General features: G+C 73.5%; 69 protein-coding genes, 1 other RNA gene and 2 pseudogenes. 19 read left to right on the top strand and 53 right to left on the bottom strand.

Features of this window, described 5'->3' with window-relative positions:
• From ABZY33_RS16575 to ABZY33_RS16510, 14 genes and pseudogenes are all read right to left on the bottom strand, one after another.
• Positions 1 to 55, bottom strand: a 55-nt coding sequence (locus ABZY33_RS16575) for a hypothetical protein (RefSeq protein ID WP_356492282.1), incomplete at its 3' end; no start/stop codon positions are given.
• 7 nt (positions 56 to 62) lie between these two features.
• Positions 63 to 326: pseudogene (locus ABZY33_RS16570) on the bottom strand (HU family DNA-binding protein); the annotation flags it as partial.
• Positions 327 to 655: 329 nt separating this feature from the next.
• Positions 656 to 2,089, bottom strand: a complete 1,434-nt coding sequence (locus ABZY33_RS16565) for an NAD-dependent malic enzyme (protein WP_356492275.1) — start codon at positions 2,087 to 2,089, stop codon at positions 656 to 658.
• A 369-nt stretch (positions 2,090 to 2,458) separates the two neighbouring features.
• Entirely contained in the window at positions 2,459 to 4,828 is a 2,370-nt protein-coding gene (locus tag ABZY33_RS16560; RefSeq protein WP_356492274.1) for a UvrD-helicase domain-containing protein, read from the bottom strand.
• A 92-nt stretch (positions 4,829 to 4,920) separates the two neighbouring features.
• Positions 4,921 to 5,730, bottom strand: coding sequence for a zf-HC2 domain-containing protein (locus ABZY33_RS16555; RefSeq protein ID WP_356492273.1), 810 nt, complete (start codon positions 5,728 to 5,730; stop codon positions 4,921 to 4,923).
• On the bottom strand, positions 5,727 to 6,302 hold the full coding sequence (locus ABZY33_RS16550; protein ID WP_356492272.1) for a sigma-70 family RNA polymerase sigma factor: 576 nt from the start codon (positions 6,300 to 6,302) through the stop codon (positions 5,727 to 5,729). The genes ABZY33_RS16555 and ABZY33_RS16550 overlap by 4 nt, the downstream gene beginning before the upstream one ends.
• Positions 6,303 to 6,417: 115 nt before the next feature.
• Positions 6,418 to 7,029: an ABATE domain-containing protein gene (locus ABZY33_RS16545; protein WP_356492271.1), complete on the bottom strand. Its 612-nt coding sequence runs from the start codon at positions 7,027 to 7,029 to the stop codon at positions 6,418 to 6,420.
• A gap of 53 nt (positions 7,030 to 7,082) precedes the next feature.
• A pseudogene (locus ABZY33_RS16540) lies at positions 7,083 to 7,285 on the bottom strand (GNAT family protein); the annotation flags it as partial.
• A 134-nt stretch (positions 7,286 to 7,419) separates the two neighbouring features.
• Positions 7,420 to 8,586: a uroporphyrinogen-III synthase gene (locus tag ABZY33_RS16535; protein ID WP_356492270.1), complete on the bottom strand. Its 1,167-nt coding sequence runs from the start codon at positions 8,584 to 8,586 to the stop codon at positions 7,420 to 7,422.
• A 121-nt stretch (positions 8,587 to 8,707) separates the two neighbouring features.
• A complete protein-coding gene (locus ABZY33_RS16530) occupies positions 8,708 to 10,069 on the bottom strand; it encodes a nitrate/nitrite transporter (protein WP_356492269.1) in 1,362 nt (453 codons plus the stop codon).
• Between the two features lie 158 nt (positions 10,070 to 10,227).
• Complete coding sequence (locus ABZY33_RS16525) at positions 10,228 to 11,490, bottom strand: acyltransferase (protein ID WP_356492268.1); 1,263 nt, start codon at positions 11,488 to 11,490, stop codon at positions 10,228 to 10,230.
• Complete coding sequence (locus tag ABZY33_RS16520; protein WP_356492267.1) at positions 11,487 to 13,682, bottom strand: glycosyltransferase; 2,196 nt, start codon at positions 13,680 to 13,682, stop codon at positions 11,487 to 11,489. The genes ABZY33_RS16525 and ABZY33_RS16520 overlap by 4 nt, the downstream gene beginning before the upstream one ends.
• Entirely contained in the window at positions 13,683 to 14,414 is a 732-nt protein-coding gene (locus ABZY33_RS16515; RefSeq protein WP_356492266.1) for a hypothetical protein, read from the bottom strand. It abuts the gene before it with no gap.
• 207 nt (positions 14,415 to 14,621) lie between these two features.
• Entirely contained in the window at positions 14,622 to 15,614 is a 993-nt protein-coding gene (locus ABZY33_RS16510) for a LysR family transcriptional regulator (protein WP_356492265.1), read from the bottom strand.
• A gap of 83 nt (positions 15,615 to 15,697) precedes the next feature.
• Here ABZY33_RS16510 and ABZY33_RS16505 point away from each other — a divergent pair, with 83 nt between their 5' ends.
• Complete coding sequence (locus ABZY33_RS16505; RefSeq protein ID WP_356492264.1) at positions 15,698 to 17,026, top strand: MFS transporter; 1,329 nt, start codon at positions 15,698 to 15,700, stop codon at positions 17,024 to 17,026.
• A 4-nt stretch (positions 17,027 to 17,030) separates the two neighbouring features.
• Here ABZY33_RS16505 and dacB read toward each other — a convergent pair whose 3' ends face one another.
• From dacB to ftsE, 10 genes are all read right to left on the bottom strand, one after another.
• Positions 17,031 to 18,656: a D-alanyl-D-alanine carboxypeptidase/D-alanyl-D-alanine-endopeptidase gene (dacB, locus tag ABZY33_RS16500; RefSeq protein ID WP_356492263.1), complete on the bottom strand. Its 1,626-nt coding sequence runs from the start codon at positions 18,654 to 18,656 to the stop codon at positions 17,031 to 17,033.
• Positions 18,657 to 18,685: 29 nt separating this feature from the next.
• Positions 18,686 to 19,672 carry a PHB depolymerase family esterase gene (locus ABZY33_RS16495; RefSeq protein WP_356492262.1) on the bottom strand — a complete coding sequence of 329 codons (987 nt, stop codon included), beginning with the start codon at positions 19,670 to 19,672 and terminating at the stop codon, positions 18,686 to 18,688.
• A 114-nt stretch (positions 19,673 to 19,786) separates the two neighbouring features.
• Complete coding sequence (locus ABZY33_RS16490) at positions 19,787 to 20,263, bottom strand: hypothetical protein (protein WP_356492261.1); 477 nt, start codon at positions 20,261 to 20,263, stop codon at positions 19,787 to 19,789.
• A gap of 99 nt (positions 20,264 to 20,362) precedes the next feature.
• Positions 20,363 to 22,147: an alpha/beta hydrolase gene (locus tag ABZY33_RS16485; protein ID WP_356492260.1), complete on the bottom strand. Its 1,785-nt coding sequence runs from the start codon at positions 22,145 to 22,147 to the stop codon at positions 20,363 to 20,365.
• A gap of 5 nt (positions 22,148 to 22,152) precedes the next feature.
• The gene (locus ABZY33_RS16480) at positions 22,153 to 22,524 is read right to left on the bottom strand and encodes a hypothetical protein (protein WP_356492259.1); all 372 of its coding nucleotides are present in this window, start codon (positions 22,522 to 22,524) and stop codon (positions 22,153 to 22,155) included.
• A gap of 521 nt (positions 22,525 to 23,045) precedes the next feature.
• Positions 23,046 to 23,433, bottom strand: a transfer-messenger RNA (tmRNA) gene (ssrA, locus tag ABZY33_RS16475).
• A 129-nt stretch (positions 23,434 to 23,562) separates the two neighbouring features.
• Complete coding sequence (smpB, locus tag ABZY33_RS16470) at positions 23,563 to 24,099, bottom strand: SsrA-binding protein SmpB (protein WP_356492281.1); 537 nt, start codon at positions 24,097 to 24,099, stop codon at positions 23,563 to 23,565.
• Positions 24,100 to 24,130: 31 nt separating this feature from the next.
• A complete protein-coding gene (locus ABZY33_RS16465) occupies positions 24,131 to 25,300 on the bottom strand; it encodes a S41 family peptidase (RefSeq protein ID WP_356492258.1) in 1,170 nt (389 codons plus the stop codon).
• 78 nt (positions 25,301 to 25,378) lie between these two features.
• Positions 25,379 to 26,296 carry a permease-like cell division protein FtsX gene (gene ftsX / locus ABZY33_RS16460; RefSeq protein WP_356492257.1) on the bottom strand — a complete coding sequence of 306 codons (918 nt, stop codon included), beginning with the start codon at positions 26,294 to 26,296 and terminating at the stop codon, positions 25,379 to 25,381.
• Between the two features lie 70 nt (positions 26,297 to 26,366).
• Positions 26,367 to 27,056: a cell division ATP-binding protein FtsE gene (gene ftsE / locus ABZY33_RS16455; protein WP_356492256.1), complete on the bottom strand. Its 690-nt coding sequence runs from the start codon at positions 27,054 to 27,056 to the stop codon at positions 26,367 to 26,369.
• Positions 27,057 to 27,388: 332 nt separating this feature from the next.
• Between ftsE and ABZY33_RS16450 the strand changes: the two genes are divergently transcribed.
• Positions 27,389 to 27,580: a hypothetical protein gene (locus ABZY33_RS16450; RefSeq protein WP_356492255.1), complete on the top strand. Its 192-nt coding sequence runs from the start codon at positions 27,389 to 27,391 to the stop codon at positions 27,578 to 27,580.
• Between the two features lie 110 nt (positions 27,581 to 27,690).
• Here the strand turns inward: ABZY33_RS16450 and ABZY33_RS16445 are convergent, their stop codons facing one another.
• The 4 genes from ABZY33_RS16445 to ABZY33_RS16430 all read right to left on the bottom strand — a co-directional run bounded on the left by ABZY33_RS16445 (position 27,691) and on the right by ABZY33_RS16430 (position 33,519).
• Positions 27,691 to 28,605 carry a hypothetical protein gene (locus tag ABZY33_RS16445; RefSeq protein ID WP_356492254.1) on the bottom strand — a complete coding sequence of 305 codons (915 nt, stop codon included), beginning with the start codon at positions 28,603 to 28,605 and terminating at the stop codon, positions 27,691 to 27,693.
• A 335-nt stretch (positions 28,606 to 28,940) separates the two neighbouring features.
• Entirely contained in the window at positions 28,941 to 30,047 is a 1,107-nt protein-coding gene (gene prfB / locus ABZY33_RS16440; protein WP_356492253.1) for a peptide chain release factor 2, read from the bottom strand.
• A 435-nt stretch (positions 30,048 to 30,482) separates the two neighbouring features.
• On the bottom strand, positions 30,483 to 31,739 hold the full coding sequence (locus ABZY33_RS16435) for a serine/threonine-protein kinase (protein WP_356492252.1): 1,257 nt from the start codon (positions 31,737 to 31,739) through the stop codon (positions 30,483 to 30,485).
• A gap of 112 nt (positions 31,740 to 31,851) precedes the next feature.
• Complete coding sequence (locus ABZY33_RS16430; RefSeq protein ID WP_356492251.1) at positions 31,852 to 33,519, bottom strand: protein kinase; 1,668 nt, start codon at positions 33,517 to 33,519, stop codon at positions 31,852 to 31,854.
• Positions 33,520 to 33,940: 421 nt separating this feature from the next.
• Here ABZY33_RS16430 and ABZY33_RS16425 point away from each other — a divergent pair, with 421 nt between their 5' ends.
• The 4 genes from ABZY33_RS16425 (at position 33,941) to ABZY33_RS16410 (ending at position 41,807) form a co-directional block, all read left to right on the top strand.
• A complete protein-coding gene (locus ABZY33_RS16425) occupies positions 33,941 to 37,753 on the top strand; it encodes an FHA domain-containing protein (RefSeq protein ID WP_356492250.1) in 3,813 nt (1,270 codons plus the stop codon).
• 352 nt (positions 37,754 to 38,105) lie between these two features.
• Entirely contained in the window at positions 38,106 to 39,473 is a 1,368-nt protein-coding gene (locus ABZY33_RS16420; RefSeq protein ID WP_356492249.1) for an extracellular solute-binding protein, read from the top strand.
• Between the two features lie 127 nt (positions 39,474 to 39,600).
• Positions 39,601 to 40,929, top strand: a complete 1,329-nt coding sequence (locus ABZY33_RS16415; protein ID WP_356492280.1) for a sugar ABC transporter permease — start codon at positions 39,601 to 39,603, stop codon at positions 40,927 to 40,929.
• Positions 40,926 to 41,807 carry a carbohydrate ABC transporter permease gene (locus ABZY33_RS16410; protein WP_356492248.1) on the top strand — a complete coding sequence of 294 codons (882 nt, stop codon included), beginning with the start codon at positions 40,926 to 40,928 and terminating at the stop codon, positions 41,805 to 41,807. Before ABZY33_RS16415 ends, ABZY33_RS16410 begins: the two co-directional genes overlap by 4 nt.
• Before the next feature lie 25 nt (positions 41,808 to 41,832).
• Here the strand turns inward: ABZY33_RS16410 and ABZY33_RS16405 are convergent, their stop codons facing one another.
• The 7 genes from ABZY33_RS16405 to ABZY33_RS16375 form a co-directional block, all read right to left on the bottom strand.
• Positions 41,833 to 42,978, bottom strand: a complete 1,146-nt coding sequence (locus tag ABZY33_RS16405) for a glycosyltransferase (RefSeq protein ID WP_356492247.1) — start codon at positions 42,976 to 42,978, stop codon at positions 41,833 to 41,835.
• Positions 42,975 to 45,710 (bottom strand): CDP-glycerol glycerophosphotransferase family protein, encoded by a 2,736-nt coding sequence (locus tag ABZY33_RS16400; RefSeq protein WP_356492246.1) that lies wholly within the window; start codon positions 45,708 to 45,710, stop codon positions 42,975 to 42,977. Before ABZY33_RS16400 ends, ABZY33_RS16405 begins: the two co-directional genes overlap by 4 nt.
• Positions 45,707 to 49,171 carry a CDP-glycerol glycerophosphotransferase family protein gene (locus ABZY33_RS16395; protein WP_356492245.1) on the bottom strand — a complete coding sequence of 1,155 codons (3,465 nt, stop codon included), beginning with the start codon at positions 49,169 to 49,171 and terminating at the stop codon, positions 45,707 to 45,709. The genes ABZY33_RS16400 and ABZY33_RS16395 overlap by 4 nt, the downstream gene beginning before the upstream one ends.
• Before the next feature lie 166 nt (positions 49,172 to 49,337).
• Positions 49,338 to 50,177, bottom strand: a complete 840-nt coding sequence (locus ABZY33_RS16390) for a TylF/MycF/NovP-related O-methyltransferase (RefSeq protein ID WP_356492244.1) — start codon at positions 50,175 to 50,177, stop codon at positions 49,338 to 49,340.
• Between the two features lie 60 nt (positions 50,178 to 50,237).
• Complete coding sequence (locus ABZY33_RS16385) at positions 50,238 to 51,371, bottom strand: acyltransferase (protein WP_356492243.1); 1,134 nt, start codon at positions 51,369 to 51,371, stop codon at positions 50,238 to 50,240.
• The gene (locus ABZY33_RS16380; RefSeq protein ID WP_356492242.1) at positions 51,368 to 53,341 is read right to left on the bottom strand and encodes a hypothetical protein; all 1,974 of its coding nucleotides are present in this window, start codon (positions 53,339 to 53,341) and stop codon (positions 51,368 to 51,370) included. The genes ABZY33_RS16385 and ABZY33_RS16380 overlap by 4 nt, the downstream gene beginning before the upstream one ends.
• An 80-nt stretch (positions 53,342 to 53,421) precedes the next feature.
• A complete protein-coding gene (locus ABZY33_RS16375; RefSeq protein WP_356492241.1) occupies positions 53,422 to 53,835 on the bottom strand; it encodes an organic hydroperoxide resistance protein in 414 nt (137 codons plus the stop codon).
• Positions 53,836 to 53,931: 96 nt separating this feature from the next.
• On the opposite strand from ABZY33_RS16375, the gene ABZY33_RS16370 reads away from it, so the two are divergent.
• The 4 genes from ABZY33_RS16370 (at position 53,932) to galE (ending at position 58,426) form a co-directional block, all read left to right on the top strand.
• Positions 53,932 to 54,399, top strand: a complete 468-nt coding sequence (locus ABZY33_RS16370; RefSeq protein WP_356492240.1) for a MarR family transcriptional regulator — start codon at positions 53,932 to 53,934, stop codon at positions 54,397 to 54,399.
• Between the two features lie 130 nt (positions 54,400 to 54,529).
• The gene (locus ABZY33_RS16365; RefSeq protein ID WP_356492279.1) at positions 54,530 to 55,681 is read left to right on the top strand and encodes a glycosyltransferase 87 family protein; all 1,152 of its coding nucleotides are present in this window, start codon (positions 54,530 to 54,532) and stop codon (positions 55,679 to 55,681) included.
• A gap of 66 nt (positions 55,682 to 55,747) precedes the next feature.
• Positions 55,748 to 57,382 (top strand): glycosyltransferase family 2 protein, encoded by a 1,635-nt coding sequence (locus tag ABZY33_RS16360; RefSeq protein ID WP_356492278.1) that lies wholly within the window; start codon positions 55,748 to 55,750, stop codon positions 57,380 to 57,382.
• Positions 57,383 to 57,418: 36 nt separating this feature from the next.
• Positions 57,419 to 58,426: a UDP-glucose 4-epimerase GalE gene (galE, locus tag ABZY33_RS16355; RefSeq protein WP_356492239.1), complete on the top strand. Its 1,008-nt coding sequence runs from the start codon at positions 57,419 to 57,421 to the stop codon at positions 58,424 to 58,426.
• A 79-nt stretch (positions 58,427 to 58,505) separates the two neighbouring features.
• Here the strand turns inward: galE and ABZY33_RS16350 are convergent, their stop codons facing one another.
• The 3 genes from ABZY33_RS16350 to ABZY33_RS16340 all read right to left on the bottom strand — a co-directional run bounded on the left by ABZY33_RS16350 (position 58,506) and on the right by ABZY33_RS16340 (position 60,963).
• Positions 58,506 to 59,900, bottom strand: coding sequence for a threonine/serine exporter family protein (locus tag ABZY33_RS16350; RefSeq protein ID WP_356492238.1), 1,395 nt, complete (start codon positions 59,898 to 59,900; stop codon positions 58,506 to 58,508).
• A 62-nt stretch (positions 59,901 to 59,962) separates the two neighbouring features.
• Entirely contained in the window at positions 59,963 to 60,148 is a 186-nt protein-coding gene (locus ABZY33_RS16345; protein ID WP_356492237.1) for a DUF397 domain-containing protein, read from the bottom strand.
• Positions 60,145 to 60,963 (bottom strand): helix-turn-helix transcriptional regulator, encoded by an 819-nt coding sequence (locus ABZY33_RS16340; protein ID WP_356492277.1) that lies wholly within the window; start codon positions 60,961 to 60,963, stop codon positions 60,145 to 60,147. Before ABZY33_RS16340 ends, ABZY33_RS16345 begins: the two co-directional genes overlap by 4 nt.
• Positions 60,964 to 61,046: 83 nt before the next feature.
• On the opposite strand from ABZY33_RS16340, the gene ABZY33_RS16335 reads away from it, so the two are divergent.
• The gene (locus ABZY33_RS16335) at positions 61,047 to 61,493 is read left to right on the top strand and encodes an ATP-binding protein (RefSeq protein WP_356492236.1); all 447 of its coding nucleotides are present in this window, start codon (positions 61,047 to 61,049) and stop codon (positions 61,491 to 61,493) included.
• 3 nt (positions 61,494 to 61,496) lie between these two features.
• On the opposite strand, the gene ABZY33_RS16330 is transcribed toward ABZY33_RS16335, so the two are convergent.
• On the bottom strand, positions 61,497 to 62,189 hold the full coding sequence (locus ABZY33_RS16330) for a response regulator transcription factor (protein ID WP_356492235.1): 693 nt from the start codon (positions 62,187 to 62,189) through the stop codon (positions 61,497 to 61,499).
• Positions 62,186 to 63,505 (bottom strand): PspC domain-containing protein, encoded by a 1,320-nt coding sequence (locus ABZY33_RS16325; RefSeq protein ID WP_356492234.1) that lies wholly within the window; start codon positions 63,503 to 63,505, stop codon positions 62,186 to 62,188. Before ABZY33_RS16325 ends, ABZY33_RS16330 begins: the two co-directional genes overlap by 4 nt.
• A 158-nt stretch (positions 63,506 to 63,663) precedes the next feature.
• Here ABZY33_RS16325 and ABZY33_RS16320 point away from each other — a divergent pair, with 158 nt between their 5' ends.
• Positions 63,664 to 64,986 carry a PspC domain-containing protein gene (locus ABZY33_RS16320; protein ID WP_356492233.1) on the top strand — a complete coding sequence of 441 codons (1,323 nt, stop codon included), beginning with the start codon at positions 63,664 to 63,666 and terminating at the stop codon, positions 64,984 to 64,986.
• Between the two features lie 1,040 nt (positions 64,987 to 66,026).
• On the top strand, positions 66,027 to 67,997 hold the full coding sequence (locus ABZY33_RS16315) for a glycosyltransferase family 2 protein (protein WP_356492232.1): 1,971 nt from the start codon (positions 66,027 to 66,029) through the stop codon (positions 67,995 to 67,997).
• A gap of 27 nt (positions 67,998 to 68,024) precedes the next feature.
• Here the strand turns inward: ABZY33_RS16315 and ABZY33_RS16310 are convergent, their stop codons facing one another.
• The 3 genes from ABZY33_RS16310 to ABZY33_RS16300 form a co-directional block, all read right to left on the bottom strand.
• Positions 68,025 to 68,537 (bottom strand): DoxX family protein, encoded by a 513-nt coding sequence (locus ABZY33_RS16310; RefSeq protein WP_356492231.1) that lies wholly within the window; start codon positions 68,535 to 68,537, stop codon positions 68,025 to 68,027.
• A 99-nt stretch (positions 68,538 to 68,636) separates the two neighbouring features.
• The gene (locus tag ABZY33_RS16305) at positions 68,637 to 69,902 is read right to left on the bottom strand and encodes a hypothetical protein (RefSeq protein ID WP_356492230.1); all 1,266 of its coding nucleotides are present in this window, start codon (positions 69,900 to 69,902) and stop codon (positions 68,637 to 68,639) included.
• A 168-nt stretch (positions 69,903 to 70,070) separates the two neighbouring features.
• The gene (locus tag ABZY33_RS16300; RefSeq protein ID WP_356492229.1) at positions 70,071 to 70,901 is read right to left on the bottom strand and encodes a class II aldolase/adducin family protein; all 831 of its coding nucleotides are present in this window, start codon (positions 70,899 to 70,901) and stop codon (positions 70,071 to 70,073) included.
• A 117-nt stretch (positions 70,902 to 71,018) separates the two neighbouring features.
• Between ABZY33_RS16300 and ABZY33_RS16295 the strand changes: the two genes are divergently transcribed.
• Positions 71,019 to 71,498: a pyridoxamine 5'-phosphate oxidase family protein gene (locus tag ABZY33_RS16295; RefSeq protein WP_356492228.1), complete on the top strand. Its 480-nt coding sequence runs from the start codon at positions 71,019 to 71,021 to the stop codon at positions 71,496 to 71,498.
• Positions 71,499 to 71,575: 77 nt separating this feature from the next.
• Here ABZY33_RS16295 and guaA read toward each other — a convergent pair whose 3' ends face one another.
• Positions 71,576 to 73,156, bottom strand: a complete 1,581-nt coding sequence (gene guaA, locus ABZY33_RS16290; protein ID WP_356492227.1) for a glutamine-hydrolyzing GMP synthase — start codon at positions 73,154 to 73,156, stop codon at positions 71,576 to 71,578.
• A gap of 301 nt (positions 73,157 to 73,457) precedes the next feature.
• Here guaA and ABZY33_RS16285 point away from each other — a divergent pair, with 301 nt between their 5' ends.
• Positions 73,458 to 73,739, top strand: coding sequence for a chorismate mutase (locus ABZY33_RS16285; RefSeq protein WP_356492226.1), 282 nt, complete (start codon positions 73,458 to 73,460; stop codon positions 73,737 to 73,739).
• A 516-nt stretch (positions 73,740 to 74,255) separates the two neighbouring features.
• Here the strand turns inward: ABZY33_RS16285 and ABZY33_RS16280 are convergent.
• On the bottom strand, positions 74,256 to 75,002 hold the full coding sequence (locus ABZY33_RS16280; RefSeq protein ID WP_356492225.1) for a hypothetical protein: 747 nt from the start codon (positions 75,000 to 75,002) through the stop codon (positions 74,256 to 74,258).
• A 332-nt stretch (positions 75,003 to 75,334) separates the two neighbouring features.
• Here ABZY33_RS16280 and ABZY33_RS16275 point away from each other — a divergent pair, with 332 nt between their 5' ends.
• Positions 75,335 to 77,419, top strand: a complete 2,085-nt coding sequence (locus ABZY33_RS16275; RefSeq protein ID WP_356492224.1) for a glycosyltransferase family 4 protein — start codon at positions 75,335 to 75,337, stop codon at positions 77,417 to 77,419.
• Positions 77,420 to 77,551: 132 nt separating this feature from the next.
• Positions 77,552 to 78,610, top strand: coding sequence for an LPXTG cell wall anchor domain-containing protein (locus ABZY33_RS16270; RefSeq protein ID WP_356492223.1), 1,059 nt, complete (start codon positions 77,552 to 77,554; stop codon positions 78,608 to 78,610).
• A 64-nt stretch (positions 78,611 to 78,674) separates the two neighbouring features.
• Here the strand turns inward: ABZY33_RS16270 and ABZY33_RS16265 are convergent, their stop codons facing one another.
• The 8 genes from ABZY33_RS16265 to ABZY33_RS16230 all read right to left on the bottom strand — a co-directional run bounded on the left by ABZY33_RS16265 (position 78,675) and on the right by ABZY33_RS16230 (position 94,142).
• Positions 78,675 to 80,477, bottom strand: a complete 1,803-nt coding sequence (locus ABZY33_RS16265) for a GMC family oxidoreductase (RefSeq protein ID WP_356492222.1) — start codon at positions 80,475 to 80,477, stop codon at positions 78,675 to 78,677.
• 75 nt (positions 80,478 to 80,552) lie between these two features.
• Positions 80,553 to 82,214 (bottom strand): succinic semialdehyde dehydrogenase, encoded by a 1,662-nt coding sequence (locus ABZY33_RS16260; RefSeq protein WP_356492221.1) that lies wholly within the window; start codon positions 82,212 to 82,214, stop codon positions 80,553 to 80,555.
• Positions 82,215 to 82,352: 138 nt separating this feature from the next.
• Positions 82,353 to 84,008 carry a serine/threonine-protein kinase gene (locus ABZY33_RS16255; RefSeq protein WP_356492220.1) on the bottom strand — a complete coding sequence of 552 codons (1,656 nt, stop codon included), beginning with the start codon at positions 84,006 to 84,008 and terminating at the stop codon, positions 82,353 to 82,355.
• 92 nt (positions 84,009 to 84,100) lie between these two features.
• On the bottom strand, positions 84,101 to 85,666 hold the full coding sequence (locus tag ABZY33_RS16250) for a serine/threonine-protein kinase (RefSeq protein ID WP_356492219.1): 1,566 nt from the start codon (positions 85,664 to 85,666) through the stop codon (positions 84,101 to 84,103).
• Positions 85,667 to 85,728: 62 nt separating this feature from the next.
• Positions 85,729 to 87,363, bottom strand: a complete 1,635-nt coding sequence (locus tag ABZY33_RS16245) for a serine/threonine-protein kinase (protein ID WP_356492276.1) — start codon at positions 87,361 to 87,363, stop codon at positions 85,729 to 85,731.
• Positions 87,364 to 87,486: 123 nt separating this feature from the next.
• Positions 87,487 to 89,877, bottom strand: coding sequence for a protein kinase (locus ABZY33_RS16240; RefSeq protein WP_356492218.1), 2,391 nt, complete (start codon positions 89,875 to 89,877; stop codon positions 87,487 to 87,489).
• Between the two features lie 184 nt (positions 89,878 to 90,061).
• Positions 90,062 to 92,083, bottom strand: coding sequence for a serine/threonine-protein kinase (locus ABZY33_RS16235; RefSeq protein WP_356492217.1), 2,022 nt, complete (start codon positions 92,081 to 92,083; stop codon positions 90,062 to 90,064).
• A 352-nt stretch (positions 92,084 to 92,435) separates the two neighbouring features.
• Complete coding sequence (locus ABZY33_RS16230; protein WP_356492216.1) at positions 92,436 to 94,142, bottom strand: glycerol-3-phosphate dehydrogenase/oxidase; 1,707 nt, start codon at positions 94,140 to 94,142, stop codon at positions 92,436 to 92,438.
• 289 nt (positions 94,143 to 94,431) lie between these two features.
• Between ABZY33_RS16230 and ABZY33_RS16225 the strand changes: the two genes are divergently transcribed.
• Both ABZY33_RS16225 and ABZY33_RS16220 read left to right on the top strand, forming a co-directional pair.
• Positions 94,432 to 95,685 (top strand): nucleotide sugar dehydrogenase, encoded by a 1,254-nt coding sequence (locus ABZY33_RS16225; protein ID WP_356492215.1) that lies wholly within the window; start codon positions 94,432 to 94,434, stop codon positions 95,683 to 95,685.
• 61 nt (positions 95,686 to 95,746) lie between these two features.
• The gene (locus ABZY33_RS16220) at positions 95,747 to 96,310 is read left to right on the top strand and encodes a hypothetical protein (RefSeq protein ID WP_356492214.1); all 564 of its coding nucleotides are present in this window, start codon (positions 95,747 to 95,749) and stop codon (positions 96,308 to 96,310) included.
• Positions 96,311 to 96,400 lie beyond the last annotated feature (90 nt).

Genomic DNA, 96,400 nt, shown 5'->3' with positions numbered 1-96,400 from the left:
GCTTGAGCCCGGCCACCCGGACCATGAAGAACTCGTCGAGGTTCGAGGCGAAGATCGCCAGGATCCTTGAGCTTCGAGCCCGCGGAGACCTTGACGCTGTAACCGGCCGGGATGTTGATCGGCTCGCCGGTCTGGGGGTTACGAGCGGTGCGAGCGGCACGGTGGGTGCGCTCGAAGGTCAGGAAGCCGGGGATCGTGACCTTCTCGTCGCCCTTGGCAACGATCTCGCCGACCGTCTCGGCGAACGCGGCCAGCACGGCGTCGGCGTCCTTGCGGGTCACCTCGGCGCGGTCGGCCAGCGCGGCCACCAGCTCACTGCGGTTCATGTTTGTACTCCCGTGTTCTTCTTGCCGTTGAGGCGTGCCATGCGGCTGGGCCGCATGTTGGGCAACAGCGAAGCCGATGCTGCCAGGGTCTCGGTCAGGCCCAGGACCCGGGTCCGGCTTCCGGACCCCGGCGCCCTGTGGGGGGCGCCCCCTGGACGCAGTCCTTGGGGAAGCATCCTGCCCCCACCAGCGGCGGTAAAGCCAATCCGGTGCCCCTGGGGGTCACACGGAAAGCCTTACCGCCCAGGGCCCGGGGCGGGTCGGGGGGCCTGCTTCCCGGCCACCCTAGAGGGCCCGGCGGGGCCCCGTGTTCCGCGACGCGCCGGTCCTCAGGCGCCCGTGACGCCTGTCACCACCACGCCGGCGGCCTTCGCCGCGTCGCGCACGGCACCGGCGACGGCACCCGCGACCTTGTCGTTGAAGACGCTGGGGATGATGTAGTTCGGGTTGAGCTCGTCCTCGCTCACCACGTCGGCCAGGGCCGTGGCGGCGGCCAGCATCATCTCCGTGTTGACCGTGCGCGACTGGGCGTCGAGCAGGCCGCGGAAGACGCCGGGGAAGACCAGGACGTTGTTGATCTGGTTCGGGAAGTCGGAGCGGCCGGTGGCCACGACGGCCGCCGTCTGCCGGGCGATCGCGGGGTCGACCTCGGGGTCGGGGTTCGCGAGCGCGAACACGATGGCGCCCTCGGCCATGGCCGCCACGTCGTCGCCGTTCAGCACGTTCGGCGCGGAGACGCCGATGAACACGTCGGCGCCCGCCACGGCCTCCTTGAGCGTGCCGGTCAGCCCTTCGGGGTTGGTGTTGTCCGCGATCCAGCGCAGCGGCGAGTCCTTGTCCGCGTCCTTGAGGTCCTCGCGGCCGGCGTGCACGACGCCGTGGATGTCGGCCACCACCGCGTTCTTCACGCCCGCGGCGAGCAGCAGCTTGAGGATGGCGGTGCCGGCCGCGCCCGCGCCGGACATGACGACGCGGATGTCGCCCATGCCCTTGTTCGCCACGCGCAGCGCGTTGGTGAGGGCGGCCAGGACGACGATCGCGGTGCCGTGCTGGTCGTCGTGGAAGACGGGGATGTCGAGGGCCTCGCGCAGCCGGGCCTCGATCTCGAAGCAGCGCGGCGCGGAGATGTCCTCCAGGTTGATGCCGGCGAAGCCGGGCGCGATCGCCTTGACGATCTCGACGATCGCGTCGGTGTCCTGGGTGTCCAGGCAGATCGGCCAGGCGTCGATGTCGGCGAACCGCTTGAAGAGGGCGGCCTTGCCCTCCATGACCGGCATGGCGGCCATCGGGCCGATGTTGCCGAGGCCGAGCACCGCGGAGCCGTCCGTCACGACCGCAACGGTGTTGCGCTTGATGGTCAGCCGGCGGGCGTCCTCGGGGTTCTCCGCGATCGCCATGCAGACGCGGGCCACACCCGGCGTGTAGACCATGGAGAGGTCGTCACGGTTACGGATGGGGTGCTTGGACTGCATCTCGATCTTGCCGCCGAGGTGCATCAGGAACGTACGGTCGGAGACCTTCCCGAGCGTCACGCCCTCGATCTTGCGCAGCTCCTCGACGATCTCGTCCGCGTGGGACGTGGAGCTGGCCGCGATCGTGACGTCGATCCGGAGCTTCTCGTGGCCGGAGGCGGTGACGTCGAGGCCGGTCACCGAGCCGCCGGAGGACTCCACGGCGGTGGTGAGCTGCGAGACAGCCGTACCGCTCGCGGGCACCTCCAACCGGACCGTCATCGAGTAGGAGACGCTGGGCGCCGTTGCCATGGCCGACTTCCTCTGCTTTCACCGTGTAGCTGTTGCCGTCCGATGGTCGCACCTACCGCCGAGTACGTGGTAGCCGCATCGGATTGTGAACGTTACGTTCACCGCACTTTCGGAAACTAGTTTCCACCATACGAGAAGTCGTGGCGAACAGGAAGAGGGGTCCGGAAACGAGAAGAGGCCCACGTCACAGGGTGACGTGGGCCTCTCTCTCCGTTCATGACACCGGCCCGCCATGCTCGCCTCGCGGCAAGTGGTCCCTCTAGGGGACGAAGGTTGGGCCCGGGGGCTTGGATCGAGCCGGTGCCTCCTCCACGGTACTGCATTCTCCCGCTCCACCCCAGACCCCGGAGCCGACCGGCGGCCCACGGGTCAGTCGCGCAGCAGGTCCGGCACCCCGTCCGCGTCCGGTTCGTCGCGGTCGGCGGAGACCACCGTGAGCTGCTGGGTGGCCCGGGTCAGCGCCACGTAGAGCACCCGCAGGCCCGCCGGGGACTCGTCGGCGATCTCGGCCGGGGAGACGACCACCGTGGCGTCGTACTCCAGGCCCTTGGCCTCCAGCGAGCCGAGCGCGACGACGCGCTCGCCGAGCCCGTCGAGCCAGCGGGCCGCCTCCGCGCGGCGGTTCATCGCCACGACGACGCCGACCGTGCCGTCGACCCGGTCGAGCAGCCGGGCGGCCTCCTGCCGCACGGTGCTGCCGAGCCGGTCGCGGACCACGCTGAAGCGCGGCTCGACGCCGGTGGAGCGGACCGCCGACGGGGAGTCGGAGCCCGGCATCGCCAGCGCGAGCACCTTCGCGGCCAGCTCCGCGATCTCGGAGGGGTTGCGGTAGTTGACGGTGAGGGTGAAGCGGCGGCGGGGGCGGCTGCCGAGCGCCTCGTCGCGGGCCTCGGCCGCCTCGTCCGGCGTCGACCAGGACGACTGGGCCGGGTCGCCGACCACCGTCCACGTGGCGTGCCGGCCGCGGCGGCCGACCATGCGCCACTGCATCGGCGTGAGGTCCTGCGCCTCGTCCACGATGACGTGCGCGTACTCGGTCCGCTCCTGGGCCAGGCGCTCGGCGCGCTCGCGCTGGGTCTCCTCGCGCCCCGGCATCAGCTCCTCCAGGCCGGTGAGCTGGTCCAGCGGGTCGTACTCGCGCTTCTTCCGCGGGCGCGCCGGGGCGCCCAGGACGGCGGTCAGCTCGTCGAGCAGGGCCACGTCGTGCACCGACAGCGCCTCGCGCCGCAGGGACCGGGCGACCTTGCGGACCTCTCCGGGGTTGAGGACGCGCCGGGCCCAGCGGCCCAGGCGCCGCTCGTCGGCCATCGCGGCGAGGACGGCGCGGGGCGTCAGCTCCGGCCACCAGGCGTCCAGGAAGTGCTGGAAGTCGTCTTCGCCCGTGATGTCCTCGTCGAAGGAGGAGCGCAGCTCGGCGGCGAGCTCGGGGTCCGTGTGCCGGCCGCCCGCGCCCGACCGCTCCCACAGGGCGTCCAGGAGCAGCCGGCGGGCGCGCGGGCGCAGGTGGTTGACGGGTGCCGTGCCGCTCAGGGCCGCCTGGCGGATGCGGTTCAGCTGGTCGGCCTCCAGTTCCAGGCGGCGGCCGAAGGCGACGACCCGCAGCCGGGTGGGCGTACCGGCGGGGGCCGGGGTCTCCTCGTCGGGCTCCTCGCCGAACGCGAGCTGTTCGGCCGGGGCCGGGGCCGGGCGGCCCGACTCCAGGGCCCCGCGGGCCGCCTTGCGCAGCACCTTCAGCATCCGTGACGAGCCCTTGACGCGGGCCACGGCCGGGCTGTCGTACTCGGTGGCCTCGGCGCCGTCGACCAGGGAGCCGACCGCACGGATCGCGACCTGGCCCTCCTCGCCGAGCGAGGGCAGCACGCCCTCGGTGTAGGCGACCAGGAGCGGGGTGGGCGAGACGATGAGGATGCCGCCCGCGTACCGGCGCCGGTCCTGGTAGAGCAGGTAGGCGGCGCGGTGCAGGGCGACCGCCGTCTTGCCGGTGCCGGGACCGCCCTCGACGTACGTCACGGAGGCGGCGGGCGCCCGGATCACCTGGTCCTGCTCGGCCTGGATGGAGGCCACGATGTCGCGCATGGAGTGGCTGCGGGCCTGGCCGAGGGCGGCCATCAGCGCGCCGTCGCCGACGGCGGGGAGCCGCTCGCCGTCCAGGTAGGCGGTCAGCTCGGGGCGCATCAGGTCGTCCTCGACGCCGAGCACCCTGCGGCCCTTGGAGCGGATGACGCGGCGGCGCACCACGCGGCCGGGGTCGACCGGCGTGGAGCGGTAGAACGGCGCGGCGGCCGGGGCACGCCAGTCGATGACCAGCGGCGAGTAGTCGGCGTCCAGGACGCCGATGCGGCCGATGTGCAGCGTCTCGGCGATGTCGGCGCTGTTGTCCGGGCGGACCGCGCCGTCGGCCGGTTCGACGGCCGTGTACGCGCCGTCCGGGCCCTTCTTGCCGTCCTTGCCCGGGAGCAGGTCGATACGGCCGAAGAGGAAGTCCTCGAACTCGTTGTTGAGCCGGCTGAGGTGGACCCCCGCCCGGAAGACCTGGGCGTCCCGCTCGGCGAGCGCGCCGGGCGTGCCGACCTGCCCGCGCTTCGCGGCGTCGTCCATCAGGAACTCCGCCTCGTGGATCTTCTCTTCCAGGCGGTGGTAGACGGCGTCGAGATGTTCCTGTTCGACACCGATCTCACGGTCACGAACGGAGTCCGTATCCGAGTCCACCGCTGGATCCTGCTGAGCCTGAGCGGCCACCGGGCCCCCTTCTGACGTGCTGGGCAGCCGTCAAAAATACGCGACAGGGGGCCCCGGCGGCTACGTCCGCGACGGCGGGGCCCACCGGGGACTCACGCGTTCACCTCCACGAGCCGCTTTCCGTCGAGGGTCTCCACCTCGAAACGGTCGATCTGGTCGCGGGAGAACGCCGCCCCTCCGTGCACGTACAGCGGGTACGTGGCGCTCTCGTGCGGGCTGGACGCGATGCCGTAGCCCCACTTCGGGACGGACCAGGTGGTGACCGTCTCGCGCGCGCCGTTCTTGCCGACGGCGACCAGGGAGCACTTCAGCGGCCCCTTGACGTTCTTCAGTTGCAGGACGGTGTGGGTGCCCCAGGCCTTCTTCTCCAGGCCGATCGTCGCGCTGACCTTCGTCGTCGCGTCGGTGGCGTGCACCTTCTCGTCCATGTGGTGGAAGAAGGCGTCCTCGGCGGGGCTGGTGGGGTGCGGCTCCGCGACGGCCCCGGTGCCGCCGTCGCCGGTCGCCGCCATGACCGCCAGCGGGCCGCCGATGATCAGGGCCGCGGCGGCCGCCGCCAGGGCGAGCCCCCGGCGCCGGCGGCGTCCCCGCCTGCGGGCGACCTCACCGGCCAGGGACCGGGCGAGGCGGGGGCCGGGCGTGGCCGCGAGGGACTCCCCCACGCGGCGCACCGCGGGCACGTCGCGCGCGTCCGGCAGATCCGCGAGCGCGGCGAGCACCGGCTCCATCCCGGCGAACTCCTCCAGCTGCGCCGCGCAGTACGCGCACGCCGCCAGATGGACCTCGAAGGCGCTCGCCTCCGCGTCGTCGAGGATGCCCAGCGCGTAGGCGCCGACGGTCTCGTGCACGTCTCCCGCCGGCCCGTCGCCGGACGGTCCCAGCCCCCCGTACGCCGCTGTCATGCCGTCACCCCCCGCTCCTCCAGCGCCAGCTTCATGGAACGCAGTGCGTAGAACACGCGGGAGCGCACCGTGCCGCTGGGGATGCCGAGCGTCGCGGCAGCCTCATTGACCGTACGCCCTTTGAAGTAGGTCTCCACGAGCACTTCGCGGTGTGCGGGCGTCAGGTCCTCCAGGGCGTCGGAGAGTGTCATCAGCCACAGCGCCTTGTCGATCTCGTCCTCCGCGGGGATGACCTCCAGCGGTGACGCGTCGACCTCCTGTGGCCGGGCCTGCCGGCTGCGGTGGCCGTCGATGACGATCCGTCGGGCGACCGTCACCAGCCAGGGGCGTACCGAGCCGGTCGCCCGGTTGAGCTGACCGGCGTTCTTCCAGGCACGGATGAGCGTCTCCTGCACGACATCCTCCGCGCGCTGCCGGTCCCCCGCCACCAGGCGGAGCACATAGGCGAGGAGCGGGCGCGCGTGCTCGGCGTAGAGCGCACGCATCAGCTCCTCGTCCGGCTCCGGGGGCCGGGGCGCGCGATGTCGGGCCCGGGAAGGGCGTTCATCGGCCACGGCGGAATCCTTGCGCACGCCTACCTCCGGTGTCCCCGCTTCGGCGATCCGGCCGTCTCTTCCCGGCTGGGCTCACGGGTGGGATACGTACGCGAACAGGCTTGTGTTCAAGGGGAGTTCGCGGCGCGGCGGGTCAGGCTCTGGCCAGGGCGGCCCGGCGACGGTGCCGGGCGACCCGCTCCCGGTTGCCGCAGACCTCGCTGGAGCACCAGCGGCGCCGGCGCCCGCGGGAGGTGTCGAGGTAGATGATCGGGCAGTTGTCGCCCGCGCACTGGCGCAGGCCGCCGCGGACGGCGGGGTCGGTGAGCAGCTCGACGGTGTCCCGGGCGACGGCGGCGAGCAGCGCCGGGCAGCCCGGTTCCTCGTGCAGGGCGCGGACCAGGGCGCCGTCGGTGGCGCGGACGGCGCGGGGGGCCGGCGGGGCGGCGCGGGCGAGCAGGTTGACGCGGTCGAGGGCGGCCGGTGCGGGGCGGCCGGCCAGTTCGCCGCGGACCGACTGCCCGACGAGGCCGCGCAGTTCGCGGAAGGCGGCGAGCCAGGCTCCGGTACAGGCGGGCAGCGCCGCGGGGTCGGGGACGAGGCCCGCGCCGACGAGCCAGGCGCAGAGCCGGTCGGTGGAGGTGAGGCGTTCGCCGGGGTGTGCGGTGGCGACCAGGTCCAGGCAGAGACGTCCGGAGTCGAACCGCAGCTCATGGAGGAGCGGAAGAGGGGGGAGGGAGGGGGGCTCTGTGGGTACTGCTGCCATGTCCTCTACAGTGCCCGTCCCGGCCCGCCGCCGTAACCCCCGGTGAGGCGGGGTTACTTGGGGAGGTGCGCGGGCGGCCCGTCGTGCACAGCCGCTGGAAGAGGACGTGGTCGCGCCATGCGCCGTCGATGTGCAGAAAGCCGGGGGCGAGGCCGATCTCGGCGAAGCCGCATTTGGTGAGCACCCGCTGGGACGCCTTGTTGTCCACGAGGGTGCCCGCCTCCAGGCGGTGCAGGCCGAACTCCTCGCGGGCGGCGCGGCCGACGACACGGCCACCGGCCGCCGTGTCGAACAGCAGCCACATCGCGCCGCCCGGCTCGGCTATCCGCTCGGCCTGCGTACGCGGGCCGCGCCCGCCGGTGAACGGGGTCCGGCCGGCCCCGGCACGCCCTACTCGGGTGCGTACTTCGCGTCGGAGGAGGCCGGGTCCAGGGAGAGGCGGTAGCCCCGTTTCACCACCGTCTGGATCAGTTTCGGGGTGCCGAGTGACACTCTGAGGCGGGCCATCGCCGTCTCCACCGCGTGTTCGTCGCTGCCCGCGCCGGGCAGCGCGCGCAGCAGGTCCGCGCGGGAGACCACCCAGCCGGGGCGGCGGGCGAGGGAGCGCAGCAGGGCCATGCCGGCGGGCGGCACCGGGCGCAGTTCCCCGTCGACGACGACCGCGTGCCCGCGCAGTTCGACGCGGTGGCCCGCCACCGGCAACGTCCGGGCGCGGGCGGGCAGTTCACGGCAGAGCAGCTGCACCAGCGGGCCGAGCCGGAACCGCTCCGGCTGCACCGTCGGGACGCCGTGCGCCTGGAGCGGCAGCGCCGTCACCGGGCCCACGCACGCCGGGACCGCGTCGTGCTCCATCGCGGCCAGCAGCCCGGGCAGCAGGCCGCGCTCCCGCGCCCGGTCCAGCAGGGACGCGGCCGCCGGCGCCGAGGTGAACGTCAGCGCGTCCACCCCCCGCGCCACCGTCGCGTCCAGCAGGCGGTCGACCGGCCCGATGTCCTCCGGCGGCATCCACCGGTACACCGGCACGCCCACCACCTCGGCCCCGGCCTCGCGCAGCGCCTCCACGAACCCGGGCAGCGGCTCCCCGTGCAGCTGGACCGCGACCCGCCGGTCCTGGACCCCCTCGGCGAGCAGCCGCTCCAGCACCTCGGCCATCGACTCCGACGAGGGCGACCACTCCTCGGTCAACCCCGCCGCGCGCACCGCCCCCTTCACCTTCGGGCCGCGGGCCAGCAGCTCCACCCCGCGCAGCCGGGCGAGCAGCGCCTCCCCCAGGCCCCAGCCGTCGGCCGCCTCGATCCAGCCGCGGAAGCCGATCGCGGTCGTCGCCACCACGACGTCGGGGGCGTGGTCGAGCAGTTCCTTGGTCGCGGCGAGGAGTTCGCTGTCGTCGGCGAGCGGCACGATCCGCAGCGCGGGCGCGTGCAGCACCGTGGCGCCGCGCCGCCGGAGCAGCGCGATCAGTTCGTCGGCGCGGCGCGCGGCGGTCACGCCCACGGTGAAACCGGCGAGCGGCCCGTGCGGCGGCCCGGCCCCGGGGTCCTGCTGTGCCTCGTCCATGCTGTTCTCGTCCCGCTCGACGGTCGTCCGTGCGCTGCTGTCCTGCCGTGGTTCCGAGCCTGTCAACACAGCGTGACAGACCCGGATCCGGGCGATTGCGGGCATGTTACGTGCGCGGTGCTCACACCTCGGCGTAGCTGAGCTGCGGCTCCGCCCCGGCGCCCGGCGCGGCCACGGAGCGCGCGGCCGCCCGGCGAAGGTATACGGCCCAGGTCACCGCGGAGCACACCGCGTAGAAGACGAGGAAGGAGACGAACGCCCCGGTCCCGGTGCCGGCCGTCTGGAAGGACTGGCGGAACGCGAGGTTGATGCCGAGTCCGCCGAGCGCCCCGACCGCGCCGATCAGCCCCATGGAGGCGCCCGAGAGGCGGCGCCCGTACGCGGTCGCCGCCTCGCCGGTGAGGCCGAGCCCGCGCGCCTTGGCCTGGAAGATGCCCGGGACCATCTTGTACGTGGACCCGTTGCCGAGGCCGCTGAGCACGAACACGACGATGAACGCGACAGTGAACAGGGCCAGGGACTTCTGGACCGAGGCGAGGATCACCACGGCCGTCGCCGCGGCCATCGCCACGAAGTTCCCCAGCGTGATGCGGGCCCCGCCGAACCGGTCCGCGAGCCGGCCGCCGACCGGCCGGATCAGCGAGCCGAGCAGCGGCCCGATGAAGGTGACCCCGGCCGCCTGGAGCGGCGTGCGGCCGAACTGGGTCTGCAGGACGAGCCCGAAGGCGAACGAGTAGCCGATGAACGAGCCGAACGAGCCGACGTACAGGAACGCCATGATCCAGGTGTGGCGGTCCTTGACGGCGTCCCACGCGGCGCCGGTGTCGTTCTTCACCGTCGCCAGGTTGTCCATGAACAGGGCCGCGCAGAGCGCCGAGAGCAGGATCAGCGGGATGTAGAGGCCCAGCAGGACGCGCGGGCCGCCGCCGGCGCCGATGACGGTGAGCGCGACGAGCTGGATGACGGGGACGCCGATGTTGCCGCCGCCCGCGTTCAGGCCGAGCGCCCAGCCCTTCTCGCGCATCGGGAAGAAGGAGTTGATGTTCGTCATGGAGGAGGCGAAGTTGCCGCCGCCGACCCCGGTGAGCGCGGCGCAGAGCAGGAACGTGCCGTACGAGGTCCCGGGCTCCATCACCACGAACGCGGCGATGGTCGGTGCCAGCAGCAGGCTCGCCGCGACGACCGTCCAGGTCCGGCCGCCGAACACCGCGACCGCGAAGGTGTAGGGCACGCGGGCGAAGGCGCCGACGAGCGTGGCCATCGAGACGAGGAAGAACTTGCCCGCCGGGTCGATGCCGTACTCGGGCCCCATGAACAGGACCATGACCGACCACAGCGTCCAGACGGAGAAGCCGATGTGCTCGGAGAGGATGGAGAAGACGAGGTTGCGCCGGGCGACGCGGGCGCCGGTCTCCTCCCAGAACGCGGTGTCCTCGGGGTCCCACCGTTCGACCCACTCGCGGGTCCGGTTCCGGACTGCCATGCACGCCTCCAGGGTCGCGGTTCCTGCTCGACGCGACCGACGGTAGGCAGGCCGGATTTCCGGACTGTGGCGGGCGGTGACCCCTGGGGAACGTTGCTCTCACCCGGCCCCGCGGCGCGCCGTGAGGCGCCGGCCCGGGGCGCGGAACCCGGAGGGCCTCAGTGCCGCCTCGGCGTGCCCTGTTTCTTGCGCGCGCCGTCCGGCCACAGGCGGGGCGGGCGCTTGGCGGCCAGGTCCTCGATCCACCCCACGCCGACGAGCGCGGCCGCGATCAGCGGAAACACGAGGACGAACGTCCAGAACTCGTAGGTCGTATCGAGGGCGGAGCTGAGCCCCTCGCCCATGAACGGGAGCGCGTAGACCGCGTCGACCAGCGGGAAGGTCGCCATGATGAGCAGGTTGTGCCAGAGGTAGATCGTCACGGCCCGGTTGTTGGCCAGCGTGACCAGGGGGTCCCAGCGGGCCAGGCGCCCCGGCAGCCGCTGCCAGGACGGCGCGTACTGGAGCAGGACGACGACGAAGCCGAGGGACCAGGCGGCCTGGGCGAGCGGGATCTCGTTCAGGTCCCAGCCCTCGTCGGTCAGGTGCCCCGAGGCCCACCACAGGCCGAAGGCCATGACGAGCGCGGCGAGCGAGACCGCCAGGTAGCGCGGCACCTTGGCGAGCACCCCGTCGTGGTGGGCGAAGCCCAGCACCCAGCAGCTGCCGAAGACGGCGAAGTCGACGACCGTGTCACCGGCCCGGCCCGGGATCTCCACCAGGCCCGTGCCGACGACGGCGGTGAGCGCGAGCGGCGCCAGGAGCGTCGCCCACGGCGCCTTGCGGAACGCCCGCAGGAGCAGCGGCGAGGCGAGGACGAACCAGAGGTACGCGCGCAGGTACCAGAGCGGGCCGATGCCCTGCTCGCCCCAGCTGCTCTCCAGGAACCACGGCGGGTGCGCGACCTCCCAGGGGAAGGACGGCGCCCCCACGGGGATCACGTAGTCGACCAGACCGAGCCACCCCCACAGACCGCCGCTGTCGGGATCCTTGTACGGGTTCCAGCCGCCGGCGAGGAGCAACGGGAGGACGAGTGCGCTGAACGCCCACAGCGGTGGCAGCAGCCGGCGCACGCGCGCGCGGATCACGCCGGGCGCGGGGCGGCCCAGGGAGCGGGCCATCAGGGACCCTGCGAGCGCGAACATCACGCCCATCGACGGGAAGAGCACGCTCAGCCACGCCCACCCGAAGAGGTGGTAGAGGACGACGCGGAAGAGGGCGAGGCAGCGCAGCAGGTCGAGGTAGCGGTCCCGGCCGGGTCCGGCGCAGGGGGCCGCGTGCGGCCGGGCGGCCTCGGGCCGGCCCCCTTGCGCGGGCACTCCGTCGAGCCGCGGGGCGTCCCTCATCGTGGCCTTCGCCGCGTCTTCGTAAGGCTGCGTCACGCGACCGGCCTCCTGTCGTCACGGGTGACCGAGGCGGTGCGCTGGCGCGGCAGGCCGGGCGCGCCGCCCGGGGCCGAGCCCAGCGCGCCCGTGCGGCGCAGCTTCTGCCAGCGCAGCCGGCCGCCGGTGAGGGCGGTGATCCAGGACTGGAGCAGGACCACGTACATCAGTTGCCGGTAGAGGATCTGCTGGAGCGGGAGGGAGACGAGGTGCGTCATGCGTTCCTTGTCGAGCCGGAAGGCGTACGCCGCGCAGACCGCCTGGAGGGCGAGCACGCCGAGCCAGGCCGCCACCGTCTTCCGGGTGGGGCCGAACACCACGCCGTAGAGCAGGAAGACGTCGATCAGGGGTGCCAGGAGCGGGGCGAGGACCATGAACAGGCTGACCAGGGGCAGTCCGACGCGGCCGAAGCGGCCGGAGGGGCCGCGCTCGACCACGGCGCGGCGGTGCTTCCAGATGGCCTGCATGGTCCCGTACGACCAGCGGTAGCGCTGCGACCACAGCTGCTGCACGGACTCGGGGGCCTCGGTCCACGCGCGGGCCTTCTCCGCGTAGACCACGCGCCAGCCGTCGCGGTGCAGCGCCATGGTGACGTCGGTGTCCTCGGCGAGGGTGTCGTCGCTCATCCCGCCGATCCGCTCCAGGGCCGGGCGGCGGAAGGCGCCGACGGCCCCCGGGATCGTCGGCATGCAGCGCAGGATGTCGTACATGCGCCGGTCGAGGTTGAAGCCCATCACGTACTCGATGTGCTGCCAGGCACCGATCAGCGAGTCGCGGTTGCCCACCTTCGCGTTGCCCGCGACGGCGCCCACGCGCGGGTCGCCGAACGGCTGGACCAGCTCGCGCACGGTGGCGGGCTCGAAGACGGTGTCACCGTCCATCATCACGACCAGGTCGTAACGGGCGTTGGCCAGGCCCCGGTTGAGGGCGGCGGGTTTGCCCGCGTTGTGCTGGCGCACCACCCGCACGTCCGGCAGCCGCAGGTTCTCCACAAGGCGGGCGGTGCCGTCGGTGGAGCCGTCGTCGACGACGATCACCTCGACCGGGTGCTCGCTCGCCATCAGGGAACGGACGGTGTTCTCGATGCACTTCGCCTCGTTGTACGCCGGTACGAGCACCGAGACCGGCTCGGTGACGGGCGGGCCCCAGGAGAAGCCGCGGCGCCGCACCCGGCGGGCGTGGAGCGCGGAGAGCAGCAGCATGAGGCCGAAGCGGGCCATGACGAGGACGCCGATGACGGCGAGCCCGGCGACCATGACGCCCGTGATGTGCTCCGAGGCCTGCACGGCGTAGACCCACGCCCGGCCCTTCCACAGCTCCCGTCCGGAGACCGGCGTGTGCGCGCCGGGCATGCCGAGGGCCTCGGTGAGGTTCTCGAACCGGTAGCCGTCCCTCTGGAGTGCGGGCAGGAACCGGTCGAGCGCGGCGACGGTCTGGGCGCGGTTCCCGCCGGAGTCGTGCATCAGGACGATGGCGCCCTTGCCGCCGTGCGGAGTGGCGCGGCGGACGATCTCGTCGACGCCGGGGCGCTTCCAGTCCTCGCTGTCGGTGTCGTTGACGACCGTGATGTAGCCGCGCGAGCCGATGTACTCGGTGACCGGCCAGGACCGGTCGTCCATGGCGTCGGCGAACGAGGAGTACGGCGGCCGGAACAGAGAGGTGCGCACGCCCGCCGCCCCTTCGAGCGCCAGCTGGCTCTGTGACAGCTCCCGGTCGATGCGCCCCGTCGACTGGTAGGAGAGGTCGGGGTGGTTGAAGGTGTGCAGACCGACCTCGTGGCCCTCGGCGACCATGCGCCGCACCAGGTCCGGGTGGCGCGAGGTCATGGTGCCGGTGACGAAGAAGACGGCGTGCGCGTGGTGTTTCTTCAGGACGTCGAGGACCTGGGGGGTCCACTCGGGGTCGGGTCCGTCGTCGAAGGTCAGGACGAGGTGGTGCCGGCCGAGGGAGCGGCTGCTTGGCCGGCCGCCGCGGGTGTCGATGACGGGGCCGCCGTCGAGGATCTTCTCGGGCACGTGGCCGGTGGCCGCCTCGGGCCGGATCCGGTGGTCGGCGAGGATCTCGCTGTGCACGTAGCCGCGCAGCATGAGCATCACCATCACCACCACGAGCAGCAGGGACGGCAGCAGGTAGCGCAGGGGCAGGCGCCGCCGTCGGGTACGCGCCTTGCGGGGCCGGGAGCGGTGGGACATCTACAGGACGCTGCTTTCCAAGGACGCGGCGGTCAGCCTCGGCCGGACGGCGCCGAGGAGGCGCCCGACGACCTGGGCCACCGGCGCGCCCACGGTGGTGCCGGTGGTGCCGGCCACCGGGTCGGCGGACGGGCCCGAGGGCGCGGCCGGCGGCGGGCTGGAGGCGGGGGACGGATCGGCGGGCGGCCCGGCGGGCGGCGTGGTGCCCGCCGCCGGGGTCGTCGGCGCGGCCGGCGGCGTCGGCCCGCCCGCGCCGGACGTGCGGGGCGCGGCGCTGCCGGTGCCCGGGGCGGTCCGCGCGGCGGCGCCGGGGGCGCTGTCGGTGCGGGCGGCGGGGGCGGGTGTCCCGCCGCGGCCGGGGGTCTCCTCGGTGCCGGACGCGGTGGCGGAGGCGCCCGGGTGTACGGCGCGGCCGGGCCGCGTGGCGGGCGGCGCCGGGTCGGCGGGCGCAAGCGGCCTGGTGTCGACCCGGCCCGCGGAGCCGTCGGGCAGGGGCAGCCAGGGCGCGCTGGAGTTCCCCGAGAGCAGGGTGAGCACGACGACGACCGCGTAGACCGCGCAGGCCGCGCCCATCAGCACGCCGACCCGCCGGAAGGTGCGGCCCCTGCGCCCCGAGTCGTCGACGAAGACGGGGACTTCCTTGCCCCCGCCCGCGCTCGCCGCGGCCGGGGCGCCCGCCGCGGTGAGCAGCCCGCCGAGCCGGCGGCCCGCGCCGTCCAGTTGGACCGTCACTTCGTTCGGATCATGGGTCTGCCCGGGCAGGGCATCTTCTCGCCAGTTCTCCACCGGTACGCACATCCCCCCAAGGACACGGTCAAGGGTGCGCGCGATGGCCCGGGAATCGTCGGTCCGGACCGGGCCCCCACCCGGTCAGGCGCCCGAACACACGGCACCGGGCCACGAAATGCGGCGCACGCGAGTCTCACTCGCGTGCGCCAGTCAATCGCGGCTCATCATGACGAGTGCGTCAGCGGCCGGGATCCACCCGTTCGAGGGACGGTTCAACCACCCGTTCTCTTCCGCGAGCGCGGCGGCGGCCTTCTTCAGCGCCGTGATCCCCGGGTGTGTGCGCCCCTTGCGCCAGACCAGGGAGACGGGCGACAGGGGTACCGGGTCGACGAGCGGCCGCAGCACCGAGCCGGGCATGGCCGGGAAGTCGACACCGGTCAGGACCGGATGGCGGTGCTTCGCCATGATCCGCCGGAACTCCTCCTCACCGACCGCGAGCGGCACCGGCGGGGCGAGTCCGATCCCCCGCCCGGCGAACAGGAGCCGCGCCAGATCGGTCCACTCGGGGGTCCGCGGATTGCCGGCGCCCGCGTAGACGGTCTCCCCCGCGAGCCGCTCCAGCGGCACGGCGTCCAGCCCGGCCAGCGGGTGGTCCGCGGGGAGCACGACCGCCATCGGCTCGTAGCGCACGGGCTGCTGGGCGAGCCGCTCCCGCACGGCCGGGTCGAGCCCGGCGAACCGGCCGAAGGAGACGTCGATCCGCCCGGCGAGGAGTTCGGCGGCGGCGTGGGTCAGGCCGCTCTCGTAGCGGGTCATCAGCTCGCACCCCGGCGCGAGGTCGCGGGCCCGCGCGAGGACGCGCTCGTGCACGAGCCCGGGGCTGTTGACGTCGACGAGCAGCGGCTCGCTCTGCGGCGCGGGCCGGCGGAACGCGGCGAGCAGCTCGTCCTGCGCCTCCGTCGCGCGCCGCGCGTAGGGCAGCAGCCGCGCGCCCTCCGCGGTGAGCGTGACCTGCCGGGTGGTACGTCCGAACAGCTCGGCCCCCAGCTCCCGCTCCAGGCGCCGGATGTCCCGGCTGAGTGCCTGCTGAGCGACGTAGAGCCGGGCGGCGGCCCGCGTGAAGTGCAGCTCGTCGGCGACGGCGAGGAAGGCGCGCAGCAGACGCGGGTCGATGCCGTGCGGGCCGGGCGCGGGGGTCACCATCGGGGGAATTTACAACACCGGTGCGTGAAAGGGGACCGAGCAGGTGTTGGACCGCGCGCCCGTCCGGCGACGACGCTCGTCCCATGCCGGACACGACTACGCCCGCGGGGGCCGCCCGCGCCGGGACGAACACGCCCCGGGGAGCCGCGGGCCCCGCAGCCCCCGCCGAGCCGACCTCACCCCCGCTCCCCGGTAACGCCCGCACCGCGCCCCGCGGGACCTCCTACGCCCGCCTGTTCCGCGTCCCCGGGGCCCGTGCCTTCACGCTGGGCAACCTCATCGCCCGCTTCCCGCAAGGGATGTTCAGCATCAGCGCGGTCATCATGATCTCCGGCAGCCGGGGCTCGTACGCGCTCGCGGGCGCCGTCACCGCCACGGGCCTGGTGGCCAACGCGGTCGTCGGCCCCTGGACGGCCCGGCTCGTCGACCGCCACGGACAGGCCCGGGTCGCCGTCCCGGCCACTCTGGTCTCCGCCTGCGGTTCGCTCGCCCTGCTGCTGTGCGTGCGCTTCGGGACACCGGACTGGACCCTGTTCGCCGCCTACCTGGCCTCGGCGGCCACCCCCAACACGGGCGGCATGTCCCGGGCCCGCTGGGCGTACCTCCTGCAGGGGGACGCGCAGGCGCTGCACACCGCGAACTCTTTCGAGCAGGCGGTGGACGAACTGTGCTACATGCTGGGCCCGGTGGTCGCCGCCTTCCTGTGCGGGTCGCTCTTCCCGGAGGCCGGCACGCTGCTCAGCGTCGTGCTCATGGTGACGGGCGTCCTCGTCTTCACCGCGCAGCGCGCCACGCAGCCGCCGCCCCACGCGCGGACGGCGGCGACGCGAACGCCGCTGCGCGCGCGGGGCATGCCGCCGCTGCTGATCGCGTTCCTCGCCATGGGCGCGGTCTTCGGCGCGCTGGAGGTCGTCACGGTCGCCTTCGCGGACGCGCAGGGCCACAAGGTGTGGGCGGGCGCCGTCCTGGCCCTCCAGGCGGCGGGTTCGTGCGCGGCGGGCCTGGTCTACGGGGCGGCGCGACCGTCCGGCCCGGCCGACCGGCGGCACGTGCGGTGCGTCGCGGCGATGACCGTGCTGATGACGCTGCCGCTGCTCGCCGCCGCCGGCACCGGCTCGCTCTACGTGCTCGGCGGCGCCCTGCTGATCGCCGGGATGGCGACGGCCCCCACCATGGTGACGGGCATGACGCTGGTGCAACACCGCACGCCTGACGGGCAGTTGAACGAGGGAATGACGCTCTCGGTGACCGGTCTGCTCGGCGGGATCGCGCTCGGCTCGGCGACCGGCGGCGCCGTGGTGGAGCACTGGGGCCCCACCACGGCGTACGCGGTGCCGGTCGCGGCGGCGGCGACGGCGCTGCTGCTGTCGCTCTACGAATACGTCCGGCGTCCCGGTGCGCGGCGGCGGTGAGCGCTCAGCAGGGGGCGGGCTTGCGCCACGAGCACTCCAGCTCCCCGTCCCGCTGCGCGGCGGGCAGGGATCGGGTGGCCTTCGGGATGACGGGGGTGGCCGGCGCGCCCTTGGACGTCGACTCCGCGAGGGTCACGACGATGGCGTCCTCCAGCGGTTTCACGGAATCGACCAGGTAGTTGTTCTGCACGATGCTGTAGACCAGCTCGCGCCCGCCGGCGTCCGTCACGTATCCGGACAGCGCGCTGGCGCCCGTCAACGACCCTGTCTTGCCGCGGGCGTTGAGCGCGGCCGGGGTGCCGCACATCCGCGACCGCAGCGTCCCGCCGACGAACCGGTCCGGGTCGCAGGCGAGGGGCAGCGACGCGTACCAGTCGGCGTACCAGGGCTCGTGGCGTACGGCGAGCAGCAGGTCGGCGAGTTGACGGGCGGCGAAGTTGTCCTTGCGCGACAGCCCGGACCCGTCGACCTGCCGCACCTTCCCGGCGTCCACCCCGGCGCCCTTCAGGTAGGAGGCGATGGCGGCGATCCCGTCGCCCCAACTCCCGGGCCTGCCGGTGGCCTTGTACCCCATGGCCTTGGTCAGCGCCTCGGCGTGCATGTTGTTGGAGAGCTTCATGAACGGGACGAGCAGCTCTTTCAGCGGCATGGAGGCGTGCGAGGCGAGCGTCCTGGCTCCGTCCGGCGCGGCCCGGCCCAGGCGGGTGGCGCCGCTCACCCGTACGCCGTGCGCGGTGAGGGCGGCGCGGAAGACGGCGGCCGCGTACCCGGTCGGCTCCCACACGGTGACCCACTCCTTGATGGTCTCCCCGCCGGCCGGCACCGTACCGCTGACGGTGATCGTGTTGGTCCCGTGCCGCCGCTCGACGGCCACGGTGTCCTCCGCCCCGGCGGCCCTGGTCCTCGCCCGCACGTCGATGTGGACGTACTGCGTCGGCGGCGTGACGCGGACGACGGGCCGCTCCCCGGCCGTGCGGCCCGGCGCGACCTCGACGATGACCGTCCCGGTGTCGTAGTCGGTGTCGGGGGCCACGCTGAGCGCGGAGATCTGGGCGGCGTAGTACGAGGACTCGTCGTCGGCGCCCCAGGTGTCCCCCTGCCGGCGGTCGTCGAAGCGGGTGTCGTCGGCGACGAGCCGCCCGTCGACCGTGCGGACCCCGGCGGCGGCGACGCGGGCGGCGAGCCGGTCGTAGTCGGCGGCGAGGGCGGTCGGGTCGCCGGTGCCGCGCAGGTACAGGTCGCCGTGGAGCACCCCGCCGCGCGTGCGGCCGTCGGCCAGCACGTCGGTGGTGAACCGGTAGCCGGGGCCGAGGAGCGCCATCGCCGCGGCCGACGTGGCGAGCTTGGTGTTGGAGGCGGGCATCAGCCGCCCGGTCGGATCGTGCTGGTAGAGGGTCTCGCCGTCGGTGGCGTCGGCGACGACGACGCTCGCGGCGCCGCCTTCCGTCCGGGGGTCGCCGAGGATGGTGTCGATGGCCTCGGCGAGCCCGCCGGGGGCGGTGCCGGCCCCGGCGGGGGCGCTCCACGTGAGGGTGGCGGCGGCCACCCCCACGACGGCGGGCCAGACCCATCTCCGCACGCGTCCACGGGAGTTCGGGCCGCGCCCTGCTGGTCCGTCAGGTCTGCTCATGCCACAGGAGGATCCCGGACCGGCGTCGCTCAGCCAAGACCCCACGAGTGGCCGAGGACGTAGGCGGCGCACAGGTTCACGTCGAGGATGTACGCGCCCGCGGTCCCGCACTGCGTGGCGCCGCTGCCCGGGTCGACGGGCTGCCCGTGTCCCATCCCGGTGATGCTGTACGTCTCCACGGCCGGGTTCCCGGAGGCGTCGCGGAAGACCTGGTGCGGGTAGCCCGCGACGGTGTCGCTGACGTCGGCGCTCTGGTCGGCGCCGCGCACGTCGGTCCACTGCTCGACCAGGTCGGCCATGTTGACGGGCTTGACGGTGTAGTCGGCGCTGCCCTGGAAGACGGTCAGCCGCGGCCAGGGCCCGGCGTACCCGGGCCGCGCGGCGCGCACCCGGTCGCCCCACTGCTTCGGGGTCTGGGTGGCGCCGACGTACATGCAGACGTACGGCGAACCGGCGGCCTGCGCGCACCCGTAGGGCAGCCCGGCGACAATCCCGCCGGCGGCGAACTTCTCCGGGTAGGCGGCCATCAGCACGGCCGTCATGCCGCCGCCGGCGCTGAGTCCGGTCACGTAGACGCGGGAGGCGTCCGCGCCGGCGTCGGCGACCTGCTTGTCGACCATCTGCGCGAGGGAGGCGGCCTCGCCCTGCCCCCGCTCGATGTCACCGGCCTGGAACCAGTTCAGGCAGGAGCTGAGGTTGTTGGCCGAGGTCTGCTGCGGCAGTACGAGCGAGAACCCCCACCGGTCGGCGAGCGCGGTCCAGCCGCTGCCGGTGCCGTACCCGGCGGCGTTCTGCGTACATCCGTGCAGGGCGACGACGACGGGCCGCCCACTGGGCAGCCCGGCGGGCACGTACCGGTACATCTTCAGGGCACCGGGGTTGGACCCGAACCCGGTGACTTCCTGGATGCTCGCGGCGGCGGGGGCCGGGACGGCGGCCCGGGCGACGCCGGGAAGCACCAGGGAGAGGAGGACGGCGAGGACGAGTGCGGCGGCTCTGCTGCGGGTGCGTGTCATGGGCAGCGAAACTAGGACGGCGTCCGAAGCCCCGATATGGGCCCGGCCCACACAACGACAGGGGCCCGGCTGTGTACGCCGTCGGACCCCCAGGCGCACGGGACGAGCCGAACGCTAGAACTCCTGGTCCAGCTTCGTTCCCTCGGGCGCCCGGTAGCATCCGGAGACGACGGTCACGAGGATCAACGGGTGGGATTCTTTTCCTGCGGTCGGACTGGAGACCACCAGTTCCGCGTTGACCGAGAAGCGGTCTTTCGTGGAGTCCGCGGTGAGTTCGAGCGTCTTCGCCTTGCTCTTGTTCGGCCCGTACTCGACGATCTTCCAACCGTGATCGGGGAGCCTTTCGTGCAGGCGCCGAAAGCCGTCCTTCAGCACGTCCTCGGACGAGACGTCGTAGACGGACCAGGGATGACGGGTCTTGTACAGGTGCTGCGGGTCGTCCTTGCACGGCGAAACGCCCGGCCCGGGCTCCGTGACCTTTCCTTCCTTGATTCCGATCAGTTCGAGGATCTGACTGGAAACGCCGCTGGTCTTCTCCCGCGCCTTGCTCACCGCCAGTGTCTGTGGGGTGTAATCGAGCTGGTCGTCCACGTCTCCTCCGCATCCTGTCGTGGCAAGTAGGGCACCTACAGAGAGCGCTGCGAATGCCGTGGCGCGCTTGCGACGGGGTTGTCCGGTGAGACTCGGCATCTAGTCATCCTCCTCTACGCGGTTGTAGTCGCCCGTCACGACCCACGCCTGGTTCTTCACGGACTGCGAGTCCGGGGTCCAGTAGTCGCTGTGTCCGCTCGTGTCCACGTCCATCCGGTGTGCCCCGAACGATTCGTCAGAAGGGATCGACGAGATGTAACCGACGTCGTAAGGGATTCCGTGGTATCGCTGGGCGCCCCAGTGGTGCCCCGCCAGGAAGTCTCTGCCCAGGGCCGGAACCGGATCGGAGCCGGCGGCTTCCGACCACACGTGTTCCTTGCCCACGTCGAGATCGTCGGCCGAGCCGACCAGCACGCCGGGGCTCCCCACTGTCACGATGTCATCTGCGGCCAGCTGGTGGTGCATGGTCGCGGCGCCGACCACCGTCGACCCGTAGCTGTGGCCGATGACCGTGGTGTGGCTGTTGTCCGCCCCTCCTTGTGTGGCTTGGAGCCCGTCGAGGAAGGTGTCGAGTTTCGGCGCACCGTCATAGGCGTAGTGCTTCTGCGTCGCATCCGTGACGAGGCCCTGCGGTGCGTCATAGCCGAGCCAGGTGATGGTGGACGTGGTCTCTCCTGGGGACTGTGCTTGCGCCTGCTGCCACAGGTGCGTCGCCCGGTTGATGTTGCCGCCGATGCCTTCGAGGTTCGACGTGGTCCCAGGCACGTAGACGGCGGTGTTGTCCGCAGTGTCCGGGTTGCCGTTGGCGACGATGGCATGGCCGATGCCGCGGGTGTCGAAACCCAGCAGATATGCCTGCGGCAGACCGGACTTGCCCCCTTCCCCCGGCGCTCCGCCGGCATCCAGGCGAGACTGGATGGCATCCATTCCCTTGATCTGCTTCTTCAGCGGGCCCGCCTTCCCGTCCCACACCTGCCACAAGGGATTGATGGTCATGCCGGCCGCGCTCTGCAGGTATTTCGGGGGCTCCGGTCCGAGCTTGGCCAGATCGACTTGAGCCTGGCCCTGGGACTCGGCCAGCACCATCCGGTTGGACGTGTCCCGGGCAATGCTCGGGATGCCGTCGAGCGCGCCGACGTCGGCCGGGTACAGCGTGAGGTACTCATCACGCTGCTCCTGGCTCAGGTGGTCCCACCAACCCTTGTTCTCCGCCGGGCTCTTGCCGTGCGGGATGTCGGCCTTGTTTACGATACTGCCGGCGGTCCGCTGGACGGCCTTCATGTCCCTGCCGGCGTCGGCGAGCATCTCCTTGGTGACCGCCAGCCCGGCCGGCGCTTTCAGCTTGCGCAGGACACCGGCGTGGCGGGCGTCGATCTCGTTCACGTCGTTGACGGCCGAGGAGATGCGTTCGGCGATGTCCTCGGCCCTGCCCTTGTTCTCGTTGCCCTGTCCTTCACCGGCCCCGGGCAACAGGGGGATCGGCGCGCCGGGGGTGGCCTTGCCGTTGCCGGAGGCGAGGGGCACCGGGTTGGGGTAGGTCACGGAGCCGTCGTCGTTGACGGTGAAGCCGTACGTCGCGGCGTCTTCCAGGGCCTGCCTGAGCTTGCGCTGCGGGGCGGCGAGCTCCGTCGCGAGAGCGTTGAGGGTGGTGCGGATCAAGCCGCACTCGCTGTGCAGGTACTGGTAGTTGTCACTGAGCCGGTTCAGCTGCCCCACCGCCGCGTCAGGGGTCTCCCCCTTTTGCGTGCTGCGTACGGGGATGGACATCTCCTGGTCGACTCTGACCCGGGCGGCGTCAGCACGGTTGCTGACGCGGCCCCAGCCGTCGGCGGCATCCTCGTACTCGCTGATCTTCAGGTCACGCAGTTGCTGCCAGGTGGGCATCTGGGTCACCTGGCCCAGCCGGGCTTGTCGGGGGTGTGGACGCCGCCGAGCTTGTCCTTGACGCCGTGCTCGACCTCGCCGAACTTCTTGCCCGTCCTGCCCAGCGTGCCGTGCAGGCGGTCGCATTCGTCGCGGACCGTCGTCAGGCGGGCTTCCCAGGTGGGCTGGATCTCCTTGAGGGCGGTCGTGCAGTCGAAACCTTCGGTGCCGCCGCCGATCCCGGCGTCCGACTCCCTCAATTCGGTGAGCCCGCTGTGCGTGGAGGTTCGCAGTTCCCTGGCCACCCGGGCGGCTGCGGTCCACGGAGTGTCGGTGATCAATAGGTCGGGGCCGCCGCTGCCCGTGGTCGGAGTGGCATAGCCCCCGTCGGCCGACACGCTGTTGAGCTGCGTGTGAGCGGTGTGCCGGGTGGCGGCGTCATTCTTTGAACGTTCCCACTCATCCCACCCCATGGACTTTCCCTCCCCGTTTCCCGAGTCCGCCCCAGGACCATCGCGTACATACCGTGCGCTGAACCTGATGAGCCGCACCGTCATGACGGTGAGAGAAACGGTAGGAGACCGGTGTGCCGTGTGACGTCCGTGTGGCTACTCAGATCGGCCCTGAGTATCCGTACCCAGCACCGCGGGACGGGCGGAGAACACGCCGACGCGTGCCGACTCTGGCTCAAAGCAGGGCCCTGCCCGTCGCGCGGGCTCCGGTCGTACGGGCTGGTCGATCGGGTCTACGCCGGACACGCATGCGGCCGGCTTGGAGGCGGAAACTGGCCGAATGACTCAGGTCATCGTCGCGCGTGGTCCCGGCCCGCCACCGAACCGCAGCAGGCAGCAAGACAGAAAAGAGAAAACAACAGGCCCCTGACCTGTCGACCGAGTCGAAGATCAGGGGCCACATGGGGTGGTGGAGATGGCGGGAATCGAACCCGCGTCCAACGGTGCAGCAGCAGGGCTTCTCCGTGTGCAGTTCGCTGCGATTTTCTCAGCCCCGGAGATCACGCGAACAAGTCTCCGACGGGCTCAGTCACTGTTTGATTTCCCATCGGACCCCGTGACCGGGCCCGATGGTTTAGTTCCCTAGATTATGCCAGGATCCGGGTCGGGAACACTCCCGGGCTGACACCCTTTTAGGGTCCTTCAGTCGCTGTTATTAGGCAGCGAGGGCGAAGGACTGGGAATCGCTCTTGGAATTGGCGATTATTGGTTGCGACATATGGTTTACGAGATCATTGCCGCTTCCTCGACACGCTTCACCTGCTTCGACATCCGCTGTCGAAACCGATCATCCCCATGTTGTTTTTTCAAGATGGACCTTGCGGCCCGGCGCTCCCGCGTGGGGAGCAGTACCCATCGTACGTGACCAACGTGGGTCGGTGCCAGCGTATTCCCCGGCAGCGGGGCGGCGCCCGTCCCGGCAGGTCAGCGCTCCTGCGCCCGCTGGCGCCGCTTCGCCGCCGCGATGGCGCGGTCCGAGTCCCGCCGGTCCTGCTTCTCGCGCAGCGTCTGGCGCTTGTCGTACTCCTTCTTGCCCTTGGCCAGCGCGATCTCGGCCTTGGCGCGGCCGTCCTTGAAGTAGATCGCGAGGGCCACGATGGTGTGCCCGGACTCCTGCGCCTTCGACTCCAGCTTGTCGATCTCGTCCCGGTGCAGCAGCAGCTTGCGCTTGCGGCGCACGGCGTGGTTGGTCCACGTGCCCTGGCTGTACTCCGGGATGTGGGCGTTGTGCAGCCACGCCTCCGCCCCGTCGATCTGGACGAAGGCGTCGGCCAGGGAGGTTCGTCCCTGGCGCAGCGACTTGACCTCCGTGCCGGTCAGGACGATGCCGGCCTCGTAGATGTCGATGAGCGTGTAGTCGTGCCGCGCCTTCTTGTTCTGCGCGACGATCTTGCGCTTGCCGTCCTTCTTGGACGCGTCCCCCTTGCCCTGCTTGGGCTGGGACTCCTTCGGTACGTACATTCCCTTGGCCATAGTGCTGGCCATTTTCGCACTACGAGGGGGTGCCGAGGCCACTCAATACCGTCGCGGCCCGCTGCCGGGCGTCGTCCTTGGCCTCCAGGTCGGGCGTGATGCCGCGGCCGTCGACGCTCCGCCCCGAGGGGGTGCGGTAGTGCCCGACGGTCAGCTCCGCCACCGAGCCGTCGGGCAGCCGGCTCGGCATCTGGACCGAGCCCTTGCCGAAGGTCCTGGTGCCCACGACGACGGCCCGGCCGCGGTCCTGGAGGGCGCCGGTGAGCAGCTCGGCCGCGCTCATCGTGCCGCCGTCGACGAGCACGACCACCGGCCTGGCGGTCTCGCCGCCGCGCTCGGCGTGCAGGGCGCGCTGCGCACCGCGTACGTCGTACGTGGCCACGAGCCCGCCGTCCAGGAACGCCGAGGCCGCGCCGACCGCCTCGGTGACCAGGCCGCCGGAGTTGGCCCGCAGGTCGAAGACGATGCCCGCGCGCGCGGGCGCCTCGCGCACCGCCCTGCGCACCTGGGCGCCGGAGCCCTTGGTGAAGGCGCTGACCTTGACCAGCAGGGCGCCGGTGGCCAGCCGCGTCGTGGTCACGGAGTCGGTCGGCAGCTCGGCGCGGCGCAGCGTCTCGCTCCACGCGCGCGTGCCGCGTTCAAGACCGACGCGGACGGAGGTGCCCGGGTGCTCGCCGCGCAGCTGGCCGAGGACCTCGGTGACGGGGCGGCCGGTGACCTCACGGCCGTCGACGGCCGCGATGCGGTCGCCCTCGCGGATGCCGGCGAGCTGGGCGGGCGAGTGGGAGCGGACCCGGGTCACCTGGACGTCGCCGTCGGCCGCGCGCCGCGCCCACAGGCCGACGCCGGTGTACTCGCCGTCCAGGGCCTGCTCGAACTCCTCGTACTCGCCGCGCGAGTAGACCGCGCCCCAGCGGTCCCCGCTGCGGCTGACGGCCTCTTCGGCCGCGAGCGTGGGGGACTTGCCGTCCTGCACGGCGCGGGCGGCGGCTTCGGCCGGGTCATCGGCGGAGCGCTGGTGCGCGGCGGCCGAACCGACCGGCCCGGCCGGGGAGTCGGGGCCGGCCTCGGGCCAGGAGCCGGTCGCGGTGCCGGCGGCGAGCACGCTCGCGAAGAGCACGGTCAGACCGGCCCCGCGGCCGAGGCGGCGCAGCGAGACGAGCGCGGAGAGGGGATCCGGGCCTGACATGTCGGTGAGTCTAGGACAACGCGGGGCGCCGTACGGGTGGTTGACCCGCTCGGCGCCCCGCGACACTGGGGACTCTTGTCACACCTTCAGGTACTTGCGCAACGCGACGAAAGCAGCCAGAGCGGGCATCAGGACACTGACCGCGAGGATGAGCGGCAACTTCGTGAGGACCGCGTCCCAGCCGATGAAGTTGATGAGTTGGAGCTTGTCGGAGAGCGCGACTCCGTTGTCGATGACGAAGTACTGGCCCGCGGCGAGGAAGACGCAGGCGATGCCGCCGCCGATCAGCCCGGCGACCGCGGCCTCCATGATGAACGGCGCCTGGATGTAGAACCCGGACGCGCCCACGAGCCGCATGATCCCGGTCTCCCGGCGCCGGCTGAACGCGGAGACGCGCACGGTGTTCACGATCAGCAGCAGCGCGACCACGAGCATCACCAGCATCACGGCCCCGGCCGCGTAGTTGAGGTAGCCGAGCAGCCGGAAGAGGTTGTCGAGCACGCCCCTCTGGTCCTGCACGGACTGCACACCGGACCGCCCGTTGAACGCGGTGGCGATGACCTCGTACTTCTCCGGGTCCTTCAGCTTGATCCGGTACGACTCCTGCAACTGGTCCGGCGTGAGGGAGCTGGCCAGCGGGGAGTCGCCGAACTGCTCCTTGTAGTGCTTGTACGCCTGGTCCTGGGATTCGTACGCCACCTTCTGGACGACGTCCATCTTGGCGAGGTCGTCCTGGATCTGCTTCTTCTGTTCCGCGGTGACCGGGCCCTTGGCGCAGTTCGGGTCGGACTCCGCATCTCCCTTGTTGCACAGGAAGATGGAGACGTTGACCTTGTCGTACCAGAAACCCTTCATCTGGTTGACCTGGTCGCTCATGAGCAGCGAGCCGCCGAACAGGGCGAGCGAGAGGGCCACCGAGATGATGACGGCGAAGGTCATCGTGAGATTGCGGCGGAGACCGACACCGATCTCCGACAGAACGAATTGGGCACGCATGACGCTGACTGAGCCTTTCGCAGCTTCTCTCTCGGTACTTCTCGGTCCGGACTTCTCGGTCCGGGATTTCTCAGTGCTGGTAGCCGTAGACGCCGCGCGCCTGGTCGCGCACGAGACGGCCCTTCTCCAGCTCGATGACGCGCTTGCGCATCTGGTCCACGATGTTCTGGTCGTGGGTCGCCATCACCACGGTGGTGCCCGTGCGGTTGATGCGGTCGAGCAGCTTCATGATGCCGACCGAGGTCTGCGGGTCGAGGTTGCCGGTGGGCTCGTCCGCGATCAGCAGCTTGGGCCGGTTGACGAAGGCGCGGGCGATGGCCACGCGCTGCTGCTCACCGCCGGACAGCTCGCCCGGCATCCGCCCTTCCTTGCCGCCGAGGCCGACGAGGTCGAGGACCTGCGGCACGGCCTTGCGGATCTCGCCGCGGCCCTTGCCGATGACCTCCTGCGCGAACGCGACGTTCTCGCCGACGGTCTTGTTGGGCAGCAGCCGGAAATCCTGGAAGACCGTGCCGAGCTGGCGGCGGATCTGCGGGACCTTCCAGTTGGAGACGCGGGCGAGGTCCTTGCCCAGTACGTGGACCTGGCCGTGGCTGCACCGCTCCTCGCGCAGGATCAGCCGCAGGAACGTCGACTTGCCGGAGCCGGACGAGCCGACGAGGAAGACGAACTCACCGCGCTCGACCTCCAGGGAGACATCCCTGAGGGCGGGCCGGGTCTGCTTGGGATAGACCTTGGAGACGTTGTCGAATCGGATCACGGATGCGCCTCGGGCGTCGGGGGCGTCGGGGTGGGGGGCTCGGGCGAGGCACCCCCTCGGTGAGCGTGACCATACGCGAACCGGCACAGGGAGCGCAGGCGCCGTTCCCGGTTGTACGTTTTGTCCCGGTGCGGGGCCTCAGAGGTGCCGTTTTTGTCCCTCCCGTGGCTGGTCAGCGACGGTCCGGTGGACGGGCCGCGCCGAAAATACGGGAAGCTGGCACAGTGGAGGGGGAACGGTCGCGTTTCCCGGAGCGTTGAGCGGAGTGAACCAGTGGGAATCTGGCAGACGTTTCCGTCGGCTCCGCCGCGGCGCGGGAGGAGGACAAGCGCATGACCTATGACCGGTTGGTGTGCGCGAACTGCGCGGCGCCCGTGAGCGAGGGCCGGTGCCCGGTGTGCCGGGCCAACCGCGAGCGGCTCCAGCAGCAGAGCCCGTTCGCCGGGCTGAACCCGATGGCGCTGATCGCGCTGGTGGCCGTGCTGGTGGCGGCGGTGGCGCTCCTCGCCCACCATCCCGTCTGACCTGCGGCGCGTCGTCGGCAGACGGTAGCGAGAGACAGCCGAGAGGGCCCGGAGCCGAGCGGCTCCGGGCCCTTTCCGTGTGCGCGGTGCGACTGATCCGCGCCGGGGTGTTACGCGGCGGCGCCGCGGTTGGTGGCGAGGCGCGGCAGGAACCGGAAGCCCACGCCGCCCGCGATCATCGTCGCGGCGCCGATCAGCAGGATCGTGGTGCCGTCGGCACCGGTCTCGGCCAGCTCGCCGCCCTGGTTCTGGGCGCCGGCCTGCTCCGCCGGGGTGGAGCCGGTGTCCTGGAGGCTGTCCTTGCCCTGGCCCTGCTCGACGGGGTTGTTGTTGCCGTCGGGGTTGGTGTTGTCGCCACCCGTGGCAGAACCGCCGGTGGACGAGCCGCCACCGTTCTGGCTGCCGCCGTTGCCGGAGCCGCCGTTGCCGTTGCCGCCGTTCTGGGAGCCGCCGTTGCCGGAGCCGCCGTTCTGGTTGCCGCCGTTACCGTTGCCGCCGTTCTCGGAGCCACCGTTCTGGTTGCCGCCGTTCTGGTTGCCACCGTTCTCGGAGCCACCGTCGGTGCCGGCGACCGCACCGCCGTCGCCACCACCATCGCCACCGGCGATCGCACCGCCGTCGCCACCACCGTCACCACCGGCGATCGCACCGCCGTCGCCACCACCGTCACCACCGGCGATCGCACCGCCGTCGCCACCACCATCGCCACCGGCGATCGCACCGCCGTCGCCGCCACCATCAGCACCGGCGATCGCACCGCCGTCGCCACCGGCGATCGCACCGCCGTCGCCACCGCCGTCGACGCCGGCGATCGCACCGCCGTCAGCACCACCGTCAGTACCGCCGTCGTCGCCGCCCCCGAGCAGGCCGACACCGACACCGTTCTCGTTCGCGCTCACGTTCGCCAGGCCCGGAACGTCGATCTCCAGGGCGGAAGCGGCACCCGCGGCGGTCAGCGACGCGCCGGCGGCGATCACCGCACCGGCGGCTATCCGCGCTACGCGGATCCGCGTCTTCTTGGTCATCTGTCTGCTACCCCCAGTAGCCAATCGTGAATGGAGCAGCGCCCGGGACGGCGTTCAAAGAGGGGCAGCAGGCGTCACGTTCGACCCGGCCCCCGTTCACACGCGTCCCACGGATACGCATGCCGCGCGCCAGCCTTCCCAGTTTTCGGAACAACGTCAAGGTCGTTGCGCCTGCGATGCCCCGAAATAAGGTGACTCGACCGTCGTACGGACATGTGACTGTGACGTAAAAGGCCAATAGTCCTTCACACTTGGCCCAGTTGAACCCGGACCCGGACAACGCAAAGGCAACTGCCGCTTGCTGCGCGGCAGTTGCCTTGTCGATAAAGCGCGAGTTACTTCTCCTGCTGCTTGCGCCACCGGATGCCGGCCTCGATGAAGCCGTCGATCTCGCCGTCGAGCACGGCCTGCGGGTTGCCGACCTCGAACTCGGTGCGCAGGTCCTTGACCATCTGGTACGGGTGCAGCACGTACGACCGCATCTGGTTGCCCCAGGAGCTGCCGCCGTCGCCCTTGAGGGCGTCCATCTTGGCCCGCTCCTCCTGGCGCTGGCGTTCGAGGAGCTTGGCCTGGAGGACGTTCATCGCGGTCGCCTTGTTCTGGATCTGCGAGCGCTCGTTCTGGCAGGAGACCACGATGCCGGTGGGCAGGTGGGTGAGGCGGACCGCGGAGTCCGTCGTGTTGACGCCCTGGCCGCCGGGGCCGGAGGAACGGTAGACGTCGACGCGCAGCTCGGACTCGTCGATCTCGACGTGGTCGGTCTGCTCGACGACGGGGAGCACCTCGACACCGGCGAACGAGGTCTGGCGGCGGCCCTGGTTGTCGAAGGGCGAGATGCGCACCAGGCGGTGCGTGCCCTGCTCGACGGAGAGCGTGCCGTACGCGTACGGGACCTGGACGGCGAAGGTGGTCGACTTGATGCCGGCCTCTTCCGCGTACGACGTCTCGTAGACCTCGGTCTTGTAGCCGTGGCGCTCGGCCCAGCGCAGGTACATGCGCTGGAGCTGCTCGGCGAAGTCGGCCGCGTCGACGCCACCGGCCTCCGCGCGGATGTTGACCAGGGCCTCGCGGGAGTCGTACTCACCGCTGAGGAGCGTACGGACCTCCATCTCGTCCAGCGCCTTCTTCACCGAGGTCAGCTCGGTCTCCGCCTCGGCGCGGGTCTCCGGGTCGTCCTCCTCCTCGGCCATCTCGAAGAGGACGGAGAGGTCGTCGATACGACCGCGCAGCGCCTCGGCCTTGCGGACCTCCGCCTGGAGGTGGCTCAGCTTGCTGGTGATCTTCTGCGCCGCCTCCGGGTCGTCCCACAGGGACGGCGCGGCCGCCTGCTCCTCGAGCACGGCGATATCGGCCCTCAGCCTGTCGAGGTCGAGGACGGCCTCGATCGACTCCATGGTCGAGGAGAGGGACTTCAGCTCTTCGGATACATCGACGACTGCCACGAGACCAGCCTAACGGCTCCGCCGGGTGGCGGTGCGAGGCGTACCCCGGGCTCGGTGTACGCGGCTTCGCGCCGCGGGGTGAGCGGTGCGTGGCCGGCCGCCGGCGGGTGGGGCGGGCCGCACCCGCACTACGGCTCCCCCGGTGGCGGTGCGAGGCGTACCCCGGGCTCGGTGTACGCGGCTTCGCGCCGCAGGGCGAGCGGTGCGTGGCCGGCTGCCGGCGGGTGGGGGCTGGTCGCGCCGTTCCCCGCGCCCCTGTGATGCGCACTTCGTGCGACACCACAACGGGGCACCCGCGCTACGGCTCCCCCGGTGGCAGTGCGAGGCGCACTTCGTGCGGCGCCACATCGGGGAAGGCGCGGCACAGCCGCACGCCTTCAGGGGCGCGGGGAACTGCGCGGCCCGCCCCCACCGGACCCGCACCCGCGTACGCGGCTACGGCGCGGCCGGGGCCGAATTGTTCTCGTCCGCCGGGGGGTGCTCCCCGTTCCCGGAGGATGTGGCCGCCCAGATGCCGCCGCCCAGGGCCACCGCGAGGGCCAGGCCGGCCACGCCCAGGGTGATGCGGCGGCGGCGCGCGGGGTGGCGGTTGCGGGCCGAGCCGGGGCGGGGGGCGCCCGCGGCACGGGGGGCGCGGGCGGTGCCGCGGGCGCCGCCGGCCAGCTCGTCCGGGGCCGGGACCCGCATCGAGGTGTGGGTGTCGCGGTTGGAGTCGGCCGGGGCCGCGCCGGGGACCAGGGAGACCGCGCCGCGGCGGGGCGCGGCGGACCCGGCCGGTTCGGGCCCGGCCGGGCGGGACGGTTCGGTGGCCGGGTCGGCGTCGGCGTCCTCGCCCTCGTCGGGGTCGTCGACGTCCAGCGGGGCCATGCCCGCGAGCAGGGGGCCCAGTTCACGCAGGCGCGCGGCCAGCTCGGAGGCGCGCAGCCGGGACGCCGGGGCCTTGGCCAGGCACTGGATCAGCAGCTGCCACAGCTCGTCCGGGATGCCGGGCAGCGGGACGACGGTCTCCGTGACGTGCCGGCGCAGGATGGCGCCCGGGTGGCCGCCGCCGAAGGGGGTGAAGCCCGCGAGCAACTCGTAGAGGACGGTCGCGAGGGCGTAGATGTCGACCGCGGCGCGGGGCGGCAGGCCCTCGATGATCTCGGGGGCCAGATAGTCGGGCGTGCCGATGATCTTCGTCGCGCGGGTGCGGCGCGGGGTGTCGATGAGCTTGGCGATGCCGAAGTCGGTGAGCAGGGCGGGGTGCGCGCCGCCGGGGCCGAGCGGGCCCTCCATGTCGAGCAGCACGTTCTCCGGCTTCACGTCGCGGTGCACGATGCCGGCGGCGTGCGCGGCGGCCAGCGCGTCGGCGACATCCGCGGCGATGGCGACGGCGGCCTCGGGGGCCATGCGCCGCTCGCGGTCGAGGCGGGTGCGCAGATCGGTGCCGCGGACCAGGTCCATGACCAGCGCCAGGTCGTTCCCGTCGACCACCAGGTCGCGGACGCCGACCACGCGCGCGTGGTCGAGACTGAGCAGGGCCGTGCGCTCCTGGACGAAGCGGCCGACCAGTTCCTGGTCGGAGGCGAGGTCCTCGCGCAGGAGTTTGACGGCGACGGGACCGTCGGGTCCCTCGCCCAGCCACACCGTGCCCGCACTGCCGCGGCCCAGGATCTGGTGGGCGGTGTACCGGCTGCCGATCTTCCGTGCCAAGACTGCTCCTACAGACGCGTGTTGGCGCCCAAGCTACGCGGCCCGGACGCCAACCAACGCATCAGCGGGGGAAATCACCCGTCAGATGTCGACAAATCTGCAACGTGACCTGTCAGCCGCTCACGCTGCCGATCCAGTCGGTCACCGTCGTGAACCAGTCGGACAGCTGCGCCCAGTACCCCTTGCCGGTGCCGATCCAGTCCTGGAGCGGGGTGAACTCCCAGACCAGCCAGCTCACCACGAAGAGGATCACGATCATGAACAGGCAGCCCTTGAGGCAGCCGAGACCGGGGATCTTCATCGGGTTGGCGCCGCGGCTGCGGGGCTCGCGCGGCTCCCGGGCGGGCGGCGCCTGGCGGGGCGGCTGCGGTGGCGCGTACTGCTGCGGCTGCGGGGTCTGCCGGCGCGGCTGCTGGGGCTGCTGCGGCTGCGGGGTCTGGCGGCGCGGCTGCTGGGGCGCGTACTGCTGCGGCCTCGGCTGCTGTTCGGGGCGCGCCACCTGGCGCTGCGGGCGGCGGCGCAGGGGGTCCTGGTTCGGGTCGAGGTACTGGACCTGCGTCTGCTCGTTCCGGTCGCGGGCCGCGCGCATCTGGTTCTGCCAGGGGTGCGGGCCGTCCTGGTCGCCGCCGGCCGGGTTCTGGCCCGGCTGGTGCGGCGGGACGGGCGGCATGACGGCGGTCGGGTCGGCGGCGCCGCGGTGCGGCAGCACGGACGTGGGGTCCGCGTCCCCGTACTGGCCCGCGCCGCCCGGCTGGTTCCCCTGCTGCCGCATGACGCTGGTCGCCGCGTTCGGGTCGTACGAGGCCGCGTTGCCCGGCAGTACCTGCGTCGGGTCCGCGGCGCCGGGGACGCCCGGGACCTGCGCCGGGTCGGGGTCGGGCGTCAGCAGGGCGCCCACGCCCTCGGCCGCGGCGATCTGCGCGCTGGTGGCGTGCACGCCGATCCCCTCGGCGACGGTGCGCAGGGCGCGCGCGAGGTTCTCGGCGCTCGGCCGGTCGTCCGGGTTCTTGCGCAGGCAGCGCTCGATGACCGTCCACAGCGGGTCGGGGATCGTGGAGGGGCGGCGCGGTTCGGCGCTGAGGTGCTGGTGCAGGACTTCGAGCGCCGACCCGCCGGAGAAGGGCGGGCGCCCGGTCACCAGCTCGTACAACAGGATGCCCGCGCCGTAGACGTCGACGGCACTGGTCTGCGGGCGGCCCTCGGCGGACTCCGGGGCCACGTACGCGGGCGTGCCGACGAACTCGTGGGTGCGGGTCAGGCCCGGAGAGTCGGCCAGGCGCGCGATGCCGAAGTCGGTGAGCATCGGGTGCATGCCGGCGGCGTCCTGTTTCAGCAGGACGTTCGCGGGCTTCAGGTCGCGGTGCACGACGCCGTCGGCGTGGCTGGCGGCGAGCGCGTCGGCGATCTGCGCGGTCAGGAGCGCGGCGGCGACCGGCGAGAACGGGCCGTTCTCGCGGAGGTAGCGATGCAGGTCGGGGCCGTCGACCAGGTCCATGACCAGGGCGAGCAGCTCGCCCTCGACGACCAGGTCGCGGGTGCGCACGATGTTGGGGTGCGTGAGGCGCAGCAGGACGGAGCGCTCCCGCAGGAAGCGCATCACCACGTCCGCGTCGTTCGCCAGCTCCTCCTTGAGGACCTTGATCGCGACGGTCTCGCCCGGCTGACCGGCGACGGCCGCCTCGGCACCCGCTGTCTCGCGCTGGCGGGCCCGCCAGACGGTGCCCGTGGCGCCGCGTCCGAGCGGCTCCTCGAGCAGGTACTTGCTCCCTACCGGCCGCACGTCATGCGCTCCCTGCATCGGTACTTGCTTGGTCTGCCCGGTCCCGGGTGTCGCGACCCACTCTAGTGGCGGTGTCCGCGCCGACGGCGGTCGATCGGGCGGGCCTCCTGCCCCGTTCCGGTGCCCGTCGCCCCCGGCAAACCCGTGTTCGACGGGAAGACGCAGCCACCGCGTTCTTGGTTGCCGCGTGGCTACGTGACTGATCTCAAGCCGTTGTGAGGCGGCCCGCAGCAGGCATTTTTGCGGGCAGAGCCGACCAATCAAGATCACTTACGGGTGGGGGCCGGGCGTGTTGTCGGTGGCAGGTGCGAGGATGCCTCCAGCACTGGCTGACGTGCCCGTAGCGATGGGGGAATCTGCGGTGGGGGGACCGCGGGCTGTTCCGTCCCGGGCGCCCGCGCAGAAGGGACCGCAGACGGCGATGCAGATCCGCCTTACCGTCGTAGACCCCCTGGGCACGCGCCCCGACGCGTGCGCGCGCGAGGGAGCCGCGGGTGGCGCGGCCGGCGCGGTGGACGTCCTGGTCACCGCGCCGGGCGGCACCGCGCTCGCCGCCGTCGCCTCCGGCCTCGCCGCGGCCGTCGCGGGCGGCGACGCCCCCTCCACCGTCCTGTACGCGGGGGCCGAGCGGCTCGACGCGCAGCGCTGCCTGCTCGGTGAGCCACCGCTCATCGACGGGGCGGTGCTCTCGCTGGGGGCGCCCGCGGATCCCGGGCCCGAGCCGGACGGTGCGGTCACGCAGCTGCATGTGGTGGCCGGGCCGGACGCGGGCGGCGTCCATCTGCTGCACGGCGGTCAGATCCGCGTCGGCCGCTCCGCCGACGCGGACGTGCCGCTCGACGACCCGGACGTGTCCCGGCTGCACTGCGCGGTGACGCTCGCCGCTGACGGGGCGGTCTCGGTGGTGGACCTGGGCTCGACGAACGGGACGACGGTGGACGGTCGTCCCCTCGGCGACCGCCCGGTCCGCCTCTCCCCCGGCGCGCTGCTGCGCCTCGGCGAATCGGCCCTGCGGGTCGCTGCCGCGGGCGGGGCGGGAGGTGCGGTGCCGGTGCGGACGGTGCCCGACGGGGAGGGACATGTACGCGTGACCGTCCCCGGCCTGGTCCCGTCCCAGGGCTCCGCCAGGGGCTCGGCCGAGGGCGGAGGCGGGTCTGTGCGGGGCTCCGCCGAGGGCGGTCCGGGCGGGCCCGGGTGGGCCCAGGGGTATGGCGCCGGGGGCGTGGACGGGGCCGGTTCCGGGCGGGCCCCCGAGTACGGCGAGGGTGAGACCGGGGCGGCCCTGGCGTCCGGGGACGACGGCAGGGGTGGGGCCAGGCGGGCCGCCGGGGACGACGGCAGGGGCGGAACCGGGCGAACCTTCGGAGACAACAGCAGGGCTGGAACCGGACGAACCCCCGAGTACGGGGGCGGGGCCGGGGCGGGTCAGACCTCCGGGGACGACGGCTGGGCCGGAACCGGGCGGATCACCGGGGACGACGGCAGGGGCGAAAACGGGCGGACCCCCGAGTACGACGGCAGGACCCGAACCGGACGAACCCCCGGGGAAGCCGGCGGGGTCGAGAACGGGCGGACCTTCGGGGACGACGGCAGGGCCGGAACCGGGCGCGCCCCCGAGTACGACGGCAGGGGCGGGACCGGGCGAGCCTCCGGGGAAACCGGCAGGGGCGAGAACGGGCGGACCTTCGGGGACGACGGCAGGGGTGGAACCGGGCGGGACCCCGAGTACGACGGCAGGGGCGGGGCCAGGCGGGTCTCCGGGTACGACGGCGAGGGCGGGGCCGGCCGGACCCCCGAGGGTGACGGCAAGGACGTCAGCGGGCAGGGCCCCGGGGGCCGGGGTGGAGTCGGGGCTGCCCAGGGATCTGGGTACGGCGGTGGCGTCGGGGCCGGTGAGACGCGCCATGCGTACGGGGACGCCTCCTGGGGCGCCGCAGGGGAGGGGTACGGGGGCGGGGCCGTGGTGCCGGGGCAGGGCGGGCCGCCGGACGTGGAGCGGACCCGGCTCGGCACCCCGCCCCGCGGCACCCAGCTGCCGCCTCCGCGCCGGCGCGGAGCCCTGGGCCGGCTGCTGCGCCGCGGCCGCGACGAGCAGGACCAGCAGCACGAGATCCACGAACCGTACGCGCTGCGCACCCCGCACACCCCGCAGCCCGCGCCGCCGGGCGGGACCGGTACCACCGAGACCTGGCCCGACGCCGCCACGCTGCTGCTGACCGCGCTCGGCCCGGGCCCCCGGCTGTGGGAGCGCGGGCCCGGGCACCCCGAGGCGCTGGCCGTCCGGCTCGGCACCGTGGACCGGACGGAACCGGGCGGGGCCGGGTTGCTGCCCGCCGTGCCGGTGACCGTGGGGCTCGCCGAGGCCGGGGCCCTGGGCCTGGCCGGGCCGCGGGCGCGGCTCGCGGGGCTGGCCCGCTGCGCGCTCGCCCAGCTCGCCGCGTTGCACGCCCCGGACCGCCTGGAGATCGTGCTGATCGCCACGGACCGGGCCAGGACCGAGGCGCAGCGCGTCGCCGAATGGTCCTGGCTGGGCTGGCTGCCGCACGTCCGCCCGGCGCACGGGCAGGACTGCCGGCTGCTGCTCGCCTACGACCGTGACCAGGCGGCGGCGCGCACGGGCGAGTTGCTGCGCCGGCTCGACGATCACGCGGCGGGGCTGCGGCCCGGCCGCGCCGAGTCGGCGGCCGGGGACGCGGCCGTCGTGCCGACGGTCGTGGTCGTCGACGGCGACCCCGGTTCCGCCACCCTGCGGGAGGCCACCGTGCGGCTCGCCGCCGAGGGGGCCCCCGCCGGGATCCACGTGCTCTGTCTCGCCGAGGCGGCCGCCACCTCGCCGGCGTCGCCGGTCGCGGAGACGTACGAGGAGGCGTGCGCGCAGAGTCCGGCGTTCCGGGCGTGCGGCGCCGTGGCCCTGCTCAGCGGGGACGTGGCGACGGCGCTGCGGCTGCACCGGGCGGCGGGCGGCCGGCCGGCCGGGCTCGGCACGCTCGCCACGGTGGACGCGGTGTCGCTCGCCTGGGCGGAGCGGTTCGCGCGGGCGCTGGCCCCGTTGCGTACGGATGTGGCGGGCGGCTCCGGTGCCCGGCAGGCCCGGGTCTCGGCGCCGTTGCCGCAGTCGGCGCGGCTGCTGGACGAGCTGGGGCTCGCCCGGGCCACCCCGGCCTCGCTGATGGCGCGGTGGGCGGCGGCCGCGGACGATCCCGAATCGCTGGGCGGGCGGGTCTGGGCGGTGCTCGGAGCGGGGCCGCGCGGTCCGGTCGCCGTCGATCTGGCAGCGGAGGGGCCGCATCTGCTGATCGAGGGTCCGGCGGGCAGCGGCCGTACCGAGCTGCTGCGTTCGGTCACCGCGTCCCTGGCCGCCGCCGAGCGGCCCGACCGGCTCGGCGTCGTGCTCGTCGAGGGGCAGGGCGGCGGGACGGGCGGTGAGCGCGGGCAGCGGATGGACGGGCTGCGGGTCTGCACCGATCTGCCGCACGTCACCACGCACCTGGCGGCCAACGACCCGGTGCGCATGCGGGAGTTCGCGCAGTCGCTGACCACGGAGCTGAAGCGGCGGGCCGAGCTGACGGGGCGGACGCACTTCCAGGAGTGGCACACCCAGCGGGCCGTCTCGGGGCGGATGGTCACCCAGCGCACCGCGCCGCCGTCCGGTGGGGCGGCCGATCTGGACGGGCCGCCGAGTGCCACGATCCGGCTGCGGCCGGGCGGGGCGCCGAAGAAGACGGAGGCGGCGCCCGCGTTGCCGCGGCTCGTGGTGGTCGTCGACGATCTGGACGCGCTGCTGGCGCCGCCGCTCGGTTCGCCGGGCCGGCCCGCCGCCGGTTCCGTGGTCCGGGCGCTGGAGGCGGTGGTCCGGGACGGGGAGCGGCTCGGGGTCCATCTCGTGGCGGCGTTCGCCTCCGGCGCGGCGCCGGGCTGGGCGGGGCCGCCGCGGGTGGTGCTCGACCCGGCCGGGCCGGACGCGGACGATCCCGCGCCGGGGCGGGGCCGGCTCTGCGGCGCCGACGGCCGGGAGGTCGGGGTGCAGGCGGGCCGGGTGACCGGCCGGATCCCGCGGACGGCCACGCAGCGGCCGACGGTGGCCGGTCTCGACTGGGCCCGGATGGGCGACCCGCCGGACCGGCGCCCCGTACGGGAGTTGGGGAACGGGCCGACGGATCTGGCCCTGCTGGCCAGCGCGTTGGAGCGGGCCGCGCGCTCGGTCGCCGCGCAGGAGGTCCCCTCACTGCTGTGACCCCCGGGCCGCCCCGGCAACCGGCTGACCGGGGCCCGCCCGCCGACGGCCCCCACCAGGCCCCGAGCCCGGTCGCCAACGGCTCCGGGCTTCACCATGCCCCCGAGCCCGGCCGCCGACGGGCCCGGCCCCCACCCTGGCCCGGGCTCCCGGGCCCAAGGGCACACACCACCCGGGTACCCACCTCAACTCCTGCCCGCCAAAACGGCGTTGCCGCATCACGACCCCGTCACGATCACCGCCGGGACGGCCCTGGCACCCTTGCCGGTTTCCCCTGGTCGGGCGTAGACCAGTGCGCACGGGACAGCGCTCAGTACGTACGTTCAGCGTCCAGGATGAGAACGGGGCAGCGATGCGCAGCACTCTTCGTACACCCATATTCCGCCGAGCCCTGGTGGCCGTGGCCGTGGGGTCACTGGCCCTCGGGCTCACCTCGTGCGGGGATGACGACAAGGACGACACGTCGGGCGGGGGCGACAGCAAGGCTCCCGCTTCGGGGGTCCAACTGCCCAAGCTGGACGGTGCGTCGCTGGAGATCGCCGCGGTGTGGACCGGCGACGAGCAGAAGAACTTCAAGCAGGTCCTCGCCGAGTTCGAGAAGCGGACGGGCGCGAAGGTCACGTTCGTGCCGGCCCAGGACCCGATCATCAACTTCCTGGGGTCGAAGGTGGCCGGTGGTGCCCCGCCGGACGTGGCGATGCTGCCGCAGCCGGGCGCCATCAAGCAGGCCGTGGACAAGAAGTGGGCCAAGCCGCTCGGCAAGGACGCGCAGGCCCAGCTCACCAAGAACTACAGCCAGGGCTGGCAGGACCTGGGCAAGGTCGGCGGGACGCAGTACGCGGCGTACTACAAGGCCGCGAACAAGTCGCTGGTCTGGTACAACACCGCGGTCTTCGAGAACGCGGCGGCCAAGGAGCCCAAGACCTGGAAGGAGTTCCTGGCGACCGCGCAGTCGATCTACGACTCGGGGGTGGCGCCCGTGTCGGTCGGCGGGGCCGACGGCTGGCCGCTGACCGACTGGTTCGAGAACGTCTACCTCTCCCAGGCGGGCCCGGAGAAGTACGACCAGCTGGCCAAGCACGAGATCAAGTGGACGGACCCGTCGGTCAAGCAGGCGCTGACCACGCTCGCGCAGCTGTGGGGCAAGAGCGACTTCCTCGCGGGCGGCAACAAGGCGGCGTTGCAGACCGAGTTCACGAAGTCGGTCGAGCAGACCTTCACCGGCGGCGACCAGCCCAAGGGCGCCATGGTCTACGAGGGTGACTTCGCGCAGGTCAACATCGAGCAGACCAAGGCGAAGATCGGTTCGGACGCGAAGGTCTTCCCGTTCCCGGCGGTCGGCGCCGACGCGCCGGTGGTCAGCGGCGGGGACGCCGCGGTGATCCTCAAGGACTCCAAGGCGGCGCAGGCGCTGGTGACCTGGCTGGCCTCGCCCGACGCGGCGACGATCCAGGCCAAGCTCGGCGGGTACCTCTCCCCGAACAAGAGCGTGGACGTGTCGGCGTACCCGAACGAGGTGCAGCGCACCATCGCCAAGGCGCTCATCGACGCGGGCGACGACTTCCGCTTCGACATGTCGGACCAGACCCCGCAGGCCTTCGGCGGCACCCCCGGCAAGGGCGAGTGGAAGGCGCTCCAGGACTTCCTGGCCGACCCGAAGGACGTCGCGGGCACCCAGGCGGCGCTGGAGGCCGAAGCGGCCAAGGCGTACAAGGACTGACGCGGCGATGACCTCCGCCGCCGCGGGCGACGGCCCGGACCGCGCCGTCAAGTCTCCCGTCACCACGGGCGAGTTGACGGCTCCGGCCGGGCCTCCCGCCGACCAGAGACCCTCCCGGTCCAAGAGCGTGACCGGTACCCGCCGAACGGTCGCTCTGCTGTTCCTGCTGCCCACGCTCGTGCTGCTCGGCGCGCTGGTCGTGTACCCCATCGGGTACTCGCTCGTGCGCAGCTTCTTCGATTCGTCGGGCAGCTCGTTCATCGGGTTCGACAACTACGAGACGCTGTTCACCCGCGCGGACACCAAGGCCGCGATCAACAACAACATCTTCTGGGTGGTGCTCGCCCCGACGGTCGCCACGGCGCTCGGCCTGATCTTCGCCGTGCTGACCGAGCGGATCCGCTGGGGCACCGCGTTCAAGCTGGTCGTCTTCATGCCGATGGCGATCTCGATGCTGGCCGCGGGCATCATCTTCCGGCTCGTCTACGACCAGGACCCGGACAAGGGCGCGGTGAACGCGGTCTGGGTCGGCGTCCACGACACGTTCGCCGAGTCCTCCGCCTTCCCCAAGGCGCATCCGCGGCCGAACGGAACGCTCGCCGGCCGGAGCGGCGGCCCCTACCTCACCAAGGAGCCGGTGCGCGCCGGGCAGCCGGTGAAGCTGGCGCTGGTCGGGGTCGCCGCCGACCAGATGCCGAAGGGCGCCGGTCCGGCGAAGGAGCCGCCCGCCGCGGGCTCGGGGATCACCGGCACCGTCTGGCAGGACTTCACCCTCGGCAAGGGCGCGGGCGGCGTCAACGGCGTCGACGCCACCGAGCTGGGCTATCCGGGCATGCGGATCGAGGCGGTCAAGGGCGGCAAGGTGGTGGCCGCCACGTCTGCCGCGGCCGACGGCACGTTCAGCCTGCCCGCCGAGGCCGACGGCGCGAAGCTGCGGCTGCCGGCGTCGAACTTCAAGGAGGCCTACAACGGCGTCGACTGGCTCGGCGACAAGAAGTTCTTCACGATCCACCTGGGCGGCTTCGACCTCTACCTCAACATCGTGACCACCTCGATCATGGTCTCGTACGTGTGGATGTGGGCGGGCTTCGCGATGGTGCTGATCGGGGCCGGGCTGGCGAGCATCCCCCGGGAGCTGCTCGAGGCGGCCCGGGTCGACGGGGCCACGGAGTGGCAGGTGTTCCGGCGCGTCACGGTGCCGCTGCTCGCGCCGGTGCTCGCCGTCGTCCTGGTCACTCTGATGATCAACGTCCTGAAGATCTTCGACCTGATCTTCATCATCGCGCCGAACTCCTCGCAGGACGACGCCAACGTGCTGGCGCTGCAGCTGTACCGGTCCGCGTTCAGCGAGGGCAACGAGGGACTTGCCAGCGCGATCGCCGTCCTCCTGCTGCTCCTGGTGATCCCGGTGATGTGGTTCAACATGCGGCGTCTGCGGCGGGAGGAGCGACGATGACCACCGTCGACGAGACAGTGAAGAAGCGGCGGTCCCTGGCCGGCCGCGTCACCGACAAGGTCGGCGGCGGCATCCTGCAGTTCGTCCTGATCGTGGTGGGCGCCGTCTGGCTGGTGCCCACGGTGGGGCTGCTGCTGTCCTCGCTGCGCAGCCCCGACGAGATGGCGGGCAGCGGCTGGTGGAAGGTGTTCAGCAAGCCCTCGCAGCTCACCTTCGACAGCTACGCGAGCCTGCTGGAGAACGCCGACGTCACAAGGTCGCTGCTCAACACGGCCCTGATCACGGTCCCCGCGACCCTGCTCGTCATCGTCATCGGTTCGCTGGCCGGGTACGCGTTCGCGTGGATGGAGTTCCCGGGCCGGGACTGGTGGTTCCTCATCGTGGTGGGGCTGCTCGTGGTGCCGGTGCAGCTCGCGCTGGTGCCGATCGCCGAGCTCTTCGGCGACATCGGGATCTTCGGTTCGATCTTCGGGGTGATCCTCTTCCACGTCGGGTTCGGGCTGCCGTTCGCGGTGTTCCTGCTGCGGAACTTCTTCGCGGAGATCCCTCGCGAGCTGCTGGAGGCGGCGCGACTCGACGGCGCGGGCGAGCTGCGCCTGTTCGTCCGCGTCGTCATGCCGCTGGGCGGCCCGGCGATCGCCTCGCTCGGCATCTTCCAGTTCCTGTGGGTGTGGAACGACATGCTGGTCGCGCTGATCTTCACCGACACCGACAGCCAGCCGATCACGGTCGCCCTGCAGACGCAGGTCCGGCAGTTCGGCAACAACGTCGACGTGCTCGGCCCGGGGGCGTTCATCTCCATGGTGGTGCCGCTGGCCGTGTTCTTCGCGTTCCAGCGCCAGTTCGTCTCCGGTGTGATGGCGGGCGCCGTGAAGTAGCCGAGGGGCTGTCCGCGGCCGGGGTTCAGCGCTCCAGGAGCTCGAACAGGTCGTCCCACAGCCTGAGGACGCGCTCCTCGGAGAACCGCTGCACGTTGACGCGGGCTCGCTCCCCCATCGTGTCCCGCAGCCGCGGGTTGCCGGTGAGGCGCAGCAGCCGGTCGGCCAGGGCGTCGAGGTCGCCGACGGGGGCGAGGAGGCCGTCCTCGCCGTCGCGGACGATCTCGCGGACGCCGGGGGCGCAGTCGAACGCGGCGCACGGCACGGCGCTGGCCATCGCCTCCATGAGCGCCAGCGGGAAGCCCTCGCCGCGTGAGGACTGCACGAAGACGGAGGAGGCGGCGAGGGCGCCCGGCACGTCGTCGGTGCGCCCGCGCCAGCGCACCGATCCGTCGAGCCCCAGCTCACGGCAGTGCCGGCGCAGCGCGGGCTCGTCGGCGCCGGCCCCGTACACGTGCAGCTGCCAGTCCGCGCGGAACGGCGCGACCTTCGCCCAGGTGTCGAGGAGCATGTCGACGCCCTTCTGGTCGGCGAGCCGGCCGATCGAGCAGACCACCTTCTCCGTGCGCGGCGAGGGCACCGCGGGCAGGTGGGCGAGGGCGTTCGGCATGAAGTCCACGTTGGTCAGGTCCTCGGCCGCCCAGATGTCGGCGTCCTCCTGGGTGAGCACCAGCCACCGGTCGACGTGCGGGTAGTGCCGCTTGACCCAGCCGTAGCGGTGGCTCGCGCGGGAGTACGCGTACGACTCGTGGCTCATCCCGACGACCGTGAGATGCGCGGTGTCCAGCTCCCGCAGCCACTCCATCGGCCACACCTGGGTGACGACGACGACCGAGCCGGGCGGCGCGGGCGCGAGGACCGACTCCAGGGTGGTGAGGGCCCGCTGTTTCGCGGCGAGCCGCCGGCGCTCGGCGCGGCGGGCGGGCGGGCTGAGCCGGCGGGCGCCGCGCAGCGGCCGGGGGGTCGGCGGATGCCGCTCGTAGAGGCTGGTCACGCGGTACCCGGGGGTCTCGGGCACCGCCATCTTCAGCTCGGACTCGTGGACGCCGACGACGTGCACGCGGTGGCCGGCGCTCGTGAACAGGCGGGCCATCTGGTGGGTCCAGGCGGTGACGCCGCCGAGTTCGTCAGTGCTGTTGGCGACGAGGAAGAGATCGCGGGCCGCGGTCATGAGCCTGCCTTTCGCGTGAAGAGCGCGTCGACGACGGCGCGGGCGGCCCCGCCGTCGTCGTACGTGCCGAACTCGGCGGCGAACGCGCGCCGCGCCTCCTGCCAGTCGCCGTCGGCCTCCTTGATCCCGGCGAGGACGCGGTGCAGTTCGTCCTGGGTGGCCACGACCGGCCCGCCGGCGCGGGCGCGCAGGTCGAAGTAGCTGCCGCGCTCGGCGGTGTACGCGTCGAGGTCGGGTGCGAAGTGCACGAGCGGGCGGTCGAGGAGGGCGTAGTCGAACATGATCGAGGAGTAGTCGGTGACCAATACGTCGGCCAGGCACAGGAGTTCCTGGGCGTCGTGGTGGGCGGAGACGTCGAGGACGGTGCCCGGCGGGGTGCGGGGCAGGGTCGCCGCCTCCAGGTAGTGGGCGCGTACGAGCAGCACGTGCGTGTCCCCGAACCGCTCGGCGAACGCGCGCACATCGAGGGGCAGTTGCGCCGTCCTGCCCTTCGGGGTGCCGCGGAAGGTGGGCGCGTACAGGACGACCGTGCGGTGGTCGGGGATGCCGAGGGCGGCGGCGGGGGCCGGGCGGGGGAAGCGGCCCTCGCGTTCGTCGCGTCTTCTGGCCGCGACGAGCCGGTCGTTGCGCGGGTAGCCGACGCGCAGCAGCCGCTCCTCGGGGATGTGGTAGGCGCGGGCGAGGGTGCGCACGTCGTGCTCGGAGCGGACCAGGAAGTGGTCGAACCGGCCGACGGCGCGCGCGAGCCGCTCGCGCTGCGGGGCGTTCTGCGTCTTGTGCCGGATCTCGTCGAAGCCCATCCGCTTGTACGCGGAGCCGTGCCAGGTCTGGAGGTAGGTGGTGTGCGCCGGCTTGTCGAGGGCGGGCGGGAAACCCTGGTTGTCGACCCACCACTCGGCGCGGGCCAGCGCCCACAGGTACCGCCAGGACCAGCGGCGTACGAGGGTGGCGTCCGCCGGGAACCCGGCCGGGGACGTGGCGTACGACCACACGACGCGCGCCCCGCGGCGCCGGGCGACCAGCTCCTCGTGGACGGCGCGCGGGCTGTCGCCGTAGGTCTTGCCCATGTGGCTCTCGAAGACGACGGTGCCGCGGCTGACCGGCAGATGGCGCAGGAACCGCTGGTAGACGCGGGTCTTGAAGCGCTGGGTGTGCACGGCCTCGTACCTCTTGCGGAGCTTCCTGGCCAGCTGCCGGACGGTGCGGGCGGGGCGGAAGTGCGTGAGGTAGTGGGCGACGGCGGCGGCCGTGCGGGCGGGCCGTGCGCGGGCCGCCAGGTGCAGGGCGAGCTGGTGGCGGCCGGTGACGTACGGCTGCCAGGTGTCGCCGGTGAGGCGGGTCAGGCGGGGCCGGGCCGGGAGCGCGGCGGCCGGGCCGGGTACGGTGTCCGGTTCGGCGAACAGGTCGAGCGGGCGCAGGAGTTCACCGTCGAGGCCGAGGCGCAGCACGGGGTCCCAGGTGCGGTCGCCGATGCCGCGGGGGCGCACCGCCCGGGTGAGCGGCACGGCGGCGCGCCAGGTGAGCGTGGTGCCGTCTCTGAGCCGGACGTCGGCCACGGGCACGGTCACCGTCCTGCCGCCGCCGCGCGCCCGCAGGTCGAGGGTGCCGGTGAGGGTCCGCGGGCGGGCGGTGCCGGTCAGGCCGAGCGGCACGACGACCTCGCCCGCGACGACGAGCAGGCCGTCCTCGCGGGCGCAGCGGGTGACGTGGTTGAGGAGGGGGAGGTCGCCGAGCGGCGTGTACTGGTGGCCGAGTTCGGTCACGTCGTAGGCGCTGCCGGTGTGCTGGGGGCTCCAGTGGACGCGGCCGTCCGCGCGGGTCAGGGCGGAGACGACGGTGCCGGGCCGCTCCAGGGCCCGGGCGGCGCGGTGCACGCCCTCCGCGTCCCCGTCGGCGAGCAGCGCCACGGCGACGCGCTCCAGCGGCGGGAGCGCGTCGAGCACGGCCTCGTCGAGCAGCCCGGTGAGCAACTGCGCCGCCTGCGCGGCCTGTTCGGCGCGCCGGGCGCGCGGGAGGCCGGGGAGGGCGCGGGCGCAGGGCAGTACGGCGTCGGCGGCGAAGGCGTGGGCGCGGGCCGAGCGCAGCGCGGGGTCGGTGATGAGGGTGAGGGCGTGCCGATGGCGGGCCGTGGCGGCGGGGAGGTCGGCGCAGGGGTCGGGGGCGGCGCGGTGCGTGGTGATCAGCTGGGGCACGAGCGCGATGCGGCGGGCGGCGAGGGCGAGGTCGAGCCCGTCGCGCGCGTCGGGCGCCGCCGCCTGCCACAGCGTCCGGCGCACGCAGTACCCGGCGCTCAGCGCGGGCCGCGTGAGCAGCTCCGGTGCCTGGCCGGCCGCCGTCAGTACGCGTGACCTGCCGTACAGGGCGGAGTGCCAGGCGGGGGCCTGCTCCTGGGTGCCGGTGCCGGTCAGGCGGGTCCAGCGGCCCGCGATGAGGTCGGCGTCGGTGCGGCGGGCGGTGGCGTGGAGGTTGCGGCAGGCGTGGCGGTCCAGGAGTTCCCCGGCGGCCAGCGGCAGGACGTAGGTGCCGCGGGGGGTGCCGGTGCGGACCCGGCCGGGGTGGGCGGCGGCCGCGGCCGCGGCTCCGGCGCCGGTGACGACGGTCTCCGTGCGGCGCAGGGTCTGCGCGGCGGCGGAGGCGAGGGTGGCGGCCAGCCGGTCCGGGCCGGTGTCCGCCGGGCAGTCGACGAGGACGCTGACGTCGGGGGCCTGGGCGGTGGTCTGGGCGGGGGTCATCGCGGGCCCCCGTCCGCGCCGTGGGCGAGCATCGCGTCGGCGACCTGCGCGGCGGCGCTGCCGTCGTCGAGGTCGCAGAACGCCTCCCGGAACCGCGCGTAGGCCTCCCGGTGCCCGGCGACGGCGGCGTCCGGGTCCAGGAGGGCCGCGATCACCTCGTCGCTGCTGCGCAGCAGCGGGCCCGGCGCCTGGGCGGTGAAGTCGAAGTAGAAGCCGCGCAGGGTGTCGCGGTAGTGGTCGAGGTCGTAGGTGTGGAAGAGCATCGGGCGGCCCGTCTGCGCGAAGTCGAACATCATCGAGGAGTAGTCCGTGACCAGCACGTCCGCGATGAGCAGGAGGTCGGCGGCGTCCGGGTAGCGGGTGACGTCGCGCACGAAGTCGCAGGCGGGCACGGCGCCGCCGACCAGGTAGTGGCGGCGGACCAGCAGGACGTGGTCGTCGGCGAGGGCGGCGCGGGCCGCCGCCAGGTCGAGCTGGAGGTCGAGCCCGTACCGGTCGGAGCGGCGGGGCTGGTTCTCGCGCCAGGTCGGGGCGTAGAGGATGACGCGTTTGCCCTCGGGGATGCCCAGGCGTTCGCGGACGGCGGTGGCGTGCTTGTCCCGGTCGGGGGCGTGCAGCACGTCGTTGCGCGGGTAGCCGCCGGCGAGGACGGAGCCGGTGTAGCCGAAGGCGCCGCGCAGGACCGGGGTGGCGAAGCTGTTCGGGGAGAGGAGCAGCGACCACTGGGCGGCGCGGTCGGGCAGCGTGGCGATGTACTGCGCGTCGGCGGAGGCGCTGCCCAGCAGGTCGCGGCCGATCCGCTTGAGGGGGGTGCCGTGCCAGGTCTGGACGACGTACTGGCCCTCGGCGCGCTCGAACCAGGCGGGCAGATGCGTGTTGGTGACGATGTAGCGGCTGCGGGCCAGCGCCTCGTGCCAGGCGGCGCTCCACAGGGCGACGGGCGTGGCGCCGGGCGGCAGTTCGACCTGCTGGTCGCGGACGGCCCACAGGTGTTCGAGGGGGACGCCGCGGGCCTCCAGCTCGGTGTGGATCGCGCGCGGCGAGTCGGAGTACTGGCGTCCGTCGAAGCTCACGTACAGGACGGCGTCGCGGCGCGGCAGGGTGCGCTGGTCCACGTAGGCGCGGCGCAGCGCCTGCTGGGCGCCGCGACCGCGGTCCGGCTCGGGCAGCGAGCTGCCGGAGGTGAGCAGCAGGTGGTCGTGGTGGCGGCGCTGGACGACGAAGTCGCGGCCGCCCAGGGCCTTGACGAGGGGCAGGTCCGGGTGGCGGGCGGGGGCGACGAGGAGGGGGACGCGCCCGTCGGGGTCGCTGTCGCCGCTCGCGCGCAGCGACGGGTACCAGTTGCCCTCGGCGAGCGGCAGGGTGCCGGCCGGGCCGGGGAGCGCGTGCGGGGACAGGGCGGCCTCGAAGCGGCCGTCGGCGAGCCGGACGGGCACGACGGCCTCTTCGTCGTGGCCGCTGTGCACGAGGACCAGTTCGCGGTGGGCGGTGTCCGGGTAGCTGCCCGCGAGCAGCAGCCGGCCGTCCTCCTCCCAGCGGACGGTGTCGACGACGGGCCGGACCGTCTGGTCGCGCAGTTCGGTGTTGCCGGCGGCGTCGGCGAGCACCATCAGCTCGCGGCCGCCGCCGAGGCCGTAGCGGCCGGGCGCGGTGTCCGGGCGCGCGGCGAGCGGCGCCGGCGCACCGTCGGCGCCGACCAGGCTGAGGCCCCAGGGGTCCGCGGGTCCGGGCGGGCCGCCGAAGAGGGCCAGCGGCACGTCGGCGGTGAAGGCGCGCCCGTCGCGGGCGAGCGGCAGGTCGTGGGCTTCCTTGGTACGCCGGTTCTCGATCCGCACGGCGACGGGTGCGGCCTGCTTCGCGGACTTCAGCTCGCCGGTGACCCGGACGCGTTCGCCGTCGCACTCGTGTCCGGTGAGGCGGGCGCGCAGCCGCTCCACGCGCAGCCGCAGCCGGCCCTCGCGCAGGGCGGGGGTGATCCGCAGGAAGTCGTCGAGGTGGCGTACGGGCAGCGGACACGTGCCGCTCATCCGGACCGGCCCGGTGCGCGCCAGCAGACCGCCGGCGTACGCGCCCAGCTCCAGGTTCCAGGTGGTGCTGGTGCGCCGGGTGACCAGGCGCGCCGGGTCGACCGTGGTCTCGAACCCGGTCCGGTCGTAGCTGTGCAGCCCCTGCCGGGAGGCGAGGGTCGCCTCGCGCGAGCGGACGGTGCGCAGCCACAGCGGCACGGCCCGGCGCCGGCCCGCCCGCAGCCAGGCGAGGCGGACGCGGGCGCGGACGCGGCCCGGGGGCAGGTTGCGCACGTACGCGTAGCCCTTGAGCCGCAGCAGGCCGTCCTCGCTCCAGGCGGCGTGGGTGACGCGGGCCTCCAGCGGCAGTTCGGCCCGGGTCAGCCCCGCGGCCTTGCGGGGCAGCCGGCCGGTCACGGCGGGGAAGTCGGCGCGCCGGCCGCGCGGGGTGCGGCGGACCCGGAAGGCGCCGGAGTTGGCGTTCTCGTACGCGATGAGGGCGAGCAGTTCGGTGAGGCGGCGCTCGCGGATGAGGCGCCAGCGCACCCGCAGGCCGACCGGCAGGGTGTCGGCGACAGCCGGGTCGACGCTGTCGGCGAAGGAGTTGGCGTGATCCAGGAAGGCTTCGTGGTAGGCGGCGTCGCCGTCCGGGAGCGCCTCCATGAACATCCACAGGTCGCCGCCGAGCACGGTGGCGTCGTAGCGGCGCTTGGCCTCCCGCCACTCGGGGCGGCCGGCGAGGAAGCGGCTGACGTGGGCGACGGAGGCGGTGCGGTCGCGGATGGCGCGGGGCACGGCGCGCCGGTTGGAGATGGAGCCCTCGCGGTCGCGCCACAGGTAGACGGTGTCCTTCAGGACGTCGACGGAGCGGGCCAGGAAGTGGGCGGGCAGCACGAGGGGGATGTCCTCGAAGAGGACGCCCTCGGGGAAGGCGAGGGCGTGCTCGTCCCAGAAGGCGCGCCGGAACACCTTGTTGCAGGCGATGCGGTCGGCGAGCAGGTCCCAGTCGCGGGTGACGTGGGTGGCCGGGCGGCTGGTGGCCATCACCTTGCGGAACATGGGCGACTGCTCGGTGGTGCCGTCGGCGCGCAGCCGGAAGACGTTGCCGGTGACGAAGTCGGAGCCGGACGCCTGGAGGGTGGCGAGCATCAGCTCGTACGCGCCCTCGGGGATCACGTCGTCGCTGTCCACGAAGGCGAGGAAGGTGCCGGTGGCGTGCCGCACACCGGTGTTGCGGGCGGCTCCCAGGCCGGCGTTGGCCTGTTCGACGAGGTGGAACCGGGGGTCCCGCGCGGCGTACTCGCGTGCGATCCCGCCGCTGCCGTCGGTGGAACCGTCGTCGACCATCACGACCTCGAGGTCCGGCACGGATTGCGCCGCCAGCGACTCCAGGCAGGCGCCGAGGTACTCCTCGACGTTGTATACGGGGACGACGACGGTGAGGCGGGGTGTCATGCGCTGCGCACGTTCCTTCCGGCGGACGACAGGGGCCTTTGCGTGCACAACCGGTGCCGTCGCGCCCGGTCACCGGTCCTGGGCCATCTGAGTGATCACCCGTCGGTCCCCGCGCCGGGCGACGCGGGGACCGGGTGTCACGGGCGCGCGGCGCGGGCGCGGCGGGTCACGGCTTCACCGCGATCCGCCCCTCGTCCATCCGCAGCAGGAGCAGCCGCTCCCCGGTCCGCTCCAGGAACTCGTCGACGGCCTGGCGCGAGCCCTGCCAGTAGCCGTAGTCGTCGATGAGCAGGACGCCGCCGGGGACCAGCCGGTCGTAGAGGTGGTCGAGTTCGTGCTTGGTGGAGGCGTACCAGTCGGTGTCGAGCCGCAGGATCGCGATCTGCTCCGGCGCCCGGTCCGGCACGGTCTCCTCGACCTTGCCCCGGACGTAGTGGACCCGCTCGGCCGGGTACGGCACCTGCGCGAAGCCGGATCGCACGTCGTCGAGGGTGGCGTACGCCCAGATCGCGCTCTCCTTGCCGTGCCGGGCGAGGAGGTCGGCGGCGGGCGTCCCGTCGCGCCGCAGGTCCTCGTCGGTCGGCGGGGTCATGCCGTCGAAGGTGTCGAAGAGGTACAGGTCGCGGTCGGTGGTCCCGCAGCCGAGCAGCGTCTTCGCGCAGGCCTGCATGGAGCCGCCGCGCCACACCCCGCACTCGACGACGGCGCCGGGGATGCCGTGCCGGACGACGTGCCGGGTGGCGAGGATGAACGCGTTGAGCCGCTCGGGGGAGGTCATGGTCCACGGCTTGACCGCGCGGATCGTCTCCTTGGCCTCGTCGTCGTAGTCGACGGGCAGGTGTACTTCCCTGTCCTTCTTCGGGGCGGGCGGGGGCGGTGGCGTGGGGGGCGCGGGCGGCTCGGGGGCCTGCTGCGCCCCGGCGCGCGGGGCGGGCACCCGCGGCCGGGTCAACTGGTATCCGGTCAGGGTCCGGAGGGCGTCGTTGACAGCTTTCTTCCATGCCATGCAGCGGGACACTACGCCCAAATCCCCCACCCTGTCACGCACTGTCAACTGACCGTCACGTTACGTGCTTTGGCTCCGGCTCCACCAGCGCCGGGCGGGTTCCTCGACGTAGGTGTACGCGGCCCAGGAGAGGGCGACCGTGACGCAGGCGACGCCGAGCAGCGTGAACACGGACAGGTCGGAGGGGTGGGCGCGGTCCCAGTGGTCGAGGATCAGCCGGTTCACGGTCTGGTGCAGCAGGTAGAAGGCGTACGACCAGGCGCCGAGCCGCACCATGAGCGGCGTGCAGAGCCAGCCGCGCCGGCCGGCGCGTTCGCGCTGGACGTAGGCGACGATGACGAGCGCGGAGAAGAGGGCAACCAACGGGCGGACAGTCCAGGCGAGTTGGTCGGCGACGGGGCCGGGGCACCAGGTGGCGCGGTGCACGTACACCACCGTGTAGGCGGCGAAGAGCGCCGCGAGGACGCCGGGGCGCAGCGGGAGGCGCAGGCCGCGGCCGACGGCGAGCGCGAGGGTGAGGCCGAGGGCGAACTCGGGCAGCCGGGTCACCGGGAGCCGCATCAGCCATTCGCGGTGGAACGGGGAAAGATGGGCGGCGGCCCACCAGTTGACGGCCCACATCGCGACGAGCCCGGACCCGCTGAGGGCGAGCAGGGTCCGGGTCCGCAGCCGGTAGGCGCCGCGGATGGCGAAGGGGAACAGCAGGTAGAAGAAGGCCTCGACGCTGAGTGTCCACGACACGCCGTTGCCGGGGAACATCGGGACGACGCCGGGGAACCAGGTCTGCACGAGCAGCAAGGACGCCAGGAAGCTCGGCAGGTCGAACGGCACGCCGCCCCACACGTGGAACACCCAGATGCAGGGCACGGTCGCGGCGAGGTGCAGCGGCAGGACGCGGCCCGCCCGGCGCCGGTAGAACTCCGTGGTGCCGCTGCCCGCGCGGTGGCCCCAGGCGAGCAGGAAGCCGGAGAGGACGAAGAAGAACCCGACGCCGTTGACGCCCATCGTGGAGTAGGGGAACAGCACGGGCGCGTGCGCGACGCCGCCGGCGGGGCTCGCGCCGGTGAAGTGGTGCGTGAACACGGCGAACGCGGCGAGGAAGCGCAGCCCGGTGAGCGAGTCGAGCCGCCCGGAGCGACCCGCGCGCACGCGCCGCCGCAGCGGCGGCTGAGCGGGAACGAGCAGGGCGGTCACAGCTGAACCTCCCGGGGGATGGACGCGCTGCCCCAGGTGACCGGGACGACGGGCGCCGGCGGCTGCAAACGGGCGAGCGGGATCGGGCGGGTCTCGCCGCGCGGATCTCCCTCGTACGGCGCGTCCCAGGCGACCGGGACCACGGGTGCGGGCGGGGTCAGGGGGGCGAGGGGGATGGGGCGGGTCTCGCCGCGCGAGGCGTCCTGGGGCGGGGGCGGGGCCGGCCGGGACGCCGGGGTGGGAGGTGTGAGGCGGGGTGGGAGCAGGCGGGGGCCGCAGGCGCCGAGGTGGCCGCGTTCGTGCTGCTTGGCGCGGTTCATCCGGTCGAGGCGGGGCTCGGCCCACGCGCGGACGGCGGCGACACGGCGGGCGCCGCCGGGGACGGCGGCGGCGCGGACGTAGTCGCCGCCGCCGTCCTCCTCCCGGTACAGCGGCACGTACCCGGCGGCGGTGAGGCGGGCGTCGGTGAGCCCGGACTTCGCGGGCCACGCGCCGTGCGTGTGCACCAGTTCGGGGCGGACCGCGCTCAGCACGTACCGCGCGAGGCCGTCCTTGTCGTGGGCGGCGTAGGCGTCGGCGATCCTGCGGTCGGTCAGGCCGGCGATGTCCACGACCCGCAGCCGGCTGGTGAGCAGCGTGCCGCCCAGGTCGGGCAGGGCGACGGTGGCGCCGGGGCGCAGGCCGAGCCGGTCGGCGTACGTGTCGAAGGTGCGGCCGTAGCGGTCGGCGACCCAGCACATGGAGAGCGTCGGCTCGTGCCGGAACCCCGCGCCGCGCGCCTCCTGTCCGGCGAGGGAGAGCGCGAGGCCGCCCGCGAGCGCGCAGCCGAGCAGCGCCCGGGCCCGCGGCCGCGCCTCGGCGGCCACGACGGTGACGGCGAGCGCGGCGAGGGCCGAACCGAGCACCCACACCGGGGTGGCGAACCGGTACAGCGGCATCCAGTCCCGGGCGAGCGCGCCGTACGCGAGCAGGGTCAGGGCGAGCGGCACGCAGAGCCCGGCGGTCACCCGGCGCGCGGGTCCTGGCCGCCCGAGGACGAGTCCGGCGCAGGCCGCGCAGACGAGGACCAGCGCCCACCCGGCGTACCCGAGCAGCTCGCCCGCCTTCGCCACCTCGGCCAGGTCCGGCGGCCGCTGGGACTTGGCGACGGCCGTGTTGGGCACCCAGCGCCCGAACGCGGCGCGGCGCCACAGCAGGAAGGCCCCGTACCCGGTGGCGAACACCGCGCAGCTGAGCACCGCGGCCCGCAGGGCGCCTTGGCGGCGCGCGAGCAGCACGGTGAGGGGGTAGGCGGCGGCGAGCACGGCGCCGTCGGGGCGGGTGAGCGCGGCCGCCAGGGCGAGGGCGGCGGCGCCGCACGCGAGGCCGGGCCCGCCGGCGCCCCGGCCGGTCAGGGCGCGGACGAGAAGCAGGGCGAGGGCCGCGGCGAGCAGCCCGTACAGGGAGTTCTCCAGACCGGAGAAGCACCAGACGACGTAGGACTCGTTCGCGGCGAGCAGCCCGCCCGTGCCGAGCACGACGAGCCAGGCGCGCCCCGGCGCCGCCACCCGGGCGGCTCCCGCGACGCAGGCCAGCGTGGCCGCGACGCAGGCGAGGGCGAGGGCCTTGGGGAACAGGGCGAGGTCGCTCACCCCGAACCAGGCGCCGTGGTCGAAGAGGCCGAGGACCCGCCCGGCGAGCAGCAGCACGAGCCACGCCGGGTTCGAGTACCCCTCGACGGGCGGGGCCCCGGCCTGCTGCACCGGGCCGAGCCCCTCCCCGACGCTGCGGACGTAGGCGAAGGTGACCGCCGCGTCGTCGACGATCCACTGGCCGAGCGCGGCGGCGCGGACGGCGACGAGGGCGGTGCCGCCGAGGACCGCGAGGGGCAGGGCCCAGCGGGGGGCCGGGGCGCCGGGCGGCGCGCCCGGACGGCGGGCGCCGGGGACGGCCGGGCGGGTCAGGGCAGGGGGGCGGGCGAGGATCTTCATTGAGTGCCCAACCCCCGCGGCCCCGCGGGGTCACTCGTACTGGCCCACCCGGGTGACGCGCCCTGCCCCGTGCGGCGGTACTACTCGATGACGAGGTCGACGTCGATGTTGCCGCGGGTGGCGTTCGAGTACGGGCAGACCTGGTGGGCCTGGTCGACCAGCTTGCGGCCGGTCTCCGCGTCGACGGAGTCGGGCAGCTCGACGCGGAGCACGACCGCGAGGCCGAAGCCCTCGCCCTGCTTGCCGATGGAGACCTCCGCGGTGACGGCCGCGTCGGCGACGTCGACCTTGGCGGCGCGGCCGACGAGCCCGAGCGCGCTGCCGAAGCAGGCCGCGTACCCGGCGGCGAAGAGCTGCTCCGGGTTCGAGCCCTGCCCGTTGCCGCCCATGGTGGTGGGGATGCCGAGCTGGAGGTCGATCACGCCGTCGGAGGAGACGGCGCGCCCGTCGCGGCCGTGGGTGGCGGTGGCGACGGCGGTGTAGAGGGCGTCCATGAGGGGCTCCTTCGCGAGAACGGTCCGTACGGAGACAAGTAGAGCACGCAATTCAATTGCGCACAACTAAATGACGCCTTCGGCTACCCTGGAGCCATGACCAGCCCCCGCCCCGCCGAGGACCTCCTCCGGCTCGACCGGCAGATCTGCTTCTCGCTGAACGCGGCCTCGCGCGCGTTCGGCGGCCTCTACCGCGTCCTCCTCAAGGACCTCGGGCTCACCTACCCCCAGTACCTGGTCATGCTGGCCCTGTGGGAGGAGCCGGCGGGCGCGGCGCTCCCGGTCAAGCGGCTCGGCGAGCGGCTGCGCCTGGACTCCGGGACACTCTCACCCCTGCTCAAGCGCCTGGAGGCGAACGGGTTCGTGCGGCGCGAGCGCAGCGCGCGTGACGAGCGGTCGGTGCTCGTGACGCCGACCGAGGCGGGCGTCGCCCTCAAGGAGCGCGCCGCGGAGGTCCCGCGCGGCATCGCCCGCGCGACCGGTTTCGACCTGGCGGAGATCGAGGAGCTGCGCGAGCGCCTGAACCGTCTGACGGAGGCTCTGGACGCGGCGACGCCCGGCTGAGCCCGGAGCACCGTCATGGGACATACTCTCCCATTTCGTGACAATCGATACGCGAGACCACCCCGCCGTCCTCGATCCGTCCCCGGCCGTCCGCGCCCGGCCGGCCCGCCTCGCCCTCCCCGCCTGCTGGCTGCTCACCCGCGCCGCGATGCTCCTGCTGCTGCTCCAGGACGCGGCGCACCCGCTCGGGGTCGGCGGCGTCGGCAACGAGGTCCACGGCCTGTACGCGCGCTGGAGCGCCACCCTGGCCCAGGGCACGTTCCCCACCGGCGACCCGCTCTGGCAGTACCCGCCGGGCGCGGGCCCGCTGCTCCTCGCACCCAGCGTGCTGCCGGGCCTCACCTACTTCCAGGCGTTCGTCACCCTCACGCTCGCCGCGGACGCCCTGGTCGGCTACGCGCTGGCGCGCGGCGGCCGCGAGCCGGCAGGCGCCTGGCTGTGGACGGCGGGGCTGCCGCTCCTGCTCCACATCCCGCTCGCCCGCTACGACGTCGAGGTCACCGCCCTCGCCGTGCTGGCGCTGCTGACCCTGCACCGCTCCCCCCGCCTCACCGGCACTCTCGCGGCGCTCGGCGCCCTGGTGAAGGTGTGGCCCGCGCTCACCTTGCTCGGTATCGAGCGGGGACGCACGACGCGCCAGGCGTGGGGCGCGGCGCTCACCGCCGCGGCCGCCATGCTGCTGGTCCTGGCGCTGGCGTTCCGTTCGCCGCTGTCGTTCCTGAGCGGGCAGGGTGGGCGCGGGGTGCAGATCGAGTCGCTCGGCGGGACGGCGCTCGCGCTCGCCCGCCGCGCCGGCTGGCGGGGCCGGGTCCGCTACCGGTACGGGGCGATGGAGTACGTCGGACCGCACGTCGGACTCGTCGCGGGGGTCGCGGTCGCGCTGACCGCCGCGGCCTTCGTCGGGCTGCTGTGGTGGCGGCTGCGGGCCCGGCGCCACACCACGGCGACGCCGTTCGACGCCGCGCTCTGCGCCGTCCTGCTCTTCACCGTCACCAGCCGCGTGATCAGCCCGCAGTACCTGGTGTGGCTGCTCGGCCTCGCCGCGGTCTGCCTCACCTCCCGGCACACCACGCAGCGCCCGGTCGCGCTGCTCGTCCTCGCGGCGGCGGGCGTGAGCGCCCTGGCCTATCCGGTGCTGTACGCGGACGTGATGGCCGGGACATGGACGGGCGTCGCGGTGATGGTGGTGCGCAACGCGCTGTTGCTGGGCGCGGCGCTGCTGTCGTTCCGCTCGCTCTGGCGGGCCACCGTGCCGGCCGGACCGGCCATCGACATCGCCTGAGCCGCCGCCTTAATGGGACAATCACCTTAAAGCTCTACAATTCACCCCGTGAACTCCGCGAACCCCGTGAACTCCGCGAACCCCGCACCCCTCCCCGACCCTCCGGACCCGACCGTCACGGTGGTCGTCATCGGGTACGACGACGCCGCCCATGTCACCGACGCGGTGCGCTCGGCGCTCGCCCAGGGGCCCGCCGTGCGCGAGGTGCTCGCGGTCGACGACTGCTCCACGGACGGCAGCGCGGAGCTGCTCGACGCGCTCGCCGCCGGGGAGCCCCGGCTGCACGTGGTGCGCCGCGAGGTCAACAGCGGCGGCTGCGGCACGCCCCGCAACGACGGGATCGACCGCGCCTCGTCCTCGTACGTGATGTTCCTCGACAGCGACGACGTGCTGCCGCCGGGCGCGGTGGACGCGCTGCTCGCCGCGGCCGGGCGGCACGGCGCGCAGGTCACCGCGGGGCTGTGTGTGCGCCGCGAACTCCCCTCCGGCCGCGAGGTGCCCTGGCGGCCCGAGCTGTACGCGCGGCCCGCCCTCGTCACCCGCCCCGAGCGCCGCCCCCGCCTGGTGACCGACACCCTCTGCGTCAACAAGCTGTACCGCACGGACTTCCTGCGCGAGCACGCCGTCCGCTTCCCCGACGGCCGGTTCGTCTACGAGGACTTCGTCTTCACGGCCCGGGTGCTCGCCGCCGCCCCGCGCATGGCCCTGATCCCCGACCGGGTCTACGTGTGGCACGTCCGCCGGGCCGCGCAGAAGCTCTCCCTCTCCCTGGACCGGGCCGGCATCGACAACTGGCAGGCCCGCCTCGACGCCCACCGCCAGTCCGTCGCACTCCTCCTGGACGCCTCGCAGAAACGACTCGCCCGGGCCGCCCGCACCTCCTTCCTCGACCACTCCGTGCGGATGTACGCGCGCGAACTCGACCTGCGCTCCCCCGAGTACCGCGCCGAGTGGTGGACCCGCACCCGCGCCTACCTGGAGACCTTCGACACCGCCGACTTCGAGGCGGCGCCCGCGCCCGGCCGGGTCGTCGGCCGCCTCGTCCTCGCCTCGCCGGCCCCCCGCGACCTGGCCCGCGTCAAGGAGGTCGCCGCCCGCCCGGCCCGGCTGCTGCCCCCGTACGCCCGCGCCCCCGACGGCACCCCCGTCTGGTCGGCCGACCTCCCCCAGGTCTCCCTGGAGCACCTGTTGCACCGCCCGATGCGGAAGCTGCCGGTGACCGTCGACGGCGAGCTGGTCCCCCGCGCCCGGGGCACCCGGCTCACGCTGCTGCTGCACGAGCTGTACGGGCGGGTCGCCGAGGCGGGCCCGCGCACGGTCGACGTGGAGCTGGTGGACCGGCGCCGCGGCACGGTGCTGCAACGGCGCGCGGCGACGTTCACGGCGCGGTCCGGGGACGGTGGGCAGGACGGCAGCTGGGTGGCGAGCGCCGTGCTCGACCTGTCGGCGCTCGGCCGTCCCGGCACCTGCGACATCCGCCTGCGCCTGCACTTCGCCGACGGCGGCCACCGCGACGCCACCCCGCACGCCGTCCGCCGGCCGGGCCTGCTGCGCCGCGTCGCCGTACCGAGCCGACGCCACGGGGTGCTGCTCGCCCAGCCCTACGCCACCCACTCCGGGGCCCTCGCGCTGCGCACGGCGGCGGGGCCACGCGGGGTGGTGTCGGTGCTGCGGCGCCGGGCGGCCCGGCTGTTTCACTGAGTTCCCGCTCACCGACACGGAGGGGTAAGCGCCCACATGACCACCAGCGGCACCGACACCGGCACCGACACCGAGCCCGACAAGACCTGGCTGATCACCGGCGGCGCCGGCTACATCGGCGCGCACGTGGTGCGGGCGCTGCGCGCCGCGGGCGAGCGCGCCGTCGTCTACGACGACCTGTCCACGGGCCTGGCCGAGCGCGTGCCGTCCGACGTGCCCCTGGTCACCGGCTCGACCCTGGACCGCGCGCTCCTGGACCGGACGCTCGCCGGGCACACGGTCACCGGCGTCATCCATCTCGCGGCGAAGAAGCAGGTGGCCGAGTCGGTGGAGCGGCCGCTGCACTACTACCGCGAGAACGTGGAGGGCCTGCGGGTCCTGCTGGAGGCGGTCACCGCGGCCGGGGTCCGCTCCTTCGTCTTCTCCTCCTCGGCGGCGGTCTACGGCACGCCGGACGTCGACCTGGTCACCGAGGACACCCCCTGCGTGCCGATGAGCCCGTACGGCGAGACGAAGCTGGCGGGCGAGTGGCTGGTCCGGGCGACGGGCCGCGCCACGGGTCTGGCGACGGCGTCCCTGCGCTACTTCAACGTGGCCGGGGCGGCCGCCCCCGAACTCGCCGACACCGGCGTCTTCAACATCGTCCCGATGGTCTTCGAACGGCTGACGGCGGGCGAGGCGCCGCGCGTCTTCGGCGACGACTATCCGACGCCGGACGGGACGTGCGTACGCGACTACATCCACGTCGCCGACCTGGCCGAGGCGCACGTGGCCGCCGCGCACCGGCTGGCCGGCGCGGCTCCCGGCACGGACCTCACCCTCAACATCGGCCGGGGCGAGGGCGTCTCGGTCCGCGAACTCATCACCCTCATCACCGAGGTGACCGGCCACGACCGCACCCCCCTCACCACGCCCCGCCGCCCCGGCGACCCGGCCCGGGTGGTGGCGTCGGCGAGCCGGATCGAACGGGAGCTGGGGTGGACGGCGCGACGGGACGTACGCGAGATGATCACCTCGGCCTGGACAGGCTGGCCCCACAAATAAGCCCAGCCCCTCCGGCGATTGAGGAGCGGGGTCCGGGGCGGAGCCCCGCGGCCCGAGCCGGGGCGGGCCCGCCGCGAATTCACCCCGCCGCCCGGACCCTCCGCACCAGCTGCCCGACCTCCCCGGACAACCCCACTCCCACCGCAAGCGCCAGCGTCACCGCCGCCACGTTGACCAGCCCCCCGACCCCCACCGTGGTCCGCCCAGAAGCCAGCGCCCCCAGCGAAGCGTAAAGCGCCCCACCCGGCAGCAGCGGCGCGATCCCCGGCACGACCAGCGGCAACGCGGACTCCCGCCGCCGCTGCGCCACGATGTGCCCGGCCCCGCCGACCACCGCCGCCACCAGCCCCGTACCGAGCAGCGAGGAGAACCCCAGCACCTCGAACTCCACCGACACCACGAACCCCCCGAGCCCGAGCGCCGCGGCAGGCAGCCAGTCTCGCCGCGGGGACCGCGCCCGCGCCGCGACTGCCACCGCGAAGACGACGGCGCCCACACCCGGGGCGCCCAGATGTTCGGAGCGCCGCACGGACGGCACGATCGGCACGCCGAGCCCGACGAGCTGCCCGGCGCCGAGCACCGCCACCACCCCGGTGACGACGGCGGCGAAGACGAGCAGCGCGTCGAAGAGCCGCCCGAGCGCGGTCAGATAGTGCCCGGCCAGGGCATCTTGCACGGCGCTCACGAAGGTCACGGTGGGCAGCAGCCCGAGCACCCCGGCGACGACGACGGCCTGCACGGCGGAGGGTGGCGCGTACCGGCTGACGAGCAGGGCCAGCGCCGCGGCCGGCATCGAGGCGACGGCGTACCGGTAGAAGGCGGGTACGCCGTTGCGCCCGAGCCAGCCGCTCAGCAGCGACCCGAGCACCCCGGCCACGAACGAGCAGAGCGAGGTGAGCGGCCCGCCGCCGAAGACGGGGCCACCGCCCGCCGCGACGAGCCCGGTCTGCACCGGCACCCGCCACCGGGCCCACCGCCGGCTCCCCGGAGGCGCGGGCGCGTCGAGGATCCGCGCGGCGTCGGCGCGGGCCTCGTCGAGCGACAGGCCGTGCCCGCTGATCCGGTCGACCAGGGCGTGCAGGTGCCCGAGGGCGCGGAAGTCGGTGGCGTGCTTGCGGGTCAGCCGGGTCGCGTGCAGGGGGGTCAACTCGCCTGGCGCGTACGCCGACAGGGACACGGCCCCGAGCGTGACGCTGGGCTCGCAGTAGCTCAGCCCGTACGTCTCGGCGGTGACCAGCATCCCGGCTACGGCTTCCTCGGCGGAGGCCCCGTACGACAGGAACGCCTCCCCGACCCGGACCGCCAGATCGACGACCCGCGCCCCGTACGCCTGGATGTCCGCGCGCCCGTCGTCATGCAGCAGCTCCCCGGCATACCCGTAACTGCTGATGGGTTCGAGCCCCCGCAGACGCGGCAGCGCCCGGTTCAGCCACGGGTCGGGACGTGGAGCGGCGGTGTGGTTCCTCACGGACATACAGATGGAGCGTAACGGACATAACGCCCATACGGACCAGTAACTCCGGGCTGCCTCCCGGCTCAGACGCTCCGCGCGTGCGCGAGGAACGCCGTCCACGCGGGTGCGGCCGTGGTGAACGTCGGCCCCTGGGGTCCGAGCTTCGAGTCACGGATGTGGATGCGCTCGGGGGTACGGGCGGCTTCGAGGCAGTTGCCGCCCTGGTCGTCGCTGTAGCTGGACTTGAACCACGTCAAGCGCGCGTTCACAGTTCTGCCGCCACCTTCCTGATGAACCCGGCCGAATCCTCGGGGCTGAGGGCATGCATGCGGATCATGTCATGGGCCCTGGTGAGGTCGCTGACCTTGTCCGGACCGGCGTACAGAACACTGGTTTCCGGCCCTTCGACGTACGCGTATCGCTCGTGGTCGCCCGTCTCCAGCAGCACGACGGACCCCCGCAGCGCAACACCGCACGCCTTTCCGAACGGCAGAACCTGGACCGACACGTTCCGCGACTCACCGAACTCCAGCACCTGTTGGAACTGGCGCCGCATCACCGCCCGATCCCCGACCACCGTACGCAGCACCGCCTCGTACAGCACGAAGCTGAACGTGACGACCTTTCGTTCGGTGAGCGCCTGCTGGCGCTTGAGGCGGCCCGCCACCCGCTCCTCGACGGTCTCGTCGTCGAGCGGCGGGCAACTGTCGCTGATCAACGCGTGCGCGTACTGCGGCGTCTGCAACAGTCCCGGGATGAGGAGCGGCTCGTACGAGCTGAACGCGATGGCGTCCCTCTCCAGGGTCAGGAACTCCTGCGACCGCTCCGGGTGCGCCTCCGGCTTCAGATACTCCTGCGCGGCGACGATCTTCCCGCCCGCGCCGCACAGTTGGTCCGCGACCTGGAGGAGCCGAAGCGTGGGCCTGCGCCGCCCGTTCTCCATGGACTTCACGTACTCGTGCCCGTAACCGGCCTCGTCGGCCAGCGCCTCCCGCGTCACCCCCGCCTCCGTACGCCACAGCTTCAGCTGGCTGCCGCAGTACCGCCACGCGGGGTTGGACTCCGTCGACGTGGCCACACGCACCTCCGGGTTCACGACAGGTACAACTACCCGCTGTACCCGCGCCGTTACTCCTGAGGTTACCCGGGAGACGGAACGCTGGCGGCATGCAGAGAACAGGCCGCCCCGGGCCGGCCCTCCCCCAGGACATCGAATGGCGGCTGCCCCGGCACGCCCGCAGCGTCGGCCGCGTACGGGAGCTCTTCCGGGAACAGGCCGCGTCCTGGGCGCTCCCCGACGACGTCACGGACACCGCCGAGCTGCTGCTGAGCGAGCTGACGACGAACGCGTACCGGCATGCGAAGGCCCCGGCGGGGCGGGAGATCTGGGCGCGCGCCGTGTTGACGGGGGAGGCGGACCGCTCGCTGCGGCTGCTCGTCACCGACGCCGGTGAACCCTTCGCCGGGGCCGCGCCCGAGGCCCCCGCGCCGGACGCCGAGTCGGGGCGCGGCCTGGTACTCGTCGAGGCGCTGGCCGACGCCTGGGGGTCCGGACCCCGGCCGCGCGGACCCGGCAAGACGGTGTGGTGCGAACTCCGCCTGGGCCAGGGCTGAAGCTCAGACCAGGCGGCGGGCCGTCGCCCAGCGGGTCAGTTCGTGGCGGTTGGAGAGCTGGAGCTTGCGCAGCACCGCCGAGACGTGGGACTCGACCGTCTTCACCGAGATGAAGAGCTGCTTGGCGATCTCCTTGTACGCGTAACCGCGCGCGATGAGCCGCAGCACCTCCCGCTCGCGCTGCGTGAGGCGGTCGAGGTCCTCGTCGACCGGGGGCGCGTCGGTGGACGCGAAGGCGTCCAGGACGAAGCCCGCCAGGCGCGGCGAGAAGACCGCATCGCCCTCCTGGACCCGGAAGACGGAGTTCACGAGGTCCGTGCCGGTGATCGTCTTGGTGACGTAGCCGCGCGCGCCGCCGCGGATCACGCCGATGACGTCCTCCGCCGCGTCCGACACGGACAGGGCGAGGAAGCGGACCGGCCGCTCGGTGTCCGCCATCATCGCGGCGCTGCGGCGCAGCACCTCGACCCCGCCGCCGCCGGGCAGGTGCACGTCCAGCAGGACCACCTCGGGGCGCGTCGCCGTGATCACCGTGACCGCCTGGTCGACGTCGGCCGCCTCGCCGACCACCTCGACGCCCGTCGTCTCCGTGCGGCCGATCTCCGCCTGGACGCCCGTGCGGAACATGCGGTGGTCGTCGACCAGGACCACCCGCACATGCCGCCCCGGGCCGGTCTCCTCGATCGGTTCCGTCATGACGTCCTCTCCGCCCTCTTCATGGTCAGTTCGACCTCCGTGCCGCCGTCCGGCACCGCCCGCAGCCGGGCCGTCCCGCCGTTGCGCTCCATCCGGCCGATGATCGATTCTCTTACGCCCATGCGGTCGGCGGGGATGGAGTCGAGGTCGAAGCCGGGCCCCCGGTCCCGTACGGACACGAAAACCTCGCCGCCCGCCCCTCCCGCCCCTCCCTCGATTTCCGCGAAGACCTGGACCGCCCCGCCCTCGCCACCGTACTTGGCCGCGTTCACCATCGCTTCCCTCGCGGCCTGCATCTGTGCGCGCAGGCCGTCGTCGAGCGGGCAGTCGCCGACGACCACGACCTCCAGGGGGACGCCGTGCTTGTCCTCGACCTCGGCCGCGTGCCGCTTGACCGCCTCCGCGACCGTCTCCGGCTCCTGCGGGTTCTCGGCGGCGGCCGGTTTGTAGAGCCAGGCCCGCAGGTCGCGTTCCTGGGCGCGGGCCAGGCGGCGCACCTCGGACGGGCTCTCCGCGTTGCGCTGGATCAGGGTCAGGGTGTGCAGGACCGAGTCGTGAACGTGGGCCGCCACCTCGGCCCGCTCCTGGGCGCGGATGCGCATCAGGCGTTCCTCGGACAGGTCCTGGGTCATGCGGATCAGGTAGGGGCCGGCGAGGAGCGCGATGCCGACCAGGACCGCGAGGGCCGCCTGGAGGATCGAGCCGAGGTGCTCGGTGGCGCCCTGCGTGACGAAGATGCCCGTGACCCCCGCGCCGACGAGGACGACGCCGGCCGCGGCGCGGGCCAGGTGCAGGGTGCGCCTGCGGCGGCCGACCTCGGCCCAGCGGGCCCGGCGCGCGTTGTCCGCCTGGCGCCAGACCAGGGCGACGCCCGCGCCGACGAGGACCGCCGGGACCAGGTACGCCTTGGTGTTCCCGGTGAGCTGCACGTTCTGCACGAAGATCATCGCGACGACGACCATGAGCAGCAGTGCGAGGATCTGGCCCTTGTCGGGGCGGCGCGCGACCAGTCTGCGGCGCCCGTCGGGGGCCGTCTCGGTGGCGAGCACGCCCGGCCGGCCGGCGCCGACGCCGCCGACGCCCAGCGGGACGAAGAACCAGAAGGCGGCGTAGAGCAGCGCGCCCAAACCGTCCGCCATGAACAGGCCGGCGAAGACCAGCCGCACCCAGACGACCGGCAGCCCGAGGTGGCCGGCCAGGCCGCGCGCGACACCGCCGAGCCAGCGGCCGTCGCTGGAGCGGTAGAGCTTGCGCGGCGGCCGCGGCTCCCGGGGTGCCTCGCTGCCGGCACGGGTGGCGGTCGCTGCTTCCTGCATGCCACCGATCGTCACACGCCCGGCCGGGCCCCGGCATCAGGGTCGGCCCCGGAGACGCCCCTGATCCCGGGGCCGGGGCGCGTCTCAGGGGCGATCTCAGGGTCCGTCCAGGGTCGCCCCCGCTCCCGCGGACGGCGCGGGCCGGTCACCATGGACGTATGACGGAGCACGCCCCGCACGACGCGGAACCCGCCGCGGCCCCGGCCGCCGCGCCGCAGCCGCCCGACCCGCCGCGCCGCTTCCGCCGGGACCGGCGGCACAAGTCGCTGGGCGGGGTCTGCGCGGGGCTCGGCCGGCACTGCGACATGGACCCGGTGATCTTCCGGATCGGGCTCGCCGTCCTCGCCGTGACCGGTGGCCTCGGCCTCATCTTCTACGGCTTCGCATGGCTGTTCGTGCCCTATGACGACGAGGACGAGAACGACTTCCGCAAGCTCCTGACCGGCCGCGTCGACGGCCCCGGGCTCGCCGCCATCATCACCGCGCTGGTCGGCTGCGGCGTCTTCCTGTCGATGCTGAACAACGGCGGGGCGCTCACCTTCGCCGCCGTCCTCGCCCTGCTGCTCGCCGGCACCGGCTACTGGTCGCGGGCGCGCGGCACCGCCGACCCCGACCCGGTCACGGCACAGGCCGCCGCCGACGCCCCGCCCGAGGCGCAGGCGCCGCCGGTCTCCCCGGCGCCGTCGTGGTGGCGGGACCCGATCGTGAAGGACGGTACGTACGTCGGCGGCACCGGGTACTTCTGGGGCCCGGCCGGCAGCGAGGACGCCGGGCCCGCGCGGGCCGCGCGGAGCGGGGCGGACGCCGGGCGGCGGGTGGGCCGAGCGGCACGGGCGCGCGGGCCCCGGGGCATCGGCGGGCGCACGTTCCTGGGGGCGCTCGTCGCGGGGACGGCGGCCACCGGGGCCTCCTGGGACTCCCGCACGTTCGGCGACAGCGTGCAGACCGGGCTCGCCTGTGCGCTCGGGGTCTTCGGGCTCGGCATCGCGGTCAGCGCGTTCCGGGGGCGGACCGGGGTGGGCTCCATCGTCCTCGCGGTGATCACGGCCGGGCTGCTGACCGCGTCCGCCGCGCTGCCCGCCTCCATCGGCACCGACTGGGTCCGTACGCGGTGGGCTCCGGCGGACGCGGCGGCGCTGCGGCCGCACTACGAACTCGGGTCGGGGGTCGGCACGTTGGATCTGTCCCGGGTGGATGTGGCGAAGGGCGCGACTTTGGCGACGCACCTGGAGGTGGGCGCGGGGCGGGCGAAGATCGTGCTGCCGCGCGGGGAGACGGTGCGGCTGCGGGTCGAGGTCGGGGTCGGGGACGTGCGGGTGACCGGTGACGAGTCGAAGGACGTGGATGTGCGGCCGGATGTCGAGAGGGACGTCACGCTGAAGCCGGTGGCGGGCGGGGCGGGGGGCTCCTCCTCGGGCGGGGTGCTGGAACTCCACGTCGAGGTCGGTCTCGGGCAGGCGGAGGTGTCCCGTGCGGCGTGAGTTCTCTCCGGGGCGGTTTGTGGCGGGGCTGGTGCTCGTGGTGACGGCGGTCGTCTATTTCGGGGACGCGGGGGGAGTGTGGGAGGCGCCCTGGTTCGTGGGGATTCCCCTGGTGTGCGGGGGGTTGGGGGTTGCCGGGGCGGTCGGTACGGTGACCCAGATCGTGCGCCTGCGCCGCGCCTCGGCCACGCGCCGAACGCCTTGACGAACGGGCTCCCGCCCTGTGCGGCCCGGTTGTAGCGGATCACACAATTCCCCGCGCCCCTAAGGCCCCGTCGTCCACTCACCGCCCGGCGGGGGCTGCTCGCGCAGTTCCCCGCGCCCGTAGAAGGTCCGTCGTCCACCTACCGCCCGGTGGAGGGTTGCTCGCGCAGTTCCCCGCGCCCCCTAAGGCCCCGTCGTCCACTCACCGCCCGGCGGGGGCTGCTCGCGCAGTTCCCCGCGCCCGTAGAAGGTCCGTCGTCCACCTACCGCCCGGTGGAGGGTTGCTCGCGCAGTTCCCCGCGCCCCTTCAGGGCCCGTCTTTCGCCTGCCGCCCGGCGGGGGCTGCTCGCGCAGTTCCCCGCGCCCCTTCAGGGCCCGTCATTCAACTACCGCCCGGTGGGGGCTGATCGCGCAGTTCCTCGCGCCCCTTCAGGGCCCGTCTTTCGTCCTGCCGCTCGGTGGACGGTTGCTCGCGCCGTTCCCCGCGCCCCTGAGGGGGCTTGCGGCTTCGCCGCTGCCCCCAGGGGCCGATGAGATGGCGCACGCAGTGCGCATCTCAGGGGCGCGGGGAACTGCGCGAGAAGCCCCACCGGCCGGACAGCTGACCAACTACCCAGGGGCGCGGGGAACTGCGCAAGACGACCCAGCGACCCGCGGGCGAAAGGGCACCCGTTCAAGATCCGCCGCACAACCATTCACCCCCGTCAGCCATCTACCTCCCCGTACAAACACCCAACCGCCCCCCCAAGAACGAACCGCTACGCCCAGGAGCCCCAGCCGAGCTGGACACCCCGCTGCCCGGGCGGCAGCCCATGCCGCCGAGTACGAGGAAAGCCATGTCCCAGCCCCGAGTCACCGTGATCGTCCCCGCCTACAACGCCCTGCCCGAACTGACCGAATGCATCACGTCGGTGATGGAGCAGACCCTCGGCCAGGACCAGCTGGAGATCATCGCGGTCGACGACGGCTCCACGGACGGCACCGGCAAGGAGCTGGACCGCCTGGCCGCCCTCTGCCCCGCCCTGCACGTCATCCACCAGGAGAACTCGGGCACCGCCGCCGTCCCCCGCAACGTCGCCCTGGACCGCGCCCGCGGCGACTACGTCTTCTTCCTCGACTCCGACGACTACCTGGGCCCCGACGCGCTGCGCCGCATGGTGGCCATGGCCGACGAGAACCGCACCGACATCGTGCTCGGCAAAATGGTCTCGGTGGGCGGCCGTCCCGTGCCCACCGCGGTCTTCCGGAGCAACAAGCCGCGTACGGACATCTTCTCCTCGGCCGCGTACCGGACCCTCGGGTGCTGGAAGCTCTTCCGCCGCTCGCTGATCGACCGCCTGGAGCTGCGCTTCCCGCCGTTGCGCAACACCGAGGACAAGCCGTTCACCGCCACCGCGTACCTGAACGCGGACGGCGTCTCCGTCGTCGCGGACTACGACTGCTACTACCACCGCGACCGCGAGAACGGCAACAACCTCACCCGCACCGCGCAGAGCCTGAGCGACCGCATGCAGGGCACCCGGATGTGCTTCGAGACGGTGGCCCGCCACCTCGGGCCGGGCCCGCGCCGCGACCAGATCATGCGGCGGCACGTCGAGTGGGAGCTGTGCGGCCCGGTGTGGTGGCTGCTGCTGCGCGAGAGCGAGGAGTCCATCCGCGAGCGCATCTACCCGGAGCTGCGCGCCTGGGTGGTGAACTGGGTCACCGACGCGATCATCGAGCGGCTCGAACCGCGCGACCGGCTGCTCCTGCACCTGCTGCGCGCCGACCGGTTCGCGCAGGTGCTGACGGTCGTCCGCGACGCCAAGAAGGACGCCGGACGCGGGCACGTCATCGACGCGGGACGGGCCTACTGGAACCACCCCCTCTTCCGTGACGCGGCGGTGGGCGTGCCCGACAGTGCGTTCGACGTCACCGACCGGCTCCCGGTGCACCAGCGGACCGACGCGGTGCGGTGGGACGAGGAGGGGGTGCTGCGCCTGACCGGCCGCGCCCACCTGGAGGACATCGCCCCCGAGGAGGCCACCACCGACCTGCTGCTGCGCTGCTACGACGCCGAGCACCCGGAGATCCGCGTCCCCACCCGCGCGCGCCCCGGCACCGACGCCGGTTTCGCCGCCGACCTCGACCTGCGCACCGCCGCCGCCGGCGCCCCGCTGGGCCGCGGCCGGTGGAACGTCTTCCTCGACGTCCGCGCGCGGGGCGTGCGCCGCACGGTCCGGCTGGCGGCACCCGAAGCTCTGCGAAGCGCGGGCGGGCGGCCCCCGTACGAGGGGATCACCGTGCCGGACCGCGGCAGGCCCCTCACCCTGACCCCGTACGTGACCCCGTGGGGCAACCTCTCCCTCAACGCCGGCCAGGAGATCCCGCGCGACGACCCGCGCTACCGGGTGACCGGCATGGCCTGGCACCGCTCCCGCCCGGGCACGCTGACGGTCACCGGCACCACCGCGGACGAGGGCCCCGGCGGGCTGCGCCTGCGCGTCGAGAACAGTGCGGGCGAGCGCCGCGAGCTGCCGGTGGTGCCCGGCCGTGACGGCGGCACGTTCAGCGCGGAGCTGGCGGTACGGGGGCTGCGCCCGGGGCGCTGGACCGTCACCCTGGCCCCGCCCGGCGCCCCCTGCGTCGCCGTCCCCCGCCCCGCCGGGCTGGGCGCCGCGCACTGGTTGCGGTTCGCCCGCCCCTACGCCGCCCGCCCGGTCGCGGCCGCGTCCGAGACCACGCTGGTGGTGGAGGTCCGGCCGGTGGCGCTGGCCGGAGTGGCGCGGCGGAAGCTGGGTGAGGCCGTGCGCAGGATCCGCGGGTGACGCCGGTGAGGCGGGTGACGCGGTGATTCAGTGGTGGGGCCGGCGCCACCACGCGTCCACCGACCACACCGCCGCCCCGGCCAGCACCAGCGGCAGCCACGCCATCAAGTACGCCAGGTCGTTGCCGAGGTAGTAGGGCTCGGTCGCCCAGCTCACCGTCAGCCACAGGCTCAGCGAGATGAGCGCGCCGCCGAGCGCGGCGATCCGCGCCAGCACCCCGAGGAGCGTGCCGATCCCGACCGCCAGTTCACCGAGGGCGATCGCGTAGCCGAAGCCGGCCGGGGACTTCAGCGCCAGGTCGACGAGGCCGGGGAGCGCCGCCACGTCGCGCACGGAGCGCATCTGCTCCCCGATGGAGCCGGTCCCGCTCGCGTGGAGGAACGCGCTGTCGGTGAGCTTGTCCAGCCCCGCGTAGAGGAAGGTGACGCCGAGGAAGACGCGCAGCGGCACCAGGGCGTACCGCTGGAGTGTCTCCCGCCGGCCGCCGCCGTCGCCGTGGGCGTACCCGCCGTGCGGGTCCGTTCGCCTGCCGTGCGCCATCGCTGGTCCGCCCGTCTCTCGCGCCAGGTGCCTTACCCGACCATACGTACGACAGGCCGGGCGGGCTCACCCGCGGCACCGGCCGGCCGACGCCCGCGCTCAGTCGACGACGTCGATGGCGCAGCGGTTCGTCTCCACGCCCGCCGCGGTGATCACCTGGACCTCGACCCGGCCGGGTTCGACCTCCACCGGGACCGGCACGGTCAGCCGCGCGTCCGCCGGGTTGGTGAAGCCCCCGGGCACGGGGACGAGCGGTACGTGGACGTGGACGGTGCCGATGCGTACGGCGACCCGGGCCAGCTGATCGGCCGTGCCCGCGCCGGGCGGCACGAACCCGGCGCCGCGGATCTCGATGTCGTCGCCGGTGCGGATCGGCGCGTCCAGGTCACCGGCCTCGCGGGCCCGCACGACGGAGAGGACGACGGGCCTGCCGCCCTCCGCGTACTTGCCGCACAGGTACGTCGCCGCCGCCACCGCCACCAGGACGACGAGCCCCCAGGGCAGGTCGGGCAGCTGGCCGGGGCGGCGGGCGAGCCGGGTCGCGGCCCACACGAGCGCGGCCGCGCACACGGCGACGTACTGGGTGTCGGTGAAGCTGCCGCGTCCGGCGTCGTCGGTGAGCAGGTCGGCGGCGCGCGGCCGGGCCGCCTGCACCTTCTGGAGCCGCTGGGCGAGCACCCGCAGGCCGACCACCCTGCGGACCAGGACCGCGACCGCGCAGACCACGGCGAGAACCGTCAACAGGCCCGCACCGCGCGCGAGTCCGAGTCCGTCGACCAGCCGCTCGCGGGCGCCGGGCCCGGACGCGGCGGCCAGCTCTCCGGCGAGGACGAGCACCGCGTAGAAGGCGAACAGGACGACGCAGCCCGCGACCGCGCGTGAGGTCGACAGCCGGTTGTCCTCACCGGTCAGCGGGGCGAGGACGCCGCCGCGCGCACGGTGCAGGAACGCGGCGCCGCTGAGCAGCCCGGCCGTGACCACCGCGGCGACCAGGCCCGCCGTGCGCGCGGCGCTCCAGCCCGCGCCGATCGCGGTGAGCGCCTGGACCAGCAGCAGCGCGCCGACGCCGCCCCACGCCACGGCCAGGGTGCGCGGCCACAGGCCCGCGCGCCAGGCCGCACCCTCTTCCCGGCCGCGGTCGGACACCGCCCGCGCGGACTGGGTGAGTTCGTCGGAGATCCACTGGCGGGAGGCGCCCGCCGAGTGGGCGACGGCGGCCGGCAGCCCGTCGCCGGCGGCCAGCCCGTCCCGTTTGGCCAGGAACGCGGCCACGGCCCTGCGGTGCCCCTCGCGCGCGCCGTGCGGACAGCCGCCGCAGGTGCAGCCGCCCTCGTGCGTGCCCTGCCCGTGTCGCGCTTCCTGCATCGCCACCGCGACGCCCCCGCCCTCAGCCTCTGTGTGTGACCCGTCAACTTCGGTGCCCCGACAGCGAATTGTGCCCCACACGGCGCACGCTCCGGCGCACGGGCCCGGCCCCGCGGGGGTGAACAGCGCGTACTGGCGTTGACCGTCGTGTTGACGGCGCCGCGCGAGTCAGGCCGTGCCGCCGGTCCGGACGCGCGGTCCGTCCTCCTGCGCCAGCAGCTCCGGCTCGCGGCGCGTGATGTCCTGCCACAGGGACTGGTAGTTGATCCACGCGACGAGGTCGCCGCCGGTCCGCTCGCGGGTCGCCACCGCCTGGCGCCGGTCGATGAGGACGGGCCGTCCGGCCGCCCGCGCCGCGAGCTGGACCTGGCAGCAGCGTTCCAGGGCGATGAACCACCAGGCCGCCGCGTCCACCGAGTCCCCGACGGTCAGCAGGCCGTGGTTGCGCAGCACCAGCGCCTTGAACCCGCCGAGCGCGACGGCGATCCGCTTGCCCTCCCCCGCGTCGACGGAGACGCCGGTGTACTCGTCGAGCAGCGCGTGGTCCTCGTAGAAGGCGCACGCCTCCTGGGTGATCGGCTCGATCAGCTCGCCGAGCGCGGCCACCGCGCGCCCGTACGTGGAGTGGCAGTGGGCCACCGCGACCAGGTCGGGCCGGGCCCGGTGCACCTCGGCGTGGACGGTGAACGCGGCCTGGTTGACGTGGTGGCGGCCCTCGACGACCTGCCCGTCCCCGTCGGCGAGGACGAGGTCGCCCGCCGTGATGTGCCCGAAGGGCATCCCGAACGGGTTCACCCAGTAGCAGTCCTCGAACTCCGGGTCCCGCGCGGTGATGTGCCCCGACACCCCGTCCTCGTACCCGAGCCGCCCGAAGACGCGCAGCGCCGCCGCGAGCCGCTCCTTGCGGTACCGCCGTTCGTCGGCCGGGTTCGTGTGCACCGGTGGCATGGCGAAGTGCAGCTGGTCGGGAGGGACGGGGGCGGGGTTCTGCGTCGGCATGGAGCGGAAGGTACCTCCGTGTCCGCCAGGACGACAGGCCCGCGCTGTGAAGAGAGTGCGGCGGGCCGTCCGCGAATCCGGACAGAAGATGTCGGGATTGCGCGCCAGACTCAGCGCATGACGTCGAACTGGGCCGCCTTCACCACCGCCGAGCCGGACCTCGCCAGGACGGTCGAGGCCCGCTTCGGCCTGCATACGCACCATGTCCTGGCCACACTGCGGGCGGACGGTTCGCCGCGCACCTCGGGCCTGGAGGTCCGCTTCCTCGACGGCGAGCTGTGGCTCGGCATGATGCCGGGCTCGCTCAAGGCCCGCGACCTGCTGCGCGATCCGCGCTTCGCGCTCCAGGCGAACCCGGGCGAGGGCACGGCGATGGGCGGCGGCGACGTCCGCGTCAGCGGCCGCGCCCTGATCGTCGAGGACCGGGCGGTCATCGCCCGCTACACCGGCCGGGTCCCGGTCCCCGACCCGGACGCCTTCCACCTCTTCCGCACCGAGCTGACCGAGGTCACCCGCACCTCCGTCGAGGACGAGACGTACCTGGTGGCTCAGGTGTGGCGGCCGGGCGAGCCGGTGCGCACGCTCAGGCGCCGGTGACCCGGGCGGCCCCGCGCACGAAGGCGCCGCCCACCCTCCGGTGAGCGGCGCCTTCGGTCACGTACGGCGGGTGGGGACTACTCCCACTCGATGGTGCCCGGCGGCTTGCTCGTCACGTCGAGGACGACGCGGTTGACGTCCTTGACCTCGTTCGTGATCCGCGTCGAGATCTTGGCGAGCACCTCGTAGGGCATCCGCGTCCAGTCCGCCGTCATGGCGTCCTCGGAGGAGACCGGGCGCAGCACGATCGGGTGGCCGTAGGTGCGGCCGTCGCCCTGGACGCCGACCGAGCGGACGTCGGCGAGCAGTACGACCGGGCACTGCCAGATCTCGCGGTCCAGGCCGGCCGCGGTCAGCTCCTCGCGGGCGATCGCGTCGGCCTCCCGGAGCAGGTCCAGGCGCTCCTTGGTGACGTCGCCGACGATCCGGATGCCGAGGCCGGGGCCGGGGAACGGCTGGCGCTGGACGATCTCGTCGGGCAGGCCCAGCTCGGCGCCGACCGCGCGGACCTCGTCCTTGAACAGCTGGCGCAGCGGCTCGACGAGCTGGAACTCGATGTCGTCGGGGAGCCCGCCCACGTTGTGGTGGGACTTGATGTTGGCGGTGCCGGTGCCGCCGCCGGACTCGACGACGTCCGGGTAGAGGGTGCCCTGCACGAGGAAGGCGACCTCGGGGCCGTCCTCCTGGAGGATCTCCAGCTGCGCCTGCTCGAAGACGCGGATGAACTCGCGGCCGATGATCTTCCGCTTCTGCTCGGGGTCGGAGACCCCGGCCAGCGCCTTCAGGAACCGCTCGCTCGCGTCGACGACCTTCAGGTTCGCGCCGGTCGCGGCGACGAAGTCCTTCTCGACCTGCTCGGTCTCGCCCTTGCGCATCAGGCCGTGGTCGACGTAGACGCAGGTCAGCTGGGAGCCGATGGCCTTCTGGACGAGAGCCGCGGCGACCGCGGAGTCGACGCCGCCGGACAGGCCGCAGATGGCGCGCTTGTCGCCGACCTGCTCGCGGATGGCGGCGACCTGCTCCTCGATCACGTTCCCCGTCGTCCAGGTGGGGCTGATGCCCGCGCCCCGGTACAGGAAGTGCTCCAGGACCTGCTGGCCGTGGGTGGAGTGCATGACCTCGGGGTGGTACTGGACCCCGTACAGCTTCTTCTCGTCGTTCTCGAACGCGGCGACCGGGACGGTGTCCGTGGAGGCCGTCACGGTGAAGCCCTCGGGCGCGGCCGAGCAGGCGTCGCCGTGCGACATCCACACCGGCTGCTCGGCCGGGGTGCCCTCGAAGAGCGTCGAGTCGGTCTTGGAGACGGCGAGCGGGGTGCGGCCGTACTCGCGGGCGCCGTTGTCGTCGACGGTGCCGCCGAGGACCGTCGCCATCAACTGGAAGCCGTAACACATGCCGAAGACCGGGACGCCGGCCTCGAAGAGCGCGCGGTCCAGGCGCGGGGCGCCCTCCGCGTAGACCGACGAGGGGCCGCCGGAGAGGACGATCGCCGCCGGGTTCTTGGCGAGCATCTCCGCCACCGGCATGGTGCTCGGCACGATCTCGCTGTAGACCCGGGCCTCACGGACACGGCGGGCGATGAGCTGGGCGTACTGCGCACCGAAGTCGACGACCAGGACGGTGTCGGGGGCGGCGGCAGCGGAAGTCGCTGATGACACGGGTTGCCTTCCGGCGGCGTTTAGCAGGGGGTCGTACCTCCGATTCTAACGGTTCGGCCCAGCTGCCCCCGAGGACGCCGCAGGGGCTGGATCCGCCGCGCTATGATGGCGCCCATGTTCTCGCAGACGACCTTCGTCTTTACCTATGGCAGCCGGCCCGCCGGATGCCATGGTCGTGCTGCTTGAGCCACTGACAAGCGACTTCCCAGGCGCCCCGGGCCGACAAGGCCCGGGGCGTCTGCCGTTCTCCGGGCCTGCCGGCCCGGGGCTCCGCCCGACCACCGGAACCGGAGCCCCTCCCATGACCACCACCGCGCACACCACCCCGACCCCGGCCACCACCGCCGATGTGATCTCCGACGCACGCGCCCGGATCGACGCCCTCGACGACCGGATCATCGGCCTCGTCCAGGAACGCACGGCCGTCTCCGCCGTCGTGCAGGAGGCCCGCCTGGCCGCCGGCGGGCGGCGGGTGCATCTCTCCCGCGAGATGGAGGTCCTCGGCCACTTCCGCTCCGCCCTCGGCAAGCCCGGCACCGCGCTCGCGATGACCCTCCTGGAGCTGTGCCGAGGCCGCGTCTGAACTCCGCATCCCAGTTCGGTTCCGCACTCACCCGTACGGCGCGTGACCCGGACGCGGCGGGCTTCGTTGGTCTCCATGTCCGTGCCAGCCAGGGGCGGGCCGATCGAACCACGCGTGGCTTTGCTGGAGCGATGAGACGTCACGGTCATGCCGTACGTCGTGGGACCTCACTCCAGTGCAGTGACCGGACGGCAGGGGACAGCAGCCCGGTCACCCAAGAGAACGGTCGGTTCCGGGGACGCCCGGGGCCGGCCGGCCTCCTGCTCCCACTCGCACCACCGCACACGACTTCCGCACCCCCAGTACCCCAGCACCTCGCGGCACGACGAGCACGACGCGCGGGACCACCCCCACCCCCGCGCGCCACGTCCCCGGCTCCGTCCGTGCCCGGACCCGAGACCCGCGGCGCGACCCCCCGGCGCCGCTGCGCGGCACCGACGCTGCCCTGACGTCGGAGCCGATGGCGAAGGGCCCCGCAGCTCCGTCCTGCGGGGCCCTTCGCGTGCCCGCCGACGGTCACTCGCCGGCGGGTGCGGCCTTCTTCAGCTTCTCCACCTTGGCGACCTGCGCCTCGACGATCGCGTCGGGGACCGCGGCCCGCTTCGCGTCCAGCACGTTCATGCCGGAGAACGCCGCCAGCGTCGAGCCGCTGCGCACGACGACGTACGTCATCGGGATCGTCTCGCCGTCGATCTTCCCGGTCATCGCGTACGAGACGGCCTCGTCGCCCAGGGCGGGGGCCTTGCGGGGGCCGACGCCGCTGTACTTGTAGTCCGTGTGCTCGTACGCGTCACACTTCTCGCTCGCCGTGCGCAGCCCCGCGAGCACCTTCTCGGCGTCCGCCTCCTCGTACGCGAGCAGCCCGACCTGGACCACGGTGGCGTCCGTCTCGGTGAGGCTGGTCACCGAGCGGGCCGCGCGGGCCTCGGCGCCGGGCTCCGAGCCGAGCAGGAACATGTCGGCCAGCGGCTGGCACACGGCCGGGTCCGCGGGCACGCTCACGTCCGGCATCTCGTCGTCGGAGACCTTGCCGACCCGGTACCCCTTCACGTCCGCCCCGGTGAGCACCGCCCGCCCCAACTGCGCCTTGCTGAGCGGCTCCAGCCCCGGCCCGGCGTTCGCGCCCCGGCTCTCCCGCGTGCTCCCGGCCTTGTCACCGGCCGGGCTCGCACCGTCGTCCGCTCCCGCACCGCACGCGGCCGTGGCGGTCAGCGCCGCCGTCGCGCAGAGACCGGCCAGCACGCGCCCCAGACCTGACTTCACGTTCGTCCCCACCTCAGATATGTCCCGGGCGCGGTCGGCGATCCGGCCGCGCCGAGCGCCATCAAAGCCCGGACCTGCGGCGTTTGCCAGTCCTTTGCGCCCGCCGGGCGTAACGATCGGAGATCGCCGAAAAGGTTGTACGGCCGGGGCGTGGCGATCGGCACGGCCGCCCGACAAGCTCGACGGGCGGCCCCGCACGGAACCCATGGCGGAAGGCAAGCGGAACATAAGCCTCATTCTGTGACTCCTGCCACATCAGGCAACGAAGCGCCGACTCGCTGGTCTCAACCAATGCGCGAGTCGAGCGGCTCGTCCTCTTGGGGGGAGACCACGTGAAGATCGCCTTTCTGATCAACAACGCGTACGGCATCGGCGGCACCATCCGCGCCACGGCCAATCTGTCGGGGGCTCTCGCCACCCGGCACGACGTCGAAGTGATGAGCGTGCACCGGACCACCGACCGGACCGGCCTGCCCTTCGACCCGCGCGTGCGCCTGCGCACCCTGATCGACCTGCGCGAGGGCAGTCCGGCCTACGCGGGCGACGAGCCGGCGGCCGCACGCCCCTGCGCGATGTTCCACGAGAAGGGCACGCAGGAGGGGCGGCTGCGCTACACCGCGCTGCACGACCAGCGGCTCGCCGCCTTCCTCGCCGAGACGGACGCGGACGTGGTCATCGCCACCCGCCCGATCCTCAACGGCTACCTGGCCCGCCACGGCAGCGACCGCTACCTGCGCGTCGGCCAGGAGCACCTCTCGCTCGCGGGCCACGCCGACGACGTGCGCCGCAACCAGAACGTGGCGATCGGGCAGCTGGACGCGTTCGTCACCGTCTCGGAGGCGGACGCCGCGCAGTACCGGGCCGCGCTGCCCCAGGTACGCACGACGCTGACCTGCGTCCCGAACGGAGTGGCCGCCCGCGACGTCGAGGTCTCCTCGCGTGACTCCAAGGTGATCGTGGCAGCCGGGCGGCTCATCCCGGTCAAGCGCTACGACCGGCTCGTCGACGCCTTCGCCGAGGTGGCGGGCGAGCACCCCGACTGGACGCTGCGGCTGTACGGGCGCGGCCCCGAGAAGGACAGGCTGCGCGCCCGGATCGACCAACTCGGCCTGTACGAGCGGGTGGTGCTCATGGGCCCGGTCTCCCCCATCGAGACCGAGTGGGCCAAGGGCGCGATCGCCGCCGTCTCCTCCGACATGGAGTCCTTCGGCATGACCATCGTCGAGGCCATGCACTGCGGCGTCCCGGTGGTGGCCACCGACTGCCCGCACGGCCCCGGCGAGATCATCACCCACGGCGAGAACGGCCTGCTGGTCCCGGTGCGGGAGGGCGACGCCGGCGTCACGGCCTACGCCGACGCGCTCCGCCTGCTGATGGCCGACGCCCCGCTGCGCGACCGGCTCGGCCAGGCGGCCCGCGCCCGCGCCGGGGACTTCGCGCCGGCCACCGTGGCCCGCCGCTACGAGGAGCTGTTCCGGCAGCTGTCGGTCCGGCGCCACCAGCAGCGAGGGCGCCCGGCGCACCAGCCGCCCCGCCCGGGGCTGCTGCGCCGGCTGTTGAGCGCCGCCCCCGCCCGGGAGCCCGGGCCGGCCGCCGAGCCCGCGCCGCCCCGCAAGCCCGTCGCGTTCGCCCGGTCCACCGCCGACGGCGGGTGCACGGTGCGGTTCGACGCGGCGTCGCTGCCGCCCGGCCCGCTCGACTTCGTGGCCCGGCTGCGCAAGGACCCCAAGGGGCGGGAGATCCGGCTGCCGGTTCCCGAGGTCGCCACGGCGCCCGATCTCGGCGCGATCGGGGTCACCCTCGCCCCCGGTGACCACGTCCTCGACGAGGGGCGCTGGGACTGTTACGTCGCCCGGCGCGGCACCGACCGGCGCGTGCGCCTGCTGTGCGGGCTCGCCGAGCGGGCCCGGCTCGTCGGCGCGGCCCCGCGCAGCGGCCCCGACGGGGTGGCGGTCCGCCTTCCGTACGCCACGGTCGACGGCTTCTTCGCGCTGCGCGCCTGGCACCGTCCGGCCCACGCGGAGGTGGTGCGCGCCGAGATCGGCGAGGAGGGCGCCACGGTCGAGGCGGTGCCGCTCGGGACGCCCGGCACCCTCGACGGGGCGCGCGTGGTCGCCGTCTCGCGCTCCGGGGAGGGCCAGGACTTCTCCGTGCCGGTGGCCGCGCTGCCCGGCGGCGGGTTCACGTTCACCGTGCCCTACGAGGCGGCCGCCGCCCGGCGCGGCACCGCACGCGACCACTGGGACCTGCGGCTGCACCGCGCCGCGCCCGGGTCGGCGCCGGTGCCGGTCGGCCGGCTCGGCGGCGACATCGTCGACCGCAACAAGACCGACGTGTTCCCCGAACGCGGCACGCTGGGCGTGCGGTTGCTGATCACGGCGGCCGGCGATCTGGCCGTGAGCGCACGGGAGCAGTGACCCAGGTCACATAAAGATCGTGTGAGGTCGAGGACAACCATTGTGGGCGACCGGAGGTCACATGTGCTGTATCAACGGCCACCTCCGCGCCCGCCTCGGCGGCGGCCCTTCCTTCGTACCGATCGAGGTCAGATGAAGCTTCGCCGCGCACTGGTGACGGTGGCCGCGACGGCCGCCCTGGCGCCGGCCGCCCTGCTCTGCGCCCCGGCCGCGTTCGCCGACGGGACGCCGGCCGCCGCGTCCGCCACGGGCGACCCGTCGGCCGGCACCTCCACGGAGCCCGGGGACGGCGCCGCCGGGACCGAGCCCCCCGCGACCGGCGACGACACCACCACGCCGGCCCCGGCCGACACGACGCCGGGCACGGCCGACACCACCCCGGCCCCGGACCCGGACGAGACCACCACGCCCCCGGCCTCCCCGGACCCGTCCGTCACGGACGGGACGGACGAGACGGAGCCGCCCGGCGACGAGACCGGTGGCGAGCCGGGCGACGAGACCGGTGGCGACGAGTGCACCGCCTACGAGGACAGCCCGGGCACCCTCGCCGAACTGCGCGGCCTGCCCTCGCAGATCGTCGCGGGCTCCGGCTGGCACGGCTTCACCTTCCGCGTCTCGAACAAGACGGACGAGGCGTTCACGTCGGTCACCGCGGACCTCTACGCGTTCGCGTACGCCTACGACGAGGACATCACGGAGATCACGAAGTACCTGCACGTGCAGTACTCCGACCGCAGCGGCTGGCACGACCTCGACACCGATGTCTCCGCCCAGGACGCCCTGGCGTTCGGTGACGCGGGCGCCATCGCGCCCGGCCACCACGCCGACGTCCGGCTGCGCATCAAGGTGGACGCGCAGGCACCCACCGGGACCGGCGGTTCGGTGGCCTTCGCGGCCAGCGTGAACACCGACGGCGTCTGCGGCTACAACGTCCCCGGGGACAAGGAGTACCGCTTCGAGATCCTGGCGGCGGACGCGAAGCCCGGCAAGGTCCCGCCGGCGACGAGCGCGCCGCGGCCCGCCAACACCCCGGCCCCGCAGGCCAGCAGCACCCCGCTCGCGGGCACGCTGGCCGAGACCGGCTCCAGCTCGATGCTGCCGGCCGCCGGCGTCGCGGGCGCGCTCGCCGTCCTCGCCGGTGCCGGTGTCGTCTACTCCGTGCGCCGCCGCGAGGCGGACGACCGGGCGTAACCGCCGGCCGCACGCACGGACCCGGAGGACCCGCACTCGGAGGGGGGTGCGGGTCCTTCGCGTACTACGGCCGGTCCTGGTTCCGTGGCGGCACCGCCGGCACCCCGAGGAACGGCAGCTTCAGCGCGCCGAACGCCTCCGCGGGGACCGCCGGGTTCTTCGGCTCGACGGCCGCGAGCCGGGTGTAGGCGGCGCCGGACGCCGGGCGCGGATCGGTGTCGCCCTTGTTCGGCCAGTAGGACATCGCGCGCTCGGCCTGCGCCGTGATCGTCAGGGACGGGTTCACGCCGAGGTTGGCGGAGACCGCGGAGCCGTCGACGACGGAGATCCCCGGGTGCCCGTAGAGCCGGTGGTACGGGTCGATCACCCCGGTGCGCGGGCTGTCACCGATGGGGCAGCCGCCGAGGAAGTGCGCGGTCAGCGGGGTGCCCATCAGCTCCCCGACGTTCGATCCGGCGAAGCCGTTGATCTCGGCGGCGAGCGCGGCGGCGCCCTGCGAAGCCGCCTTGATCTGCTTCGGGTTGGGTGCGCCGTGACCCTGGCCCGCGGTGAGCAGGCCCTTACCGACGCCGTCCGGCTTCAGGTACGTGGTCAGCGAGTTGTCCAGGGACTGCATGACCAGGCCGATGATGGTCCGCTCCGACCAGCGGCGGTTGGAGAGCGAGCGGGCCATCAGGGTCGGGTGCCGGACCGCGTTCACCACCCAGCCCGCCACCCGTGAGGACTTCTCCGCGTAGGGGACCTGGAGGATGGAGAGGCTGCCCATCGCGTTCGAACCCTTGCCGTAGCGGACCGGCTCGATGTGGGTGTCCGCATCCGGGTGGACGGACGAGGTGATCGCGACGCCCCGGGTGAAGTCGACCTGCGTGCCGTGCCGTTTGCGGTAGCGCCGCTCGGAGGTCTGCGCGCCGACCAGGGCCTCGGAGTTGGTCCGGGTCAGCTCGCCCAACCTGGGCGATATGTACGGCAGTTGGCCGCTCGCCTTCATCCGGTGCAGCAGCGTCTGCGTCCCGTACGTGCCCGCCGCGACGACCACCTTGCGGGCCGTGAGGACGCGGCCCGCCGCCTTCTTCTTGTCGTCGGTCGGCAGCGTCGCGACCGCGTAGCCGCCCTGCGAGTCGTCGGTCACCGACACGACGGTCGTCATCGGGTGGACGACCGCGCCCGCCTTCTCGGCGAGGTACAGGTAGTTCTCGTTCAGGGTGTTCTTCGCGCCGTGCCGGCAGCCCGTCATGCACTCGCCGCACTCCTGGCACGCCCTGCGCGCGGGGCCCGCCCCGCCGAAGTACGGGTCGGGGACCTGCTGGCCCGGCCGCGCCGTCACCGACCCGTCGGCGTCCTCGCCGTCACCGAAGAAGACGCCGACCGGCGCCATGTGGAAGGTGTCGCCGATCCCCATGGCCTGGGCGGCCGCCTTGAGGTGCACATCGGCCGGGGTCATCGTCGGGTTGAGCCGGACCCCGAGCATCCGCCGCGCCTGGTCGTAGTACGGCTTCAGCTCCTCCTCCCAGTCCGTGATCTCCTTCCACTGCGGGTCCTCGAAGAAGGGCTTCGGCGGGACGTAGAGGGTGTTGGCGTAGTTGAGCGAGCCGCCGCCGACGCCCGCCCCGGCCAGCACCATCACGTTGCCGAGCAGGTGGATGCGCTGGATGCCGTACATGCCGAGCTTCGGCGCCCACAGGTAGTTCTTCACGTCCCAGGAGTTCTTCGGGAGCGTGCCGGGCGCGAACCTGCGGCCCGCTTCCAGGACGCCGACCCGGTACCCCTTCTCGGTCAGGCGCAGGGCGGACACGGATCCGCCGAAGCCCGAGCCGATGACCAGCACGTCGTAGTCGTACCCGGGGTCGTCGTGTTCCTCCGGCGCCATTGCTGGTTCTCCTTGGATGCGAGTGCGGGCTTCGTGTGGCTGGTCGCGCGGTTCGCCGCGCCCCCGGCAGGGCGACTAGCGCAACCGGAGTTTCTTCATCACGCTCAGGCTGCGCGTCATGAACCGGGCGTACTGCTCGTCGTCCATGCCGAACGACGGCGCCATCGGCATCACCCGCTGGTGCGCGACGGTCTGCGCCTCGGTGTACTTGAGCAGGCCCTCGCTGCCGTGCCGGCGGCCGAGCCCGGAGTCCTTCATGCCGCCCATCGGCGCCTGGACACTGCCGTACGCGGGCGCGTACCCCTCGTTGATGTTCACGGTGCCGGAGCGCAGGCGGGCCGCGACCTCGTGGCCGCGCCGGGCGTCCTTCGTCCACACCGAGGAGTTCAGGCCGTACGGCGTGGCGTTGGCCAGCGCGATGACCTCGTCCTCGTCGGTGAAGCGGTAGACGGAGACGACCGGGCCGAAGGTCTCCTCGGTGCAGACGGCCATCGGCGCCTGGACCCCGTCCAGGATGGTCGGCTCGAAGAAGTACGGGCCGATGTCCGGGCGGGCGACGCCGCCGGCGACGAGCGTGGCGCCCTTGGCGACGGCCTCCTCGACGTGCCGCGTCACGGTCTCCAGCTGCCGCTCGCCCACGAGCGAGCCCATGTCGGCGCCGTACGCGAGCGACGTGCCGAGCCGCATCGCCCGGGTCCGCGCGGCGAACCGCTCGAGGAACGCGTCGGCGAGCGCCTCGTGGACGTACAACCGCTCGATGGAGATGCACAGTTGGCCCGCGGAGGAGAAGCAGGCCCGCACGGCGCCGGCCGCGGCCTTCTCCACGTCGGCGTCCTTCAGCACCAGCATGGCGTTCTTGCCGCCGAGTTCGAGCGAGACGCCGATCAGCCGGGCGGCGGCGCCCTGCGCGACCTCGCGGCCGGTGCGGGTGGAGCCGGTGAACGAGACGTAGTCGGCGTGGCGGACCAACTCGGGCCCGACGACGGGGCCTTCGCCGAGCACGACCTGGAAGACCTCGGCGGGCAGGCCCGCCTCGACGAGGAGGTCACGGGCCCACAGCGCGGTCAGGCAGGTCTCGGTGTCCGGCTTCATGACCACGGCGTTGCCCGCGACGAAGGCGGGCAGCGCGTCGCCGACGGAGAGCTCCAGGGGGTAGTTCCAGGGCGCGATCTGGCCGACGACACCGCGCGGCTGGCGCAGCTCGGTCACCTTGGTCAGGGTGGGGACGGCGCCGGTGTGCCGCTTGGGCTTCAGGTAGGCGGGGGCTTTGCGGCCGTAGTGGCGGGCCGCGACGGCGACGGCCTGCACCTCTTCGTGGGCGTGCAGCCGGGCCTTGCCGGTCTCCAGCTGGATCAGGTCGAGCACCTCCGCCTGGCGCTCCAGGACGAGGTCGTGGAAGCGCAGCAGCACCGCGGCGCGCCGGCGCACCGGCGTCTTCGCCCACACCTCCTGGGCGGCGCGGGCCCGTTCGAAGGCGGTCGCCACGTCCTCGGGCGTCGACTCGGGCAGGTCGGCCAGTTTCGCGCCGGTGAACGGCGTGTGGTTCGCCGTCCGCCCCGAGCCGACCACGCCCCGCACGAGCTGGGCGACCAGCTCGGGCGTGACCACGTCGGCGGCGGTGCGCGCGCCCGCGGGGGCGGCGGCCAGGGGGTTGGTTCCGGCCCGCGCCGCGGGGGCCTCGGTCTCGGCGCCCGCTGCGGCGGCTGCGTACTCGGGGGTGGCCTGCGACTCCGTCATGGTGGGGAGGGTATGCCGAAGCCGACGCTTTCGGTACCCATCGGTAACGGGCTTTCACCGACCACACACATCACGCCAGTGATCGCTGGCAGCAAAGCCGCTGATCAGGGGCTTTGCTGCCGCGCGGCGTGCCTTCGATCAATTGTCCGCAATATCGAGGTGGGCGAGGACGTCGCCGGCGACCTCGCGGCCGCGCGCCGTGAAGTCGCCCGCGCCCGGATAACCGACCGAGACCCGGTACATGTCTCCGTCCTTGTTCTTGTAGTAGAGGAAGCGGACCTCGCGCGGCCGCGGGTTCTCGGTGTCGTCCGTCTTGTAGGCGACGGTGTTGCGCGCGGCGTCCTGCCCCTGGAACTCGGCGTTGGCGTCCGGTGAGGTCCGCGCCCCCTGGGGCATGTCGAGGCCCGAGTCGCCGCTGTCCTTGAACTTGCTGTCGTCGTCGTACATCTGGGCGCGGGCGGAGCCCTTGATCTCGTGCAGCGCGTCGTCCTTCTTGCGCGCCACGTGCACGCCGACCTGGATGCTGCCGCTCCAGTCGGTGTACGTCACCCAGTTCTTGTCGGTGTCGGTCGCGGTGGGCCGACCGGCCTGGTAGTCCCGCGGCACGGCGACGCCCACGCCGAGCGCCTTCTCCTCGCGGGTCGTCCAGCCGTCCGGCAGCGGCCCGGCGAACGGGTCCGCGATCACCAGGTACGCCGCTACCGCCAGGGCCACGATCCCCGCCGCGAGGCCGGTCAGGGCCGTGCGGCCGAGCCGGAGCCCGCCCCGCGCCGGGCCGGCCGGCACGGCCCGCGTGGGCTGCGGCGCGGGCGGCTCGGCGGCGCGCTCCAGCAGGGCGCGGACCTGCGCCGCGTCCGGCCGCCGCCCGGGGTCCTTCTGCAACAGCCCGTGGATGGCGTCGGCCAGCGGGCCCCGCGCGGCGGCGGGCGCGGCCGGGGTCGCGTGCAGCACGGACTGGAGCGTGGCCGGGGTGTTGGTGCGGCGGAACGGCGAGACCCCCTCCGTGGCAGCGTACAGGACGACGCCCAGCGACCACAGGTCCGAGGCGGGTCCGGGGCGCCGGCCCAGCACCCGCTCCGGCGCGATGAACTCGGGTGAGCCGATGAAGCCGCCGGTGTCCGTCAGGCTGGTCTCGCCCTCGATCTGGGCGATGCCGAAGTCGGTGAGGACGACGCGGTCGTGCCGGCCCAGCATGATGTTGTCCGGCTTCACGTCCCGGTGCAGGACGCCGGCCGCGTGCGCCGCCTCCAGGGCGCCCAGTACGTGCAGGCCGATACGGGCGGCCTCGCGCGCGCCGAGCGTGCCCTCCTGGAGCACCGCGCCGAGCGAGCGGCCCTGCACGAACTCCATGACGATCCACGGCCGGCCGTCCTCGACGGCGACGTCGTGCACGGTCACCACCGCCGGGTGGCCGAGCCGCGCCGCGGCCCGCGCCTCGCGCCGCATCCGCTCGAAGACGGTGGCCCGCTCCCGCTCGGGGAGGTGGTCGGGGACCCGGGGCTCCTTGACGGCGACCTCGCGGTCCACCGTCTCGTCCTTGGCCCGCCACACGGTGCCCATGCCGCCGTGGCCCAGCTTGCTCAGCAGGCGGTAGCGGCCGGCAACCAGGCGGCCCGCTCCCGGGTCCGGCTGCCCGGGTGCGGCGCCCGCGGGCCGCGGCAGGGGCTGCGGCGGCGCGGCCATGGCGTACGGGTTGCCCTCGTGCGGCACGTGCGCAGGCCCCGGCCGCGGGGGCTGGAGGCTGAAACTGGTGGGTTCGTCCGGACCGTGGGAGGGGCCCCCGTTGTCGTTCATGGCCCCATCCCTACCGTGCGGACGCGCCCGGTTCCACCACGGTCACGCAGTTGTGACCGCCCCGGTGCGGGCCCGGCGCCCGGGTCCGGCCGTCATTCCCCCACAGAAGGGACGAACGTGTCGACGGCGGCGTCGAAGTACCCGCGCGCCTCGTCGATCCTGCCGACGGGCGCCGACACCCACACGTGGTACGTCCGGCCGCCCTCCTCCCAGCACAGGTCCATGGTCCGCCGGGGCCCCTTTGCGGCGCCGAACCCGTCCCGGGTGAACTCCCAGAGCGCGGCGTCGTGTTCGTCGTGCGAGGTGTCGGTGACCTTCCCGTCCCGGTACCCCGGCTCGGAGCGCGGCCCGTCCGCGGCCGCCCGGCGCTGCGCCCCGGCGGGCCCGCCGGGCAGCCGGCCGGTGTCGCGCACGCCGATGCGGAAGACGTCACCCGGTGACAGGTACAGCACCCGCGCCCCGTCGGCCGAGCGGGAGAACCCCCGCGGCACCGCGACCGTGAACCCCTCCGGGTCCCGGACGGTCCGGTACCCGGGCGGCGCCGTGGGCCGCGGCGTCGCCGTCCTCGTCTCCTCCCGGGTGACGGTCACGGTCGGCGTGGGCGAGGCCGGCGCCGTGCCCGGCGCGGACGTCGCGCTCGGCGGCCCCTGCGGCGCGTCGTCGTCCCGGTTCGCGAGCAGCGCGGCCGCGGAGATGCCCGCCCCGGCGACCGCCGCGACCAGGGCCGCGGCCACCAGCAGCACCCGCGTCGGGATGCGGCGGCGCACCACGACCACGTCCGTCCCGGTGGCGAAGACCATGCGGGGCGGCGCAGCCTGCGGGGTCGCGCCGGTGGCGACGTAGGCGCGCAGCAGCCGTTCGGCCTCGTCGAGCCCCATCCGCCGGGCGGGCTCGCGCTCCAGCAGGCCCTGGATGACCGGGAGCAGCGGGGCGGCCTCGGCGGGCGGGCGGAACTCCTCGTAGACGACGGCGTGCAGGATGCCGCCCATGGAGTCGCGCCGGAAGGGGGACTCGCCGCTGAGCGCGGCGCACAGCAGCGCGCCGAGCGACCACAGGTCGGCCCCGGCGCCCGCCCGGTCCCCGGCCATCCGCTCCGGCGCGGTGTACTCGGGCGAGCCGACGAAGCCGCCGGTCTCGGTCAGCGTGGTGGCGCCCTCGACCTGGGCGATCCCGAAGTCGGTGAGCACGGTGCGGGCGGTGCCCGACTCCAGGAGCACGTTGGCCGGCTTGAGGTCGCGGTGGAGCACCCCGGCGGCGTGGGCGACGCGTAACGCGCCGAGCAGGGCGAGGCCGATCCGCGCCGCGTGCACGGCGTCGACGGGCCCGTGCCGGGCGATCCGGTCGGCGAGCGATCCGCCACTCACCAGATCCATGACGATGTACGGGCGGCCGTCGTGCTGGACGACGTCGTGCACGACGACGATGTTCGGGTGCCGCAGCTGGGCGACGGCGCGGGCCTCGCGCAGCATCCGCTCCCGCTGCTCGTGCGCCTGCGCCTCGGAGAGCGACTCGTCGACGGCGAGTTCCTTGACGGCGACCTGTCGCGCGAGCAACGTGTCCGTGGACCGCCAGACGACCCCCATGCCGCCCCGACCGATCCTGGCCTCCAGCCGGTAACGTCCCCCGATCACACGGACGTTGTCCCCCTCGGTCCCCATACGCCCCATCATGCCGCACAGTTGCGGGCGGGGACTGTCCGGTTCCGGTCAGCAACGGACGGTCATGCGGGCTGCCATCCTCGCAGAATGGCGTCGAACCGCTCCCTGGCTCCGTCCCAGTCGGCGGCCGGCACGGAGAGGTAGAGGGCGTACTCGGTGCCGTCGGCCTCCCGGTACGTCTCCTCGATGGCGTGCCGCGCCCCGGACGTCGCGTCCTGGTTCCCGGCCGTCCAGGTGAACTCCCAGAGCGAACCGGCCCGGTCCCGGAAGGTGTTGGAGTCGAGCGCCACCCGCCGGTAGTCCGGCAGCTTGACCCGCAGGTTCTTCTCCAGGTCCAACTGGTGCTGGTAGGAGTCCGGCCACTGGGACGCCTTGTCGACGGCGATCCGCACGAAGGTCTGGCCGCCGTCCGGCGTGTAGTCGATCTGCTGGCCGTTCGCCTGCCGCTTCCAGCCGGGCGGCAGCATCAGGCTGAAGCCCTCGACGTCCTGGACCCGCTCCCAGTCGTCGGGTATCGCCCCGGACGCGGTCGTCCCGCCCTGCTCGCCGCTCTTGCCGTCCTGCTTGCCGTCTTTTCCGTCCTGCTTGCCGTCCGAGCCCGCCGAGCTGTCCTGGCCGGTGGTGTCCTGCTGCGCCGAACTCCCGCTGTCGTCCCGATGGTCTGCGTAGTACATGGCTCCGGCCACGCCGCCGCCCGCGAGGGCCACGGCCGCGACGACGGCGAGCAGCGCCCGCGGCCAGCGCCGCCCGGGAGCGGCGGGGGCGGGGGCCATCGGTACGGGCGCCATGGGTGCGGGCGGCGTCACGGTGGTGGCGGTCTCCGGCCGGGGGCCCGGCGCGGGCACCACCCGGGTCGGCACGTACGCCTGGGCCGCGCTGGCGCGCCGCCCCTCCGCCGCCTCGGCGAGCATCGCCTCGGCCTCGTCGGCGGTGGGCCGGTCGGCCGGGTCCTTGCGCAGCAGCGCGCTGATCACGGGCCCCATCGCCCCCGCGTACTCCGGGACCTCGGGCTCGTCCTCGATGACGGCCTGCATCGTGCTGATCGGCGAGGTACGCCGGAAGGGCGAGACGCCCTCGATGGCCGTGTACAGCGTGGCGCCCAGCGCCCACAGGTCGGAGGCGGGGCCCGGCTCGGAACCGCTCACCCGCTCCGGGGCCAGATAGTCCACGGAGCCCACTATCTCGCCGGTCCGCGTGATCGTGGAGTCGCCCTCGACCTGCGCGATCCCGAAGTCGGTGAGCTTGACCCGGCCGTCCTTGGCGAGCAGCACGTTGCCCGGTTTCACATCGCGGTGCAGCACCCCGGCCTTGTGCGCGGCGCGCAGCGCCCGCAGCGTCCACAGGCCGATGCGCGCGGCCTCGGCGGGCACGATGCGGCCGTGCTCCTTGACCGCGTCGGCGAGCGAGGGCCCGTCGACCAGCTCCATGACGATCCACGGCCGGTCGTCGTGCTCCAGCACGTCGTGCACGGTCACGACGGCGGGGTGGTTGATGCGCGCGGCGGCCCGCGCCTCCGTCTGGGTCCGCGCGAGCAGGATGGCGCGGTCGGCCTCGGCGACCCACTGAGCGGCCGTCAGTTCCTTGACGGCGACGGCCCGGTGCAGCACTTCGTCATGGGCGCTCCACACGCGGCCCATACCGCCGCGGCCGATCGATTCACCGAGCCGGTAGCGGTTCGCGAGGAGCTGGCCCTGCATCTGATTCACGTTCCCACCCATGGTCTTGACAGGGCCACACTAGGGAGCGGGCGTCCCTCAAGGAACAGGCGGGGTGGGATGGAGACAGCACTGTGACGCGCGTCGCGTCCGGTACCTCCCGGTTCAGCCGCCGTACTGGTAAGTAGCCGACGCCTGGTCGTACAGCCGCGTCACCTCGTCGCGTTCGGCCTCCGGACCCCGCACCTGGACGACGTGGAACTTCCCCCCGACGACCATGGCCAGATTGCGTACGAACACCTCGCGCCCGTCCGAGCCCTCCCAGGTGAACTGCCCCTCGGCCATGGGCCGTCCGCCCACGTCGATGGATTTCATCCCGCTGGAGGTGGCCCAGGTGGAGTCGCGGAACGGCTGCAGTTCCCGCTCGTGCTCCCGCTGGTACTTCATGGGGTCGCGGCCGTACGCGGAGGTGGAGTCGCGCCCGGGGACCAGGAGCAGCTCGAAGTTCCCGTGCGTGTACCGGACCTGGCCCCGCCCGTTCTTCGCCTGACGCTGCCAGCCCTTGGCGACGGCGACCTCGAAGCCCTCGGGGTCCTTGCGCAGGGTGAAACCGGCCGCGACATCGGACTGCGGCTGCCTGCTGGACGGCTCGGAGCTGCTCCTGCCGTCCGGCGACGAGGTGGGCGTCGCCGCGTCGCCCGCGCCCTTGCCGTCGGACGCGGACGGGGTGCGCTCGGGCGCCCCGCCCACCGAGTTCGCGCGCTCGTCCGTCCCGGAACCGGTCTCGTCCTTCGGCATGAACGCCATCGCGTACACCACCGCGCCGACGAGCCCGGCCAGTACCAGGATCAGCAGCCGCCGGCCGAGCGAACCGGGGGCCCGGCCCTGTCGCGCGCTCGGCGGGGCCGGGGCCCTCTCGGCAGGCGGCGGCCCGGCCGTCCGCTGCGCCCGCGGGGGCTTCGGTGCCTTCTGGGGCCGGGGTGCCTTCGGCGTCCGCGCCGGGCGCGGGGCGCGCTCGGCGCGGCCGCGGCGGTGACGGGCGCGGCGGCGGACCAGCTCGCCCCGGCGGCGCACGATCGGCAGCCGGGCAGCGTCGAACGGGGGCGCGGGCACGACATCGGCCCCCGCGTCCGGCTCCGGCGCGGAGCGCACCAACGACCGCAGCCAGCCCCGCAGTTCCTCGAAGTCGAGCCGCTCGGTGGGGTCCTGGCGTAACAGCGACTCCACGACGGGCCGCAGCGGCCCGCACTCCTCGGCGAAGGCGGGCGGCTCCGCGCACACCATCTGGACCAGCTCCGCCGTGGACTCCTCCGGATACGGCGCGTGTCCCTGAACGGCCCGGAAGAGCAGCGCGCCCAGCGCCCACAGATCGGTGGCGGGCCCCACGGGCGCCGCCAACTGCCAGCTCTCCTGCACGGGATAGGCCTGCTCGGGCGCCCACCGCTCGGTGACCGGACCCACCACGGTCATCCGCACCTGCCGGGCCCGCTCGGCGGCGACACCCCCGAGCACACTTCCGGCTCCGCCCAGCGCACTTCCAGCCCCGCCGGGAGAGATCCCAGCCTCGCCCGGCGAGAATCCAGCCCCTCCGGCGCTTGAGGAGCGGGGTCCGGGGCGGAGCCCCGGGTCCTCGGGGCCGGCCCCGGACTCGCTCTCGGCCTCCACCTCGGGCTCGGCACCGACCAACTCGTTCCACCGGGCGGGCCGCACCCCACCCTCACCCCCCGGCCGCGCCGCGGCCCCGTGCCAGTTCTCCCCCACGGCCGCGGCCCGCGCCCCCGCGCGATACGCCGCGATCGCCCCGGCCCGAGCGGCCCGGAAATCCCCGGGATCGGACGGCGCCGCAGGCAGAGCGGCCCCGGGACCGGACCCCGGCTCAGGTCCGCGCTCCGGCTCAGGCCCCGGCTCAGGCTCAGGCTCCGGCCGGAACAGCGGCTCGGCACCGGGGCCCGCCTCGGCCCCGCCCACCGCCGGCCGCGGATCGAACCCGCACAGCGCCTCCTCCGCCGCCCCGGCCGCCATCCCGGTCAGCACGACCCGCCCGTCGTCACAGACGAGCACGGTCCGCGCGGTGATGTTCCGGTGCACCCACCCGTGCGCGTGCAGCGCCCGCAGCGCGGTGAGCACGTCGGAGGCGATCTCGGCGGCCCGGTACGGACTGAGCGGCGCGTGCTCCAGCACCGCGGCCAGCGGCCGCGCCGCGACGACCTCGCTCACCACCCAGAGCGAGCCGCCCTCGGCGAACACGTCGAAGACCTGGTCGAGGCGGGGATGGTCGGGTATCTGCGCGGCGGCCTGCGCCGCCTCGATGGCCCGCGCCACGGCCGGCTCGGCGGAGCCCCGCACGGCCGGACCGCCCGGCCTGAACCCCTCCGGCAGCCCGTCCGCGTCGAGCACCTCGGCCTCGACGACCTCCGGCAACGGCACCTGCCGCACCAGGACTTCCTGCCCGCTGTACGTGTCGAAGGCGCGGCTCTCCGGGAACTCGTGCGCGTCGGCGGCCACCACGGGCAGACGGTAACGGTCGGCGAGCACCCGTCCCGCGTACTCGTCCACGACGCCTCCCCAGTCCCGCGCTGCGGTCAATTCCGTTCGCTCTGTGCCCAGTTGTACGAACTGTTACGTCACGTCGCCGCCCGATACGGCTGCGTACGGTCCGCAGGCACTCACGATACGTGCCGAAGGGCCTCCAGGGTCAGGACTCTTCCGCTTTGCCGACAAGCGCTCTCACCGCGGCCGCTCACGACTTGGGCTTGAAGGACTCCGTGAACGTCTTCCACGCCGCCTTGCGCTGCGCACCGTCCCAGTCGGCGTCCTTCGCCGTGTACATGAGCCCGTACCCCTGCGCGCTGCTGACCACGAACCCGCGGTCGATCGAGCGGTACTTGGTGCCCCCGTCGACGTAGGTGAACTCCCAGTCGGCCGTGGACCAGCCGCGGTAGTCGACCGCCTCTATGCGGATGCGGTGGTACTGGGACCGCCGCATGTAGTGCTCCTGGTTCTGCCAGTCCTTGACCGGGTCGGACTTCGGCGTCCCGGTCCAGCCGACCAGCAGCTTCTGCCCGTCGGGGCCGGCGAAACGGGCACCGGCGGCGCTGGTTGAGGCGTACTTCCACCCCTTGGGCAGGCCGATCGTGAAGCCCTGGGAGTGCTTGTACGTGGTGGCGTCGCCGTCGGCGCCGGAACCGGTGTCGCTGCTGGGCGAGGCGCCCTGGCCGGAACCGCTCCCGCCGCTCTCCTTCTCGTCCGACTCGTGCGCGCTGGGCCCGGTCGCGCCCGAACCCTTCCCGTCGTCCTGGCCGTTCGTCTCCTTGCCGCTGCCCTTGTCCTGGCCCGAGCCCTGGCCCTCGCCGCCGGTGGCACCGGCGGAGGTGGCCTTGTCGCCGCCCTTGGCGCTGCCGCCCTTGTCGTCGTCGCCGCCGAGGGTGAGACCCAGGACGACGCCGATGACCGCGAGCACGACGATCACCGCGATGATCGCGAGCGTGCGGCGCGGCACGACGTCGGTGATCGAGGCCCTGGCGGGGGTGCGCGCCGGGCCGCCGGGCTGCGCCGGGATGCGCCCGGACGCGGCGGACGCGGAGGTGGTGGTGGTGACCGCGGCCGGCTTCTCCCGGGCGACCGTGGCGGCGGCCGCGGCCTTGCGCACCGACTTGAGGGCGCCGCGCAGCTTCTCCCCGGCCTCCTCGCCGCGGGCGCCGGCCGCCGGACCGCCCTTGCCCCGCGCGGTGTCGGGGCCGGGCACCGGCGGCAGCGGTACGACCTTGGTGGCGTCCACCGGTTCCGGCGCGGCGGCCGGCCCCGGCACGGGCGCGTGCAGGACGTCGTTCAGCAGGGCCCGGGCCCCGGCGTCGTCGAGGCGCTGCGCGGGGTCCTTGGCGAGCAGTCCGTAGATCACCGGCTCCAGCGGGCCCGCGTTCTTCGGCGGGTCGACCGGCTCGGTCATCACGGCGGTCAGCGTCGCGATCGCCGAGCCCTTGTCGTACGGGGGCACGCCTTCCACGGCCGCGTACAGCAGTCCGCCCAGCGACCACATGTCGGCGGCGGGTCCCGGCTTGTGGCCCCGGGCCCGCTCCGGCGAGATGTAGGAGGGCGCGCCGACGAGCATGCCGGTGGAGGTGATCGAGGGGTCGCCCTCGACCTGGGCGATGCCGAAGTCGGTCAGGACGACCCGGCCGTCCTCGGCGATCAGCACGTTCGACGGCTTCACGTCGCGGTGCAGGATGCCTTCGCGGTGCGCCGAGCGCAGCACGTCGAGGACGGCGATCCCGACCTCGGCGGCGCGCCTGGGTTCGAGCACCCCGTCCTCGCGCACGGCCTCGGCGAGGGACTTGCCCTCGACCAGCTCCATGACGATCCACGGGCGGTCGTCCTCGTCGACGACGTCGTAGACCGTGACGGCGCCGTTGTTGCGGATCCGGGCGATCGCCTTGGCCTCACGCAGGGTGCGCGTGATCAGGCGCCGCTTCTCCTCGTCGTCGATGCTGGTCGGGAAGCGCAGCTCCTTGACCGCGACGGTCCGTCCGAGCGTCTCGTCCTTGGCCCGCCAGACCGTGCCCATGCCGCCCCGGCCGAGCACGTCGCCGAGGCGGTACCGCCCGGCGAGCAGCCGTCCGGTCCCGTCCTGGCCGGAAGCGGACTCCCGTCCGGCGGGCCCCTGCCCGTCCCGGTCGTCGCCTGCGTCCGACCCGTCCTTGACGGACGCGTCCTGACGAGCGCTCTTGTCCTGACGGGCCTCGCCCGCCCGCTCCGCCTCCGACATGCGTCCCCTCTGCAACCCGCCCTGACAGAGCCTTCATTGTCCCTCACGTGAGGACCGCCCGACGCCCAGGGTCGCCCCTGGGACGCCGTTCGTACAGAACGTCCCGTCCGTCGGACCGCGTGGGCGAAGGGACCGTCCTGCCCGACTCCGGACACTCCCGGTCAAACCTGTGACCGCGGTTCTTCTCTGTCTGGATCCGGGCGGCCGCGCCGCCCGTTGATCCTTCTGTGGGGCCCACTCTTCCGCTGCTCGTCACCAAGGGCAAGGCCCTGAGGGGAACACTCCTGGTCACCGAGGGCGCACGCCGCCCGGCGCCCGCCCCGCACCGGCCGGTCCACCCCATGACAAACCGTCACAGCGGGGCGATATCGGGAGCTCCGAGCCGCGCCGCGTCGGCCGTGAGGTCGTCCGGCTGCAACTGGGACTCGCGCTCAGCCTCCACCCGCTTCTCGTAGTGCTCGACCTCCCGCTCGATCTGGTCCTTGTCCCAGGAGAGCACCGGCGCCATCAGTTCGGCCGCCTCGCGCGCACACCGCGTGCCGCGGTCGAAGGTCTCGATGGAGATGCGGGTCCGCCGGGTCAGCACGTCGTCGAGGTGCCGGGCCCCCTCGTGCGAGGCCGCGTAGACGACCTCCGCCCGCAGGTAGTCGTCGGCGCCGGTCAGCGGCGCCCCGAGCCCCGGGTCGGCGGCGATCAGTTCGAGCACTTCCTGCGCCAACGCCCCGTAGCGGTTGAGGAGATGCTCGATGCGCACCACGTGCAGCCCGGTGCGCGCGGCGATCCGCGCCCGCGCGTTCCACAGCGCCCGGTACCCCTCGGCGCCCACCAGCGGTACGTCCTCGGTGACGCACTCGGCGACCCGCTGGTCGAGCGCGTGCACCGCCTCGTCCACGGCGTCCTTGGCCATGACGCGGTACGTCGTGTACTTGCCGCCCGCGACGACCACGAGCCCGGGCACGGGGTGCGCCACGGTGTGCTCGCGCGACAACTTGCTGGTGGCGTCGGACTCCCCGGCGAGCAGCGGGCGCAGCCCGGCGTAGACCCCTTGGACGTCGTCGCGCGAAAGGGGCACGCCCAGCACGGAGTTCACGTGCTCCAGCAGGTAGTCGATGTCGGCGCTGGACGCCGCCGGGTGGGCCTTGTCGAGATCCCACTCGGTGTCGGTGGTGCCGACGATCCAGTGCCGGCCCCACGGGATGACGAAGAGCACGCTCTTCTCGGTGCGCAGGATGAGCCCGGTCGTCGAGTTGATCCGGTCCTTCGGCACGACGAGGTGGATGCCCTTGGAGGCGCGGACGTGGAACTGCCCGCGCTCCCCGACCATGGCCTGGGTGTCGTCGGTCCACACGCCGGTGGCGTTGACGACCTGCTTGGCGCGGATCTCGTACTCGCCGCCGCCCTCGACGTCCCGCACGCGCGCGCCCACGACCCGCTCGCCCTCGCGCAGGAAGCCGGTGACCCGGGCCCGGTTGGCCGCCTTCGCGCCGTACACGGCGGCGGTGCGCACCAGCGTCGCGACGTAGCGCGCGTCGTCCATCTGCGCGTCGTAGTACTGCAAGGCGCCGACCAGCGCGTCCTTCTTCAGGCAGGGGGCGACGCGCAGCGCGTGGCGGCGCGTCAGATGCCGGTGCGTGGGCAGCCCGCGCCCGTGTCCGCGCGCCATGGACATGGCGTCGTACAGGGCGACGCCGGAACCCGCGTACAGCCGCTCCCACCCCTTGTGCTGCAAGGGGTACAGGAACGGCACCGGCTTCACCAGGTGCGGCGCGAGCCGCTCCAGGAGCAGCCCGCGCTCCTTCAGGGCCTCCCGGACCAGCGCGAAGTCCAGCATCTCCAGGTATCTGAGGCCGCCGTGGATCAGCTTGCTGGACCGGCTCGACGTGCCGGAGGCCCAGTCCCGTGCCTCGACGAGGCCGGTGGAAAGGCCCCGCGTCACCGCGTCCAGCGCCGTGCCCGCGCCCACCACCCCGGCGCCCACGACCAGGATGTCCAGTTCCCCCTCGGCCATCGCCGCGAGGGCCTCCGCGCGCTGCCCGGGTCCCAGTGTCGCTGCCTTCACTGCTGCCTCCCGCTGTCGTCGGCGCCGGCCTCACCGGCAGATGTACCCGGGCTCACAGGACGCAAGCAGGGCACGGAGTGCGACTTGCCCTGATTCTTCACTCTCTGCCCGGTTACAGCCACTACGGGACCGCCACAGCAACACTCCACGACCCACGGCGACGCAATACCGCATATCGGTCATATTTACTCCTAGTGTGACAGTGCGCTCGCCCGACCCGACCACCGGGCTTGCGCATTCGTCCCGCTCCGGCCAGCAGCCGGGTCCGCCTCCCGGGAAGGACGGCACCATGCCCGCAGACCTCGCCGTCATCGGCCTCGGCCACCTCGGCCTGCCGCTCGCGCAGACCGCCGTCGCCGCACGCATCGCCACCGTCGGCCACGATCCGGACCGGGCGCGGGACCTCGCCGCGGGCCGGGTCCCCGGCGACGGCGACGACGCGGCCCTGACCGCCGCCGACGTCCGCCGCATGCTCGCCGGCGGCTTCCGGCCCACCGCGAACCCCGCGGAGCTGGGCCGGGTGCGCACCGCCGTCATCTGCGCCCCCACCCCGCCCGGCGCCGACAACACCCCCTCCCTCGGCCCCGTCACCGAGGCGACCCGCACCCTCGCCGCCCACCTGCGCCCGCACACCACGGTCATCATCGAGTCCCCGGTCCCGCCGGGCACCACGGAGAACGTGCTGCTGCCCCTCCTCGAAGAGGGCTCGGGGCTGCGCGCCGGCCGCGACTTCCACCTCGCCCATGCACCCGGCCGGGTCGACCCCGGCAACCGCACCCGCAGCTACGCGGCCACTCCCAAGGTGATCGGCGGCTACACGCCGGCCTGTACGGAATCGGCGGCGACCTTCTACAGCCGCCTCACCGACAAGGTCGTCCGCGCCCGCGGCCCGCGCGAGGCGGAGACGGTCCACCTGCTGGAGACCAACTACCGCCACGTCAACATCGCGCTGGTCAACGAGATGGCGGTGCTCTGCCACGACCTGAACGTGGACCTCTGGGACGTCATCCGCTGCGCCGAGACCAAGCCCTTCGGTTTCCAGGCCTTCCGCCCGGGACCCGGCGTCGGCGGCCACGCCCTCCCCCAGGACCTCACCAGCCGCCACCTGCCGACCCGTCCGCTGCGCATGGTGGAACTGGCCCGCCAGGTCAACGACCACATGCCGGCCTACGTCGTCCAGCGCGCGGCCACGCTCCTGAACGAGCACGGCAAGTCCGCCCGCGGCGCCCGCGTCCTGCTCCTCGGCATCACCTACAAGCCGGACCTCGCCGACCAACAGGGCGCCCCCGCCCGGGAGATCGCCACCCGCCTCATGCACCTCGGCGCGGCCGTCAGCTACCACGACCCCTACGTCCCGTCCTGGAGCGTCCTGGACCGCCCGGTCCCGCGCGCCGACACCCTCTACGAGGCCGCGGCCGACGCCGACCTGACGATCCTGCTCCAGCAGCACCGCACCTACGACCTCCAGGGCCTGGCCGTCAAGGCCCAACTCCTCCTGGACACCCGGGGCGCGACCCCGGCGGGCGCGGCCCACCGGCTCTGAGCTGCTACTGTGCGGGCCTTCTGGGCACATCCGTGCCCGTATTCACTCTTCGGGGGACCGCATGACCCAGCCGCCGCACCCACAGCCGCAGGACGCCAACCCGTACGCCAAGGAGCAGCCGCCCCAGCCGGCCCCGGCTCCGGACCAGCCGCAGCCGTACACCCCGTTCCCGCAGCAGCAGCCCCAGCCGGGCTTCGCGATGGCGCCGCCGCAGGCTCCCGCCCGCGGCAACCTGGGCCTCGGGATCCTCGCCGGTTTCGTGACGATGCTGGCCGCGGCCGGGGCCTACGGCGGCATCCTGGGCGGGACCGAGCACGAGATCGGTTACGCGGCCGTCGGCGTCGGCTTCCTGGTCGGCCTCGTCACGGGCAAGGTCGCGGGGCGCAACCCCGTGGCGCCCGTCGCCGCCGCGCTCATGTCGCTGGTCGGCGTCTACTTCGGCCAGCTGCTCGGCGAGGCCATCATCGGCGCCAAGCAGCTCCCGGTCACGGTGACCGAGCTGTTCACCGACCACTTCGACCTGCTCAACGAGGCGTGGAAGGCCGACGCCGACTTCCTCACCTTCGTCTTCTTCGCCGTCGCGGGCATCGCGGCGTTCGGCGCGACCAAGCGCGCGGCCGGCTGAACCGGCCGGGACAGACGTGGGGCCCCGCCGCCGCCCATCACGTACGCGTCGCCGACCTGGGCCTGGAGGAAGCTGATGACGGCGCCGACG

The organism is Streptomyces sp. NPDC006552, from assembly GCF_040611655.1.
Classification (GTDB): domain Bacteria; phylum Actinomycetota; class Actinomycetes; order Streptomycetales; family Streptomycetaceae; genus Streptomyces.
This window is presented reverse-complemented; position numbering and strand designations above follow the sequence as displayed.

Excerpts from the sequence above, each read along its gene's own strand:
- ABZY33_RS16390 (WP_356492244.1), bottom strand. The coding sequence starts at position 50,177 with ATGGCATGGAAGAAAGCTGTCAACGACGCCCTCCGGACCCTGACCGGA.
- ABZY33_RS16530 (WP_356492269.1), bottom strand. The coding sequence starts at position 10,069 with ATGGCAGTCCGGAACCGGACCCGCGAGTGGGTCGAACGGTGGGACCCC.
- ABZY33_RS16265 (WP_356492222.1), bottom strand. The coding sequence starts at position 80,477 with ATGGCGCCGGAGGAACACGACGACCCCGGGTACGACTACGACGTGCTG.
- ABZY33_RS16220 (WP_356492214.1), top strand. The coding sequence starts at position 95,747 with ATGACCCAGCCGCCGCACCCACAGCCGCAGGACGCCAACCCGTACGCC.
- ABZY33_RS16565 (WP_356492275.1), bottom strand. The coding sequence starts at position 2,089 with ATGGCAACGGCGCCCAGCGTCTCCTACTCGATGACGGTCCGGTTGGAG.
- ABZY33_RS16370 (WP_356492240.1), top strand. The coding sequence starts at position 53,932 with ATGACCAGCCCCCGCCCCGCCGAGGACCTCCTCCGGCTCGACCGGCAG.
- ABZY33_RS16330 (WP_356492235.1), bottom strand. The coding sequence starts at position 62,189 with ATGACGGAACCGATCGAGGAGACCGGCCCGGGGCGGCATGTGCGGGTG.
- ABZY33_RS16300 (WP_356492229.1), bottom strand. The coding sequence starts at position 70,901 with ATGCCGACGCAGAACCCCGCCCCCGTCCCTCCCGACCAGCTGCACTTC.
- ABZY33_RS16245 (WP_356492276.1), bottom strand. The coding sequence starts at position 87,363 with ATGCAGGGCCAGCTCCTCGCGAACCGCTACCGGCTCGGTGAATCGATC.
- ABZY33_RS16325 (WP_356492234.1), bottom strand. The coding sequence starts at position 63,505 with ATGCAGGAAGCAGCGACCGCCACCCGTGCCGGCAGCGAGGCACCCCGG.
- ABZY33_RS16510 (WP_356492265.1), bottom strand. The coding sequence starts at position 15,614 with ATGGTGACCCCCGCGCCCGGCCCGCACGGCATCGACCCGCGTCTGCTG.
- ABZY33_RS16310 (WP_356492231.1), bottom strand. The coding sequence starts at position 68,537 with ATGGCGCACGGCAGGCGAACGGACCCGCACGGCGGGTACGCCCACGGC.
- ABZY33_RS16375 (WP_356492241.1), bottom strand. The coding sequence starts at position 53,835 with ATGGACGCCCTCTACACCGCCGTCGCCACCGCCACCCACGGCCGCGAC.
- galE (WP_356492239.1), top strand. The coding sequence starts at position 57,419 with ATGACCACCAGCGGCACCGACACCGGCACCGACACCGAGCCCGACAAG.
- ABZY33_RS16335 (WP_356492236.1), top strand. The coding sequence starts at position 61,047 with ATGCAGAGAACAGGCCGCCCCGGGCCGGCCCTCCCCCAGGACATCGAA.
- dacB (WP_356492263.1), bottom strand. The coding sequence starts at position 18,656 with ATGAGCAGACCTGACGGACCAGCAGGGCGCGGCCCGAACTCCCGTGGA.
- ABZY33_RS16395 (WP_356492245.1), bottom strand. The coding sequence starts at position 49,171 with ATGACACCCCGCCTCACCGTCGTCGTCCCCGTATACAACGTCGAGGAG.
- ABZY33_RS16495 (WP_356492262.1), bottom strand. The coding sequence starts at position 19,672 with ATGACACGCACCCGCAGCAGAGCCGCCGCACTCGTCCTCGCCGTCCTC.
- ABZY33_RS16420 (WP_356492249.1), top strand. The coding sequence starts at position 38,106 with ATGCGCAGCACTCTTCGTACACCCATATTCCGCCGAGCCCTGGTGGCC.
- ABZY33_RS16505 (WP_356492264.1), top strand. The coding sequence starts at position 15,698 with ATGCCGGACACGACTACGCCCGCGGGGGCCGCCCGCGCCGGGACGAAC.
- ABZY33_RS16285 (WP_356492226.1), top strand. The coding sequence starts at position 73,458 with ATGACCACCACCGCGCACACCACCCCGACCCCGGCCACCACCGCCGAT.
- ABZY33_RS16405 (WP_356492247.1), bottom strand. The coding sequence starts at position 42,978 with ATGACCGCGGCCCGCGATCTCTTCCTCGTCGCCAACAGCACTGACGAA.
- ABZY33_RS16545 (WP_356492271.1), bottom strand. The coding sequence starts at position 7,029 with ATGGCAGCAGTACCCACAGAGCCCCCCTCCCTCCCCCCTCTTCCGCTC.
- ABZY33_RS16485 (WP_356492260.1), bottom strand. The coding sequence starts at position 22,147 with ATGCCCACCTGGCAGCAACTGCGTGACCTGAAGATCAGCGAGTACGAG.
- ABZY33_RS16235 (WP_356492217.1), bottom strand. The coding sequence starts at position 92,083 with ATGTCGGAGGCGGAGCGGGCGGGCGAGGCCCGTCAGGACAAGAGCGCT.
- ABZY33_RS16350 (WP_356492238.1), bottom strand. The coding sequence starts at position 59,900 with ATGTCCGTGAGGAACCACACCGCCGCTCCACGTCCCGACCCGTGGCTG.
- ABZY33_RS16410 (WP_356492248.1), top strand. The coding sequence starts at position 40,926 with ATGACCACCGTCGACGAGACAGTGAAGAAGCGGCGGTCCCTGGCCGGC.
- ABZY33_RS16305 (WP_356492230.1), bottom strand. The coding sequence starts at position 69,902 with ATGCAGGAAGCGCGACACGGGCAGGGCACGCACGAGGGCGGCTGCACC.
- ABZY33_RS16465 (WP_356492258.1), bottom strand. The coding sequence starts at position 25,300 with ATGTCAGGCCCGGATCCCCTCTCCGCGCTCGTCTCGCTGCGCCGCCTC.
- ABZY33_RS16445 (WP_356492254.1), bottom strand. The coding sequence starts at position 28,605 with ATGACCAAGAAGACGCGGATCCGCGTAGCGCGGATAGCCGCCGGTGCG.
- ABZY33_RS16315 (WP_356492232.1), top strand. The coding sequence starts at position 66,027 with ATGTCCCAGCCCCGAGTCACCGTGATCGTCCCCGCCTACAACGCCCTG.
- ABZY33_RS16295 (WP_356492228.1), top strand. The coding sequence starts at position 71,019 with ATGACGTCGAACTGGGCCGCCTTCACCACCGCCGAGCCGGACCTCGCC.
- ABZY33_RS16320 (WP_356492233.1), top strand. The coding sequence starts at position 63,664 with ATGACGGAGCACGCCCCGCACGACGCGGAACCCGCCGCGGCCCCGGCC.
- ABZY33_RS16555 (WP_356492273.1), bottom strand. The coding sequence starts at position 5,730 with ATGACAGCGGCGTACGGGGGGCTGGGACCGTCCGGCGACGGGCCGGCG.
- ABZY33_RS16380 (WP_356492242.1), bottom strand. The coding sequence starts at position 53,341 with ATGAAGATCCTCGCCCGCCCCCCTGCCCTGACCCGCCCGGCCGTCCCC.
- ABZY33_RS16260 (WP_356492221.1), bottom strand. The coding sequence starts at position 82,214 with ATGACGGAGTCGCAGGCCACCCCCGAGTACGCAGCCGCCGCAGCGGGC.
- ABZY33_RS16270 (WP_356492223.1), top strand. The coding sequence starts at position 77,552 with ATGAAGCTTCGCCGCGCACTGGTGACGGTGGCCGCGACGGCCGCCCTG.
- ABZY33_RS16520 (WP_356492267.1), bottom strand. The coding sequence starts at position 13,682 with ATGTCCCACCGCTCCCGGCCCCGCAAGGCGCGTACCCGACGGCGGCGC.
- ABZY33_RS16450 (WP_356492255.1), top strand. The coding sequence starts at position 27,389 with ATGACCTATGACCGGTTGGTGTGCGCGAACTGCGCGGCGCCCGTGAGC.
- smpB (WP_356492281.1), bottom strand. The coding sequence starts at position 24,099 with ATGTACGTACCGAAGGAGTCCCAGCCCAAGCAGGGCAAGGGGGACGCG.
- ftsX (WP_356492257.1), bottom strand. The coding sequence starts at position 26,296 with ATGCGTGCCCAATTCGTTCTGTCGGAGATCGGTGTCGGTCTCCGCCGC.
- ABZY33_RS16250 (WP_356492219.1), bottom strand. The coding sequence starts at position 85,666 with ATGGGGACCGAGGGGGACAACGTCCGTGTGATCGGGGGACGTTACCGG.
- ABZY33_RS16535 (WP_356492270.1), bottom strand. The coding sequence starts at position 8,586 with ATGGACGAGGCACAGCAGGACCCCGGGGCCGGGCCGCCGCACGGGCCG.
- ABZY33_RS16425 (WP_356492250.1), top strand. The coding sequence starts at position 33,941 with ATGCAGATCCGCCTTACCGTCGTAGACCCCCTGGGCACGCGCCCCGAC.
- ABZY33_RS16225 (WP_356492215.1), top strand. The coding sequence starts at position 94,432 with ATGCCCGCAGACCTCGCCGTCATCGGCCTCGGCCACCTCGGCCTGCCG.
- ABZY33_RS16255 (WP_356492220.1), bottom strand. The coding sequence starts at position 84,008 with ATGAACGACAACGGGGGCCCCTCCCACGGTCCGGACGAACCCACCAGT.
- ABZY33_RS16400 (WP_356492246.1), bottom strand. The coding sequence starts at position 45,710 with ATGACCCCCGCCCAGACCACCGCCCAGGCCCCCGACGTCAGCGTCCTC.